96 protein-coding genes and 3 pseudogenes (1 of these 99 running past the window's edge) are annotated in these 114,284 nt (G+C 73.1%); 38 read left to right on the forward strand and 61 right to left on the reverse strand.

The window, feature by feature from the left end:
* Positions 1–122 precede the first annotated feature (122 nt).
* The 5 genes and pseudogenes from ACFVTF_RS06725 to ACFVTF_RS06745 form a co-directional block, all read right to left on the reverse strand.
* Positions 123–1,187 (reverse strand): annotated as a pseudogene (locus ACFVTF_RS06725) (type III polyketide synthase); the annotation flags it as partial.
* 295 nt (positions 1,188–1,482) lie between these two features.
* Positions 1,483–2,688, reverse strand: a complete 1,206-nt coding sequence (locus tag ACFVTF_RS06730; RefSeq protein ID WP_387809998.1) for a cytochrome P450 — start codon at positions 2,686–2,688, stop codon at positions 1,483–1,485.
* 191 nt (positions 2,689–2,879) lie between these two features.
* Positions 2,880–4,673, reverse strand: coding sequence for a glycoside hydrolase family 3 protein (locus ACFVTF_RS06735; protein ID WP_387810001.1), 1,794 nt, complete (start codon positions 4,671–4,673; stop codon positions 2,880–2,882).
* Complete coding sequence (locus tag ACFVTF_RS06740) at positions 4,667–5,494, reverse strand: tyrosine-protein phosphatase (RefSeq protein ID WP_387810004.1); 828 nt, start codon at positions 5,492–5,494, stop codon at positions 4,667–4,669. The genes ACFVTF_RS06735 and ACFVTF_RS06740 overlap by 7 nt, the downstream gene beginning before the upstream one ends.
* A gap of 177 nt (positions 5,495–5,671) precedes the next feature.
* On the reverse strand, positions 5,672–6,274 hold the full coding sequence (locus ACFVTF_RS06745) for a TetR family transcriptional regulator (protein ID WP_387810007.1): 603 nt from the start codon (positions 6,272–6,274) through the stop codon (positions 5,672–5,674).
* A gap of 247 nt (positions 6,275–6,521) precedes the next feature.
* Between ACFVTF_RS06745 and ACFVTF_RS06750 the strand changes: the two genes are divergently transcribed.
* The 6 genes from ACFVTF_RS06750 (at position 6,522) to ACFVTF_RS06775 (ending at position 19,383) form a co-directional block, all read left to right on the forward strand.
* Positions 6,522–8,072, forward strand: coding sequence for an ABC transporter substrate-binding protein (locus ACFVTF_RS06750; protein ID WP_387810010.1), 1,551 nt, complete (start codon positions 6,522–6,524; stop codon positions 8,070–8,072).
* Positions 8,069–9,037, forward strand: a complete 969-nt coding sequence (locus tag ACFVTF_RS06755; RefSeq protein WP_387810012.1) for an ABC transporter permease — start codon at positions 8,069–8,071, stop codon at positions 9,035–9,037. The genes ACFVTF_RS06750 and ACFVTF_RS06755 overlap by 4 nt, the downstream gene beginning before the upstream one ends.
* Positions 9,024–9,902, forward strand: a complete 879-nt coding sequence (locus ACFVTF_RS06760) for an ABC transporter permease (RefSeq protein WP_387810015.1) — start codon at positions 9,024–9,026, stop codon at positions 9,900–9,902. Before ACFVTF_RS06755 ends, ACFVTF_RS06760 begins: the two co-directional genes overlap by 14 nt.
* Entirely contained in the window at positions 9,899–11,014 is a 1,116-nt protein-coding gene (locus ACFVTF_RS06765; protein ID WP_387810018.1) for an ABC transporter ATP-binding protein, read from the forward strand. The genes ACFVTF_RS06760 and ACFVTF_RS06765 overlap by 4 nt, the downstream gene beginning before the upstream one ends.
* Complete coding sequence (locus ACFVTF_RS06770; protein ID WP_387810021.1) at positions 11,011–12,003, forward strand: ABC transporter ATP-binding protein; 993 nt, start codon at positions 11,011–11,013, stop codon at positions 12,001–12,003. The genes ACFVTF_RS06765 and ACFVTF_RS06770 overlap by 4 nt, the downstream gene beginning before the upstream one ends.
* A gap of 351 nt (positions 12,004–12,354) precedes the next feature.
* The gene (locus ACFVTF_RS06775; RefSeq protein WP_387810023.1) at positions 12,355–19,383 is read left to right on the forward strand and encodes a LamG-like jellyroll fold domain-containing protein; all 7,029 of its coding nucleotides are present in this window, start codon (positions 12,355–12,357) and stop codon (positions 19,381–19,383) included.
* A gap of 117 nt (positions 19,384–19,500) precedes the next feature.
* On the opposite strand, the gene ACFVTF_RS06780 is transcribed toward ACFVTF_RS06775, so the two are convergent.
* The 3 genes from ACFVTF_RS06780 to ACFVTF_RS06790 form a co-directional block, all read right to left on the reverse strand.
* Positions 19,501–20,094: a hypothetical protein gene (locus ACFVTF_RS06780; RefSeq protein ID WP_387810026.1), complete on the reverse strand. Its 594-nt coding sequence runs from the start codon at positions 20,092–20,094 to the stop codon at positions 19,501–19,503.
* Between the two features lie 344 nt (positions 20,095–20,438).
* A complete protein-coding gene (locus ACFVTF_RS06785; RefSeq protein WP_387810029.1) occupies positions 20,439–21,341 on the reverse strand; it encodes a LysR family transcriptional regulator in 903 nt (300 codons plus the stop codon).
* A gap of 270 nt (positions 21,342–21,611) precedes the next feature.
* Positions 21,612–23,447, reverse strand: coding sequence for an Ig-like domain-containing protein (locus ACFVTF_RS06790; protein WP_387810032.1), 1,836 nt, complete (start codon positions 23,445–23,447; stop codon positions 21,612–21,614).
* 194 nt (positions 23,448–23,641) lie between these two features.
* Here ACFVTF_RS06790 and ACFVTF_RS06795 point away from each other — a divergent pair, with 194 nt between their 5' ends.
* Positions 23,642–23,989, forward strand: a complete 348-nt coding sequence (locus tag ACFVTF_RS06795) for a hypothetical protein (protein ID WP_387810035.1) — start codon at positions 23,642–23,644, stop codon at positions 23,987–23,989.
* A gap of 30 nt (positions 23,990–24,019) precedes the next feature.
* On the opposite strand, the gene ACFVTF_RS06800 is transcribed toward ACFVTF_RS06795, so the two are convergent.
* Positions 24,020–24,676 carry a TetR/AcrR family transcriptional regulator gene (locus ACFVTF_RS06800; RefSeq protein ID WP_387810037.1) on the reverse strand — a complete coding sequence of 219 codons (657 nt, stop codon included), beginning with the start codon at positions 24,674–24,676 and terminating at the stop codon, positions 24,020–24,022.
* Positions 24,677–24,735: 59 nt separating this feature from the next.
* On the opposite strand from ACFVTF_RS06800, the gene ACFVTF_RS06805 reads away from it, so the two are divergent.
* Positions 24,736–26,397 (forward strand): FAD-dependent oxidoreductase, encoded by a 1,662-nt coding sequence (locus tag ACFVTF_RS06805; RefSeq protein ID WP_387810040.1) that lies wholly within the window; start codon positions 24,736–24,738, stop codon positions 26,395–26,397.
* 63 nt (positions 26,398–26,460) lie between these two features.
* Here the strand turns inward: ACFVTF_RS06805 and ACFVTF_RS06810 are convergent, their stop codons facing one another.
* From ACFVTF_RS06810 to ACFVTF_RS06820, 3 genes are all read right to left on the reverse strand, one after another.
* On the reverse strand, positions 26,461–27,717 hold the full coding sequence (locus ACFVTF_RS06810; protein WP_387810043.1) for a serine hydrolase: 1,257 nt from the start codon (positions 27,715–27,717) through the stop codon (positions 26,461–26,463).
* Between the two features lie 186 nt (positions 27,718–27,903).
* A complete protein-coding gene (locus ACFVTF_RS06815) occupies positions 27,904–28,554 on the reverse strand; it encodes a 2'-5' RNA ligase family protein (RefSeq protein ID WP_387810046.1) in 651 nt (216 codons plus the stop codon).
* Entirely contained in the window at positions 28,551–30,584 is a 2,034-nt protein-coding gene (locus tag ACFVTF_RS06820) for an ABC transporter ATP-binding protein (protein ID WP_387810049.1), read from the reverse strand. Before ACFVTF_RS06820 ends, ACFVTF_RS06815 begins: the two co-directional genes overlap by 4 nt.
* Before the next feature lie 313 nt (positions 30,585–30,897).
* Here ACFVTF_RS06820 and ACFVTF_RS06825 point away from each other — a divergent pair, with 313 nt between their 5' ends.
* A complete protein-coding gene (locus ACFVTF_RS06825; RefSeq protein ID WP_387810052.1) occupies positions 30,898–31,464 on the forward strand; it encodes a YdcF family protein in 567 nt (188 codons plus the stop codon).
* Entirely contained in the window at positions 31,412–32,230 is an 819-nt protein-coding gene (locus ACFVTF_RS06830; RefSeq protein WP_387810754.1) for a WbqC family protein, read from the forward strand. The genes ACFVTF_RS06825 and ACFVTF_RS06830 overlap by 53 nt, the downstream gene beginning before the upstream one ends.
* Here ACFVTF_RS06830 and ACFVTF_RS06835 read toward each other — a convergent pair.
* The 5 genes and pseudogenes from ACFVTF_RS06835 to ACFVTF_RS06855 form a co-directional block, all read right to left on the reverse strand.
* Positions 32,178–32,690 (reverse strand): FBP domain-containing protein, encoded by a 513-nt coding sequence (locus tag ACFVTF_RS06835; RefSeq protein ID WP_387810055.1) that lies wholly within the window; start codon positions 32,688–32,690, stop codon positions 32,178–32,180. The genes ACFVTF_RS06830 and ACFVTF_RS06835 overlap by 53 nt on opposite strands.
* A 100-nt stretch (positions 32,691–32,790) precedes the next feature.
* A complete protein-coding gene (locus ACFVTF_RS06840) occupies positions 32,791–33,228 on the reverse strand; it encodes an RNHCP domain-containing protein (protein ID WP_387810057.1) in 438 nt (145 codons plus the stop codon).
* 22 nt (positions 33,229–33,250) lie between these two features.
* On the reverse strand, positions 33,251–33,631 hold the full coding sequence (locus ACFVTF_RS06845) for an RNHCP domain-containing protein (protein ID WP_387810060.1): 381 nt from the start codon (positions 33,629–33,631) through the stop codon (positions 33,251–33,253).
* A gap of 425 nt (positions 33,632–34,056) precedes the next feature.
* Positions 34,057–34,149, reverse strand: a pseudogene (locus tag ACFVTF_RS06850) (site-specific integrase); the annotation flags it as partial.
* Positions 34,150–34,165: 16 nt separating this feature from the next.
* Complete coding sequence (locus tag ACFVTF_RS06855; protein WP_387810063.1) at positions 34,166–35,059, reverse strand: LysR family transcriptional regulator; 894 nt, start codon at positions 35,057–35,059, stop codon at positions 34,166–34,168.
* 101 nt (positions 35,060–35,160) lie between these two features.
* On the opposite strand from ACFVTF_RS06855, the gene ACFVTF_RS06860 reads away from it, so the two are divergent.
* Positions 35,161–36,249: an alcohol dehydrogenase catalytic domain-containing protein gene (locus ACFVTF_RS06860; RefSeq protein WP_387810066.1), complete on the forward strand. Its 1,089-nt coding sequence runs from the start codon at positions 35,161–35,163 to the stop codon at positions 36,247–36,249.
* A gap of 57 nt (positions 36,250–36,306) precedes the next feature.
* Here ACFVTF_RS06860 and ACFVTF_RS06865 read toward each other — a convergent pair whose 3' ends face one another.
* A complete protein-coding gene (locus ACFVTF_RS06865) occupies positions 36,307–37,107 on the reverse strand; it encodes a maleylpyruvate isomerase family mycothiol-dependent enzyme (RefSeq protein ID WP_387810069.1) in 801 nt (266 codons plus the stop codon).
* A 241-nt stretch (positions 37,108–37,348) separates the two neighbouring features.
* Here ACFVTF_RS06865 and ACFVTF_RS06870 point away from each other — a divergent pair, with 241 nt between their 5' ends.
* Positions 37,349–38,335, forward strand: coding sequence for a GlxA family transcriptional regulator (locus tag ACFVTF_RS06870; RefSeq protein ID WP_387810072.1), 987 nt, complete (start codon positions 37,349–37,351; stop codon positions 38,333–38,335).
* A gap of 54 nt (positions 38,336–38,389) precedes the next feature.
* Positions 38,390–39,013 (forward strand): DJ-1/PfpI family protein, encoded by a 624-nt coding sequence (locus tag ACFVTF_RS06875; RefSeq protein WP_387810075.1) that lies wholly within the window; start codon positions 38,390–38,392, stop codon positions 39,011–39,013.
* A 303-nt stretch (positions 39,014–39,316) separates the two neighbouring features.
* Here the strand turns inward: ACFVTF_RS06875 and ACFVTF_RS06880 are convergent.
* Positions 39,317–39,586 (reverse strand): annotated as a pseudogene (locus tag ACFVTF_RS06880) (transcriptional regulator); the annotation flags it as partial.
* Between the two features lie 124 nt (positions 39,587–39,710).
* Positions 39,711–40,295, reverse strand: coding sequence for a DinB family protein (locus tag ACFVTF_RS06885; protein WP_387810078.1), 585 nt, complete (start codon positions 40,293–40,295; stop codon positions 39,711–39,713).
* Positions 40,296–40,523: 228 nt separating this feature from the next.
* Between ACFVTF_RS06885 and ACFVTF_RS06890 the strand changes: the two genes are divergently transcribed.
* Positions 40,524–41,282: a hypothetical protein gene (locus ACFVTF_RS06890; RefSeq protein ID WP_387810081.1), complete on the forward strand. Its 759-nt coding sequence runs from the start codon at positions 40,524–40,526 to the stop codon at positions 41,280–41,282.
* A gap of 282 nt (positions 41,283–41,564) precedes the next feature.
* On the forward strand, positions 41,565–42,266 hold the full coding sequence (locus ACFVTF_RS06895) for a class I SAM-dependent methyltransferase (protein WP_387810084.1): 702 nt from the start codon (positions 41,565–41,567) through the stop codon (positions 42,264–42,266).
* A gap of 216 nt (positions 42,267–42,482) precedes the next feature.
* Here ACFVTF_RS06895 and ACFVTF_RS06900 read toward each other — a convergent pair whose 3' ends face one another.
* From ACFVTF_RS06900 to ACFVTF_RS06945, 10 genes are all read right to left on the reverse strand, one after another.
* Entirely contained in the window at positions 42,483–43,127 is a 645-nt protein-coding gene (locus ACFVTF_RS06900; RefSeq protein WP_387810087.1) for a DNA-3-methyladenine glycosylase I, read from the reverse strand.
* An 82-nt stretch (positions 43,128–43,209) separates the two neighbouring features.
* Positions 43,210–43,722 (reverse strand): methylated-DNA--[protein]-cysteine S-methyltransferase, encoded by a 513-nt coding sequence (locus ACFVTF_RS06905; protein ID WP_387810090.1) that lies wholly within the window; start codon positions 43,720–43,722, stop codon positions 43,210–43,212.
* Between the two features lie 115 nt (positions 43,723–43,837).
* Positions 43,838–44,362 (reverse strand): hypothetical protein, encoded by a 525-nt coding sequence (locus tag ACFVTF_RS06910; protein WP_387810093.1) that lies wholly within the window; start codon positions 44,360–44,362, stop codon positions 43,838–43,840.
* Positions 44,363–44,440: 78 nt separating this feature from the next.
* The gene (locus ACFVTF_RS06915; protein ID WP_387810096.1) at positions 44,441–45,232 is read right to left on the reverse strand and encodes a 2OG-Fe(II) oxygenase; all 792 of its coding nucleotides are present in this window, start codon (positions 45,230–45,232) and stop codon (positions 44,441–44,443) included.
* Positions 45,229–45,846, reverse strand: a complete 618-nt coding sequence (locus ACFVTF_RS06920; protein ID WP_387810098.1) for a methylated-DNA--[protein]-cysteine S-methyltransferase — start codon at positions 45,844–45,846, stop codon at positions 45,229–45,231. Before ACFVTF_RS06920 ends, ACFVTF_RS06915 begins: the two co-directional genes overlap by 4 nt.
* Positions 45,843–46,334, reverse strand: a complete 492-nt coding sequence (locus ACFVTF_RS06925) for an RNA polymerase sigma factor (protein WP_387810101.1) — start codon at positions 46,332–46,334, stop codon at positions 45,843–45,845. The genes ACFVTF_RS06920 and ACFVTF_RS06925 overlap by 4 nt, the downstream gene beginning before the upstream one ends.
* Positions 46,335–46,590: 256 nt before the next feature.
* Complete coding sequence (locus tag ACFVTF_RS06930; RefSeq protein WP_387810103.1) at positions 46,591–48,069, reverse strand: GMC family oxidoreductase N-terminal domain-containing protein; 1,479 nt, start codon at positions 48,067–48,069, stop codon at positions 46,591–46,593.
* Positions 48,066–48,503, reverse strand: coding sequence for a hypothetical protein (locus ACFVTF_RS06935; protein ID WP_387810106.1), 438 nt, complete (start codon positions 48,501–48,503; stop codon positions 48,066–48,068). The genes ACFVTF_RS06930 and ACFVTF_RS06935 overlap by 4 nt, the downstream gene beginning before the upstream one ends.
* Positions 48,500–49,918 carry an aspartate aminotransferase family protein gene (locus tag ACFVTF_RS06940; protein ID WP_387810109.1) on the reverse strand — a complete coding sequence of 473 codons (1,419 nt, stop codon included), beginning with the start codon at positions 49,916–49,918 and terminating at the stop codon, positions 48,500–48,502. The genes ACFVTF_RS06935 and ACFVTF_RS06940 overlap by 4 nt, the downstream gene beginning before the upstream one ends.
* Positions 49,915–51,330 (reverse strand): NAD(P)/FAD-dependent oxidoreductase, encoded by a 1,416-nt coding sequence (locus ACFVTF_RS06945; protein ID WP_387810112.1) that lies wholly within the window; start codon positions 51,328–51,330, stop codon positions 49,915–49,917. Before ACFVTF_RS06945 ends, ACFVTF_RS06940 begins: the two co-directional genes overlap by 4 nt.
* A 485-nt stretch (positions 51,331–51,815) precedes the next feature.
* On the opposite strand from ACFVTF_RS06945, the gene ACFVTF_RS06950 reads away from it, so the two are divergent.
* Complete coding sequence (locus ACFVTF_RS06950) at positions 51,816–52,748, forward strand: LLM class flavin-dependent oxidoreductase (RefSeq protein WP_387810115.1); 933 nt, start codon at positions 51,816–51,818, stop codon at positions 52,746–52,748.
* A gap of 47 nt (positions 52,749–52,795) precedes the next feature.
* On the opposite strand, the gene ACFVTF_RS06955 is transcribed toward ACFVTF_RS06950, so the two are convergent.
* The gene (locus ACFVTF_RS06955; protein ID WP_387810117.1) at positions 52,796–53,041 is read right to left on the reverse strand and encodes a hypothetical protein; all 246 of its coding nucleotides are present in this window, start codon (positions 53,039–53,041) and stop codon (positions 52,796–52,798) included.
* Positions 53,038–54,198, reverse strand: coding sequence for an anion permease (locus ACFVTF_RS06960; protein WP_387810120.1), 1,161 nt, complete (start codon positions 54,196–54,198; stop codon positions 53,038–53,040). The genes ACFVTF_RS06955 and ACFVTF_RS06960 overlap by 4 nt, the downstream gene beginning before the upstream one ends.
* Positions 54,199–54,502: 304 nt before the next feature.
* Between ACFVTF_RS06960 and mdlC the strand changes: the two genes are divergently transcribed.
* From mdlC to ACFVTF_RS06990, 6 genes are all read left to right on the forward strand, one after another.
* On the forward strand, positions 54,503–56,113 hold the full coding sequence (mdlC, locus tag ACFVTF_RS06965; RefSeq protein ID WP_387810123.1) for a benzoylformate decarboxylase: 1,611 nt from the start codon (positions 54,503–54,505) through the stop codon (positions 56,111–56,113).
* A 328-nt stretch (positions 56,114–56,441) separates the two neighbouring features.
* Positions 56,442–58,325, forward strand: coding sequence for an amidohydrolase (locus ACFVTF_RS06970; RefSeq protein ID WP_387810126.1), 1,884 nt, complete (start codon positions 56,442–56,444; stop codon positions 58,323–58,325).
* Between the two features lie 89 nt (positions 58,326–58,414).
* Positions 58,415–59,077, forward strand: a complete 663-nt coding sequence (locus tag ACFVTF_RS06975; protein ID WP_387810129.1) for a hydrolase — start codon at positions 58,415–58,417, stop codon at positions 59,075–59,077.
* A gap of 48 nt (positions 59,078–59,125) precedes the next feature.
* A complete protein-coding gene (locus tag ACFVTF_RS06980; RefSeq protein ID WP_387810132.1) occupies positions 59,126–59,650 on the forward strand; it encodes a DoxX family protein in 525 nt (174 codons plus the stop codon).
* Positions 59,631–60,359: a YoaK family protein gene (locus tag ACFVTF_RS06985; protein WP_387810135.1), complete on the forward strand. Its 729-nt coding sequence runs from the start codon at positions 59,631–59,633 to the stop codon at positions 60,357–60,359. Before ACFVTF_RS06980 ends, ACFVTF_RS06985 begins: the two co-directional genes overlap by 20 nt.
* A gap of 80 nt (positions 60,360–60,439) precedes the next feature.
* Positions 60,440–61,396: a VOC family protein gene (locus ACFVTF_RS06990; RefSeq protein ID WP_387810138.1), complete on the forward strand. Its 957-nt coding sequence runs from the start codon at positions 60,440–60,442 to the stop codon at positions 61,394–61,396.
* Between the two features lie 13 nt (positions 61,397–61,409).
* On the opposite strand, the gene ACFVTF_RS06995 is transcribed toward ACFVTF_RS06990, so the two are convergent.
* From ACFVTF_RS06995 to ACFVTF_RS07005, 3 genes are all read right to left on the reverse strand, one after another.
* Complete coding sequence (locus ACFVTF_RS06995; protein WP_387810140.1) at positions 61,410–62,444, reverse strand: helix-turn-helix domain-containing protein; 1,035 nt, start codon at positions 62,442–62,444, stop codon at positions 61,410–61,412.
* A gap of 156 nt (positions 62,445–62,600) precedes the next feature.
* Positions 62,601–63,572: a helix-turn-helix domain-containing protein gene (locus ACFVTF_RS07000; RefSeq protein ID WP_387810143.1), complete on the reverse strand. Its 972-nt coding sequence runs from the start codon at positions 63,570–63,572 to the stop codon at positions 62,601–62,603.
* Positions 63,573–63,689: 117 nt separating this feature from the next.
* Positions 63,690–66,446, reverse strand: a complete 2,757-nt coding sequence (locus tag ACFVTF_RS07005; RefSeq protein WP_387810146.1) for a BREX system ATP-binding domain-containing protein — start codon at positions 66,444–66,446, stop codon at positions 63,690–63,692.
* A 234-nt stretch (positions 66,447–66,680) separates the two neighbouring features.
* Here ACFVTF_RS07005 and ACFVTF_RS07010 point away from each other — a divergent pair, with 234 nt between their 5' ends.
* Complete coding sequence (locus tag ACFVTF_RS07010; protein ID WP_387810149.1) at positions 66,681–67,229, forward strand: hypothetical protein; 549 nt, start codon at positions 66,681–66,683, stop codon at positions 67,227–67,229.
* 80 nt (positions 67,230–67,309) lie between these two features.
* Positions 67,310–67,942, forward strand: coding sequence for a hypothetical protein (locus ACFVTF_RS07015; protein ID WP_387810152.1), 633 nt, complete (start codon positions 67,310–67,312; stop codon positions 67,940–67,942).
* 100 nt (positions 67,943–68,042) lie between these two features.
* Here ACFVTF_RS07015 and ACFVTF_RS07020 read toward each other — a convergent pair whose 3' ends face one another.
* The gene (locus ACFVTF_RS07020) at positions 68,043–68,528 is read right to left on the reverse strand and encodes a TetR-like C-terminal domain-containing protein (protein ID WP_387810155.1); all 486 of its coding nucleotides are present in this window, start codon (positions 68,526–68,528) and stop codon (positions 68,043–68,045) included.
* On the opposite strand from ACFVTF_RS07020, the gene ACFVTF_RS07025 reads away from it, so the two are divergent.
* Together ACFVTF_RS07025 and ACFVTF_RS07030 are read left to right on the forward strand one after the other, a co-directional pair.
* Positions 68,415–69,833, forward strand: coding sequence for an APC family permease (locus tag ACFVTF_RS07025; RefSeq protein ID WP_387810158.1), 1,419 nt, complete (start codon positions 68,415–68,417; stop codon positions 69,831–69,833). The two genes, ACFVTF_RS07020 and ACFVTF_RS07025, sit on opposite strands and share 114 nt — an antisense overlap.
* Before the next feature lie 37 nt (positions 69,834–69,870).
* Positions 69,871–71,508 carry an amidohydrolase gene (locus tag ACFVTF_RS07030; protein WP_387810161.1) on the forward strand — a complete coding sequence of 546 codons (1,638 nt, stop codon included), beginning with the start codon at positions 69,871–69,873 and terminating at the stop codon, positions 71,506–71,508.
* Between the two features lie 200 nt (positions 71,509–71,708).
* Here the strand turns inward: ACFVTF_RS07030 and ACFVTF_RS07035 are convergent, their stop codons facing one another.
* From ACFVTF_RS07035 to ACFVTF_RS07045, 3 genes are all read right to left on the reverse strand, one after another.
* Positions 71,709–72,413 (reverse strand): TetR/AcrR family transcriptional regulator, encoded by a 705-nt coding sequence (locus ACFVTF_RS07035; RefSeq protein WP_387810163.1) that lies wholly within the window; start codon positions 72,411–72,413, stop codon positions 71,709–71,711.
* A 130-nt stretch (positions 72,414–72,543) separates the two neighbouring features.
* Positions 72,544–73,269 (reverse strand): pyridoxamine 5'-phosphate oxidase family protein, encoded by a 726-nt coding sequence (locus ACFVTF_RS07040; protein ID WP_387810166.1) that lies wholly within the window; start codon positions 73,267–73,269, stop codon positions 72,544–72,546.
* Between the two features lie 27 nt (positions 73,270–73,296).
* Positions 73,297–74,340 carry a zinc-dependent alcohol dehydrogenase family protein gene (locus tag ACFVTF_RS07045; protein ID WP_387810169.1) on the reverse strand — a complete coding sequence of 348 codons (1,044 nt, stop codon included), beginning with the start codon at positions 74,338–74,340 and terminating at the stop codon, positions 73,297–73,299.
* Positions 74,341–74,564: 224 nt separating this feature from the next.
* On the opposite strand from ACFVTF_RS07045, the gene ACFVTF_RS07050 reads away from it, so the two are divergent.
* Entirely contained in the window at positions 74,565–76,250 is a 1,686-nt protein-coding gene (locus tag ACFVTF_RS07050; protein ID WP_387810171.1) for a GAF domain-containing sensor histidine kinase, read from the forward strand.
* Here ACFVTF_RS07050 and ACFVTF_RS07055 read toward each other — a convergent pair.
* The 4 genes from ACFVTF_RS07055 to ACFVTF_RS07070 all read right to left on the reverse strand — a co-directional run bounded on the left by ACFVTF_RS07055 (position 76,247) and on the right by ACFVTF_RS07070 (position 79,472).
* The gene (locus ACFVTF_RS07055) at positions 76,247–77,221 is read right to left on the reverse strand and encodes an Acg family FMN-binding oxidoreductase (protein ID WP_387810174.1); all 975 of its coding nucleotides are present in this window, start codon (positions 77,219–77,221) and stop codon (positions 76,247–76,249) included. The two genes, ACFVTF_RS07050 and ACFVTF_RS07055, sit on opposite strands and share 4 nt — an antisense overlap.
* A 121-nt stretch (positions 77,222–77,342) precedes the next feature.
* On the reverse strand, positions 77,343–78,017 hold the full coding sequence (locus ACFVTF_RS07060) for a response regulator (RefSeq protein WP_387810176.1): 675 nt from the start codon (positions 78,015–78,017) through the stop codon (positions 77,343–77,345).
* Between the two features lie 147 nt (positions 78,018–78,164).
* Positions 78,165–78,767, reverse strand: a complete 603-nt coding sequence (locus ACFVTF_RS07065) for a CBS domain-containing protein (protein WP_387810179.1) — start codon at positions 78,765–78,767, stop codon at positions 78,165–78,167.
* 9 nt (positions 78,768–78,776) lie between these two features.
* Positions 78,777–79,472: a CBS domain-containing protein gene (locus ACFVTF_RS07070; protein ID WP_387810757.1), complete on the reverse strand. Its 696-nt coding sequence runs from the start codon at positions 79,470–79,472 to the stop codon at positions 78,777–78,779.
* 158 nt (positions 79,473–79,630) lie between these two features.
* Between ACFVTF_RS07070 and ACFVTF_RS07075 the strand changes: the two genes are divergently transcribed.
* Both ACFVTF_RS07075 and ACFVTF_RS07080 read left to right on the forward strand, forming a co-directional pair.
* The gene (locus ACFVTF_RS07075) at positions 79,631–79,858 is read left to right on the forward strand and encodes a hypothetical protein (protein ID WP_387810182.1); all 228 of its coding nucleotides are present in this window, start codon (positions 79,631–79,633) and stop codon (positions 79,856–79,858) included.
* A 60-nt stretch (positions 79,859–79,918) separates the two neighbouring features.
* The gene (locus ACFVTF_RS07080; RefSeq protein ID WP_387810185.1) at positions 79,919–80,731 is read left to right on the forward strand and encodes a universal stress protein; all 813 of its coding nucleotides are present in this window, start codon (positions 79,919–79,921) and stop codon (positions 80,729–80,731) included.
* A gap of 27 nt (positions 80,732–80,758) precedes the next feature.
* Here the strand turns inward: ACFVTF_RS07080 and ACFVTF_RS07085 are convergent, their stop codons facing one another.
* Together ACFVTF_RS07085 and ACFVTF_RS07090 are read right to left on the reverse strand one after the other, a co-directional pair.
* Positions 80,759–81,442, reverse strand: a complete 684-nt coding sequence (locus ACFVTF_RS07085) for an HPP family protein (RefSeq protein ID WP_387810188.1) — start codon at positions 81,440–81,442, stop codon at positions 80,759–80,761.
* Positions 81,439–84,171 (reverse strand): GNAT family N-acetyltransferase, encoded by a 2,733-nt coding sequence (locus ACFVTF_RS07090; RefSeq protein WP_387810191.1) that lies wholly within the window; start codon positions 84,169–84,171, stop codon positions 81,439–81,441. The genes ACFVTF_RS07085 and ACFVTF_RS07090 overlap by 4 nt, the downstream gene beginning before the upstream one ends.
* Positions 84,172–84,389: 218 nt before the next feature.
* Here ACFVTF_RS07090 and ACFVTF_RS07095 point away from each other — a divergent pair, with 218 nt between their 5' ends.
* On the forward strand, positions 84,390–86,750 hold the full coding sequence (locus tag ACFVTF_RS07095; RefSeq protein ID WP_387810194.1) for a glycoside hydrolase family 65 protein: 2,361 nt from the start codon (positions 84,390–84,392) through the stop codon (positions 86,748–86,750).
* 10 nt (positions 86,751–86,760) lie between these two features.
* Here the strand turns inward: ACFVTF_RS07095 and ACFVTF_RS07100 are convergent, their stop codons facing one another.
* Positions 86,761–86,946: a hypothetical protein gene (locus ACFVTF_RS07100; RefSeq protein ID WP_387810197.1), complete on the reverse strand. Its 186-nt coding sequence runs from the start codon at positions 86,944–86,946 to the stop codon at positions 86,761–86,763.
* Positions 86,947–87,127: 181 nt separating this feature from the next.
* Complete coding sequence (locus ACFVTF_RS07105; protein ID WP_387810200.1) at positions 87,128–88,108, reverse strand: Acg family FMN-binding oxidoreductase; 981 nt, start codon at positions 88,106–88,108, stop codon at positions 87,128–87,130.
* A gap of 339 nt (positions 88,109–88,447) precedes the next feature.
* Here ACFVTF_RS07105 and ACFVTF_RS07110 point away from each other — a divergent pair, with 339 nt between their 5' ends.
* Positions 88,448–88,993: an alpha/beta fold hydrolase gene (locus ACFVTF_RS07110; protein WP_387810203.1), complete on the forward strand. Its 546-nt coding sequence runs from the start codon at positions 88,448–88,450 to the stop codon at positions 88,991–88,993.
* A 55-nt stretch (positions 88,994–89,048) separates the two neighbouring features.
* Here the strand turns inward: ACFVTF_RS07110 and ACFVTF_RS07115 are convergent, their stop codons facing one another.
* Both ACFVTF_RS07115 and ACFVTF_RS07120 read right to left on the reverse strand, forming a co-directional pair.
* A complete protein-coding gene (locus ACFVTF_RS07115) occupies positions 89,049–89,414 on the reverse strand; it encodes a darcynin family protein (RefSeq protein WP_387810206.1) in 366 nt (121 codons plus the stop codon).
* 112 nt (positions 89,415–89,526) lie between these two features.
* Positions 89,527–90,420: an NAD(P)H-binding protein gene (locus ACFVTF_RS07120; RefSeq protein WP_387810209.1), complete on the reverse strand. Its 894-nt coding sequence runs from the start codon at positions 90,418–90,420 to the stop codon at positions 89,527–89,529.
* A 108-nt stretch (positions 90,421–90,528) separates the two neighbouring features.
* On the opposite strand from ACFVTF_RS07120, the gene ACFVTF_RS07125 reads away from it, so the two are divergent.
* A complete protein-coding gene (locus ACFVTF_RS07125) occupies positions 90,529–91,509 on the forward strand; it encodes a LysR family transcriptional regulator (RefSeq protein WP_387810211.1) in 981 nt (326 codons plus the stop codon).
* A 98-nt stretch (positions 91,510–91,607) separates the two neighbouring features.
* Here the strand turns inward: ACFVTF_RS07125 and ACFVTF_RS07130 are convergent, their stop codons facing one another.
* Positions 91,608–92,555 (reverse strand): SDR family NAD(P)-dependent oxidoreductase, encoded by a 948-nt coding sequence (locus ACFVTF_RS07130; protein ID WP_387810214.1) that lies wholly within the window; start codon positions 92,553–92,555, stop codon positions 91,608–91,610.
* Positions 92,556–92,662: 107 nt separating this feature from the next.
* Between ACFVTF_RS07130 and ACFVTF_RS07135 the strand changes: the two genes are divergently transcribed.
* Positions 92,663–93,328 (forward strand): TetR/AcrR family transcriptional regulator, encoded by a 666-nt coding sequence (locus ACFVTF_RS07135; protein WP_387810216.1) that lies wholly within the window; start codon positions 92,663–92,665, stop codon positions 93,326–93,328.
* 26 nt (positions 93,329–93,354) lie between these two features.
* On the opposite strand, the gene ACFVTF_RS07140 is transcribed toward ACFVTF_RS07135, so the two are convergent.
* From ACFVTF_RS07140 to ACFVTF_RS07155, 4 genes are all read right to left on the reverse strand, one after another.
* Positions 93,355–94,551 carry a cytochrome P450 gene (locus tag ACFVTF_RS07140; RefSeq protein WP_331744041.1) on the reverse strand — a complete coding sequence of 399 codons (1,197 nt, stop codon included), beginning with the start codon at positions 94,549–94,551 and terminating at the stop codon, positions 93,355–93,357.
* A gap of 32 nt (positions 94,552–94,583) precedes the next feature.
* On the reverse strand, positions 94,584–95,972 hold the full coding sequence (locus ACFVTF_RS07145; RefSeq protein WP_331744043.1) for an FAD-dependent oxidoreductase: 1,389 nt from the start codon (positions 95,970–95,972) through the stop codon (positions 94,584–94,586).
* Entirely contained in the window at positions 95,962–96,171 is a 210-nt protein-coding gene (locus ACFVTF_RS07150; protein WP_331744045.1) for a ferredoxin, read from the reverse strand. The genes ACFVTF_RS07145 and ACFVTF_RS07150 overlap by 11 nt, the downstream gene beginning before the upstream one ends.
* Before the next feature lie 129 nt (positions 96,172–96,300).
* Positions 96,301–97,068, reverse strand: a complete 768-nt coding sequence (locus ACFVTF_RS07155) for a GntR family transcriptional regulator (RefSeq protein WP_387810220.1) — start codon at positions 97,066–97,068, stop codon at positions 96,301–96,303.
* Positions 97,069–97,276: 208 nt separating this feature from the next.
* Between ACFVTF_RS07155 and ACFVTF_RS07160 the strand changes: the two genes are divergently transcribed.
* Positions 97,277–98,821 (forward strand): alkaline phosphatase family protein, encoded by a 1,545-nt coding sequence (locus tag ACFVTF_RS07160; RefSeq protein WP_387810760.1) that lies wholly within the window; start codon positions 97,277–97,279, stop codon positions 98,819–98,821.
* 74 nt (positions 98,822–98,895) lie between these two features.
* On the opposite strand, the gene ACFVTF_RS07165 is transcribed toward ACFVTF_RS07160, so the two are convergent.
* Complete coding sequence (locus ACFVTF_RS07165; RefSeq protein ID WP_387810223.1) at positions 98,896–99,297, reverse strand: Dabb family protein; 402 nt, start codon at positions 99,295–99,297, stop codon at positions 98,896–98,898.
* A gap of 78 nt (positions 99,298–99,375) precedes the next feature.
* On the opposite strand from ACFVTF_RS07165, the gene ACFVTF_RS07170 reads away from it, so the two are divergent.
* A complete protein-coding gene (locus ACFVTF_RS07170) occupies positions 99,376–100,104 on the forward strand; it encodes a TetR/AcrR family transcriptional regulator (RefSeq protein ID WP_387810226.1) in 729 nt (242 codons plus the stop codon).
* Here the strand turns inward: ACFVTF_RS07170 and ACFVTF_RS07175 are convergent.
* The 3 genes from ACFVTF_RS07175 to ACFVTF_RS07185 all read right to left on the reverse strand — a co-directional run bounded on the left by ACFVTF_RS07175 (position 100,056) and on the right by ACFVTF_RS07185 (position 102,672).
* Entirely contained in the window at positions 100,056–100,493 is a 438-nt protein-coding gene (locus tag ACFVTF_RS07175; protein ID WP_387810229.1) for a VOC family protein, read from the reverse strand. The two genes, ACFVTF_RS07170 and ACFVTF_RS07175, sit on opposite strands and share 49 nt — an antisense overlap.
* Positions 100,494–100,756: 263 nt before the next feature.
* Positions 100,757–101,416 (reverse strand): Sua5/YciO/YrdC/YwlC family protein, encoded by a 660-nt coding sequence (locus ACFVTF_RS07180; protein ID WP_387810231.1) that lies wholly within the window; start codon positions 101,414–101,416, stop codon positions 100,757–100,759.
* 14 nt (positions 101,417–101,430) lie between these two features.
* Entirely contained in the window at positions 101,431–102,672 is a 1,242-nt protein-coding gene (locus ACFVTF_RS07185; protein WP_387810234.1) for a 2-isopropylmalate synthase, read from the reverse strand.
* 387 nt (positions 102,673–103,059) lie between these two features.
* Between ACFVTF_RS07185 and ACFVTF_RS07190 the strand changes: the two genes are divergently transcribed.
* Together ACFVTF_RS07190 and ACFVTF_RS07195 are read left to right on the forward strand one after the other, a co-directional pair.
* Positions 103,060–109,254, forward strand: a complete 6,195-nt coding sequence (locus ACFVTF_RS07190; RefSeq protein WP_387810237.1) for a DNRLRE domain-containing protein — start codon at positions 103,060–103,062, stop codon at positions 109,252–109,254.
* The gene (locus ACFVTF_RS07195; RefSeq protein ID WP_387810240.1) at positions 109,251–109,517 is read left to right on the forward strand and encodes a hypothetical protein; all 267 of its coding nucleotides are present in this window, start codon (positions 109,251–109,253) and stop codon (positions 109,515–109,517) included. The genes ACFVTF_RS07190 and ACFVTF_RS07195 overlap by 4 nt, the downstream gene beginning before the upstream one ends.
* Positions 109,518–109,739: 222 nt before the next feature.
* Here the strand turns inward: ACFVTF_RS07195 and ACFVTF_RS07200 are convergent, their stop codons facing one another.
* The 3 genes from ACFVTF_RS07200 to ACFVTF_RS07210 form a co-directional block, all read right to left on the reverse strand.
* Positions 109,740–110,459: a phosphatase PAP2 family protein gene (locus ACFVTF_RS07200; RefSeq protein WP_387810243.1), complete on the reverse strand. Its 720-nt coding sequence runs from the start codon at positions 110,457–110,459 to the stop codon at positions 109,740–109,742.
* A 361-nt stretch (positions 110,460–110,820) separates the two neighbouring features.
* Positions 110,821–111,483, reverse strand: a complete 663-nt coding sequence (locus ACFVTF_RS07205) for a response regulator (RefSeq protein WP_387810246.1) — start codon at positions 111,481–111,483, stop codon at positions 110,821–110,823.
* Positions 111,480–112,823 (reverse strand): sensor histidine kinase, encoded by a 1,344-nt coding sequence (locus ACFVTF_RS07210; RefSeq protein ID WP_387810248.1) that lies wholly within the window; start codon positions 112,821–112,823, stop codon positions 111,480–111,482. Before ACFVTF_RS07210 ends, ACFVTF_RS07205 begins: the two co-directional genes overlap by 4 nt.
* Before the next feature lie 271 nt (positions 112,824–113,094).
* Here ACFVTF_RS07210 and ACFVTF_RS07215 point away from each other — a divergent pair, with 271 nt between their 5' ends.
* A protein-coding gene (locus ACFVTF_RS07215; protein ID WP_387810763.1) for an alpha/beta hydrolase family protein crosses the window boundary here: on the forward strand, positions 113,095–114,284 show its 5' portion. 310 nt of this gene lie beyond the right edge of the window; the window shows 1,190 of its 1,500 coding nt (coding positions 1–1,190); the start codon lies at positions 113,095–113,097; the stop codon falls past the right edge of the window.

Here is a 114,284-nt window from a genome sequence, read left to right on the forward strand (position 1 = left end):
TTAACGTCCCTGGGGTGGTGCTCCCAAACCTTATCTGGGGGGCGGGCTCGGGCCCCCGCCCCCCCCCCCCTCACCCCCGGCGGGGGGGCGGGGAACCGGGGGCCCGGCCCCGCGTCCGCCGTTCAGGACTCCGGCGACGCCCAGGTGCCCAGGGACATCTCGGCGGTGATCCCCGGGCCGAACCCGGCCAGCAGCCCCTGGTGGCCGTCGAGGGCCGACTTCTCGTCGAACATCCGGGCCAGGGCGTCGAGCACGACCGCACTGGCGATGTTGCCGTACTGGGTGAGGGTGGCCCGGCTGAAGCGGAACGCCTCGGGCGGCACCCCCAGGAAGCGGCTGAGGTCGTCCAGGATCCGTGGGCCGCCGGCGTGGACGATGTAGAAGTCCAGCGTGCCCACGTCCCAGTGGTGCTGCTCCGCCACGGCGCGCAGGGCCGGGCTGAGCGGCTCCATCGTCCCCGGCACCCTCTTGTCCAGCTGGAAGTGGAATCCGGTGGGGCGGACCGCGTAGGAGATCCACTCCTCGGTGTCCGGGATGAGGTACGAACCGTTGCGTTCCAACCGCATTCCGGTCCCGCCCTCGCCCCGGACCACGGCGGCGGCGATCCCGTCGCCGAACAGGCCGTTGGACAGCAGCGAGCCCACGCCCAGGTCCGTGGGCTGGTAGCACAGCGAGCAGAACTCGCAGGCCACGATCAGCACGTTGGCGCCCGGGTAGGCCGAACAGAAGTCATGGGCCCGGTTCACCGCCGCGCCGCCGGCCGCGCACCCCAGTTGGGCGATCGGCAGCTGCCGGGTCTGCGGCCGGAAGCCCAACTTGTTGATCAGCCACGCCGTGAGCGACGGCATCATGAAGCCGGTGCACGACACATAGACGATCAAGTCGATCTGGGACGCCTCCACTTGGGCCTGATCGAGGGCCCTGATCACCACCGCCGGCACGCGGGCCTTCGACTCCGCCGCGAAGACGGCACTGCGCTCGTCCCACCCCGGATGCTTCAGCACCGCCTCGATGGGCTGGATCAGGTGCCGCTTGCGCACTCCGGTGTTCTTGATGAGACGCAGCGCCAGTTCGAGCTGTGGATGGTCGGGGTGGAGCCTGCGCGCCAGCTCGATGGTCTCCTCGTTGGTGATGACGTTCTCGGGTACGTCTATCGCCGGTTTGCACAGAACTGCCACGGCACTTCCTCCAGACGAGCGGTGTTCCCGGTGCGACCCTGGCGGGGCGGGATTTCACCACTCGACGGCAGCCGCTGCGAGCCGGACGCGCGGAGGGCGCGGGCGGCGGGACGCACCGGGCGGGACCCAACTCAGCGGCCGACGAGCCGACCGAGCGAGGATCGGATGATCGAGGTACGGACGGTCGTGCTGGCCGAAAGTTGGTTCAGGCCACCTAGCCAAATTTACGGAAGGCGGGCCCGTCCCGCATGTCGGCCCGCACACCCCGGGGTGTGCGGGCCGACATGCGCGGCGTTTCCGGCAGTCACCAGGTGACCGGCAGCGCCAGCGGATAGCGCCAGATGGACGTGGTGTTCCACGCCAGCTCGGCGGCCGGCTTCGCCAGCGCGATCCTGGGGAAGCGCTCCAGCAGGGTCCCGAGGGCGACCTCGAGCTCGGTGACGGCCAGCGGCGCGCCGAGGCAGTGGTGCGCGCCCCAGCCGAAGGTCATGTGGGAGGGGCTGGTCCGCTCCAGGTCCAGCTCGTCGGGCCGGTCGAACCTGCGGCCGTCCCGGTTGGCCGTCAGGTAGGAGACGTGCACGATGTCCCCCGCCGGGATCGTCACCCCGCTCAGCTCCACGTCTTCGAGGGCCACCCGGGGGATGCCGACGCCCTTGCGGAAGGGGATGAAGCGCAGCAGCTCCTGGAGCGTCCGGGAGAGCGTCTCGGGCCGCTCGCGCAGTGCGGTGAGCACGTCGGGGCGGCTGAGGATGGTGTACGAGAGGTTGCCGAGCTCGTACGTCGTGGTGTCCTGGCCCGTGATCAGCAGGACCATGGCCATCACGGTGAGTTCCTTCTCGTCGAGGACCTCGTCGCCGTCGCGGGCCGTGGCCAGCACGCTGATCAGGTCGTCGCCGGGGTTCCTGCGCCGTTCGGCGGTCAGCTCGGCGAAGTACGCCCGCAGGTCGGCCTTGGCCCGTACCGCGTTGGGTTTGTTGGCCAGGCTCACGTCCATCATCGTCCGGGCGTTGGCGCGCAGCTGGGCGCTGTCGGCCTCGGGGATCTCCAGGACCTCACAGATCGTGATCAGCGGGAGCGGGTGGGCCAGGTGCTCCATGAGGTCGGCCGGGGGGCCCTGGTCCCGCATGCGGTCCAGCAGCTCGTTCACCACGTGCTGGGTGCGCTCCCTCATCCGCTCGATGTGGTCGGGGGTGAAGCCCTTGGAGACCAGGCTGCGCAGGCGGGCGCTGGCGGGCGGGTCCATGACGTTGATCGCCTCGGCCTGGACGATCGGCTCGGGGGTCATGCGCGGGAAGTCCCGCCCGACGATGGCGTGGCGGCTGAACCGCCGGTCGGTGGTGACCGTGCGCACGTCGTCGTACCCCGTGACGAGCCAGGCCTCCCCCTCGCCGTAGGGCAGGCGGATGCGGCTGACCGGTGCCTCGTTCATGAGCTGCCGGAGCGTCGGGTCGAACTCCAGGGTCTCGGCGAAGTCGAACGGGCAGTTCCGTGCGCTGGAGTCGGTGGACATGCGGACCTCCAGGTCTGGGCCGCGCGGGCCGGATGGGGGAGGGGACGAAATGCACCGGTACCCGATCTCGCGGCCGCACACACCGGTGGAGGGGCGAGAGCGCCGGTAATTCATCCGGTCCGATCAGCGGCTCGGCTCCACCCGCGCCGGGGCCTGCCGCCGGTCGGCGGCAGGCCCCGGCCCCGGGTGCCTCAGCCCTCCCCGGCGGCCGGGCTCTCCCCGGTGGCCCGGTGCCCGTGCCGGAAGAGCGGGGCGCGGGTGTCGAAGGGCACGTCCTCGCGGGAGGCGGCGACGGCGGCGTCCGAACGGGGCAGGTCGAACGGGAGCGTCGCGGTCATCGGGGCCCGGCCGAGCGCGGCGTCCAGCACGACCTCGTCCGCGGCGCCGAACTCGCCGATCAGCAGCGCCGCGTACGGGGCGAGCGGGGTGAGCACGGCGGGCCGCTCCAGCTGGGCGGCGAACACCGTGGGCACGGTGGCGGCCAGCGCGGTGAGCCGGTCGACCTCGGCCGGCTCGAACTCCAGCGAGCCGCTGTGGAAGTGCTGCTCCAGCATCCCTTCGCGCCGCTCGTACGGGGTGGCGAGGCGGATCACGGCCAGCTCGGCCCGCTCCGGGTCCTCGACCAGGGTGCCGTACCCGGCGGCGACGGCGGGGTCGATGCCCTCGACGTACAGCCGGGTGGCGGTGCGCGGCTCGCCGGCCAGGTGGACCACCGAGCGGCGCTGGACCTCGCGGCCCAGCGCCCGGCCCTCCGGGGCGCCGACCAGGTCGGCGGCGGCCTCCGGGTCGACGTACGGGTCGGCGAAGAGGCCGAGGCGGAACTTGTCGCGCAGGATGCGGCGGACCGACTCGTCGAGCCGGGCCTCGGTGACCGCGCCGGAGCGGACGGCGGACAGGATCAGCTCCGGGTCCGTCTCGCCGCCGAGCTGGTCGGCGCCCGCGTCCAGGGTGAGCACGACCTGCTCGGCGACGGACAGCTCCTCGACGCCCCAGTGCCGCGGGGGCAGCGTGACCACTCCGGGGACGTCCATGCCGGTGATGGCGTTGAAGTCGGTGCAGACCACGCCGTCGAAGCCGTAGCGCCCGCGCAGCAGGCCGGTGATGACGTCCCGGTTGAAGTTGGCGCCGACCTCGGCGAGGCCGCTGCCGGAGGGGATCGCGTAGGCGGGCATGATCTGCGCGGTGCCCGCGGCGAAGGCCGCCTCGAAGGGGCGCAGGTGGGTCTCCAACTCGCCGCCGGGGTAGACCAGTCGGCGTCCGGCGGCGAAGTGCGAGTCCTCGCCGCCGGCCTGCGGGCCGCCGCCGGGGAAGTGCTTGGTCATGCAGGCGACGCTGTCCGGGCCGATCGGCCCGCCCTGGAGGCCCTCGATGTAGGCGGTGATCATCCGCGAGGCACGCTCCGGGTCCTCCCCGAAGGTGCCGCTGATCCGGGCCCAGCGGGGCTCGGTGGCGAGGTCGGCCATCGGGTGGATGGCGACCCGGATGCCGACGGCGCACAGCTCGCGGCGGATCAGGTCGGCGTAGCGGCGCACCAGGTCGGGGTCGTCGGTGGCGGCGAGGCCGATCGGCTCGGGGCCGGTGCTGAAGCCGCCGCCGGTGTGGGCGGTGGCCGGGTTGGCGGTGAAGCCGTGCCGGGGGTCGGAGGAGAGGGTGACGGGGATGCCCAGCCGGCCGGCCGCGGCGAGGCCCTGGACGTGGTTGTTCCACTCGGCCATCGCGCGCGGGTCGGGGACGGCCATCATGGCGAAGTGGGTGAGGCCGCGTTCGGTGATCAGGCGGGCGCCGGAGGGGAACGGGCCCTGGTCGCCGGGGAGCATCCGGCCGTGCAGCATCAGCGCGGCCTTCTCCTGCAAGGTCATCCGGGCGAGGAGGTCCTCGACCCGCTCCTCGACGGGCAGCCGCGGGTCCTCGTAGGGCTCCATGGTGCCGTTGTGGTTGAGATCGCGGAAGGGCGTGCCGTCGGTGTGCCGCAGCAGGGTCAGCATGCCGTCACCCCGGCGGTGTTCGACGCGGCCGTACCGGACTCGGTACGGGCGGCGGTGCCAGCTTCGGTACGGGCGGCGGTGCGGGCCTCGGTGCGGGCGGCGGCCTTGGCGCGGAAGGCGTCCAGGGTCTCGGCGGGGACCCCGCAGGCGGTCAGGAAGCCCTCGGCGCCGCCGTGCTGGGCGCGGACCAGGTCGAGGAAGGTGCTCATCGCCCCGGCGGGGGCCTCCAGCAGCGGGGCGGGGACGACCATCCGGCCGGCCTCGACCTCGTTGAGGGCGGCGCGGTTGCGGTCGGCGAGGCCGGCCCAGATCTGCTCGATCGCCTCGTTGGTGCGGGCGTAGTCGGCGACGATCTCCTCGGCGGGCACCCCGAGCAGTTCCAGCAGCAGCGCGGTGAGCAGCCCGGTGCGGTCCTTGCCGGCCGCGCAGTGGACCAGCACGGCGCCCGGGCGGACGGTGGCCTCGACGGCGGCGGCCAGCCCCTGCGGCGCGGACTGGGCCATCAGCAGGTAGAAGGCTCCGAGGTCCTCGGCGGTGGTCATGGCCCGCATGGCCTGCGCCAGTTCGTCGTTGGTCGGCTCGACCCGGGCGGGGACGACGGCGATGCCGGCGGCCTCGGCGGCGGCCCAGTCCTCGGGGCGGCTCTCGGACGCGCCCCGGAGGTCGACGACGGTGGTGATGCCGTGCTCGCGCAGCTGGGCGACGACGGCCTCGTCGGCGGCGGGGAAGGGCTGGGCGGAGCGGAACAGGGTGCCGGGACGGACCCACCGGCTCGCGGGGTCGGCGAGCACTGCGGGGTCGCGGAAGTTGACCAGGGACATGCGGGGGCCTTTCAGGAAGTGCGGAGCAGGTGGTGAAGGTGCGCGGCGGGCCGCGCGAGGGGGAGAGGGGGGCGGAGGAGGGCGCGCGGTGCCGTCCGGACGGCCGGCGGCATCGCCCGGTGGTGTCGGGGTGTCAGGGTCTGGGGGTCTACGAGGGAGTAGGGCTGTCGGCTCGGGTCAGCCGGCGGTGTCGAGCACGTCCCGGTAGGCCTTGTGCCACTCGGCCACCGTGCCGGTCTCGGACGCGATCAGGACGTGGTGGCGCACCATGCCGCCGAACTGCGCGCCGAGCGCGGTCGGACGCAGGTCGGTGGCCGGGTCGACGCCGAGCCGCTCGGCCGCGATGGTGACGGTGCGTTCGGTGAAGCCGTCGATCACGACCACGGCGTAGTTGTGCACGGAGCCCTTCACCTCGATCAGGCTCCGGCGCAGCCGGCGGCGGCGCTCGGTGTGCTCGACGGGCTCCTCCAGCCGGCCGCCGGTGGCGGTCAGCGCGTGGTCGAGCGCGGCCCAGAGCGGGAGTTCGGCGGGGGCGGCGGCGAAGGCGTCGAGGATGGCCTGGCCGAAGTCCCAGCCGAAGAGCAGGGCCTCCTTGGCCGGGTAGTAGCGGAAGAACGTGCGGTGGGCGATGTCGGCGCGGCGGCAGATCTGGTCCACGGTGGTGCGCTCGAAGCCCTGCTCCTCGAAGAGGTCGAGCGCCGCGGTGCGGATGCTGTCGCGGGTGCGCGCCTTCTTGCGGTCGCGCATGCCCTGCTCCGCCGCGGTGTCCGTCCCCTGCATGGTTCTTCCGTTTCCGCTCGGTGAGTTGAGTGTGGCCGGGGCCGCCGAGGGGGCGGCTGTCTGTACCGAATCACGTCCGACCGTGCTCGCTCAAGGCGAGTGCCGACTCTTCCGGGTTCCGTCATCTGAAATTTGCACAACTGCCTTTTGGCAGTACTGCCACTTCCGGAATGGTGTGGGGCGTCGGCGGCCGCACTCCCCCTGGCCGCCCCCACTCCCCCTCCTCCCTCCCCCGAACCGAGGAACCATGAAGCGGCACTACCTCCTGGCATCGGCGGCCCTCGCCACCTCGCTCACCCTCACCGCCTGCTCCGCCTCCGACGACGCGCTCTCCGGCGCCGGCGCCGGGAACACCGGCGCGGCGAACGACGGCCCGGCCGTGGACGGCGGCACGCTCAAGATCGGCCTGGACCGGCCGTTCGCCAAGCTCGACCCGGCCGACGGCACCCTGACCTCGATGCCGATGATGGTCCTCGCCAACGCCCTGTACGACCCGCTGATGGTCAACGGCGACAACGGCGCCGTCCAGCCCTACCTCGCCAAGTCCTTCACCCCCAACGCGGACGCCACGGTCTGGACCCTCGACCTGCACGAGGGCGTGAAGTTCAGCGACGGCAAGCCGCTGGACGCCCAGGCCGTCGCCGACCACGTCACCCGGCTCGCCAAGCCGGAGAGCAAGTGTGCCTGCGCCATCGACGCGGCCGCCATCGGCGCCACCACCGTCTCCGGCCCGACCACCCTCACCTTCACCCTCAAGGCACCCGACGCCGCCTTCCCCAACCTGTTCACCCGCTCCCTCGGCTACGTCTCCGAGGCCCCGGCCGGCGACTCCCCCGCCGTCGGCTCCGGCCCGTACACCGTGGAGAGCGTGCAGCCCGGAGTCTCCGTCACCCTCGCCCGCAACCCCGCGTACTGGGGCACCAAGGGCCACGCCGACAAGCTCGTCTACCGGGTGCTCACCGACACCGACAGCCGCTACCAGTCACTGCGCTCCGGCGACACCGACCTGATCTGGACCGAGACGCCCAGCCAGTTCAAGCAGGCCTCCGCCGACGGGCTGCGCCGCGCCACCGGGCCCGGCGCCACCACCACCATGGTCTTCAACACCACGTCGGCGCCCTTCGACGACGTGCGGGTCCGCCGGGCCGTGCAGTACGCGATCGACCGCGAGGCCGTGGAGAAGGTCGTCTCCCTCGACCAGGGCGCCGTCTCGGACGGCCCGATCGGCTCGCGCTCCCCGTACCGCACCGCCCCCGGGTACCCGGCCCACGACGCGGCCAAGGCCCGGGCGCTGCTCGCCGAAGCCGGCCACCCCGACCTCGCCTTCGACTACCTCGTCGACAGCCGCCCCGAGGGCCAGCAGCGCGCCACCGTGCTCCAGCAGATGCTCGGCGAGGCCGGGATCAAGGTGACCATCAAGCCGCTCGACGCCGCGGGCCTGGGCACCGCGATGCTCCAGCGCAAGTTCCAGGTGATCGACTTCCCCACCAGCATGTTCGGCGACACCGACACCGCGCTCACCAGCCTCTACCTGCCCAACTCGCCCTACAACTTCATGGGTTGGTCCGACCCGGAGACCTCGAAGGCGATCGCCGGGGGCCGCTCCTCCACCGACCCCGCCCAGCGTGCGGCCGCCTACCAGCAGGCCGCCCGGCGGGTCGTCGGCGAGGTGCCGATGGCCTTCCTCACCGAGAACACCGTCGGCTTCCTCGCCGGCGCCAAGGTCGGCGGACTGCCCGACCTGTCCAAGCGCACCGTCCTCAACGTCTCCCCCGCCCCCCTGTGGGTGAAGCGGTGACCCCCCGCACCCGCACCGCGCTGCGCCACGGCGGGCGGCTCGGCCGCGCCGCGGCCGTACTGCTGCTGGTCACCGTCGCCGCCCTGTACCTGCCCCACCTGATGCCGGGCTCCCCCGCCGTCGCCGCCCTCGGCCCCACCGCCACCCCCGAGCAGATCTCCGCCTACGAGGCCGGGCTCGGCCTGGACCGCAACGTGTTCGCCGCCACCTGGCAGTGGATCGCCGACGCCCTGCACGGCGACCTCGGCCACTCGCTGTCCACCGGAGCCGCCGTCACCACCGAACTCGCCGACCGCATCCCCGTCACCCTCGAACTCTTCCTCGCCGCCCAGGTGGTGGCACTCGCCCTGGCCGTGCCCGTCGCCCTGCTCTCCGCCTGGCGCCCCGGCGGCACCTTCGACCGGATCGCCACCGCCGGCACCTTCGGCTGGCTCGCCGTCCCCGGCTTCGCCCTCGGCCTGCTGCTCATCTGGCTCGCCGCCGTCCAGCTGCGCATCCTGCCCGCCACCGGCTGGACCCCGTTCACCGAGAACCCGGCCGAGAACCTGCGCCACCTGGTGCTGCCCGCCCTCACCCTCGGCCTCACCGAGGCCGCCGTGTTCACCCGCACCCTGCGCGGACAACTGCTCGACACCCTCGACCAGCCGTACATCGCCGCCGCCCGCAGCCGCGGCATGGGCACCACCCGGCTGCTGCTGCGCCGCGCCCTAGGGCCCTCCAGCCTGCCGCTGGTCACCCTGGTCGGCATCGGCATCGGCACCTCGCTGGGCGGCTCGGTGCTGGTCGAGTCGCTGTTCGCGGTGCCCGGCGTCGGCAGCCTGGCCGCCGGGGCCATCTCCGGCCGGGACTTCCCCGTCGTCCAGGCCGTGGTGGTGGTCAGCGCCCTCGGCGTGGTCGCGGCCACCTTCGCGGTCGACCTGCTGTACCGCACGATCGACCCGAGGATCGCCCATGAGCACCGCTGAGACCACCGTCGTGACCGTCGAAACGGTCCCGGCGCGCACCACCCGCCGCCGGCCCCCCGCCGGCGTGCTCGCCGCCGGGGCCTGGCTGGCCGTCGTCGCCCTCGCCGCACTGCTGCTGCCCCTGCTGCCCGGCTTCGACCCGCTGCACGGCGACTTCGCCCACCCCGCCGCCGCCCCCGGCCCCGGCCACTGGCTGGGCACCGACAGCGCCGGACGGGACGTCCTGCAGCGCACCGTCGCCGGCGCCCGCGCCTCCTTCACCGTCGCCGCCCTCACCATCCTGGTCGGCCTGCTCGGCGGCGGAACGCTCGGCCTCGCCGCCGGCTGGTTCCGCGGCCCGCTCGACAAGGCGATCGGCTTCGCGACCGACCTGCTGATGTCCGTGCCCAGCCTGATCCTGGTGATGATCGTGGTCTCGCTGCGCGGCCCCGGCCTCACCGTGATCGGCACCCTGATCGGGCTGTTCACCGTCCCCCACTTCACCCGGGTGGTGCGCGCCGTCGTGCTCTCGCTCAGCGAACGCGGCTTCGTCCAGGCAGCCCGTATGCTCGGCACCGCCCCGCTGCGCATCCTGCGCCGCGAGATCGTCCCGCACGTCGTGCCGGTCGCCCTCACCTTCGCCTTCACCGCCACCACCGTCGCGATCGTCGCCGAGGGCTCGCTCAGCTTCCTCGGCTTCGGGCTGCGCCCGCCGGAGCCCTCCTGGGGCGGCATCATCGCCGAGGGGCGCACGGCCCTCGGCAGCGCGCCGTGGATCTCGCTGGCGCCCGCGGCCGTACTCTGCCTGACCGTCCTCGCCCTCAACTACCTCGGGGAGCACCTGCGTTCGGGTGGTCCCGCCGGCCCGAAGGGAGCGCGCGGATGACCTCCGCCCCCGACCTCGACTCCCCTGCCCTCCACTCCCCTGTCCTCGACTCCCCCGTTCTCGACTCCCCTGCCCTCGACGAACCCGACCTCGGCGTCCCGGTGCTCGACGTCCGCTCGCTGGACACCGTCCTGCACACCCCCGACGGCCGCACCCTGCACGTCCTGCACGGCGTCAGCCTCACCATCGCGGCCGGCGAGTGCCTCGGCGTGGTCGGCGAGTCCGGCTCCGGCAAGTCCGTGCTCGCCCGCGCCGTCCTCGGCGTCGAGTCCCGCACCACCAGGGCCGTCGCCACCGGCGAGATCCGGCTGAACGGCGAGGACCTGCTCGCCGCCTCCCGCACCCGCCGCGCCGAACTGCTCGGCACCGGCATCGCCATGGTCCACCAGGACCCGATGACCTCGCTCAACCCGGTCGTCCGGATCGCCGACCAGGTCACCGAGTCCCTCACCAACCGGCGCCGGCTCTCCCGGCGCGAACGTCTGCGCACCGCCACCGAGTTGCTCGCCGCCGTCGACGTCCCCGACCCCGCCCGGCGGGCCCGCGCCCACCCGCACGAGCTCTCCGGCGGCCTGCGCCAGCGCGTCGGCATCGCCGCCGCCCTGGCCGGCGAACCCGCCCTGCTGCTCGCCGACGAACCCACCACCGCCCTCGACGTCACCGTCCAGCGCACCGTCCTCGACCTGCTCGACCACCACCGGCGCAGCCGCGGCCTCGCCACCCTGCTGATCACCCACGACATCGGCCTGCTGTACGGGCGGGCCCGCCGGATCGCCGTCATGTACGGCGGCCGGATCGTGGAGACCGGCCCCACCGAGGCCGTCACCCGCCACCCCCGGCACCCCTACACCGCGGCCCTGCTGCGCTCCGTACCCCGGGTCACCGGCCCGCTGCGCCGCACCCTGCCCGCGATCCCCGGCTCGCCGCCCGACCTCACCCGGCCCACCCCCGGCTGCCCCTTCGCCCCGCGCTGCGAACTGGCGACGGACCTCTGCACCACGACCGCGCCGCCCGCCCACACCGCGGCGGACGGCCACACCGCCGCCTGCCACTTCCCGCTCACCGCGCCGCCTGACGCACTCTCGCCCGACGAACAGGAGGCCGCGGCGTGACCACCGCCCCCGAAGCCGCCACTCCCGGAACGCCCGTCCTGGAGGCCACCGGCCTCAGCGTCGTCCACCGCACCCGCTCCGGCCCGCTGCACGCCGTCAGCGGCGTCGACCTGGCCCTCCACCCGCGCCGCACCCTCGCCCTGGTCGGCGAGTCCGGCTCCGGCAAGAGCAGCATCGCCAAGGCCCTGCTGCGGCTGCCCCCGCCCACCACCGGCACCGTCACCCTCGACGGCACCGACCTCGCCACCCTCTCCCCGCGCGCCCTGCGGGCCGTCCGGCCCCGCCTCCAGATGGTGTTCCAGGACCCGCTCTCCTCCCTCAACCCGCACCGCCGGGTCCGCGACCTGGTCGCCGAACCTCTCGACGCCCACCCCGACCCGGCCCGCGACCGCGAGCAGGTCGTCACCGAGCAACTGGCGGCCGTCGGCCTGCCGCCCGCCCTGTTCGGCGACCGCCGCCCCCACCAGCTCTCCGGCGGGCAGGCCCAACGGGTCGCCATCGCCCGGGCCCTGGCCGCCGGACCGCGCGTCCTGATCGCCGACGAGGCGGTCTCCGCCCTCGACGTCTCGGCCCAGGCCACCGTGCTCAACCTGCTGCGCGGGCTCACCGAGGAACGCGGACTGGCCGGCCTCTTCATCTCCCACGACCTCGGCGTGGTCCGCGCGGTGAGCGACGACGTGGCCGTGCTCCAACTCGGCCGCATCTGCGAACGCGGCCCCACCGAGGCCGTCCTCGCCGCCCCGGCCCACCCCTACACCGCCGCCCTGCTCGCCGCCGTCCCCGAACCCGGCCGCCCGCTGCGCGACACCGGCCTCCTCCCCACCGACCCGCCCTCCCCCCTCGCCCCGCCCAGCGGCTGCCGCTTCCGCACCCGCTGCCCCCTGGCCGACGCCCGCTGCGCCACCGAGGAACCGCGGCTGCGGGAGGTGGCACCAGGCCGTACGGTGGCCTGCCACCGGCCGCTGGTCGGAGCCGCCTCGGGGGTCTGACCAGCCGGGCGCAGCACGGCCCCCGGGCCGGGAGCCCCGCTCCCGCCCCAGGGGCCCTTTCGTTCGGGCTGCGGGCCGGCCGGGCGTTCGCAGGCCGTGCAGCCGGGGCCGATCGCGGTGGCGGCCGCTAATACCCCGAAGTTGGGGTTGGTATGCGAATGTTCACTCGATCGGGTGTACGCGCACGCATGGCGTCCCGGTGGGTGAACTTCCTGGTGAGTATGGGGCGGTAGCGAGTCGATCTTGCTCCTTTGCCACACCGTCAGGCGGACGGGCTGCTCCCCCGGGGATCGATGGGCCCGGGTGCGTCGTCGTGCCCGGACGGGCCCTCGAACCGGAAGTGAGGAAGCGTTGTCCCCCGACACGTCCCGTACCAAGGTCTACAGCGATCGCCAGTACCTGCACACCACGTTGGTGCGCCACGCGGGTACCACGGTGGCACTGGCGCTGGCCGCCGACCGCCGGATCCACTACAGCGTGCTGGATCTGGGCAGCGTGCCCGCCGGTGCCGCGAAGGCGCTGAAGGACCCGCAGGCGGAGCCGAGCCAACTCGACGTGCTGCACTGGGCGGACGACCCGAGCGAGCTGCGCTTCCCGAGCGAGATCGCCAAGGTCGGCTTCGCCGTCCTGGGCGCCTCCCGACTTCCCACCGTACGACGGGGCACCCGGACGGAGGCGTCGGCGGACGAGCTGCTGAGCCCGGAGGAGACGGACGCCTTCCTCTCCAGCACCGCCCGCCTCACCGCCGAGGTGCCGTTCCAGGCGCTCTCGGACGGCAAGTACCTCTACGTCTTCCGCCAGTCGGTGGCGGTCGGCCACGAGGACGCGCTGCTGCGCACCGGTGAGGGGACGTACACCTCGGACCCGACCAGTGCTCAGCTCCAGCTGGTGGACGGGCAGAAGGCCGGCCTGGCGGTCGACGCGCTGCTCTGCGACCGGTTCATCGTGGCCGGCGCGAAGCTGCTGCCGGTACCCGAGGTGCGCTACCGGCGCAGCCGCCACCGGACGATGCCGGACTCGGCCAAGGACAGCCTGGGCACCAGCGACATGGACGGGCGGGTCTTCCACGAGCCCACGTTGGAGCTCGGGTTCCTGGGCAAGGTCACCGGCGGCCGCTTCGCGACGGTGCTGCTGCCGACCGAGGTCGGCGGCCTGCGCCGCTGGCAGTTCTTCGTCGACAAGCCCGAGGCCGGGCTGATCGACGCGGTCAACGTCGAGCAGGGCAAGGACGGGCTGTTCCACACCCAGGGCTCGCGGCTCTACGTCAGCCCCGACGCCAGGTACCGCAACACCGTGCTGGAGCGGAAGCCCGGCAAGTGCCCCTTCACGGGCAAGGACCTGGTGCCCGCCGAGCGCGGGGAGGGCTTCGCCGAGACGGCGCTCTCCTTCGACGGCGTCGACGGCCTGCTCGCGGTGGACACCGCGAAGCCGCTGCCGCTCGGCGCGGGCCCGTACACCGTGGAGCTGTGGCTCAGCCCGCAGGCCTGGGGCAGCACGCTGCTGTCCGCCACCGGGGCGGCCCCCGACGCCAAGGCCGCCGGCACGCCCGAGCGCTGGCGGCTGGAGCTGCGGGACGACGGCAAGGTGGCCGTGCGGCACGACGCGGACGGGGCCGGGACTGCGGTCGCCTCCACGGTCGAGGTGCCGACGGGCGAAGGGGTCTACACCCACGTGGCCGTGGTGCACGACGGCACCAGCGCCACCCTGTACGTGAACGGGGTCGCGGGCGAGGCGGGCGAGCTCCCGCCGGGCAAGGGCGAGCGGACGCGGCTGACGGTCGGCGCCGAAGAGGTCGGCGGCAAGGCCGGGGGTTGCTACCGCGGGGTGATCGACGAGATCCGGATCTGGGACCGCGCCCACAAGCCGGCCGAGCTGGCCGAAGGCCGCTCCTACCGGCTGGTCGGCGACGAGCCCGGCCTGACGGGCTACTACCGCTTCGACGCCGGCTCGGGCACCCGGGTGCTCGACGCCACGGACCGGGCGGCGCACGGCACGCTGACCGGCGGGGCGAGCTGGGTGACCTCCGAGGCGCCGATCGGCGACCACCCGGGGATGCGGCGGGAGAGCTTCGCGCTGTCCGGCCGAACCGTCTCCTCCGGGCTCTCCGCGCTGCTCTACCACCAGCAGGAGGACGCGCCCGCCGGGCACGCCCAGCAGCCCGCACCGGCCAAGAAGCAGGCCCGCGTCCTGGTGGCCTGGTCGTCCGCCAAGGACGGCGAGCCGGCGCCCAAGGTCGCCACCCTGGACCTCGCCGTGGCCCGGGACGGCCGGCTCGCGCAGCTCCCCGACGCCCTGGACCTGGACGAAGTGGGCGCCACCGCCAAGCCGGTGGACGCCGCGCAGGTCAACACCCTGACGACCGAGGTCGCCGAGCTCAGGAAGGAGGCCGCGCAGGCCAAGGTCGCACTGGACCGGGCCAAGAGGGACCTGGCCGACAAGAGCTGGCTGGACCGGGAGGCCCAACGGGCGGAGAAGGCCTGGGCGGATGCGAAGGCGGAGCGCGAGCGGGCGGAGAAGGCCGACCCCGTGTTCGACGGCGGCACTGTCCTGATCCGCTTCTCCTCGCCCGGTGACGAGGACGGTGCCAAGCGGGGCAACCTGGTGGCGGCCGCGCCGACCACCGGGACGAAGCGGGTGCTGACCTTCGCCCCCGGGGTGACCGACGCGACGGCCCAGTGGCAGTTCGTGGCCTCTCGCGTAACGCTACGCGAGGGCTGGACCCACGGGGAGTTGAGGCACGTGGGCAGCCAGCAGCGGGTCTCCGGCCATCTCGGGACTGACCTGGAGGAGACGACCCCCCTGAGCCTGTCGTCCTCAAGGTGGGAATCGAGCACCCTGTTCCTCAAGCGGGACGGGGACAGTTACGTCATGAACACCCACAGTCCCACCAAGAACGTCGGGGCCGATCCGAAGGCGAAGGAGGGCAACCCGGCACTCCTGTGCGGCCCTGGCGGATTGCTCACCGTCATGAAGGCCGTTCGCGTCGGGGACCCGGACGCGGCGGTGAACAAGGCTCACGGCAAGTACCTGGCCTTGCAGGAGCGCCTGCGGATCGCCCGGGACGTGGACGGCGAGGGCGGGCTCCAAGCCGCCTACGACGCCGTCAGGCGCAGGCTGGATGACAAGGAGGCCGAACTCGGCCAAGCCACCGGCGGCACCTCCGGCCGCAGCACCCTCAGCCTGGCGATGCCGAGCCTGGGCCGTGACAGGTCCGGCCTCGGCCGGGCGGGCGCCCTGTTGGGCTTCGCCACCACCCGGGACACCCCGTACCTGCTCGACAGCGGCTCCGGCCAGCTGGGGCTCTACTTCCGGGACGGCGACGACAGGTTCACCGCCGCCTACTACGACACCTCGGTGGGCCGCTCGGTCAAGCAGCTGGCGGCGGGCGGCAGCGTGCAGCTGCTGCTGACGGCCGGTGACCCGAGCACCGACCTGGCCCGGGTGACGGCCACCGTCGAGGCCACCACCAGCCCGGACCGGTGCAGGCTCACCCTGACCGAGACCGCCGCCGACGGCAGCACCGTGACCGACCAGGAGGTCTGGGACCTGCTGCCCCGCGACGTGGGCCTGGCCGCCGACGCGCTCAACGGGGTACGCGAGACGCCGCAGGCCGTCGGCACGGTCAAGACGCTGGCGGGCGGCACGCTGACCCTGGAAGCCGGGACCGTCCGGGCACTGACCGCGGGCACCCTGCTGCTGGTCGGCGAGCAGCCCTACCTGACGACCGCGGACGCGGAGGCCGGCGCGACCGCACTCACCGTCGGCTACGGCCCGAAGGACGTCCCGGAGGCGGCCGGGCGCGCCGTCACGACCGCCGAGCACACGCCCAGGCTGGTGACGCTCAGCCGGGCGGGCGCGACCAAGGCCTTCGGCTCCCGCCTGGTGGAGGCCACCTACACCCACCGCACCGGCACCCTGGCGAACGGCGCCGCGACCGACCTGGCGGGCGTCAAGCCCAACCGCTGGTGGGGCGACACCCCGGGCCGGTCCTGGGAGTTCAAGGACGGCGCCGAGCCGCTGGACTGCCCGGTCACGGCGGTACCGGGGGCCGCGGCCCCGGACGACCTGACCCTGGAGGCCTGGGTCAGGCCCGCCGCGAGCACCGACCTCGCCCGGATCGTCAACTACCTTCACCCCGAGCTCGGTTCGTACGCGCTGGCGCTCGGCACGGCGACCAGCGGCAGCCGCCCGGTCCTGGTCGGGGTCGGCGACCAGCAGGTGACCACCGAGGAGACGGTGCCGGACGGGCAGTGGACGCACCTCGCCGCCAGCTTCGAGCAGTCCTGGGCGCTGCGTTTCGCCGGGCGCTCCTCGGCCGTCGCCGAGCACGGTGACGCGCTCGACCTCACCGGGGACTGCACCGTCGAGGTGCACGTCCGGGTCGACGGCTTCACGGGCGGCCACCAGGGCCTGATCTCCAAGGGCCGCCTGCGGGGCGGCCGGGAGCACGGCGTGCCCTTCCAACTCGGCGTGGACGAGACCGGTCACCTGGTGCACAGCGTCGAACTCGCCGACGGCACCGTGCGCACCCACGTCTCCGCCGCCGCCCTCACCGCGGGCAAGGCGCACCGGGTCGCGGTGGTCCGCAAGGCCGGGCGGCAGCTCGTGGAGACCAAGGGCAAGAAGACCATCACGTACACCGAGGACGGCAAGCCCGTCAGCCGCGAGGTGGACGTGATCGACTCGATGCTGCTGGACAAGTGGTACGACATCGCGTTCTACATCGACGGCGAGGCGGCCGGCGAACTACGCGACCCCGACCTGGTGCCGGCCAGGTCCAGCGGCCCGCTGGAACTCGGCTGCGGCTGGTCGGGCGCCGATCCGCGGCACCTGACCGGCACGGTGGGCGAAGTGCGGCTGTGGAACCTCGCCCGGGACAAGGCCCAACTCGGCAGCGGCGCGCGCGGGGACGAGGGCCTGGTCGCGCACTGGCGCTTCGAGGAGAACGAGGGCAACACCGCGGCCGACGAGACCGGCTCCCACCCCCTGCGGCTGCACGGCGCGACCTGGACCAAGAACCCCGACCCGCTCGGCTCGACCTTCCGGGTCTACCTGAACGGCCGCCCGGTGGTGGTGAAGCCGCGTACGGCGGACCAGGAGGGCTTCGCGGACTACGGCGGCGGCCGGCAGTTCAGCCTCGGCGGCCGGTACCCGTCGGTCGACGGCAAGCGGGGCGCCCCGCAGCAGCTGTACCGGGGCGAGCTGGAGGAGGTGCGGGTCTGGCGCACCGTCCGGACGGAGGAGAACGTCCTCGACAACCTCTTCGGACGCCTGCGCGGCGAGCGCGAGGACCTGATCGCCGCGTACTCCTTCGACGACGCCTCCACCGAGGCGGACTCCACGCTGGTCACCGACAGCGGCCCGCGCGGCCTGCACCTGGAGCTGGCCAAGGACGCCGCCAAGCGCCCCACGCCCGTACTCTCCACCGCACCGGTCTCCGGGGACGTGGCCGAGGTCCAGCCCGTCTTCGTCAAGACGCCCAGCGCCTACCTGGCCACCATCCAGAGCGCCCCCGCCGTGCAGGAGTACGCAGACCTCCAGCGGGACCACTACGGGCGCAGCAGCGGCGCGCTCAAGCGGGTGTACGCCTACGTGCGGGACGGCGTCTGGCACCTGGTCACCGGGTACAAGGTCGGCGACCTGGTCTCGGACTGGGTCGCCCAGGTGCAGTTCGACCCGCAGATCACCGGGTACATCGAGGGCGCCCCGCCGGTGCCCTCGGAGAACCTGATCGCCAGCAAGAGCCCCAAGCTGTTCAGCTACATCGACGCCACCAAGGTGGAGTTCGAGCGGGCCGACAGCGTCGTCAACACGCTCTCCTCCAGCCGCGAGCGCAGCGTCACGGCCGCCATGGAGCTCGCGGTGAACAACGAGGCCTCGGCCGACTCACTGCTGATCACCGCTCCGCTCGGCTTCGGCATCGCCAAGCCCGTCATCGAGGGCGGCTTCGACTGGGGTGTGCGGGCGAAGACGGAGTTCGCCAACGCCTGGGGCGACGAGACCGAGGTCTCCCAGGGCTGGCAGACCGGCCGGCTGACGGCGGTCGGCCTGTCCGGCGGCTGGGAGACGCCGGACACCACCAAGCAGCTCAACAAGGACAACGGGCGCCGCTTCGTGCCCTCCAACACCGGTTACGCCCTGGTGCAGTCCGAGACGGCCGACGTCTTCGCGCTGCGACTCGCCCACAACCGGGCGCTGGTCTGCTACCGGATGATGCCCAACCCCGACATCCCGCGCGACTGGAACCTCATCCCCTTCCCGATCAACCCCCGCTACACCAAGCAGGGCAGCCTCGACGGCTCGGTCGGCCAGGACGAGAACGGCAGCCAGGTGATGGAGGAGGAGTACCAGGGACTGCCCCCGGGCGGTGAGCTGAGCTACTTCAAGCCGCGCGAGGCCTACGCCCTCAAGCGGCGGATCATCGAGGACCAGCAGCGCCTCCAGACCTTCTACGACGCCGTCTCCACCGAGACCCACCACCCCGACCCCACCGCCGAGCGGGCCCGGCAGGTGCTCTCCGGCTTCGTCGGCCCGATCAAGGACCCGGCGCAGCGCGGCGGGAAGGCCAGGCCGACCGACGCGCACGCCAAGCGCAGCCTGGTCAACACCTACGTCTGGTCGGCCGACGGCGGCTTCTTCGCCGAGACCACCGAGACCATGGACTCCGTCACCGAGGTCACCTCCGGCAGCTACCAGCTCTCCGGCTCGCTGGGCGGCTCGGTGGGCGGCGGGGTGAAGGTCTTCGGCATCGGGGCCAACGTGCAGTTCGACGCCTCGGTCGGCGGCGGCATCGCCGTGACCCGCTCGCGCGGCAAGGAGTCGACCCGCTCGTTCAGCCTCAACATCACCTGCGACGTGCCGGGCGACCTCCAGAAGTACAACGCCACCGGGGACCCGGAGTACGACAAGGAGACGGGCGCGGCGATCGAGGTCCCGGGCCGGGTGGACGCCTACCGGTTCATGACCTTCTACCTGGACACCGACACCCAGAACTTCGAGGACTTCTACGGCAAGGTGGTGGACCCGCTCTGGCTCGGCGGAGACAGCGCGCACGCCGCCGCGCTGCGCCAGGCCCAGCAGTCCGACAAGCGGCCGCCGTGCTGGCGGGTGCTGCACCGCGTCACCTACGTCAGCCGCAAGCTGGCCGCCGAACCCGGCGCGGGCGCGTCCGCCCTGGACAGGTCGATGGCCAAGGAGGACATCTCCAGCAACTACGAGCTGATCCGCCGGATCGACCCGTACGTCCGCGACCACACCGCCGACCGGGTCGAGCTGGCCGCCGCCGTCCAGGAGGCGCTGACCACCCAACTGCCCGGCCTGCTGCCGTACACCGAGCAGGTGACGGAGTACTTCGCCCTCTACTACGGGCTGGACCAGTGACCGCGCCTGCACCGCGGTGCCTGCGTTCAGCCCCATGACGGGCTGAACGCCTGGACGACGACCTCCGCTCGCCGGTGCCCGGTGTGGGCGCCGGCGAGCGGAGGCTCGGCAACCTGACTATCCATCAGATTTCGTATCTGGCCCACCATCTGGCCTCGCCTCAGCAGCTCGGCCGGCGACGCCGACGATGCCAGGGGTGCCGGGGGTGCCGGGGGTGCCATCGCGGACGATCTTCGATCGGGCGATGCGGGAGGCGGCCCCCACGGGCACGGTGGGATCGATGTTCACGCCCTTGACCTCAAGCCGGACGGCCTCGGCCGGAGCGCCCGCACCGAACCTGGCTCGGACCCGGACGTCGGTCCTGCCCACCGGGACGTACAGGACGGGCGACAACAGGAAGGTCGGGTCGTGGCCGTCCGGTGTCACACCCACCACCGGGGCGTCGTGCCACGCACCTTGGAGGAAGACCTGAACGTGGGTGTCCTCGGAGGCCGCCCGGCCGGAGAAGACGGTCAGAACGAGGATGTAGGACTCCGCCCGACTGCCCTTCGAGTTGTCGACGGTGACGAACCACTCCTTCCAGTCGCCGCCCGCCCTGAAGGCCTTCGGAACCCGTTTCAGGCGGAACGGCCGGCTCGTGGTCCCGGAGCGGTTCTCGTCCCGCGGTCCGAATCCGGGGGCCGAGAGGTCGCCCTCCGGGCCCAGGTCCACGATCGTGACGGCCCGGTTCCGTACGCCACCCGCCCTCGCACGCCTGAACCTGAGGGTCACCGGGGGCTCCGCCACGACAACCGCAGCGGCAACCGCGACGACGCCGATGAAATGCGAATTCACTGAGTTCCCTTCACCTCGACGGGATCGAGGCCCGCCGCATCCTCAGGGCAAGGCGCCTCGTGCGGTGATGACTATCGCCGGGCTCGCCGACCACCGTCCAGGCGTGACGGGCGCGCCTTATGACCCCATCAGAAGTCCGCATGCACCACGAAACCGGCGGGCCGTTCGGGGATCTCCGGCGCCTCCGTGCCGGGCACTTCGCCGCCACGGGGACCACTACGTCAGCAGGAGCGGCCGACGAAGGACAGCAGGTCACGAGCCGGGCCGTACGGGCGCCGTCCGCTGGGCCAGACCGCGCGCAGCGCTCGCCTCAGATCGACGTCCTGGACCTCGACCACGACGAGCCGCCGCAGGCGCACGTCGTCCTCCACGGCCAGGCTGCTCAGCACGGCCGGGCCGGCTCCGGCGGCAGCGGCCGCCTTGACCGCCGTGGTGGAGGGCAGCTCCAGCACAGGAGCCGCAGGACCACCGAGGGAGGCCAGCGCCTGGTACAGCACCTGTCGCGCGCCGGACCCCGGCTCCTGCAACACCAGTGGCGTGTCGGCCAGTTCCCTGCCGGTGACGAAGCCACGCCGAGCCCAGGGATGGTCCGGTACCGCCGCCACGACGAGGCGGTCCCTGCCGATCACCAGAGCGTCCACCCCCGGCGGAACGGTCGCGCCCTCGATGAACCCGAGTTCCGCGTCACCCTGGAGGATCTTCTCCGTCACCACCCGCGAGTAGTCCGCACTCACCACCACCGAGGTGCCCGGACGGCGGCGGCGCAGACTGCCGAGCCAACGCGGCAGCACGTACTCCGCGACAGTGGGGCTGGCAGCGATCTGAAGCCGACCGTCGCGCCCGCTGCGCAGGGTCCCGATGGCGGCGCCCAGTGAATCGGCAACCTCCAGGATCTGTCCGGCCCAGTCACCGACAGCGCGCCCCGCGGGCGTCAGACGCGAGCCGTTGGCGGATCGCTCCACCAGGCTCACGCCGATCTGCTTCTCCATGGCCCGCATGCGCATCGAAGCGGCCGGCTGCGTAATGCCCAGATCCTCGGCCGCCCTTCCGAGGCTTCCCAATCTGGCCACTGCCATGAGTAGTTCGAGTGAGAAAAGGTCCGGAATTCGACGTGCGACACTCATGTCATGACCATAGCAAGTAAAGTGAGCGTAAATCAGAATTCCAGCAGACAGGACCGGACCAAAAGAATTCGACGCCGCGCCGACGGAAAGGGAAACCCTCCCGGCCTGCGCGGTTCAGCCGCTTCCACTCTCCATAGGACGACTTCGGACCGGAAGTGCATCCGCCCTATGGGCTCATAGGTCAGATCTATGAGCTGCGAGCCGAGCGTCGAGGCCGGGGCACCCGATGCGGACCCCCGCCAGGGCTCCGGCCTCACGAACCGTGGCGTGTCAGCGGCGACGACGGGCCGCCACGGCCAACCCGAGGCCGGCCGCGAGAAACGCGGCACCGCCGACGGCGAAGCCGCCGACGGCGGAAGCACCGGTGCGGGCCAGACCGCCGCCGCCTCCGGCGGCAGCCGGTTCGTCCCGAAGTCCGACGGGCTGCGGCGACCGGTTCTCCGGCTCGCCGCCGTGGAGGCCGGACTCCGGGGTGGCGCCGGGGGGCGTCGGGCGGTCCTCGGTCTCGCTCGGGCCCGACGGGCCTTCCCCGTGGCCGGGGGTCCTGGGCGGCTCCACGGTGACGCGCAGTACGGCCCGTACGGTGCGGCCGGCGCCGTCGGTGGCCGTGTAGGTCACGCTGTCGATGCCGTGGAAGTCCCGATCGGGCGTGTAGCGAACCTTGCCGCCGACGACTTCGGCCGTGCCGTGCTCACCCTTCGTGACACCCGTGAGCCGGAGCTGTTCACCGGTGTCGTTCGCCAGGACATCGACGGTGACCGCCGTGCCCGCGTCCGTACGAGCGGCGTCATCCCGTGCCTCGGGGCGGCGGGTGACCCGGGTGTCGACGCGGTTGGAGGCGAGGGCCCGGGGCACTGCGGTCGGCCACCGCCAGGCCGCCTGTGCGGTGTTGGTGATGTGTTCGGTAACCGCCGCCGAGTCCGTCACCCTGACGCGGAAGGCCACGCTCGCGGCGGATCCGGCCGCGAGCTTCCCGCCGGCCCGCTGGTCGGCCCCGCCGCCCAGCCGCACGGTGACCTTTCCCTCCGCCACCTCCCCCGCGTCGTCCCCCGTCCCGTCCGTGACGGGTTCGCCGTCCACCGTGAGCGAGCCCGGCACGTAGGCCGTGCCTTCGGGGATCTCATCGTTCACGGTCACGTCCTCGGCGGTGTCGCCGGCGGTGTTCGCGGCCTTCACCGTGTAGGTCAGCTCGTCACCGACGGCCACGCCGCGCCGGCCCTGTGGTCCCGCCACCGTCTTCGTGACGCTCACGACCGGTCCGGTGACGAACGACACGGAGTCCACCAGGTTGCCCCGCCTCGGGTCGTTGCCGGACGTGGAGACCGAGGCGGCGGCGAAGCGTGTCACCGTCTGCCCCTCGGGGACGGTGTAGTACCCCTCGTAGTGCCCCCAGGCCGTCTTTCCGTCGGCGAGGTCCGGGCTCTTCGCCTTCTCCGGGACCTGAGCGACCAACTCACCGGTCGGGGTGCCGATCCTCACCTGCATCACGTCTACGCCACGGCGTCCGCGGTGCGCGATCTTCCAGCGCATCACCGACCCGGGGATCGTGCGCACGTCCTGGTAGAGGGACGAGGGCTCGTTGGCGTTGAGCTCGGCGTACTGCTTGCCGCTGTCGGGCGGCACCTTGCCGTCCAGGAGTTGCCCGTTCTGGATTTCGATGACGTGGTCCTTGGCGGACGTGCGCCAGCCCGGCACCGCGGCCTCCGGGAGCTGCTGCCAGCCGTTTCCAAAGGTCCCATCCGGTTCCTCGAAGCTTCCGTTCGTCAGCAGGTCAGGCGGGCCGTCGTCCGCCGCGAATGCGGACGTCCCTACGAGGAGCGGGGCGACGATCCCGAACAGGCAGGCCGCCGAACGCACCGGGCGCCTCCACGAAACGACTTCACCGGACTTTCTTTCAGATGCCATCGAGTTCCATTCCTCTTCATTCTTCCGGTCGGCCCGGCGCTCCTGGTCTGCGCAGCCGTCGCTGGAACGCGTCGAATCGGAAGCGATGCGCCGCCGAGTCGAAGAGCGTCGACCAGCGGGCCGAAATGCGTTCGCGCGGTCATCACTATCGCCGGATCCGCTGCCCCTGATCCATTTGCGGCAGCCGCCACTTATGGGCACATCAGGAATTCGAATGGGCAGGCGCCACGGCGGCGACAACGGACGGCGCCCCTGCCCGGCTGTCACCTGGCAGGGGCGTGGCCTTCGCGCGCCGTTCGCACCCCTTCACGCCGGTGACGATTCGCGTACGCAGCCTTACCGTTGGTGGCGATCACGGGCCGCACCTGGCGACCCGATGTACCGGAGGTCCCATCATGCGACGCCTCGTCACGACGATCGGTACCCTCATCGCCGCAGGGACGCTGGCCGTGGCCGTCCCCACGTCCGCCCAGGCCGCCACGGGCACCCTGACGTTCTACAACGTGATCTTCCCCGGCGGATCGGGCAGCGGCCCGGGTGTGCCGTACGTCGACCCGGCCCCGGGCTGCTACGAGGTGCCGAGGACGGCGCATGGGCCGCTGTCAGGCGTGAACAACGAGACGGACAGCACGGTCCGCTTCTACTGGGTCGACGACTGCACCGGCGGGCCGCTGTTCAGCGTGTCGGCCGGCCGTTCGGTCAGGTTCAACTCGCGCCCGCACTCCTTCCTGGTCGAGAGCTGACCGCGGACCCGAACGGCGGCCACGACGGCGCTACGACAGCGGCAGCGCCCGCCTGAGCGCACCGAAGGCCTCGTCCAGCAGGGCCCGATGATCGGGGTCGACCGCCGCCGCGCTCTCCCCCGTCAGCATCCGGCCCGCGGAGGTGAGGCAGCCGGTGCGACAGGCGGCGACCGCGAGCGCGGCGGTCAGCCGGGGCTGGGGGTCCGGCGAGGTCTGCGCGATCACCTCGGTCAGCGCGCCCTCCAACTCCTCGACGCCCTCGCGGGCCCGCGCCCGCAGCGACGGGGAGTCCACCACGACCTGCCAGAAGGCCGTGAAGCGATCCCGCAGAGCCACCAACGGGTAGCCCTCGTCGATGAGTTCGAGAATCCGGCGGTGCAGCGCGGCGAGTGGGGTCTCGGCGGCCGGGCGGTCGCGCACCGCGCTCGTGAACAGTTCGACGGCCTCCGGGATCCGGTCCAGGAGGAGGTCCTCCTTACGCGGGAAGTAGTTGAAGACCGTCATGGTCGAGACCTCCGCCGCCTCGGCCACCTCCGCGACGGTGACCTGGTCGAACCCGCGCGCCAGGAACAGGGTGGTGGCCGCGCCGGAGATCCGCTGCCGGGTCTGCGCCTTCTTGCGCTGACGCATCGTGAGGTTCCGGGACTGCGGTTCGTCGCCGGCGTCTGGGGTCCTGGCTGCATCCATGGCCGAAATTATATCCACCACAGATTTTTAGTGACTACAGTGAAGTCATGAACACGGACATGCGCACAGACGCAGGCACCGACGTAGGCCCGGACGCAGGCACGGACTACGACGTGGTGGTGGCGGGCGGCGGGCCGGTCGGGCTGATGCTGGCCTGCGAGCTCCGGCTCGCCGGAACCTCGGTGCTGGTCATCGAACGGCTCACCGAGGTGGACCAGACGATCAAGGCGGGCGCCATCAACACGCCCAGCGTGGAGGCCTTCTACCGGCGCGGACTGCTGCCGGCGCTCGAAGGGATCCACGCGCAGGCGATGGAGAAGTTCGCCCAGTTCACCCGGCAGCGCCGCCCGGGCGGGCCGCCCGCCGACAGCGAAGGGCCCTCCACCGGCGAAACGCCCGCCGACGGCGCAGTACCCGCCGACAACCCGGCGCCCGCGCGGGCGCCGCTGCGGATCGCCGGGCACTTCGCCGGAATCATGCTGAGCCTCGACCGCTTCGACCCCGCCGACGACCCCGACTTCGCCGACCGCAGCCCCGTCGACAAGGCCGCCCTCGTCCCGCAGGCCGCCCTGGAGCACGTGCTCGGCGAGCGCGCGGCCGAGCTGGGCGTCGAGCTGCGCCGGGGCGTGGAGTTGACCGGCTTCGACACCGACGAGCACGGGGTGACCGTGCACACCGCCGGCGGTGCGCCGATCCGAACCGGCTGGCTGGTCGGGTGCGACGGCGGCCGCAGCACGGTGCGCCGGCTCGCCGGGTTCGACTTCCCCGGCACCGCCCCGGAGATCACCGGCCACCAGGCGATGGTGGAGATGACCGGCTCCGAGGCCCTGAACACCGGCTGGAACCGCACCCCGGTCGGGACGTACGTGCACGGGCCGGTGCCGGGCCGGATCCTCACCGTGGAGTTCGACGGCCCACCCGCGGACCGCCAGTCGCCGGTCACCACCGAGGAGTTGCAGGCCAGCCTGCGCAACGTCAGCGGCGTGGACGTGACGATCACCAAGGTGCACAGCGCGACCCGCTTCACCGACAACGCCCGCCAGGCGAGCACCTACCGCGCGGGCCGGGTCCTGCTGGCCGGCGACGCGGCGCACGTGCACTCCCCGTTCGGCGGCCAGGGGCTCAACCTCGGCATCGGCGACGCGATCAACCTCGGCTGGAAGCTCGCCGCCACCGTGCAGGGCTGGGCGCCGGAAGGCCTGCTGGACAGCTACACCGCCGAGCGGCACCCGATCGGCGCCTGGGTCCTGGACTGGACGAGGGCGCAGGTCGCGCTGATGCGGCCCGAGCCGCGCAGCGGCGCGCTGCGCAACGTCGTCGCCCAGCTCGCCGACACCACGGCCGGGACCACCTACTTCGTCAAGCAGCTCTCCGGCGTGTGGCAGCGCTACGACCTGCCCGGCGAGCACCCCTTGGTGGGCCGCAGCGCGCCGGACCTCGTCCTCGCCGACGGCAGCACACTGGCCGACCACCTGCACGACGGCCGCGCACTGCTGCTGGACCTCACGGACGACCCCGAACTGCGCGCCCGCGCCGACGGCCACCGCGACCGGTTGCGGATCGTGACCTCCCACTGCCCCGAACAGCCCGAGCTGGCCGCCCTGCTGGTCCGCCCGGACGGCTTCGTCGCCTGGGCGGGCGGCAGCGGCGAGGCGCCGGACGGGCTCGGCGAGGCGCTCGACGAAGCGCTCGGCAGGTGGCTCGGCGCGGCTCAGGGCTGATCTCAGGGCTGAGCTCACGACCGGCGAGGGACCTACCGGAACACAAGGAACAGTTCTCCTGCTTCACACGCCCTCTGCGGTCAGCAAGTCGAACGCGCCTCGGATGACGGCCTGGCCTTTCAGCGCCGTGCCGACCTTGTCAGGGGCCGTACCGGCGTCCGAGACCATCAGGCTGGTGGCCAGAGTGCGGTCGTCGCTCGTACGTGCCAGGTAGTTCAGCGTGATGACCCCGGGTTCACTGCCGCCCTTGTACCAGACGGTCGGGAACCGGGACGGGGCCAGATTCAGTCCGTCGTCGTTGAGGGCGAGTGCGTGCCCGATCTCGGGCTGGTCGAACCGCCACAGCGCCGCGTAGGCGTTGCAGATGTCGATCGGTGAGGCGAACCATTCGATCTGGTCGATCCTCCTCGGCTGGGGCCAGGTCTCGCGGACATCGGGCAGGGGGAGTCGTTCGAGCTCCCGCAGCGCGGCGGAGCGGTGGTGTTCGGGCAGTGCCAGGTACTCGTCCGCGCGGGCCGGGTACTGGTTGGCCTTGAGCTGGAAGAACGCCTTGGTGGTCAGACACGGAATGTTCGCCCGGGGCTGTTGGTGGCCGAACACGTCCATCTGGTGCACCACCGCGTCCTGGCCGAGCCGGTGGATGAGGTGGTCGGTTGCGGTGTTGTCGCTGAGGGAGATCATGCAGTCGGCGAACTCGGCCATCGTGACGGTGGTGCCGGCCGGGCAGTCCTGCAGTCGGCCCGAGGGCAGGCTCTTGTAGTCGTCGCGGATGGCCAACGACTCGTCCCAGGAGGCTCGTTGTTCGTCGACGGCCTGTGCGAGCGCGCCCAGCACGTACAGCTTGAACGCCGAGCCGATCGGCCGCTGGGTGTCTGCGCGTACGCCGTGCACCAGCTCGCAGCGCCCGTCCGGGCCGATCCGCGTTGCGGCGAACGACACGCGGGCGCCCAAGTCGGCCAACATGTCGTCGACTTGGGTCCACGACGAGAGCGGCGCCTCGTCGGGAGTGAGGCTCACATCGTTCACCAGACCCGAGGGATCCACGCGCACCCGCAGAAGGTAGTCGCCGTCACGGCCGCTGACCGCCGCCTGCACGTGATCCTCACCCGACTCGACGATCCTGCGCAGGGTGATGGGGCCCAGTTGGTGCAGCACCGCGTTGAAGGCGTTCGGACCGCCGCTGGCGGCCAGGAGCGGCGCGGCTATGTGGTCGTGGATCTCGGTGTCCGTCATCGGCGCCCGTGCCGAGGCGTCCACAAGCCAGTTCACCTGGGCCTGGGCGGCCGACAGCGGCGCGTCCGTACCGGGTGTTTCGGTCATTCGTCCCCTCCGCAGGGTGGGGGCCGAGGGAGGTCGGCCCCCTCTCGGCGATTGAGTCAACTCTGCTGCCGCAAAGCGCACTTGTTCACGTGGGATGTTACCTTTCCAGTTGGAGATCCCTGGCGGCTGCGGCGCCGAATGCTCTCCTCGCCCGCCGCGCCCAAGCTGGCACCACCCACCCGGTGGCTACCCGTCGAGCCGGATGGTGGCGAGGGTGTTCCAGCAGATCTGCTGGCCGAGCAGTTCGTTGCGGCCGGGCAGTTGGGCAGGACGCCAGTAGACCTCGTTGACGATGATCCGGCTCACGCGGAAGGAAGCGTGGCCGGGCCTGACTCGGTGGATGACCTGGGCGAGTTCGTCGGTGTCGGTGTCGGCGGCGGCGTATCCGACGGTCGCATGGAGGACGCCAAGCGGGTAGTCGGTGGAGTCGGGGCCGAGAACCTGGTGGACGGCGGCGCGGACGCGGTGCTGAAGAGCGGCGAGTTCGCCGTCGGGGTGGAGGTCGAGGCGGACACCCGTGCGGTAGGCGATCGGCGAGCCCGCCTGCAAGGAGACCGGTCCCGTCCCGGTGACTGCGGTACGCAACTGGCTGGCGAGGTCCCGTCGTTCGGCTTCGGTGATGGCGTCGGCCGGGGCGGAGGTGAGCATGTCGAGGGTGATGTGCGCGCGCTCGTCCGGCACCGGGAGGACGGGGAAGCCGGCGAGGGCCGTGCGCAGGTCGGCGAGCAGGGTGTGCAGCGCCGACCCGGGAGGCAGGTCGGGCAGGGCGTACACCTGGAGGACGCGCAGGCCGTCCGGCCAGGGCTGTCGGCCGAAGGTGGGGTGGAACGCTTTCACTTCGTCTCCTGGCGGTCGGATGCGTCGGGTTCGGCGGATGCGTCGGGTGCGGTGGCGGCCTGGCGGGGCAAGCGGTCGCCGATGCCGTACTGGGCGGCCTGGAGCCGGTAGGCCTCGGAGTAGGCGGAGGGCTTGGCCATCAGCTCGTCGTGGGTGCCCTCCTCGATCAGGCGGCCGTGGTCGAGGACGTAGATGCGGTCCGCCTGCGCGGTGGCCGCGAGGCGGTGGGTGATCAGGACGATGCTGACGCCGAGTTCGGTCAGGGCGCGGATCTTCTCGAAGGCCTCGATCTCGGCTTTGGCGTCCATGGCGCTGGTCGGCTCGTCGACGACGATCAGGTGCGGGAGGCGGCCGTCCGGTGCGGGGGTGGTCATGCGGTGGCGCAGCCTGGCGATGGCGACTCGCTGCCACTGCCCGCCGGAGATGCCGACGCCGCCTTCGAAGCCCTTGGCGAGGAGGGTGTCCCAGCCTCGGTCGAGTTCGGCGAGGACGGGGTGGAGGTCGGCGTAGTCGGCGGCGGCTTCCAGTTGCTGCTGGGTGGCGGGGGCGTCGGGTCGTCCGAGGAGGAGGTTGGCGCGCAGGGTGAAGGACCAGCGTTGGAAGTTCTGGGCCAACAAGGCGATGCCGGCGAACAGTTGGGCGCGGTCGGCGGTGGCGGTGTCGGTGCTGTCCCACCGGATGCGGCCCTGGTGGGGCCGGTAGACGCCGCACAGCAGGTGGGCGAGCGTGGACTTGCCGGAGCCGTTCTCCCCGACCAGCGCGATGACCTGGCCGCGGCCGATGGTGAGGCTGACCTTGTCGAGGGCGGGGCTGTCGCGGCCCGGGTAGGTGAAGGAGACGTCCTCGACGCGGATCTGCTCGGGGCGCTCGGGCAGCGGTGTGCCGCCGACGGGGATCGCGCGGCGGTGACCGTGACGGCGCAGCCGGTCGAGGTCGGCGACGAACAGGGACTCCTCGTAGAGGGAGTTGATCTGGGAGACGAGGCCGGAGATCGAGGCGGAGCCGGTGCGGATGGCGACGACGGCGGTGCCGGCGACGGCAAGGGGCATGGAGCCGGTGCTGACCAGCCAGCCGAGCATGGCGAACGCACCGGTGGTGGCGAGTCCGGCGAGGGAGGCGGTCAGCAGGTCGGTGCGGGCCTTCGCTCCCGCGAGACGGGCCTGTTCGCGTTCGGCGGCGCGGGCCATCTGCTCGTAGTGCCCGAGCAGGAACGGCCCGCACGCATGGACGCGGACCTCGGCGGCCGACCAGGGGCGGATCAGCATGTCCGAGAGCAGGCCGCTGGCCCGGCTGTGCTGGAGCATCGCCTGCGTGGACAGGTAGCGGCGGCGGGCGGTGCGCACCGCGCCCCAGCCGCGCGGGGCGGTGATGAGCAGCAGCATCGGCAGCAGTGCGGGGTGGAGGACGGTCAGCACTCCGGCGGCGGAGACCAGGGCGAAACCCGCCGTCAGGACGGACACGCCCTGGCCGACGATGTGCTGGATCGACCCGGCGCCCCAGCGGGCCGAGTCGACCTCGGCCAGGAACTCCGGGTCCTCGATCGCCTCCAGCTCGGAGCGGGAGACGACGGCCAGGAAGTCGACGGTGGCCGCCCGGAACACGGCCGGTTCCAGGCGGCCGGAGGCGAGCCCGGATACGGCCGCGAGCACGGCCGACAGGGCGGAGACGGCCCCGACAGCAACGACCGCCGGAACGGCCGAGCGGAGGACGGTCGCCATGTCGCCCGGGGTGAGGAGCCGGCCGAGGGCCTGGTTGGTGGCGATCAGCGCGGCCGCGGCGGCGACGCCGCGCAGCACCTCGGCCGTCACCAGGGCCACCAGCGCCGGGCGGTCGGCCGCCCAGGCCATCCGTCCGGCCAGCCGCAGGAACGTGGGCATCTGGCGGGCGACCGTCCAGAACGTCACCCTGGCGCCGGCGAACTCGTGCTTGGCCCAGCCGTAGTCGTAACGCATCGGGCCGCCGAACAGCAGGCGTTCGCTCTCGGAGACGTGAAGGTTGTCCGTCGTGGTGCTCGTGCTGGGTGAGGTCATGGCACTCCTGTCGCAGGGGGCACGGGGTAGTGGAACTCACGGGATCGAGGGCGCTGTTCGGGGCTGGAATGCCCAGTGTCGACGCCACGCCCGTGCGTTGGGGCACGCTCCTGCCGGATCACCCGAGTGGGTGACGGCGGGTGGCGACCGGTCGCTGCCCCCGCCAATCCGGTGTGCCCGGTCCGGCCGGTCGTTTCGGTACGCCGGTAGTCAGGCGGCGGTGGGGCCGGTGTGTCGGAGGTGATCCAGTGGAAAAGCGTGCCAGTTCATCCTGGCGCAGGCGGATGCGCCAGCGGTCGGAGAGAGGATTGTCGTGGCGATCGGGCTGGGCTGCCACGACCTCGGTGTCGCGGCCGAGACGGCCGCGCTGTACCTGGACGGGCTGGTGCAGCGGATCGTGTTCACCGGCGGGCCGAATCCGTCCCGGCCCGAGCACTTCCCCCGCGGCGAAGCCGTGCACTTCACCGAGCACGCTATCTCCCTCGGCGTGCCCGAGCACGCGATCCATCAGGAACCGCGGGCGCGCAACACCGGGCAGAACATCCAGTTCTCCCAGGAAGTCCTGGAGACGGCCGACGTCGACGTGCACTCGGTGCTGCTGGTGAGCATGCCCTCCATGGAGCGCCGGGCGTACGCCACGTGCCGCAAGGTGTGGCCGGAGGTCGAGGCGGTGTGCACCTCGACCTCGATGAACCTGAACGACTACGTGAAGACGATCGGCGACGACGGGCTCGTGATCGACAGCCTCGTAGGCGACCTCCAGCGGGTCATCGAGTACCCGAGGCTCGGGTTCGCCGTCGCCCAGGATGTTCCGGAGACGGTCCGTGATGCGTACCAGCGGCTCTTGGCCGACGGATTCGACAGCAAGCTGCTCGACTGACACAGCACCGCCCGCCGGGCTGGTGTGCGCCATCCACCAGCCGAACCTGTTCCCACGACTGTCAACCGTTGCCAAGCTGTTCGCCGCGGACGTGTGGATCGTCCTGGACGATGTGCAGTTCGCCCGCCGTGACTACCAGCACCGCGCCCGTCTCGCGCCGGCGGCCGGTGCGCCGGGTCCGATCCGTTGGCTGAGCGTCCCCACCCATCTCCCGGCCGGGCGGGCGACCCTGATACGGGACGCCCGCATGGTCGATCCGGCACGCGGCCGCCGCCGAAGCGCGGACCTGCTCCGCGAGCACTACCGGGGCGCTCCCCACTGGGCTGCGTTCAGGAACCAACTGGACGCGTTCCTCGACGTCTTCGAGCGCACCGACCGAACCGGGGCGGTGGCGCAGGAGTCCACGCTGTTGCTCCTGTCGATGGTCGGCTGGAGCGGCCAGGTGCCGGCCAGCACCGATCTGCATTCCAGTAGCGACCGCTCGCAGCGCCTGGCCGACCTGGGACAACTGGAACAAGCAGGGGAAGAAGTAGCCGCCCGCGACGCCGGGCTCGCGCACAGCTGCGGGCCCGGCGCCGCGCCGCACCGAGAGAGCAGCACCATGACCGACCGGCGGTCTGCGACCGCTGCGCGACCGGGCGGCCTCCGGGGAGGTGTGAGGGGCCGGGGGCGACTCGCGCCGAGAAGGCGCGGAGACCGCCCCCGACCCGGCATCACGTCCGGTGGCGCGTGGTGCTCCGTTGCGCCTCGGCCACCGACTGGATGAACGCGGCCGTGCGCGTCCGGATGCCGTCGCGGTGTGCCGTGATGCCGTCCTGGTCGGGTGCGGCATAGCGGCGAAGCGACTTCGGATTGATCTCGACGGCGCAGTCGAGATCGGTGCACAGGTGCAGGCCCAGGGCGTTCAGTCGTTCGCGTTTGTCGCGGGAGGGGCGGCGGGCGGTGAACAGGGAGACCTCGTTGAACCGGCGGACGGAGCGGCACAGGTCGCACATCACCGCGCGGTTTCCGAGCCTGGCGTCGCTCGGGGTCTGCCGCAGCAGCACGCCGAGCGCCTGGTCGTCGGCCTCGGTGACGAGGTAGGCGCGCTTGGGGGCGCGCAGGTCCCGCCAGCCGAGGTAGTCGATCCGGTCCCAGCGGACGTCGTCGAACCAGGCGGGCAGCCGGACTCTGTTTTCGTTCGGGTCCAGGTTCACGATCGCTGCGCGAACCTCTTCTCTGGTCATGGGGCGCATGGCTTCTCCAAACGGCGCACGGCTGCAACCGTGCAGAGGGGAAAGGCTGAGGGAATCGGCGGGGCGTCGCCGTTCACCAGGAGGGTGACGGTCACAAGGTGGTGAGCAGCACGCGCTGCGCGGCGCCGGTGTCCAGCAGTGGTCTGAGCACCAGGCGGACCAGGGCCAGCGGGTTGTCGTCGCCGGCGACGCGGTTGGCGCTGAGCTCGCCGCAGGAGCGGCACTGATGGATGATCATCCATTCGCCGTCGGTGCGGGCCGACATGCTCAGGGCTTCCATCCGGCCGCGGCAGTCGGCGGCCCGGTCGCCGGGAATGCGCAGGTCGACGTGCAGGCTGGCCAGGCAGTTCGGGCAGTGGTTGCGGTGGTTGGTGCCGGGCGCGTCCACGGGCACCTGCAGATGGCAGCCGGCGCACCGGAAGTCGTGTGCCCGGTGGCCGCCCCGTGCGTGCAGGACGTCCTTGTGCCGCTGCGGCCGGCGCCCGGCCCTGGCCCGCCCGGTTGGGTTCTTGTCGCTGCGTCTGGGCATGGCAGGTCGTCTCCTTCCGGGGTCAGAGGGTGCCGAACGCTTCGAGTGGGAACGGTGGCTGGGCCAGCGGGCGCACGGCCATGCGCATCAAGACGAGCTGGTTGTCGTCGGCGCAGACGGGGTTGGAGGTCAGTTCGTCACAGCGCACGCAGCGGTGGATGACCATCCAGTCGCCGGTGCGCAGCACGGCGATGGCGATGGGCGACATCCGGCCCCGGCACTCGCTGGAGCCACCGTTGATGTGGTCCAGGACGTGGCTGGAGTGCAGGCAGGAGGGGCAGTGGTTGCGGCGCGTGCCGTCGCCGGCGAGGGTCGACACGGTCAGCCCGCACCACGCGCACGGGAAGGTACCGGTGAGGGCCCGTGGACTACTGCCGGGGAGAGGTTTGTTGGTGCTGGACACCCGGGGTGCTCCTTGCTGGGAGGTCAATGATGACAAGCAAGAGCAGGCCGAGCGGCCTCGACGAGAACACACGCCTCGGGCGGACGCGACAGAGCGCGCCGGGATGGCGTGGGCTGATTCAGATCACCGGAGGGGTCACGTCCGGAACCGTCCGAGATGGGACGGTGTCAAGAACACGGACAGTGAGCTACGCGGTGCGGCGAGGCGCGCGCGGCGCGGGCCGGGACATCAAATCTCTTTTCCAGGGCGCAACGGGCCCAGTGCAGAACGAAACGATGCCACCACGGTAACAAAGGGCACACCCAGTAGGCCAGTGGTTTATCCAGTCACCGCTCTACGCCTGTCGCCAGGCAAGACGCACCGCCCAGTGCTGGACACCCCGCACGATGGCCGTCACCCGACCGGCCCGCGACGGGAGGCCGACAGCGGCGGGCGGCCCCGGGGGCAAGCAGGCTGGTCACCTCGGCGATCGCCGGCGGCGACGGCTTGAAGTACCGGCTGACGTTCTCAGGCCGAGGGGCCCGGCGGCGCGTGTCAGGCGGTCGAGGTGATGGCCCGGGTGACGGCCGTGACCGCCGGGGTCGGGCGGCCGGGGAGGCGCGCCACGAGGACGCGGCGGAGCTCGGGAGGTGTGCCTTCGACGCGCAGCAGGCTCACCCCGGGCGGCAGGACCGGGGAGAGCCGGGAGGGCACCGTCGTCACCCCGAAGCCACCGGCTACCAGTTGGAGCTTCGTCAGCCAGTCGCGCGCGCTGTGGACGATGCGTGGGCGTGCGGGCAGGCCGGGCCAGACGCCGAGCAGTGGCTCGGAGTTCGACGCCGGGGCGGCGATCCACGGGGCGTCGACCAGTTCGTCGACGTGCACCGCGGTGCGGCCGGCGAACGCTCCGGTCGAAGGCGCCGCAACGACCAACTCGGTGTCCATGACGGTCTCGACGTGCAGGCGCGGCGACTCGCCGTCCAAGGGCCGGTGGGGCGGGCGGGACGTCAGGACGGCGAGGTCGATCGAGCCCGAACGCAGTGCCCGGAGCAGGGTGGGGGTGGCGCCCTCGGTCGTCGTGACCGTGATCTGCGGATCGGTTGCCGCGAGGCGGGCGAGTGCGGGAGGCAGGATGACCGCGCCCGCGCTCAGGAACAGTCCCAGCCGCACCAGTTCGGTCCGCGGGGCGGTGCCGGTGAGGTCGTGCTCGGCCGCCGTCAGGCAGTCCAGGATCGTGCGGGCGTGGCGCAGCAGGGTCAGGCCCGCGGGGGTGAGCCGCACCCCGTCGGGGCGGCGTTCGAACAGGGTGGTGCCCGCGCTCCGTTCGAGGGAGGCGGCCTGGCGTGAGACCGCCGACTGGGTGTAGCCGAGCCGGGCGGCTGCCGCGGTGAAGCTGCCGGACTCGGCGATCTGCTGCAGGACCCGCAGGCCCGTACTGGAGATGTCCATGCGTCATACGCATATCACGGATGCCTGATCGTCGCTTCCCGCATGCTCTCGGGGCTCCTAGTGTCGAACACGACGATGGCGATGAACACGGAGGTCATCACGTGCGAGCAGCAGTCCTGACGCGGTTCGGCGCCCCGCTCACGGTGCGGGAGGTGCCCGACCCCGAGGCCGGCGGCGGCGAGGTGGTGGTCGAGGTACTCGCCACCTGCGTGGCCCCGTACGCGGCCGAGGTCTTCGGCGGCGAGCGGAACTACCCCCTGGTCCCTCCCGTGGTGCCCGGGATCGGCGGGGTGGGACGGATCGTCCACGTGGGCCCGGACGCCACCCGGCTGCGCCCCGGCGATCTGGTGTGGTGCGACTGCACGGTGCGCTCGCGGGACGACGCCCTGACGCCCGACATCACGCTCCAGGGCTGGAGCTCCCGCGGCGAGGGCGGCGCGCGGCTCGCCCGGCACCTGCACGACGGATCGTTCGCCGAGCTCATGCGGGTCCCGACGGAGAACGTCTTCCCGCTGCCCGCGGCGGCGGGGGACGACCCGGACCGCTGGGCCGCGCTCGGCGTGCACGTCATCCCTTACGGCGGGCTGCTGGCCGGCGGGCTCGCGGCCGGTGAGACGCTGCTCGTCAGCGGGGCCACCGGCAACCTCGGCAGCAGTGCGGTCGCGGTCGCGCTCGCCATGGGGGCGGGCCGCGTGGTCGCCCCCGGCCGCAACCGGGCCGCGCTCGACCTCCTCGCCGACCGGTTCGGCCCGCGGGTGCGCCCGGTCCCGCTGACCGGGGACGAGGCCGGCGACCGCGCGGCGATGTCCGCGGCGGGCGACGGCCCGATCGACATGGTGATCGACCTGCTGCCGCCGAGCGCCCCCAGCTCGGTGGCGCGCACGGCAGCCATGACCGTACGCGAGTACGGCCGCGTCGTTCTCATGGGCGGCGTCGGCATGCTCGGCGGCGACGACCTCGCGCTCCCGTACCCATGGATCATGCGCAACTCGGTCACCGTGCGCGGCCAGTGGATGTACCCGCGGACGGCGAACGTCGGCATCATCCGGCTCCTCGCCTCGGGCACCCTGGACCTCGCCCCCGAACGGGTCCGGTCCTTCGGCCTCAGCGCCGTCAACGACGCCGTCACGTACGCCGCCTCACACGGTGGCCCGTTCGACCGCACCGTCCTCACCCCACCGGCTCGCTGACAGCGCCTACAGGACGGTCGAGCCGGTGGAGGCGCGGCCGACCGCCCCCGCTACGTCCTACTTCTCCTCCGGCTCCCAGGCGCGGAGCAGGTCGAGCAGCCCCGCGTCCCCGTCCACGCGCAAGGACTCGGCCTTGATGCGGTCGTACAGGTAGAGGACCAACTCGCTGGCCGTGCCGTGGACGGAGGCGCCGGCTGCCTCCGACTCCTCGCCGGTCGCGGCGGTGGGCGCCGGGATGCGGGCGGAGCGTGCGCCGTCGCCGTCGACCGTGAGGCGCCAGGAGCGGCCCTCGGCGGAGTGGAAGTCGAAGGCCGTGGGCTTGTGCGGCCAGGCACTCGGCGTTCCGCAGACGGTGAACAGGAACTCCTCCACACCGTCGAGCGCCACCTCGACCGGCAGCGGCTGCGCAACGCCCCCGGCGAGCTGGGCGTCGTACGTGTGCACCGCGGTCTCCTGGACCCGGTGCCGGGCGACACCGCCGGAGGTCTGCGGTGACTGCGACGCGGGCCACCACGTCCAGCAACCGCTCTCCGGGCCCGCCTCGTGCAGGGCGTCCAGCAGGAGCTGCGTCGACGCGGCCAGCCAGGCCAGCAGAGTCTCACGCTCCCGCGGCACTTCCAGAGCGGCACGCGCAGCGGCGGCCTCGGCCGGGGGAGCGTCGGCAGGCCCCGCGCCGACGATGGCGGCCCAGAAACGGTCTCCCCCACCCAGGTGCTTCACCAGATCGAACAGCGTCCACCCGGGGCAGGTCGGCACCTGTGCATCGAGACCGGGCGCGCCGGCGACCGCGGCGCGGAAGGCGGTCGACCGTTCATCGATCAGTCGCAGCAGCTCAGGAAGCTCAAGATTCTTTTCCACGCCGGATGTCTATCACCGTGCTCCGGTGATCGACCAGCGATTTTCACGGTCTCCGCCGGTTGGCCATTGCGGACGTCCTCGCCCCTCCATTCACATGACGACCGGTCAGAACATGTGCGGGTGGCCATGGTTCGAGCGGGCTTCCTTCACCACGAGCCGCGCAGCCCCCATCGACCCCTATGGCGGAAATCGTCATATCCGTGTCCTTGCTGCCATGACCGAGTACGGCCACGCTGGAGGGGTGAGCAGCCGACGCATCGTCTTCGCCGTCTTCCCGGACTTCCAGATCCTCGACCTGACCGGACCCCACGAGGTCTTCGTCCAGGCTGGGCTCCGGACCGGCAGCGTCACCATCGAGACGGTCGCGGCCGCCCCCGGCCCGGTGCCCTCCAGCGGCGGGCTCGCGATCTCACCGACCCGGACGATCGACGAGAGCTCCGCCGACTCGCCCGACCCCGTCGACACGCTCATCGCCGTCGGCGGCGCGGGCGTCGACCGGGCCTGCGAGGACGCGGACTTCGTCGGCTGGTTCGCCCGGACGGCCCGCCGCGCCCGCCGCACCGCGTCCGTCTGCAACGGCGCCTTCCTGCTGGGCGCCGCCGGCCTCCTCGACGGGCGCCGGGCGGTCACCCACTGGTCGCGCTGCGCCGAGCTCGCCGAACGGTACCCGGGCGTCACGGTCGACCCCGACCCGATCTTCGTCCGCGACGGCGAGCTGTGGACCTCGGCCGGCGTCACCGCCGGCATGGACCTCGCACTCGCCATGGCCGAGGCCGACCACGGCCCCGAGGTCTCCCACGCCATCGCCCGCCACCTCGTGATGTTCGTCCAACGACCCGGCGGGCAGGCCCAGTTCAGCGCCCAGCTCGCCGCCCAACGCCCCGGACGGGAGCCCCTGCGCGACGTCCTCGACTGGATCGCCGACCACCCCGACGCCGACCTCGGCGTCCCCGCCCTCGCCGGGCGCGCCGCGATGAGCGAACGCAACTTCGCCCGCGTCTTCCGCACCGAGACCGGCCGCACCCCCGGCGCCTACGTCGAGAGCACCCGCATCGAGGCCGCCAGACGACTCCTGGAGACGACCGCCGCCACCCTCGACTCGGTCGCCCGCACCTGCGGCTTCGGCACCGTCGAAACCCTGCACCGCAGCTTCCGGCGCACCCTCCACGTCACCCCCGGCGAGTACCGCAGGCACTTCTCCCCGCACGCCCCCTCGCCCCCCTCGTAACACCGCCCCTCCGCAACACCGCCCCTTCGCAACCCACCCCCGAAAGGAACCCCCGTGCGCATCGTCATCCCGCTCTTCGACGGCTTCACCGCACTCGACGCCGTCGGCCCGTACGAGATCCTCCACATGCTCCCGGATGCCGACGTCACCTTCGCCGCCGCCGAACCGGGCACCATCACGGATGGCGCGGGCTCCCTCCGTCTCGTCGCGACGGCATCCTTCGCCGACGTCACGGAAGCCGACATCCTGCTGGTCCCCGGAGGCCCGGGATCCATCCGCGGCACCACCGACGGAGCACTGCTCGACTGGATCCGCCGCATCCACCCCACGACCACCTGGACCACCTCCGTCTGCACCGGCTCCCTCCTCCTCGCCGCCGCCGGCCTCCTCACCGGTATCGAGGCCACCACCCACTGGAGCGCCGTCGACACCCTGGAGTCCTACGGCGCCCGGTACACCGCCCGCCGCGTCGTGGAACAGCCCGGCCGCATCATCACCGCCGCCGGCGTCTCCGCCGGCATCGACATGGCCCTGCGCCTCGCCGAACTCATCGCGGGCCGCACCGCCGCCGAAGCCTTCCAGCTCGCCATCGAATACGACCCCCAACCCCCCTTCGACGCCGGCTCCTACGCCAAGGCCCCGCAAGCGGCCAAGGACTACCTGGCCGCCCGCCACTGAGCCGGGAAAAGCCTCGGCCGCCACGGGTGATCGGTGTGCACACGGGATGCCGCCGGCGTTGACAAGACGCCTACCCGGGACTGTTCCACTGCGATCAACGGCGTGGGCCCCAACACACCGCTGCGACCGCAGCGGGGCCGGCTCGACGAGCCCCGCGAGCACGACACGCAAGTCAGGCAAGTCCGCCCCGCCGGCCCCCTGTTGCCGGCGGGGCGTTCCCGTTGCTTCAACTCGCCGCTGCGCCGCCACCGGTCGGCGAATTCCGGTCCAACGACGGTTCCGCGCAGGCTCCGTACGCGAGCGTCATCCGCGCGGAGCAGGTGCCCACTGGAGGAGGAACCGCAGCCCCTCGTGGGCCGGGGAGCCGGGAGGGGCGGTGTAGGCGATGAGTTGCTGGTCGGGCCGGGTGTCGACGGTGAACTGCTGGACGTCGAGGGTCAGGGGGCCGGCCAGCGGGTGGACGCAGGTCTTGGTGAGCTGCCGGGGGCCGCGCACCCGGTGATCGGCCCACCAGGCCCGGAAGTTCGCATCACGGGCGGTCAACTCGGCGATCAGGGAGGCGAGTTCACGGTCCTCCGGATTGTGACTTCAACGGATAGTTTGCGAGCCGTTCCGAGGGTTACTTTGCGAGGCGCCGTCCGTCTGTGGTGACCCTCGGTGACGGGGCGCACGAACATCAAGTCACGTGAGACGACCTCTAAGCCTTGATTGGTGCGGCCGATCTGGCAGCCTGTTCGATCTTCGCGAAGTAGGCTGCACGGGCTTCCTCGTCGATCTGCTGCTCGTGTTCGGGGCGCATCCCGGTCCGGCCGTCGAGGCTCTCGCGCAGGATGTCGGCGTGCCCGGCGTGCCGGTTGGACTCGCCGAGGACATGGACCATGACGGCGAACAGGTTGGTGTTCGAAAAAGGCTCCGGCCACCACGGCACGTGGCCGGGGGCGTCGAGGGGAAGCTCATTGATCGTCGCGTCCGAGTGTTCCCACGTGCGCCGGTAGAACCCGATGACCTGATCGCGGGTCTCGTCCTCGGCCACCCACAGATCGCCGCCGTTGGAGTCCTGCCACCGGGGCAGGGGTTCCAGGGAAGGGCGGTCGAAGACCTCGCCGAAGTACCTGGCCTCGACGGTGGCCACGTGTTTGACCAGGCCGAGGAGATTGGTCCCGGTCGCTGTCAGAGGTCGGCGGGCGTCGTACTCGGACAAGCCGTCGAGCTTCCAGAGCAGCGCCTCGCGGTCCCGCCGCAGTCTCCCGTGCAGGTTGTCCTTCGCGAATTCATCAATCATGCGCCACGAGCCTGCCATGGGCCGCTCGCGGTCTCAAGATCCTGTATGTGGCCCGCAACGACTGGCAGAACCGAGGCCTGGCCCTGGCCGCCGCCTTGGCCTGCTGCACCTCAGCGCTGCCAGAGGCAGCACGTGACCGCTACTCAGCGTGACTCATGTGCCGGGACGCGATAGTTGGAAGCGCAATCAGCAGTGACCTGGGGCTTCGGGCCTTGCGGGACAAGCTGGTTGGAACCAAGTGGTCACGCCCGCACCCAGCGCCTGGTCATGTTCCGCGTCGGCGACGACGGCCACGCCTACTACAGCTTCCTCCTGGACCGGAACTCCAACCGGTGGTCCGGCTGGAGCAGGGTCCCCGGCTCCCTGTACCTCACCGGCGAGGTCTCGGCGACCTACTCCACCAACGGCATCCAGCTGGCGACCACGGCCCACAACACGCCCTACACCCAGCAGATGGACCTCCGGCCCGGCCGGCCCCTCTTCCGGCCCGACTGGGCGGCCCAGGGAATCGACGCCCGGGAGTTCCGGGTCAGCAACAACTTCACCTTCACCGCCGGGGAGCAGGTGTTCTTCGCCTCACTGGGCCTGACGAACACGGTCCGCATCGCCCGCACCCGCCCGGGCGACGACCGGAACACCCGGTACACCGAACTGCCCGGCGGCGGCCGGTGCGAGTCGGTCGCGATCGGCCGCGGCGGCGACCCCGGACACCTCGCCACCAGTCCCTTCGACCCGGGCTACGCCGCCCAGCAGAACATGGCCATCGGCTGCATCAGCCCCAACGACCACCAGCTCTACCTCAACCGCTCCACCGACGGCGGCAACACCTGGTCCGGCTGGGCCCACAGCACCGGCGGCCCCTCCCCCTCCGACGCCGCACCCGAGATCCACGGCTTCCCCGGCGGCGAGGTCTTCGCCGTCCTCTCCTGGGGCAGCGACACCGCACCCTTCACACGCCACATGATCGTCATGAAGCGTGTCATGTGACGCCCTGTTCGTCCCCGGCCTGCTCGACCACGACGCGCTGGCCACGGTCGCCCGCGACGCCGGTCTGAAGGTCAACGCCCTGTCGTTCACCTTCCGGACCGGGTCCCGGTCTCACGTCCGGCAGACGTGCCCCGGCTGCCGGATGTGCGATACCGGGGTGGGAAGTCTCGAATGGGACGCCCGCCACCACTCAGCGCGCTGTCGGCAAACCGCCTACCACCAACGCATGATGGCCGAAGCTGACTGACCGCCAACAGCAGGCAGGCACTACTGTCCTCAGCTATGACAGAGCCGACCTACCTGCACGCCACCCGGGCGGCCTACGACACTGTTGCCGTCGACTACGCCGAACTCGTGCCACCTGCGTTCGAGGGCGACCTGTACGGCCGCGCGATGATCAGCACGTTCGCCGAACTCACGCGGGCCGTCGAAGCCGGGCCCGTCGCCGACCTCGGCTGCGGGCCCGGCCACGTGACGGCACACCTGCGCTCCCTCGGGGTGACCGCGTTCGGCATCGACCTGTCGCCGGAGACGGTTGCGGTTGCCCGCCGCACGCATCCGGACCTGCAATTCGACGAAGGGTCGATGACCGACCTGGATCTGGCGGACGGAGCTCTCGGCGGCATCATCGCCTGGTACTCGACCGTCCACACCCCTCCGGAGGTTTTGCCGGTGGTGTTCGCGGAGTTCCACCGAGTGCTGGCCCCGGGCGGCCATCTGCTGATCGCCTTCAAGGCAGGCGACAAGCAGCGGCACCTGGAGAATGCCTACGGGCACGACCTCTCCCTCGACGTCTACTGGGTGCCTCCCGACCGCGTCTCCGAGCTCCTGAGCCAGACCGGTCTGGTGGTGGATGCCCGGCTGATCCGCGAGCCCGACGAGAGCGAGAAGCCCCGGCAAGGCCGGCAGGCATACCTCCTGGCCCGAAAGCCGGGGCAGCCGGCCGGGGATCCGGACACGCGGGCGACCGACAACGTCGCGTGAGACGAACCCGCCGACCAGGAAGGTCCGGGTCGGTGCACGCGCTCGTCCTGCGGCAGATTGATGATCTTTGTCAGCTGCCCGGCCGACTGCCCGGCGCAGGAAGGCGCGTTCGGGGTCGATCGCGCCGTCCTGCGATGTGGTGGGCGGTGAGGCCGGCCGGGGCGGTGTGGTGGCCGAACGGCCCTACCGGGCGGGGGTGCTGGGTGGTGGCGGGGGTCATTCCGGCCAGACTCCGGAGGAGCCGCGGCGGTGGGAGTCCAGCAGGTGGGTGTCGATGATGCCGATGGCTTCCATCAGGGCGTGCATGGTGATCGGGCCGACGAACGCGAACCCTTGCGCGCGCAGGGCTTTGGACAGGGCCTGCGATGCGGGAGAGGAGGTCGGGATCTCGGCGAACGTGCGCGGCCTGGGGGTGTCGAGCGGTTTGAACCCCCACACGAAGTCGGGCAGGCCGCCGTGTTCGCGCAGCCGGACGGTCGCCCGGGCGTTGGCCACGGCCGCGAGGATCTTCGCGCGGTTGCGGACGATCCCGGCGTCGGCCATGAGGCGTTCGACGTCGGTGTCGCCGTAGCCGGCGACCCGGTCGGGGTCGAAGTCGTCGAACGCGGCGCGGAACGCCGGGCGCTTGCGCAGGATCGTCGCCCACGACAGCCCGGCCTGGAAGGCTTCCAGGCTGATGCGTTCGTACAGGCCGCGCTCGTCGCGCACGGGCATCCCCCACTCGGTGTCGTAGTACTCGCGGAGCAGCGGATCGGTGCCGGCCCACGCCGGGCGGGCGAGCCCGTCCTCACCGATCACCACCCCGGAGTCGCCGGGGTGTGCGAGGGCGGGGGCGGGGGCGAGGGCGCTGTCGCTGGCCATCGGGGAAGGTTTCTCGCTGTTCTTCGAAGGGGCGGGGGGAGGTTACGGGCGTTCGCGGTCGGGCCGCCCGGCCGGGGCGCGGCTAGAACAGTCGTCCGGCCCGGGCCTCGACCGGCTCCTCCAGGTCCAGCAGGAGCTGCTTGCGCTCCAGTCCGCCGCCGAATCCGGTGAGTCTGCCGCCCGCGCCCACCACCCGGTGGCAGGGGATGACGATGCTCACCGGGTTGCGCCCCACGGCCTGGCCCACGGACTGCGCGAGCCCCTTGCTGCCCAGCTCGACCGCGATGTCGCCGTAGGTGATCCGCGCGCCGTACGGGATCCTGCGCAGCTGCGCCCAGACCTGTTCCTGGAACTCGTCGCCGTTCGTCGCCGTCACGACGTCGAAGGTGTGCCGCTTTCCGGCGAAGTACTCGTCGAGTTCGCTGCGGGCCTGGGCGAGGACCGGGTCGGCCGAGACGTCGGCTCGCCGGCCCCACGCCGAGGGCCGGGGCGTGTACCGGTAGCCCGGGAAGTAGAGCCCGGTCAGGGCGTTGTCGTCGGCGACGACCAGGAGCCGTCCCACCGGGCTGTCCACGTAGGCGTGTCGGACGTCCATGTCGCTCTCCTGTCTGCGCCTTTGCCCGTCTGTGGTGAAGACGCGCGGGTGCCCTGAAACGTGAGACGCGTTCCGGCCGCATCGCGCGGCACCTGCGGCAGGTCGGACAGCGCCGTCATCGTGATGTGCCGGGGCCGGTGACCGTGAGGCCGCCGTCGTCGGTGACGGTCCAGGTGGCGCCGTCCGCGCCGGCTCCGGTCAGGCCGCGCAGTTGCCGGGCGCCGACCAGGGCCAGCGTGGCGGGGCGGCCGATGGCGGCGGTGGCCAGGGTGCGGTCGGGCCGCCAGGATGTGGACCACAGCAGCCGCCGGGCGACCTGGGCCCAGCCGACCTCCGGGCCGGTCATCACCCACACGTCGGCCGGAGCGTCGGCGAAGTGGCGGGCCTGGCACAGCCAGGAGGCCGCGGTCTCCGGCCAGGTGGTCGTGGCGGCCACGACGCCGCCGGCGGCCTGCCAGGCCCGGGTGATCGCGCCGGCGCCCGCCAGCGCGGCCGGGGTCCGGCCGGAGCCGACGGCGATGCTCCGGGCGCCGCGTGCCTCGGCCAGCGCGACCAGCACGGTGACTTCGGTGTCGGTGACCGCCAGGTCGGGGCCCGGCGGTGGCGGGTCGGTCAGCAGGGGGCTGGTCAGGGGATTCATGAGGTGCCTTCTTCGTCAGCGCTCTTCGATGACCCGCAGAGGTCCGGGCGGGCAGACCGGCGGCGGCCGCCGGGGCCGCTAGGCGGCGTCGTGGAAGACCAGGGCCAGGGTGTGCCGGTGTCCGGAGCGGAGCGCCGAGACGCCGTGCCGGACGGGGGCGGCGGACCAGCCGCGCGCGGAGCGCACGGGCCGGTCGCGGGTGGTGAACACGTAGCCGTGGCCCTGTGGGAGCAGGGTGGCGGTGCCGCGGGACTGGGCGCGGGGGCGCTGCTCGACCAGCAGGAACTCCCCACCGGTGTGGTCGGTGCCGGGCCGGTCCAGGTTGATCACGACCTGCAACGGGAACACCAGGTCGCCGTACAGGTCACGGTGCAGCGCGTTCCAGTCCCCGGCGTCGTAGCGCAGCAGGATCGCGGTGGACTTGGACTGCCCGGCCGCGTGGCACATCCGCAGCCACTCGTCCAGGGTGTCCGGCCACGGCGCGGTGCGGCCGAGCCGTTCCCACCAGGTGCGGGCGATGGGCAGCAGCCGCGGGTACAGGGCCTGCTTGAGCTGCTCGACCGGCTCGGGGTAGGGGGCGTGGAAGTACTTGTACTCGCCGGACCCGAACCGGTGGCGGGCCATGTCGACGGTGGAGCGGAACAGCTCGGGCCGCCCGTACAGGTCCCGGATGCGGCCGGCCTCGTCCGGGGTGAGCAGCTGCGGCAGCAACGCGCCTCCGAACGCGTCGAGTTCGGCGGCCACCGCGTCCCAGTCGGCGGTCTCGGCCCGGCCGGCCCACGGCCCGACAGCGGTGTGCGCACCGGGAGCCGTCGTCCCCGTTCTCGGGGTGGTGACGGTGGTGATGGTGGGGGCGGTGGTGGCGGTCATGCCGCGGCCTCCAGTTCCAGTAGTGCGGTCTTGGCCTCCAGGCCGCCGATGTAGCCGCCGAGGGTGCCGTCCGAGCGCAGCACCCGGTGGCAGGGGACGACCACCGGCAGCGGGTTGGTCGCGCAGGCCGTGCCGACCGCCCGCACCGCCTTGGGGCTGCCGACCAGTTCGGCGACCTCGCGGTAGCTGCGGGTCTGGCCGTAGCCGATCTCCGGCAGGTGCTGCTGGACGAGCTGCCGGAAGCCCTTGGACAGGGACAGGTCCAGCGGCAGGTCGAAGGCGCGACGGCGGTGGTCGAAGTACTCGTCGATCTCCCGGGCGGCGGTGTCCAGCCGGCCGGGGGCACGCAGGATGCGCGGGCTGACCTTGTCGGCCAGGGCCTGAAGGACCTGGTCGTGGTCCTCGACCGCGTAGGCGACACGGACCAGGCCCCGGTCGGTGGCGGCCAGCAGCAGGGGGCCGACCGGGGAGTCGACGACGGTGTAGGCGATGTCGACCAGGGCGGCGGCCTGGGCCTCGGCCTCCAGCCGGCGGTGCAGCCGGGCCAGGGTCCCGGCGTCGACGGGAGCCGCCAGCATGCTCAGGACGTCATCGTGGGATCGGGTGCCGCTCATGTAGATGCTCCTCTCGAGGTCGCGCCCGGATAGTGTTTTCGTAGGTTCTTCAGGCCGTCCGCCGCCGCACGGCGCGCCGCCGCGGTGTTCCCGCCCACCACCGCCGCGATCTCGTCGTACGACATCCCGGCCAGATAGCGGAACGTGACCGCCTGCCGCTGCTTGCCCGGAAGACGCCCCACCATCTCCCACAGCTCCCCGTCCTCAGCGCCCGGAACGCCCAAGGAGCTGGGCGCCTCCGGCAACTCCTCGGCCGGCAGCGGCCGGCGTCCGGCGGCGCGCAGCGCGTCGATCGCCTTGCGCCGGGCGATCGTCACCAGCCACGCCTCCACGTTCGCCGTCTCCGCCAGCCCTGGCCAGGCCCGCATCGCCGCCAGGAACGTCTCCGACCAGGCGTCGTCTGCGTCGTGTGTCCCCAGCAGCGCCCGGCACACCCGCAGCACGGTCGCGCCGTGCTGCTCGACCGCCTTCTCGAACGGTTCCCTCATCCTCGCCCTGCCGTAGACCTTGAATCCGAACCGATGTGTTCGAGCTCCCGAAACAGCCGGCCGGTCGCGGCCGGCACCACCCTCCTCGGAGTCCGGCGGCCTCCGCCCGGTTTCTTCGGGTCGTCGCCGTGCCCGGCCGCCTTCTGCACCTGCTGTCTCACCTGGAAGACGGTGCGGGTGCCGAGAACGTGAGATCCGAATTTTCCATCCGCCGGGTCCGTGGACCCCGGCCTGCCGGCGGTCCGGCGACGGCTGCTCAGCTACCGCCGGGCCGGCGGCCGGCGGACTGCTCCAGGTACCGGGCCGTCATCAGGTGGGAGAAGCCCATGATGGTCTCCTGCGGGCTGACACCGGTGGCGCCCGGCAGGACGCTCGCGTCACACAGCCGCAGGTTCGTGAAGCCGTGCGGGCGTCCCTGGGCATCGCACACTCCGCCCAGGGCGGGTGGGCCCATCCGGCAGGACGCCATGGCGTGGACGGAGATCAGGTCCCAGCTCTCGGGCCGGCCGTGCAGCGCGAAGTCGGCCACCTGCCCGGCGGTGGTCAGGCCGGCGGGTGCGGGCGGCAGCAGTTCGACCGCGCCGGCCTCCAGAAGGAGCTCGGCGGTGTGCCGGAAGGCGGAGCGGAGGAGGTCCCGGTCGCCCCCGGTCAGGCGGTGGCGCAGGACCGCGCCGAGGCCGGGTACCGCCAGCAGCCGTGCGGTGCCCTGGACGCTCACCTGGGTCGTGTAGACCGCGATCCGGTCCAGCTGGGCCAGCATCCGGTCGACGGTCCCGGCGGGGTGGGCCGCCAGCGCCGCGGCGAGCGACCCCGGAGTGAGGTTCCCGGGCATCACCCGCACACCCCGGTCGGCGAACTCCTGCAGTTGCGCGGTGAAGATGGTGCCCTCGGTGGCGCGGACGGATTCGCCGAATCGCGCCACCGTGCGGAAGTTGACGTGGAACGCGATGGCCCGGCCCGGGCCGCCTCCCCCGATGGCGCTGCGCCGCAGCAGCAGCGCGCTGCCGATCGGACCCGCGGCCAGGAACACCGTCCGCGGGAGGTAGCGCAGTCGTCGGCCGTCGCGCAGGGCGTGCACGGCCGTGACCCGGGTGCCGTCGTGTTCGAGCCGGACGACCCGGGTGTCGGGCTCGATGACCGCCGAGAGCCGTTCGGCGGCGGGCAGGTAGCTCACCAGCATGCTCTGCTTGGCCCCGGTGGGGCAGCCGGTGACGCACCGGTTGGCGTGCCGGCAGCCTCGTACCGCCCGGCGGGCCGGTGCCCAGCTCCAGCCGAGCCGGTCGGCCGCCTCGGCGAGCAGCACCGAGTCGCGGTTCCCCTGCCCGGGCGGCTGGTCGATGACACCGAGGCGCCGCTCCGCCTCGGCCAGGTGGGGGGCGAGGTGGTGGGCCCGGAAGCCGTCGACGCCGGCGGACGCCCAGCACTCCAGCAGCTGTTCGGGGGGACGCCAGAGCAGCCCTCCGTTGACCACGGTGGTTCCCCCGACGCAACGCCCCTCCCCGAAGGGGATGGTGGGTGCGCCGTGGATGGGCACCAGGCCGCCTTGGCGGTAGAGCAGGCGCAGGTTCTCCGCCGGGGACGCGCGGGTGATCCGGGCCTGCGGGACGAGCGGGCCCTCCTCCAGGACGCGGACCTCCCGGCCCGCGCCGGCGAGCTCCAGGGCCGCGGTGCTGCCTCCGGCGCCCGAGCCGATCACCAGGGCGTCGCAGCGGACGGTGCGGACGGCCCTGGTCATCCGAGCTCCTGCCGGGGCGTGGCGGAGGGTCCGTCGAGGGCGCCGTGCAGGGCCAGCGCAAGGCTCACCCTGAGCAGTTCGGCGCAGCCGGGCACCGTGGACAACCGGTCGGCGACCCGTTGCGGACGGGCCCGGTCCGAGGTGCCCCGCAGCGGGCCCCTCGGGTCCGCGAGGACGACGGCGAGCGGGAACACCCGCATCAGCAGGGCGAACACCAGGCGGTACGGCCTCGGGAGGGCGGCGAAGGTGGCGGCCGTGTGCCGGACCGCGGCGGCCTGGCGGGACGGTTCGGACAGCGCCGTGCAGCGGCCCGCCCAGAGCGGCGGGAGCCCGGCGGAGCGTACGCGCCGTTCCCAGGCCCGCAGGCGACGGTGCTCCCGCGCGGTGCGGAACCCGTCGTCGGGCGGTGCGGGACGGGCCGCCGGTGAGCTCATGCGGTGACCTTCTCCCTGACCAGGCCCGCCAGGAGACGGGGCATTCCCTTGGCCAGTACCGCGTCCAGGGCCTCCAGGAAGAGGTCGACGTCGGAGTCCTCGGCCACCAACGGAGGCGCGGCGATCAGGGGCAGGTCGTGGTTGGAGCCGTAGTAGGTGAGCACACCGTGGTCGCGGTAGAGGGCGGCGACCACGGCAGCGGTGGCCAGCTTGGCCCCGGCCTGCGGGTCGCGCGCGAAGGAGGACGGCAGCAGTCGCAGCGCGTGGTCGAGGGCGGCCGGACCGTGGCGCAGGACGACGCCCTGGAGGGCGCCGGCGCCGCGCACCTCCGCGATCAGGTGCGGGTGGCGGGCGGCGAGGGCGGTGAGGCCTCTGCGCAGCCGCTCGCCGAGGCGGCGGGCCCTGGCCGGGTAGTCGTCCTCGACCGCGATCGCGACGGCCTCCAGCGCGGTGACCGTCTCCTCTCCGAACCCGTAGTAGGTGGTGCTGTGCAGGGTGGCGTCGGGGAGCGAGTCGTACGCTCTGCGGAAGACGGGCTCCCTGGCCACGTAGCCGGAGATGGAGGCCTTGCCGCCGCCGAAGGACTTGGAGGTGGTCACCACGTCCGGGACCAGGCCGGGGTGGCGCATGAAGTGGAAGAGCGAACCCGTCCTGCCCCAGGAGGTGTAGACCTCGTCGAAGATCAGGACGATGTCGTGCTCGGTGCACAGTCGGCGCGCCTCGCGCAGGAACTCCTCCGAGCACTCGCGGAGACTGGAGGCGCTGAAGGGCTCCAGGACCAACGCGTAGACGTCGCTCCCGCCCTCGGGCGTGGTGTGCCGCTCCAGGGCCAGTTCGAGGGAGGGAAGGTCGTCGAAGGCGAAGCTGTCCGTGCCGGGGATCCGCGGGAAGGTGAAGTGCACCTCCGGCGAGGTGGTCAGGCTTCCGGCGCCGAGCAGCTTGCCGTGGAAGGCGATGTCGGTGTGCAGAACGGTGCCGCGATGGCCGCGGTGGTACTTGTAGGCCATCTTGAGGGCGCCCTCGACGGCCTCCGCGCCCGAGTTGGGGAAGTAGCTGACGTCGAGGTCCGCGGGCAGCAGCTGGGCCAGGTTGTGCCCGAGCGCGGCGACGTACGGCGAGAAGTAGTTCTTGTGCACCTCCATGCGCTGCAGTTCCTGGAAGCGTCGGCGGGCGGACAGGATGCGGGGGTGGTTGTGGCCGTGGTTCAGAACGCCGATCCCGCCGGTGAAGTCCAGGACTCGCCGCCCGTCGCGCAGGGTGATCCAGCAGCCCGAGGCGCTCTCCACGACGTCGCGGCCGAATCCGAAGGCGGAGAGCAGCGTCACCTGGCCCCGGCTGACATGACGACGGTAGAGCTCGTGCACCCTCGCGATGGGCATCCGCTCGCAATCCTCGGTGCTGATCAGGGAGTTCATGACGTCCTCTCCTCGGGGGCGGTGCGGCGGGCGGTGCGCATCCGGTCGGCGATCAGGCGGCCGACGTGCCGCCCCTGCCGCATGGCGTAGTTGGTGCCCCGGTCCTGGGGGTAGACCTGGGCCATGCTGGCCAGGTAGAGCCCCGGCACGTCGGTCTCCATCGCCGGGATGCGGTCGGAGTAGTGCGGGGTGATGACCGGCTGGGCGTGGTCGGCCCGCCAGACGTGGTGGCGCCGGACCCAGTCGCGGTGGAACTGCGGGAACATCCGGCTCAGGTGCGGAAGGCTGGCGTGGAACACCTCGTCGTCGTCCATCCGGTACAACTCGGCGCTGGTCGGGAGGTAGGCGGACAGGTAGACCAGGTGACGCCCGGCGTAGGCGTCGGAAGCCTCCAGGTTGGTGTGCTCGATGACACCGACGTAGGGGAACGACGGGTCGGTGACGTTGAGCCAGTAGGTGTCCGACAGGGACCGGTCGTTCTGCAACACCAGGCACAGATTGGCGAGGTAGGGGATGTCGGACAGGCGCCGACGGACGGCGGGCACGTCCGGATGGGGCGGTGGGCCGTCGGCGGCGGGGGCGAGGAAGCCGGCGAGCAGGTCCGGTGCCGTGGTGGCCAGGACCCGCCGTGCGGGCAGTACGCCGCTCCCGGTGCGGATCCCGCACACTCCGTGGGCGTCGGTCAGCACCTGCCGCACCGGGGTGCTCGTGCAGATCCGGACGCCCAGTTCGGATAGGCGCGAGACCCACGCGTCCAGCAGGGCGGCGCAGCCGCCCTTCAGGTAGTAGAGGACCTCGCGGCCGCTGTGGGACCGGCTGCCACCGCGCAGGTGGAGCTTGGTCCACATCCAGGTGGCGCCGACCTCGGTCGCGTACTGGCCGAACTTGCCTTCCAGCAGCGGACGCCAGACCGTCTCGTAGACCTGCGGCCCGCTCAGCTCCAACAGCCACTCGCGGGCCGTGCGGTCCTCCAAGTCCCGCCAGTGCTTCACCTGGTGGGCACGCACCGCGGACCAGCCCAGCCGGACCCGGTCGGGCAACGGGAGGGGGGCGAACCGCAGCACGTCCCACGGGCTCGACAACCGGTACACCGAGTTCGCGTAGTACACGCCGGTCCGGGTCCGGTGCGGCTGCAGCAGGTGGGAGCAACCGAGTTCCGCGCACAGCCCCTGGATCTCCAGATCGGAGGAGAACCAGTGGTGGTAGAAGCGTTCGAGCCGGGCTCCCCCAACCTCGAACGACCCCGCCAGGCCGCCGACGTACGGCTCGCGCTCCAGCACCCGGCACGGCACCCCGGCCAGGGCGAGCTCGTGGGCGGCGGCCAGGCCGGTGAACCCGCCGCCGATCACCAGGACCTCGTCGCCGGCCTCTGCCGGCACCGCAAGCCCCGAGGCCGCGCTGCTCTCGGACATCGCTGCTCCCTTCGAATCCTCCGGTGCTGTTCCGTCCGAAGGCGATGGGTGTGGGAGGTGGGAGGTGTGGGAGGTGTGGGAGGTCTGGGCGGCGCAGGCCGGGCCTCGCCGGCCTCGGAGGCGCCCTCCACCCCGCCGCAATCCGCAGCGGCCGAGGGACTCCGGTCGATCACCGATGTCAGGGGAGGGCGGTGTACCGTCCCACCGAAGGAGACGCCGCCACGCGGGGAGGCCATCGGAACCGCCGCCGGCGATTCAGGCTCCCAGTGGACCGTAGCACCGCGCCTGGCTCTCGGCCTGCGGAGGGACCGCTGACCTGCTGCGATCCATGGAAATCCGACGACTGGTTCCGGCATGTGGGACTGCCTGGCCGGGCGATCGCCCGACGCCGTTCCGGTTGCCCCGGTCGTCGCGCAGCCGACATCATCGAGGCTGGAACCGGTCCCGTCAGCGACCGTCGTGTCCGACCAGGAAGGCGACAGCCGATGGACGCCACGTCACAGCAGCCGCTGCGGTACGCCGTCGGACTGCCCAACAGGCGCGAGTACGCGGATCCCCGCCTGCTCCGCGAACTGGGAGTGCTGGCGGAGCGGTCCGGCTGGGACGGCTTCTTCCTCTGGGACGGCCAGGTCGCGGAGCACCCGGACGAGCACGTCACCGACTCGTGGACCGCCCTTGCCGCGATCGCCGCCGACACGGAGCGTCTGCGACTCGGCGTCATGGTGAGCGTGCTCGCCCTCAAGCACCCTGCCGAAGTCGCCCGCGCGACCGTCGCGTTGGACCTGCTCAGTGGCGGACGGCTGATCTTCGGCGCCGGCCTGGGTTCCTCCGCCGCCGAGTTCCAGGCGCTGGGCCATGATCCGGACCCACGGGTGCGTGCGGAGAAGCTGGACGAAGCCCTCCACGTCCTCGACGGGCTGTGGGCGGGCCGGCCGTTCACCTTCCACGGCCGCTGGTTCACGGTCACGGACCTCGCCTTCCAGCCGGTGAGCCCGCAACGTCCTCGCATCCCGGTGTGGATCGCCGGCACCTGGCCCTCGCGACGCCCCATGCGGCGGGCCGCGCACTGGGACGGCGTCTTCCCGACCCGGGCGGGGGTGGGCCACACCGAGATGATGCCTCCTGCCGACCTGGAAGCCGTGGTCTCCTACGTCCGCGCCCAACAGGCCGTCCAGGACGGGCGGTTCGATGTCGTCATGGAGGGCCAGACCTCCGGGTTCCGGCGGGACGCCGACGCCCTGGTCGTCGCCCCGTACCGGGCGGCCGGCCTCACCTGGTGGGTGGAGAAACTGGGCTGGTTCCGGGGCCCGGTCGAACTCGTCCGCGCCCGGATCGAATCCGGACCCCCTGTTCCCGTCACGGGAACCGATCCGGGAACCGATCCCGTCCGAACCGCTCCCTCCGACGGTCGTCCGTGACCTCACCCCGCCGCCCCTGGACGGCGGGCGGTCAGCGGTGGCTGCGGTCAGCGGTGGCTGACGATGACGGAGATGCCCCAGCCGATCGCCGCGAGCACCACCGCGAAGATCAGTCCCGCCAGGATGGTGCCGACCGGCCCGGCGGCGGGCCGGACGGCGTCCGGCTCGCCGGCCGCGCCGGTCGGGTTGAGCAGGCGCAGGCCGAGGGCGAACAGGGCGGGCAGGCCGGCACCGGTGAGCAGGCCCACCACGACGATCCGCCACACCGCGTCCAGGTTGATCCAGGAGTTCACGGGCTCACCTCGTCCTTGGCCTTGACGGGCTCCGGGGCCACCGAACCGGTCCACGCGGCGTTGACGTTCTCCGGCGTCACGGCCGGATGGCGGGAGGCGGCGAAGAAGGCGACCGACGCCGCCACCAGCAGGCCGACGATCGCCACCACGCCGGCCGTCCCGCCGATCCCGTTCGCGGCCCAGTAGGCCAGCGCACCGACCAGCGCGGAGGCCGGCAGGGTGAGCAGCCAGGCCGTCACCATCCGGCGGGCGAGCTGCCAGCGCACCACGGCGCCGCTCCTGCCGACCCCCGAGCCCAGGATGGACCCGGTGGCCACGTGCGTGGTGGAGAGCGAGTAGCCGAAGTCGGTGGAGCAGAGGATCACGGCGGCCGAGGCCGACTCGGCGGCCATCCCCTGCGGCGGTTCGATCTCCACCAGCCCCTTGCCCAGGGCCCGGATCACCCGCCAGCCGCCGATGTAGGTGCCCAGGGCGATCGCCAGCGCACAGGAGAGGATCACCCAGGCCGGTGCCTCCGCCCCGGTGGGCAGGGTGCCGTTGGCGATCAGGGCGAGGGTGATGGCGCCCATGGTCTTCTGCGCGTCGTTGGTGCCGTGGGCGAGCGAGACCATGGAGGCCGAGCCGATCTGGCCGAGCCGGAAGCCGCGCCCGCGCGGGCCTTCGGGCACGTCGCGGGTGAGGCGGTAGACCAGGAGGGTGCCGACCGCGGCCACCCCACCGGCGATGAACGGCGACAGCGCCGCGGGCACGACCACCTTGGAGACCAGCCCCTGCCACTTGACGGCCGAGGCCCCGGCGGCGGCCACCGTCGCCCCGACCATCCCGCCGATCAGCGCGTGCGAGGAGCTGGAGGGGATCCCGAGGTACCAGGTGGCCAGGTTCCACAGGATGCTGCCGACCAGGCCGGCGCAGACGACCGTCAGGGTCACCTCCCCCGTGGCGACCAGGCCGTTGGCGATGGTCGCCGCCACGGCGGTCGACAGGAACGCGCCCACCAGGTTCAGCACCGCCGACACCGCGACCGCGACGCGCGGCGGCAGGGCGCCGGTGACGATCGAGGTCGCTATCGCGTTGCCGGTGTCGTGGAAGCCGTTGGTGAAGTCGAAGCCCAGGGCCGTGGCGACCATCAGCGCCAGGACCGCGTCGTTGCCGGTCACGGACCCGAACCTAGCCCGCGCACCGGCCGAGGCGGCGGCCGACCCGCCCAGCCCCGGGGCCCCGCACCCGTTCGTCCGGCCGTTCATCCGCTCGTTCGTCCGGCCGTTCGTCCGGTTGCGGGGCCCTCGGTGCCAATGCTCTCCTGCAAGAGCCGGCCGGCGTGACGATCGGAACCGATGTGCCGTCCCCCGTCGCCGTCCCTCCCCTCCCCTCCCCGCCCCAGGAGGCTGCCGGCCGGCCGGACCGAGACCCGCCCCTGAAAGCCCTGAGGCTCTGACGCCCCGGATGAAAGCGCTGGCACCCATGGCTGAGCACTCCACCGTCCGCACCGTGACGTACGACCTGCTGCGCACGCTCGGACTCACCACGGTCTTCGGGAATCCGGGCTCCACCGAGGAGCCGTTCCTCCAGGACTTCCCCGCGGACTTCGCCTACGTCCTCGCGCTCCAGGAGGCGTCGGCCATCGCGATGGCCGACGCCTTCGCGCAGGTCACCGGCCGCCCCGCGCTGGTCAACCTGCACTCCTCGGCCGGCACCGGCAACGCGCTGGGCAACCTGGTGGCGGCCCACCACGGGAACACGCCCCTGATCGTCACCGCCGGCCAGCAGCACCGGGAGCTGGTGATCGGCGAGCCCTACCTCGGCAACCGCGAGGCCACCCAGCTGCCGAAACCCTGGGTGAAGTGGTCCTACGAGCCGGCCTGCGCGGAGGACGTCCCCGAGGCCTTCATGCGCGCCTACGCGCAGGCGCTCCAGCCGCCCGCCGGCCCGGTCTTCCTGTCGATCCCGATGGACGACTGGAAGCGGCCGCTGTCCGGCTTCACCCGGGTGCGGACGGTGAGCGAGCGGGTGGCCCCCGACCCCTGGCGGCTGCGCGCCTTCGCCGAGCGCATCACCGCCAGCCGCCGGCCCGCACTCGTCTTCGGGCCCGAGGTCGACCGCAGCGGCGGCTGGGACGCGGCCGTCGCCCTGGCGGAGCGGCTGCGCGCCGCCGTCTACGGCGCCCCGCTGGGGGACCGCGTCTCCTTCCCCGAGGACCACCCGCTCTTCGCCGGCCCGCTGGGCATGTCGGTGAAGACCATCAGCGACCGGCTGGCCGGGCACGACCTGGTGGTGGTGATCGGAGCCGAGGTGTTCCGCTACTACCCGTACGTGCCCGGCGACTACCTCCCCCCGGGCACCGCGCTGCTCCAGATCACCGGCGACCCGGAGGCGGCCGCCGCCGCACGGGTCGGCGACAGCCTGCTCGGCGATCCCCGGCGGGCGATCGACCTGCTGCTGGACCTGGTCGAGGAGGGTTCGACCCGGACCGCGCCGGAGCCGATGCCGCGGCCCCGCGTGCTGCCGTCCGCCCCGGAGCGGCCGCTCACCCCGCCGGAGGTCCACGCCGCCCTGAGCAGGGTCCGCCCGCCGGACGCCGTCATCGTCAACGAGTCGACCTCGACCATGGCGCAGCAGCTCGAATGGCTGCCCACCACCCGGTCGGGCTCGTTCTTCGCCACGGCCAGCGGGGGCATCGGCTGGGCCGTCCCGGCCGCGGTCGGCGTCGCGCTGGCCGACCGGGAGCGGGGAGTGCTGCGCCCGGTGGTCGGCCTGATCGGCGACGGCTCCTTCCAGTACTCCGTGCAGGCCCTCTACACGGCGGCCCGGCACCGCCTCCCGATCGTCTACGTGGTCATGCGCAACCACGAGTACTCGATCCTCAAGTCGTTCGCCCTGCTGGAGGAGACCCCCGGGGTGCCCGGGCTCGACCTGCCCGGAATCGACATCGCCTCGGTGGCCCGCGGCTTCGGCTGCCGCGCCGTCGACGTGGAGACCACCGAGGAGCTGGAGCGGGAGTTCACCGCGGCCCTGACCGCCGGCGCCCCCACCGTCATCGTCGTTCCCACCCGGCCCCAGCGGGCCGCGCTGTAGCCCGCGCGGCGGGGCCGGGCCGGGCGGCAGGAGCACCTCGGCGACCAGCAGGGGAAGGTGTCCGACAGCCGGACACCTTCCCCTCTCGGCACCACGGCCCCCTCCGTCCCCCGCCACCGACCACCCGCGCACGATCGCCGCCGCGGGCGGCCGGTGCGCTCGCGGACCGGGGCCGGTGCACTGTGGGCCAAGTCCGGCGCCACCCCCACGCCTAACGTCACGTCAGGAGCCCGAACGGGGCGGGGCCGCTACCCCGGCCCGCTCGGAAGCCTCCACCTGCCGACCGCACCCGGGCGGCAGGTCGATCCCGTGACAGGAGGCCGTCGAGGTGCCTGCAATACCCGTCGGTGGGCTGGTCCCCCGCGCCGTCGAGGACGCCGCCGACATCGTCGTCCGCAACGCGAAGATCCACACCGGCGACGCCCGCCGCCTCGAGGCCGGCGCCCTCGCCATCCGCGACGGCGTGATCACCGTCGTCGGGGACGACCCGGACGTCGCCCCGGTCATCGGCCCGTCCACCGTCGTGGTCGACGCCCTCGGCCGACGGGTGGTGCCCGGCCTCAACGACGCGCACCTGCACGTGATCCGGGGCGGCCTCAACTACGTCCTGGAGCTGCGCTGGGACGGCGTGACGTCGCTGCGCCGGGCGCTGGCGATGCTGCGGGAGCAGGCCGCCCGCACGCCCCGGGGCCAGTGGGTGCGGGTCGTCGGCGGCTGGTCGGCCGAGCAGTTCGCCGAGCGGCGGCTCCCGACGCCCGCCGAGCTGAACGAGGCGGCGCCGGACACCCCGGTGTTCGTCCTCCACCTCTACCAGTCGGCGATCCTCAACCGCGCCGCCCTGCGCGCCGTCGGCTACACCCGCGACACCCCGGACCCGAAGGGCGGCCAGATCGTCCGGGGCCGCGGCGGCGAGCCGAACGGCATGCTGTTGGCGGCGCCGAGCGCCCTGGTCCTCTACTCGACGCTGGCCAAGGCCCCGGTGCTGGAGGGCGAGGACCGTGCGACCTCCACCCGGCACTTCCTGCGCGAGCTGAACCGCTTCGGGCTGACCTCCGCGATCGACGCCGCCGGCGGCTTCCAGAGCTTCCCCGAGAACTACGCCACGGTCACCGAACTCGCCCGCGAGGGCCTGCTCACGCTCCGGATCGCCTACCACCTGTTCCCGCAGACCCCCGGCCAGGAGCTCGACGACCTCACCCGCTGGATCGAGACGGTCCGCCCCGGGGACGGCGACGCCTGGCTGCGGCTGAACGGCGCCGGCGAGAACCTCACCTGGGCCGCCGCCGACTTCGAGAACTTCGCCGAGCCACGCCCCGAACTCGGCTCCTACGAGGGTGAGTTCGAGAAGGCCGTCCGCCTGCTGACGGAGCACGGCTGGGGTTTTCGGCTGCACGCGACCTACGACGAGACGATCCGGCGCGACCTCGCGGTGTTCGAGAAGCTCGCCGCCGAGGGGCTCTTCCCGGCCGGGAACCGGTGGCTCTTCGACCACGCGGAGACCGTCTCCCGGGACAGCCTGGACCGGATCGCGGCCCTCGGCGGCTCGCTGTCGGTGCAGAACAGGCTGTCCTTCCAGGGCGAGGTGTTCACCCGCCGCTACGGGCTCGGCGCCGCCGCCGAGGCCCCGCCGATCCGCGCGATGCTGGAGCGCGGCCTGACGGTGGCCGCCGGTACGGACGCCACCCGGGTGTCCTCGTACAACCCCTGGGTCGCCCTGCACTGGCTGGTCTCCGGGCGCACGGTCGGCGGGTCGGCGATCCGGCCGCCGCAGAACCGGGTGGACCGGGCTACCGCCCTCGCGATGTACACCACGGCAGGCGCCGCCCTCACCGGCGAGCAGGACGTCAAGGGCGTGCTGCGGACCGGCTGCTACGGCGACCTGGCCGTCCTGTCCGAGGACTACTTCACCGTGCCGGAGCCGGAGATCCCGTCCATCGAGTCCCTGCTGACGGTCGTCGGCGGCCGGATCGTCCACGCGGCGGCCGAGTACGAGGGCATGGACGAGGAGCTCCCGCCGGTCAGCCCCGGCTGGAGCCCGGTCGCCCACTTCGGCGGCTACCAGGCCTCCGGTCGCACCTGCGGCGCGGGCGCCCGCCAGGCGGAGCTGCTCGGCGAGGTCGTCACCGAGTCGCAGCTGCACCACCGCTGGCGGGTCGAGCGCGGCCTGGCGGACGAGCACCACCAGCCGTTCGCCCCCTGCTTCCTCCTCTGATCCACCTCCCCCCTCTGATCCACCTCCCCCGGCCCCGCGCGGAGCACCACGCGGCGGTCCTGCCCGCATACACCGAAGGGAACCCCGTCATGGTCGACCTCACCCAGGTCAGCGCCACCCCCAGCCCCGACCTGCTGACCCCCGACAACGCCGTGGTGCTGTTCGTGGACCACCAGCCGCAGATGTTCTTCGGCACCGGCAGCGGCGACCGCACCGCGATCATCAACGCCACCGTCGGCCTCGCCAAGGCCGCCCGGGCCTTCGAGGTGCCGACCGTCCTGACCACCGTCGCCGCCGAGTCCTTCTCCGGCCCGCTGCTGCCGCCGCTGGCGGCGGTGTTCCCCAAGGCCGAGGTCCTCGACCGCACCTCGATGAACGCCTGGGAGGACGCGGCGGTCGTCGAGGCGGTCAAGGCCACCGGGCGCGGCAAGGTCGTCATCGCCGGCCTGTGGACCGAGGTCTGCCTGGTCCTGCCGGTGCTGTCCATGATCGACCAGGGCTACGAGGTCTACGTCGTCACCGACGCCTCCGGCGGCGTCTCCCCGCAGGCCCACGAGCACGCGATCCAGCGGATGACGCAGGCCGGCGCGGTGCCGGTCACCTGGGTCCAGGTGCTGCTGGAGCTCCAGCGCGACTGGGCCCGGACGGAGACGTACGGCGTGGTCACGGAGATCGTCAAGGAGCACGGCGGCGCGTACGGCCTCGGGGTCGTCTACGCCCAGGCCGTCATCGGCGAGCACGCCGCCGGCTGACCCCCACCACCGACGCTCCGTCAGAACAGGGACCAGGAACAGGAAACGATGGATACCGGACTGCTGATCCTCCGCGTGGTGGTGGGCCTGCTCATCGCCGGGCACGGGGTACAGAAGGTGAGCCACCGCCTCGGGGGCAACGGCCTGGCCGGCGGAACGGAGGAGTTCCGGCACGACGGCTTCCGCGGCGGGACGCTCACCGCGCTCGCCGCGGGCGCCGGGCAGGTCGGTTCGGGCCTGTTCCTGGCCCTGGGCGCGCTCACCCCGGCGGCGGCCATGGTCGCCATGGGCGTGATGACGGTGGCGATGACCGTCAAACTGCCGCACGGGCTCTGGGTGCAGGACGACGGCTACGAGTACCCGCTGGTGCTGGTCGTCGTCGCGGGATCCCTCGCCCTCACCGGCCCGGGCCGGTGGTCCGTGGACCACGCCGTCGGCCTGACCGCCTGGCCGCTCTGGCTGTCGGTCGCGGCCGCCGTGCTCGGCCCGGCGAGCGGGCTGCTCACCCGGGTGGTCCTGCACCACCCGCCCGTGCCCGAGGAGGCGTCCGCCGTTGCGCGCCCTGCTGACTGACGCCCTGCGCACCCTCGCCCCGCCGCGCACCGACCGGCACGGGCCCCTCCCCCCGCTGATGCTGCTGCTGACGGTGGCGACCGGGGTGGTCGACGCCGTCAGCTACCTCGGCCTCGGGCACGTCTTCGTCGCCAACATGACCGGCAACGTGGTCTTCCTCGGCTTCGCCCTGGCCGGGGCCCCGGGCCTGTCGGCCACCGCCTCACTCGTCTCGCTGGCCTCCTTCCTGGCCGGCGCACTCGTCGGCGGACGGCTCGGCAGCCGGTCGGCCGCCCACCGCGGACGCCTGCTGGCCCTGGCCGTCGGCGTCCAGACGGCCCTGACGGCCGCGGCGGCCGCCACCGCCGCGGCCGGCGGCGCCGACTACGCCCTGATCGTCCTGCTGGGCCTGGGCATGGGCCTGCAGAACGCGGTGGCCCGGCGGCTCGCCGTACCCGACCTGACCACCACCGTCCTCACCCTCACCCTGACCGGCCTGGCCGCCGACTCGACGGCGGCCGGCGGCGCGGCGCCGCGCCCGGGCCGCCGGATCCTCTCCGCCCTGGCGATGCTGCTCGGCGGCCTCGCCGGCGCGGCGCTGGTCCTGCACGGGCGGCCCGCCGTGGCCCTCGCCCTGGCCGCCCTGCTGCTCCTCGGCACGGCGCTGGCCGCCCACCGGCTCTCGGCCGCCGACGGCCCCGACGCCCCCTGGGCCGCGCCGACGGCCTGAACGCCGCACCGACCACGACCACGCGCCCGGCGCGTCCCTCCCCGGACGCCGGGCCCGCACCACGACCGGGAGGTCACCCCATGGAACGACGCCTCGCCCGACGGCTGGTCCCTCTGGTGGCGGCGATCGCCGCGCTGGCGGCGGTCCCCACCGCCTCGCTGGCCCAGGGCACCCAGGACGCCCAGAGCCAGAACACCCAGGGCGCCCAGGCCGCAGCGTCCGCCGCGCACCGGCAGTTCGCCGTCGGCCCGCAGTACGACTCCACCCACGTGTACGTCGAGCCGGGCACCGAGCAGGCGTTCGCGGCCAGTTGGGTGGCCACCTTCGGCGGCAGGACGATCGGGCCGAACGCCACCCAGGTGACGCCCACGCCCAGCCGGACGCTCTCCGAGCTGGTGCTCTCCCCGGTCGGCACGCTGTCGGTGTTCGACTACACCACGCCCGTCCCGTACCCGTTCGGCACCGAGCGCACCGGCTGGCTGGTCACCGACCTCGACCAGGCGGTCCGCGCCGCCCGCGCCGACGGAGCCGCCGTCACCGTGGCGCCGTTCGCCGACCCGATCGGCCGGGACGCCGTCGTCCAGTTCCCCGGCGGCGTCAGTGCCCAGCTCTACGTGCACACCACCCCGCCGTCCTACCCCGCGTTGGCCAGCGTGCCGGAGAACCGGCTCTACCTGTCACCGGACGCGGTGGGCGCCTTCCTGCACAGCTTCCTCGCCTTCACCCGGGGCCGGATCGTCTCCGACGACCGCCGGGCCGACGGCGCCGCGATCGGACTGCCCGGCACCGCCTACCGGCTGGTCCGCCTCGACTCCGGCTTCGGCACCACGACGGTCGCCGTGACGGACGGCCACCTGCCGTACCCGTTCGGCCAGGAGCTCACCGGCTACGGCGTGGCGGACCTCGGCGCCACCCTGGAGCGGGCGAAGGCCGCCGGCGCCTCGGTGCTGTCGGGCCCGGTCCGGGCGGGCGGCCGGGACACCGCGATGGTGCGGTTCCCCGGCGGCTACGTCGCGGAGCTGCACAACAACCGGTGAGCGGCCGGGGCGGTCACACCGCGATGCCGTACCCCGCCGGCCGGGCGGCCGGGACCGGCTGCCCGGCCGGCCGCACCACGCTTCCCCGGGCCGGGCCCGCCGGTGCGCACGCCTGCCACTCGCGCGGCGAGACCCCGTAGGCGGCCCGGAAGGCCCGGCTGAAGTGACTGGCGCTCACGAAGCCCCACCGGCCGGCGACCGCCGCCACGGTCGCCCGGTCCGCGTTCGGACGCCCCAGGTCCCGGCGGGCCATGTCCAGCCGCTGGCGCTGGATCCAGCGGGCCACCGTCACCCCCTCGAAGCGGAAGAGCTTGTGCAGGTACCGCACCGACACGTGATGGGCCCCGGCGATCCGCTCCGGTGAGAGGTCCCGGTCCCCCAGGTGGCGCAGGATGTGCTCCTTCACCCGGGCCAGGGTGGCCAGAGCCGCCTCGGGCGCCTCCGGGGCGGACCGGCCGCGCCGTTCGTGGGCGAGCACCGCGAGCAGGTCGAGCGCCGTGGCGGCGAGCCAGCGGGCCACCTGCGGCTCCATCGAACCGGCCGACCGGGAGAGGCACTCCAGGTAGGCGGCCACCAGGCGGGCGGTGTCGTCGCGGGTGTCGAAGGCCGTCGCGGTCAGCACCCGCAGGTCCTCCTCGGTGACGCCCACCGCCGAGCGCGGCCAGTGGAACGCCGTGAAGACGAACGGCTTCGGCAGCTCCTTGACGAACGGCCTCCCGGCGTCCGAGATCGCGAAGGCGCCCGGGCGCAGCTCCACCTGGCGGCCGTCCTGGACCAGCCGGGCGGTGCCGCGGTGGTGGAGCGCCAGGGTGAGGTGGTCCTCCCCGCCGCGGGCGATCAGGCCCGCGCTGCGCTCGACCCGCTGCGGTCCGGCCTGGACCAGGGAGACCTGCACGGCGCCCAGGCGGTGGCTGGTGATCGCCGCGGGCGCGGGCGCGTCCTCGCGCAGGGCGACGTCGAGCGGGATGAAGGTGCGGGAGACGGCCTCGTGCCAGTACTCGGCGCGGTCGCCGGGCGGTATGCCTGCGGTGTCGAGGACGACGGACATCTGTACTCCTCTTCGGGGGCCGCCGATCGGGGCCCGCCAGGAACGGCTGTGCAGGGCGAGGTGCACGGTGTCGGCCGCCTGGACGGTGGCCCGATCGTGCCCTTCGGCGGATAGCTCGGCGGACGGTTCGGTTCGGTGGACGGCTCTGCGGCCCGGTCAGCCGGCCTCGTCGTTCCGGAGCGAGCGCCACTCGCGCGGCGAGGCCCCGTACGCGGCGCGGAAGGCCCGGCTGAAGTGCGCCGGGTTGACGAAGCCCCAGCGCTGGGCGACGGCCGACACGGCCGGGGCCGTCCGACCGCGGCGGCCCAGCTCGCGGGCACAGGCTTCCAGGCGGCGCTGCTGGATGAGGCGGCTCACCGTCACTCCCTCGTTCTCGAAGAGCCGGTGCAGGTAGCGCACGGAGATGTGGTGGGCCCGCGCGATCCGCTCGGGTGTCAGTTCCGGATCGCCCAGCCGGTGGTCGATGTGCTCCCGCACCCGCCGGACCAGGTGCCCGTCGGGGCCGTCCGGCTCGTCCGTGGCCCGGCCGGCCACCAGGTGGGCGACGAGCGCGCTCACCAGGTCGGCGACGCGTCCGGCCAGCAGGTCGCCGACCGGCGCGGGGAGCGAGCGGGCGGACGCGGCCAGGACGCCGAGGAAGGGCGCCAGCACCGGCCCGCAGCCGTCCGCCGGGCCGACGGCGGTGCCCGCCGCGAGCCGCAGGTCGCGCTCCGCCGCACCGAGCAGCCGGCTCGGCAGGTGGACCAGATGGGTGCGGAAGCGCTCCGGGAAGTCGACGGCGTAGGGCCGCTCAGTGTCGTACAGCATGAGACCGCCCGGCAGCGCCTCCGCCCGGCGCCCGTCCTGCTCCAGCACGGCCCGGCCCGACACCTGCACCCCGACCCCGACCTGCGGCTCGGTGCGCGGGGCCCGGGCGATCAGGTCGGCCGTACGGGAGAGCCGGGCGGCGTCCGCCTCCAGGGTGGCGATCCGTACGTAGCCGAGCCGGTGCGACTCCAGGAGTCCGTCGAACGGCCGCCCGGTGAGCGGGTGCACCTCCACCGGCACCAGCGTCCGCGACACCATTGCGCTCCAGAACGCCGCCTTCTCCTCGTCCGCGACCGACGCCGTCGTCACCCGCACGCCCATCTGACCGCCCTTCCGTCGAAGCCCTGCGCGGTACAGCGTGGACCGCGCGCACGACGTGCCGTTAGGTCATCTGACTGCCGTGCCGGGAAGGGCGGTTCGAGGAGCCGTTCCGGCAGGTCAGCCGCCGTCCAGGGCGTGGGCGAGCGCGGCCCGGGTGGTGATGCCGAGCTTCGGGAAGATCCGGTAGAGGTGGGCCCCGACGGTGCGGGGCGACAGCTGGAGCTGCCGGCCGATCTCCTTGTTGGTCAGCCCGGTCGCGGCCAGCCGGGCGATGCGCAGCTCGTGACCGCTGAGGCCGGCCGGCTCCGCGGCCGGTCCGCCCGGCGGCAGCGCCACGGAGTCGCCGGCCGCCCGGAGTTCCGCCTCGCACTGCCGGGCCCAGGGGGTGGCCTCCAGGCGGCGGAACACGTGGTGGGCCGCGCGCAGCGCCTCCCGGGCCCCGGGCCGGTGGCGCCGGCGCAGCCACGCGCCGTGGGCGAGCCGCAGCCGGGCGAGGTCGAACGCCCACCGCTCGGCGCCCGGTACGGCGTACGCGGCGCGGAAGGCGGCGTCGGCCTCGTCGTCGTCGGCGGCCAGGGCGGTGGCTGCCAAGGCGGTGGCTGCCAGCGCGGCGGCGGCCGTGAAGAGGAACGCGTGGCGGCCGGAGATCTCCGCCGAGCGCGCCGCGGCCCCGGCCGCGAGGTGGTCCCGGGCCTCCTCGTGCCGGCCGGTGTGCACGGCGGCCGTCACCAGGTCGAGGACCAGCGCGTGGCGCCACGGCGACCCGCTGGGCAGTTGCCCGGGCGGGGTGAGCTCGCAGAAGTGCGCGTACGCCTCCTCGTCGCGTCCGTGGGCGAGCGCCGCCAGGCCGCGCAGGTGGGTCAGTCGGTCCAGCACGTAGCGCATCCGGGCCCGGGTGGCGACCGGGCGGACGGCCTGCTCGATCTCCCGCAGGCCGTCCTCGTCCCCCCGGCCGGCCAGGAAGTGGGCGTAGTGCTGGCGGAACATCAGGGCGTTGGTGTGATAGCCGAGTTCGTCCGCGATCTCGGCCTCGCGCAGGCAGGCGGCCGCCCGGTCCCAGTGCCCGAGCAGGAAGTCCTGGTGGCACTTGGCCTTCGCCACCGAGCCCTGGGTGGCGTAGCCGTGGAGGCCGGTGAAGCGCCGCCACAGGTCGCCCTCGGGGCAGTCGAGCGCGGAGGCGGTCCACAGCAGGAGCCAGGCCGCACCGGCCTCCTGCTCCTCGGTCATGGCCCCGGCCACCGTCCGCAACGCCTCGGCGACCTCCGGGCCGGGGGCGGTCCAGGCCCGCAGGCACAGCCGCCCCACCTCGGAGACGTTCTCCCGGTGCCGCTCCAGGGCGTGCCACACCCACGGGTCGTCGGTGTAGCTGGCGGCCAGCAGCAGCTTGAAGTACACCTGGTCGACCAGCCCGCCGAAGGTGTCGGCGCCCGGGGCGGTCAGCGCGTCGAGGGCCCCGGGCAGCAGGGCGGCGGAGGACTCGAAGTCGACGTGGTGGCTCTGGTCCGCGTAGACCACCGCGTACGCGAACAGCGGGGCGACGTCCTGCGGCACCGTGCTGGACTTCAACTCCTCCACCAGCTCCACGGCGTGGCGCAGCTGCCCGCCGCGCGCCGCCATCACCGCGGCCCAGGTGAGCCGGCGGGTCTGGTCGCAGGAGCCGGGGCTGAGGGCGGCGGCGCGTTCGAGCAGCAGCGCGCCCTCCGCGTCGCCCCCTCGACGCGCGAGGTCGCGCCCCGCCTCCTGCAGCCGCTGCGCGAGTGCCTCGTCGGGCAGCAGCGCGGCCGACGCCTCGTGGGCCAGCCGCCTGGGGTCATCCGGCGCGAGGGCGGCGGACAGGGCCCGGTGCGCTTCGCGGCGGGCGCTGTCGGAGGCGGTGGAGACGACGGCGGTACGGACCAGGGGGTGCCGGAACACGAGCTGTCCGGCCCGGTCGAGCCGGACCAGCCCGTCCGCCTCGATCCGTTCCAGGATCTCCCGCGCGTTCTCGTCCGCGACGGCGCGCAGCCACGCCCCGGTGGCGGACTCCGTACCGGTGGCCAGGGCGCCCAGCAGCAGCAGGCGGCCGACCTCGGGCGTCACGGCGCCCAGCCGGTCCGCGAACATCCGCTCCAACTTCCGCCCCAGTGGCAGCTGTTCGGGTAGGGGGGCGGCCCCCAGCTGCTGGGCGGCCGCCAGTTGGCGCGGCAGTTCCACCAGCGCCAGCGGGTTCCCGGCCGCCTCCGTGAGGACCCGGTCCCGGGCGGGCGCGGCGAGGTCGGGGTAGCGGGCGCCCAGCAGCAGCGCCGCGTCCGCCCGGGGCAGGGCCCGCACGTCGACGGTCTCGGCCGACCACGTCCGGGCGGCCGGTCCGCCCGGGCGGGTGGCGGCGACGATCACCACCGGCAGCTCGCCGCAGCGGCGGTTCAGGAAGGCGAAGACGCTCGCGCTGGAGGAGTCGATCCAGTGCAGGTCGTCCAGGAGCAGCAGCACCGGGGCGGTCCGCACCGCCTCCTCCAGCAACGCCAGCACGGCGGCGCCGACGGCGAACCCGCTCGGGGTGCCGGCCCGGACGCCGAGCGCGCTCTCCAGGGCCTCCCGCTGGTGCGCGGACAGGGCGTCGGTGTGCTGGAGCAGCGAGCGGAAGGCCTGGTGGAGGGCGCCGAACGCGAGGTCCGTCTCCGCCTCCGTACCGAGCGCCCGCAGGACGGTGAACCCCCGCTCCCGCGCCGCCCGTTCCACCCAGGCCAGCAGTGTGCTCCTGCCGACCCCGGCCTCACCGCGCAGCAGGACCGTGGAACCGCTCGCACCGTCCACGGCCTGGACCAGCGCGGCGGTCAGCAACTCCGTCTCCCGTTGCCGCCCGACCAGCCCCGGAACCCGCCCGTCCTCCGTCACCCTTGCCCCCCTCGGGTCCGCCCGGGTCACTCCACGGGCAGCCAAGGCTACCGTCCGTCAACGTCTCCGGGCACGCCGTCGGAGGTGCCCGGGGTCGCCGGTGGGCTGCTCAACGTGATCGGGCAGGTCCGCCGCGGCACGTCGTTCGACTTCTTCGGTTCGTCCGCGTTTTGGCTCCGGGCCGCAGGGCACGCGCCGTTCAGGGAGGTCTGGAGCTACCAGCGGAGGACCCAAATGTCAACATGGACCCTCGTCGCAGTCATCGCCGTCGTTCTGGTCGTGTGTGCGCTGGTGGCGACGTTCGCCATCCGCCGCCGCCATCTGCAGGAACGGTTCGGCCCGGAGTACGACCGGACCGCCGAGGCGAAGGACAGCCGTTTCGCCGCCGACCGGGAGCTGCGCAAGCGCGAGTCGCGCCACGACTCGCTGAACATCAAACCGCTGTCACCGGGTGCCCGCGACCGCTACGCCAAGGACTGGGCACGGGTGCAGGAACAGTTCGTCGACCGGCCCGACGACACGGTGCACGAGGCGGACCGGCTCGTCACCACGCTCATGAGCGAGCGCGGATACCCGACCGAGGGGTACGAGCAGCAGCTCAAGGACCTCTCCGTCGAACACGGGAACGTGCTGACGCACTTCCGGTCCGCTCACGAGGTCAACGACCGCAGCAGCCGCCACCAGGCGACCACGGAAGAACTGCGGGGCGCCATGGTGCACTACCGCACCCTGTTCGAGGAACTGCTCCACAACGGCGACCGCCCGCAGGGCAGCCGCGCGTGAGCCCCGGACCGGCGGGTTGAGCCGGCGGGGCACGACCGGCGACGGCCGCCGACCGGAACTGCCGAAAGGGAAGTGAAGAGATGCACAGCCGAGCAACATCCGAACCGGTCGAGGGCGGCCTGTCCACGGAGGACCTGGCCGGCGCCCGACAGGACACCGACGAACGGAGCGACACCTCCGGGGCGGATTCGCCACCGGCGTTCCCCGGGGAAGCCACCACCGAACAGCGGAGCGGCGAGCAGGAGTTCACGCTCGAAGGCCGCGACCGCGAGCAGAGCTACGGGCAGGAACACGGGCAGGACCGCGAGCAGAACTACGGTCAGGACCGCGAGCAGGACCGCGAGCAGGACCGCGAGCAGGAAGAGGACCAGGAAAGGGGCTCCACCCAGGCATCCGAGCCGTCCGAGCGCGCCGAGGACCGCACCGAGGGCTCGGAATCCGCCGAGAACGAACCCCTGCTGGGCGGGCAGCAGGAGGAGTTCCGCTCCCGGTGGCAGAAGATCCAGGGCGAATTCGTCGACGACCCGCGCAATGCCGTGTCCGCGGCCGACAATCTGGTCGCCGAGGCGATGCAGGCACTCGCCACCACCTTCTCCGCGCACAAGCAGGACCTCGAAGGCCAGTGGCACCGCGGCGACGAGGTGCCGACCGAAGAACTGCGCGTCGCGCTCCAGCGCTACCGCTCGTTCTTCAACCGCCTGCTCACCACCTGAAGCGACGGGGCCGAAGCCGCGCCCCCGACCTGCGACGATCGGGTTCCATCCGGTCCTCGCCCAGAAAACCGAACAGGATTCTCCGGGCCTCCTGCGAACCTCAGGAGGCCTGCTGCTGGACCGGACCGGACGACAGCAGCCGCGACACGAGGGTGCGGGTCCGTTCGGCGGTCAGCGGCAGGTCGGTGAAGACGGCGCGGTAGTAGAGGGGCGCGGGGACGGCGTCCGCGGTGTGTTCGAGGGTCGGGGGCTGTTCGCCCCGGACCCGTCCCCGCCCGAGGACGGCTTCGATCCCTTGCTCGCGCTCTCCTGCGCGCCGGCTCTTATGACAACAGCATTGACGTGTAGGGACGCCACCGGTTTCATGTCTCGCACCCCTCCCCCACACGAGCAAGGCGGTGATCCGTTGACACCGACGGTGAAGGCCACGGGCGACGTTCCGAGACCGGACACGAGCAGCCCCCACGTCACCATGCACAAGTCCATCGGCCTGCTGGACGGGGCGACGATCGCCGCCTCCAGTACGGCGGCCACCAGCAGCATCGGCATCGGCCTGGGCCTGATGGCCGGAGTCGTCGGCCTGCACCTGCCCGCGATCATGCTGTTGGCCTTCCTGCCCGTGCTCGCCATCGCGGGCGGGTACGGGCGGCTGAACGCCGTCGAGCCGGACGCCGGCAGCAGCTACCGCTGGGTGGGCCGAATACTCAACCCCTGGCTGGGCTTCCTCACCGGCTGGGTGAACACCGTCGGCACCGTGGTCTTCATGGCCTACACCACCACGGTCACCGGGTCCTCCATCATCCAGCTCCTCGACCTGGCCCACGTGCGCAGCGTCGCGGGCCTCCGCCTCGACGCCGACTCGACCGTCCAGTGCACCCTGCTCGGCCTGGTGGTCCTGGCCGGCGCGGCGCTGGTGGCGGTGCGCGGCCTGGACCTGGCCGCCCGGCTGCAGAAGGCGCTGCTGGTGTTCGAGTACGCGGTGCTGCTCGGCTTCTGCGGGTACGGACTGTTCGCCGGAGACCAGCCGTTCTCACTGCAGTGGTTCAACCCGTTCGACATCCCGTCCTTCGACGCGCTCGCCCAGGGCATGGTGCTGGCAGTGTTCTGCTACTGGGGCTTCGAGTCGGTGTTCAGCGTCGGCGAGGAGGTGCGCAGCCCCCGGGACGCCTCGCGGGGCGGCATGCTCGCCCTGGTGGTGATGCTGCTGCTCTTCCTGCTCGCCGGTACGGCCTTCCAACGGGTGCTGCCGCTCGACGAGTTGGCCGACAACGGCGCACACGGACTCGCCTACTTCGGCACGACGCTCGCCCACCAGCCGTTGGCCGCCCTGCCGTTGATCGCGCTCATGTTCTCCGCGGTGGCCTCGCTGCAATCGTCCGTGATCCCGACGGCGCGCGGAATGTACGCGATGGGGCGCGACGGCGTGCTCGGCCCGGTCTGGACCCGGCTGCACCCGAAGCACGCGACGCCCGCCGTCGGCACGCTCCTGATCACCGGCATCGCGATGGCCCTCGCGCTGGCCTCGATCGTCATCCCCACCGTCAACGACCTGATCTCCGCCTCCGTCAACGCGATCGGCATCATCGTCGCGCTGTACTACGCGCTGACGGCCGTCGCGGCGGCCGTCCGGTTCCGGCACCTGCTGCGCGGCAACCCGCTGGAGGGGCTGCGCGCGGTGGTCGGCCCGCTGCTGGGCGCGGCGACCCTGCTCGCCGTCGGCGGCTATCTCGCCTGGTCGTTCTACGACTCCGCCGACCACTTCGAACTGGCCGCCGACAACGGGTGGTTCGAGCTGACCGTGGTGGTGATGATGATCGTCACCGGACTACCGGCGGCCGCCGGGGCCCGCTGGCGGCGGCGCTCGCCCTACTTCCTGCCCGACACCGACTGACGATCCACGGAAGCCACGAGAGAACGGAGCAACCCCCATGCCCAAGGCCGATCTGGTCTTCACCCGCGGCCCGGTCCACACCGGTGACGCCGCCCGCACCCGGGCGACCAGCCTGGCCGTGACCGGCGAGCGGATCACCGCCGTCGGCCACGACGAGGTCCGGGAGCTGATCGGGCCGGGGACGGAGGTCGTGGACCTCACCGGCAAGCTGCTGCTGCCCGGATTCCAGGACGCGCACATCCACGCGGTCTTCGGCGGCACCGAGTTGGCGGTGTGCGACCTCACCGGCACGGTCGGCGTCGCCGACTACCTGGAGCGGATCCGCGCGTACGCCGACGCCAATCCCGGCCAGGCGTGGATCACCGGCAGCGGCTGGTCGATGGAGAGCTTCGAGGGCGGGCTGCCGACCCGGCAACTGCTGGACTCCGTCGTCCCGGACCGCCCGGTGTACCTGACCAACCGCGACCACCACGGCGCCTGGGCCAACACCCGGGCGCTGGAGCTCGCCGGCCTCACCCGGGACACCCCCGATCCGGCGGACGGCCGGATCGAGCGCGAGCCGGACGGCACTCCGGGCGGCACGCTCCAGGAGGGCGCCACCGGCCTGGTCGCCCGGCTGATCCCGCCCTCCACCGCCGCCGACCGGCTGGACGGGCTGCTGCGCGCCCAGCGGCTGCTGCACTCGCTCGGCATCACCGGCTGGCAGGACGCGCTGCTCGGCGAGTTCAACGGCCAGCCGGATCCGTCCGACGCCTACCTGGCCGCCGCGCGCTCCGGCGCGCTGACCGCCCGGGTGACCGGCGCGCTCTGGTGGGACCGCGACCGAGGAGCCGAGCAGATCCCCGAACTGGTCGAGCGGCGTACGGGGTCGAGCCAGGGGCGGTTCCGGGCCGGCTCGGTGAAGATCATGCAGGACGGCATCGCCGAGAACTTCACCGCTGCCATGACCAGCCCCTACCTGGACGGCTGCGGCTGCGCCACCGCCAACTCCGGCCTCAGCTTCGTCGACCCGGCCGCCCTGCGCGGGTACGTCACCGAGTTGGACGCGCTCGACTTCCAGGTGCACTTCCACGCCCTCGGCGACCGGGCCGTCCGCGAGGCGCTGGACGCGGTCGAGGCCGCCCGCACCGCCAACGGGCGACGCGGCACCCGCCACCACCTCGCCCACCTCCAGGTGGTTCACCCGGATGACCTCGACCGTTTCGCCCGGCTCGGCGCGATCGCCAACATCCAGCCGCTCTGGGCCGCGCACGAGCCCCAGATGGACGAGTTGACGATCCCGTTCCTCGGCCCGGAGCGCGCCGCCTGGCAGTACCCCTTCGGCGCCCTCCAGCGCGCGGGCGCCACCCTGGCGGCGGGCAGCGACTGGCCGGTGAGCAGCCCGGACCCGCTCGCCGGCGTTCACGTGGCCGTCAACCGGAGGGAGCCGGGAGCCGCCGACGGCCGGGTCTTCCTCCCCGAGCAGCGCCTCGACCTGGCCTCCGCCCTCGCGGCGTACACGGCCGGAACCGCGCACGTCAACGGCCATGACGACGCCGGCACCCTCACGGCGGGCCACCTCGCCGACCTCGTCGTCCTGGACCGCGACCTCTTCACCGCCCCCGCCGAGGAGATCGCCGACGCCCGCGTCCTGCGCACCTACGTCGGCGGCCGGCTCGTCCACGCGGCGGACTGACCCACCCGGGGGGTGAGCCGGTGCCCCGGCGTCCCAGGGCACTACCGGGATCCCCCGCACGACGTGAGGAAACGTCCCCGGGAACGCGTAGTCGCCAGGGCTGCGTCGGCACCGTGACGGTCGCCGACGCGGCCGGGTGCGATCGGCCCCGTTTCCGAGGGCCGTTTCGGATCCGGCAGCGCTCGGCCCGTCGCCCGCCGTCAGCCCGTGGTCGGGAGACGGGCCTCGGCCGCGTCGAGGAGGAGGTCGAGGGCGTAGGGATAACCGCTGCGGCGCATGTCGCTGGTGAGGAGGCTGGCGGTGGCGGCGATGTGCGGGTGCGTGGTGGCGTCGAGCCGGGCGTAGGAGGCCTGCCAGACCTCCAGGTCGGCGGCCTGGGCCGCGGCGGGCAGGGCGAGGGCGGCGGCGTCGAGCGCGGCGAAGCCGAGGCTCTGGTCGACGAAGGCGTGGTAGATCCGGACGGCCTCGCGGTCGGGGAAGCCCGCCCCGCGCAGGACGCCGAGGATGGCCTCGACGGCGGCGATCTCGTAGGTTCGGCCGGTGGTGCGGTGGGCGGCGAGCAACGCGGCCTGGGGGTGGGCCTGGTAGGCGGCGTGGATTCGCAGGCCGATGGCGCGCAGGTCGGCGCGCCAGTCACCGGTGGCCTGCCAACCGTACTGGGCGCGGCCGATGAGCTCGTCGGCGACGGCGAGCAGCAGGTCGTCGGTGCTGCGGAAGTAGCGGTAGACGGCGCTGGGATCGGCGCCGAGCGCGGTACCGAGCCGCCGTACGGTGAGCGCGTCGGCGCCGTGCTGCTCGATGAGCCGCAACGCGGTGTCGACGATCAGTTCCCTGGACAGGATGACGCCTTGCTTGGTGGGCCGCCGACGCTGCCGCCGGGGCTCGGGGACTACCCGTTCGCTCATAACGGCAGCGTAGGTCAACAAGCTTGACGTAAGCCAGGGAAGGCTCGCATTTCCGCAACGAGGGCGGCCGAGCGCCCCGGCCGCTGACGGCGGACGCAAGAAGCTCCTCCGGGCCGCCTGGCGTCAATGCTCACCAGCTGCCGATCCGGCGGCCGGTGATCTTGTCCGGGCGAACGCACACCCACAGTGGCCGGGAGCCGCCGGCCCACGGGGTCGCGCCGGGCAGGGCCGAGAGCCGTCGCTCCTCATCCGGTTCGTGGACGTGCCGGGCCTCGCCGAGGACGAGGACGCTCCAGCCCCGGCTACGGCGGTCATCGATGTGATCCACCTGGAAGGAGACCGGCGAACCGTCGGGTGGGGCGGCGGCGCCCTCCGGGGCCGTGCGGTAGACGATCGTTGCGGCGTCCACCGCGAAGTTGACCGGGAAAACCGCCGGTGCGGACGGGCCGGGCAGTCCGATCCGGCCGATGCCGTGGGTGCCGACGAGCTCCCAGCACTGCGGTTCGGTGAGGCGCAGCGGCAGCGGGCGCGCGGCGGGCCTCGACCACCCCGGCGGGGCGTCCACGCGATGGCCCTCCAGCAGCTCCGGCCAGGTCAGCCCGAGCGCGGCGGCGATCCGAACGAACCCGGGCGGGTCGAACTCCGGGCCGGCCTTCATCAAGTGCCGCAGATAGGTCGGCGCCATGGCCGCTTCGTGGGCCAGCATCTGCTCGCTCAACCCGAGTTGGTCGCGGCGCTCGACGATCCGGCGGGCGATGTCGGTGGTGTCAGTGGTCTCGGTGGTCTCGGTGGTCTCGGTGGTCTCGGTGGCGTCAGTGGTCTCGGTGGTCTCGGTGGTGTCAGGACGGTCGGTCATGGCGGCGGCGCCTCCGTAGGACAGGGGTCACGTCCGGAAGAGCGCGACCTTGAGGGCCCCGGTGTCGGCCGCGTCGGCGAAGACGTCGTAGGCGTCCTGCATCTCGTCGAGGCCGAAACGGTGGGTGACCAGCCCCGCGACATCCAGGCGCCCGACGGCCAGCATGCCGAGCAGCATCGGGGTGCTGTACGTATCGACCAGGCCGGTGGTGATGGTGACGTCGCGGATCCAGAGGTCCTCCAGGTGGAGCACCGCCGGTCGGCCGTGCACGCCCACGTTGGCGACCCGGCCGCCGGGACGCACCAGGCGGGTGCACAGTTCGAAGGTCTCGGGGACGCCGACCGCCTCGATCGCGACGTCGACGCCGAGGCCGTCCCGGCTCAGCTCCCGGACAGCGTCCGGGGTGGCCTGCGCGGTGGTGAGGACGGTGTCCGCGCCGAAGCGCTCGGCCGCGTCGAGGCGACTCCGGGCGAGGTCGACGGCGATGATGCGGGCCGGGCTGTAGAGCCGGGCGGTGAGGATCGCGGCAAGTCCGATGGGCCCGGCTCCGACGATCGCGACGGTGTCGCCCGGGCCGACCCGGCCGTTGCGGACGCCGACCTCGTAGGAGGTGGGCAGGATGTCGGCGAGCAGCAGGGCGCCCTCGTCGGTGACGCCGCCGGGCAGCGGGTGCAGGGAGGTGTCCGCGAAGGGGGTGCGGACGTACTCGGCCTGGCAGCCGTCGATCAGGTGGCCGAGGATCCAACCGCCACCGCCCGTGCACTGGCCGTAGGTGGCGGTCCGACAGTAGGCGCAGCGGCCGCAGGCGGAAATGCAGGAGACCAGGACACGGTCACCGACCGTGACCGTGCGGACGCCCGGCCCGGTCCCGGTGACGGTGCCGACGGCCTCGTGGCCCAGGACACGGCCCTGAGCGACCTCGGGAACGTCGCCCTTGAGGATGTGCAGGTCGGTGCCGCAGATGGTGACCGCGTCCACCCGGACGACGGCGTCCTCGGGGTCGCGGACGACGGGGTCGGGGACGTCGCCCCAGGTGCGACGGCCGGTTCCGTGGTAGGTGAGTGCCTTCATGCCCTGATCACTCCTCTCGGGCGGCGGAGCCGGGCCGGGTCCGCCCGTACCTCCCAGGTTTCCGCGCGGCCGCGGTCGCCGCCAGGGGCCCGGTCGGTCCTGTGCCTGGGCCGATCGGCCCCTGCGTGCCCGGCACGGCCGGCCGGGCACGCCTAGGCTGGTCAGTGGCGTCGGGCGAGCCGTGGAGGATTTCGTTGGGCAGCGCACCGGAAGGTTCCGCCCCCGTGCCGAAGCTTCGCCTGGACGAGCTGCTGGAGGAGCTCCAGGCCCGGCTGGACGCGGCTCGGGGCACCCGTGACCGGGTGCACAGCTTGCTGGAGGCCGTGCTGGCGGTCGGTCGCGACCTGGAACTGGCCCAGGCCCTGCGGCACATCGTGGAAGCGGCGGTCACCCTGGTGGACGCGGAGTACGGCGCACTCGGCGTGGTCGGCGAGGACCAGCGGCTGTCGCAGTTCATCCCGGTCGGGGTCACCGACGAGCAGGTCCGGCTGATCGGCGACCTGCCGTCCGGGCACGGAGTGCTGGGCGAACTGATCCGCCACCCCGAGGCGCTGCGCCTGACCTCCATCTCCGACCATCCGGCCTCCTACGGCTTCCCGGCCAACCACCCGCCGATGGGTACGTTCCTGGGGGTACCGATCCGGATCCGCGGCAAGGTGTTCGGCAACCTCTACCTGACCGAGAAGCGCGGCGGCGACAGCTTCGACGCCGAGGACGAGTCGGTGCTCGCCACCCTCGCCGTCGCAGCCGGGGTGGCGATCGACAACGCCCGGCTCTACGCGCGGGCCCGGCAGCGGGAACGGTGGATGGAGGCGAGTGCCGAGGTCACCAGCAGCCTGCTGTCGGGAAGCGCGGAGCACGAGGTGCTGGACCTGCTGCTCGCGCGGGCCAACGAGATCGCCGGCGCGGACCTGGCCGTCGTCGCGCTGCCGCTGCCGGACACCGGCGACCTGGAGGTCCGGATCGCCTCCGGTCTCGGCGAGCAGTACCACCGCGGTCTCGTGCTTCCGGTCGAGGGCTCGTTCATGGGCGCGGCCGTCCGCACCGGCGGCCTCGTGGTGAGCCCCGACGTCCGGACGGACCCGAGGATCACCGCCGGTCCACCGCGCTGGGAGGGGCTCGGCCCGGCCGTCGCGGTGCCGATCGGTACCGCCGAGCGCGGAGTTCGCGGGGTGCTGATACTGGCCCGGGCGGCGGGCGCCCCGCTGTTCGACGAGGGCGAGTCCGGGCCGCTGCTGGGCTTCGCGGCCCAGGCGGCGGTGGCGATGGAACTCGCCGAGCGGCGTCGTGACTTCGAGCAGGTCGCGCTGCTGCGAGATCGCGACCGGATCGCCCGCGACCTGCACGACCTGGCGATCCAACGGCTCTTCGCCACTGGGATGACGCTCCAGGGCGCCACCCGTTTCATCGATCACCCCGAAGCCACCGAACGCGTCCTGCGGGCGATCGACGATCTGGACGAGACGGCGAGGACGATCCGCGCCACCATCTTCGGCCTGCGCCTGCGCGAGAGCGGTCCGGCGGCGGCCGGCCTGCGTTCCCGGGTGGCAGCGGTGGTCGAGCACGCCGGCCGGGCGCTCGGATTCTCCCCCGCCCTGCGGACGACCGGTCTGCTCGACGTCGCCGTGCCGGTCGAGGTCGCGGACGCGGCCGTCGCCGTCCTGGAGGAGGCCCTGTCCAATGCCGCCCGCCACGCGAGGGCGGGCGCGGTCGACGTGTCGATCGCCGCCGGGGCCGAGCTGACGCTCGTCGTCCGGGACGACGGGGTGGGCCTGCCCGACGGCGGCCGGCGCAGCGGGCTGGCCAACCTGGCCGACCGGGCCAACGGCCTGGGCGGCACCTTCACGGCCCGCAACCGGCCCGAGGGCGGTACCGAACTGATCTGGCAGGTCCCGCTACCGAAGGCCTAGTCCAGCACGTCACCGGCCGCCAGGCGGGGCGTGGGAGCGCCCTCGGGACCGTAACCGAGCCGGATCAGCATCTGGACGAACCCGGGGCGCTGATGCGGGTCGCGGGTCTCCCAGCGCAGGTAGGGCCATTCCATCGCCTGGTGCAACAGGGAGGCGCGGACGCCGTGGACGGTGGCGGTGAGCAGCACGTGTTCCAGGGCGATCCCGGCGCGCAGCCAGTCCGTCGGTGAGTCGTGCTCGGTGGTGAGCACGGCTATCCGCGGTTCGCGCTCGAAGGCGGCGGGGGCCTGGTGCTCGGCAGCCCGGATGGCGGTGAAGTCCCTCATGGGCAGGCGGCCGGCCAGGTCCTGCGGGCCGAGCGCGGAGACCGGGATGCCGTAGGGCGAGGCGTCTCCGGTGCGGATCCAGTCGCGGCTCTCGGCCCGTTGGGCCCGGTCGGTGGTGTTGCGGCGTTCGGCCTCGGCGGTGAGGTGCAGCAGCCGGGCGGTCTCCTCGTGATCGGGCAGGTGGAGCGTCGTGTCCTCGGCCCGGGCGGCCGTGGCCAGTTCGTCCAGGACGGCCGGCGGGACCGGTTCTTCGGTGAACGGGCTGCGGATGGAGTGCCGGCGCCAGATCGCGTCGTACAGCTGCTCCGTGCCCGGGACCGGCGCCGTGGCCGGGGTGTCGAGCCGGACGGCGGCGAACAGGTCCGGCTCGGCCGGGTCCGGCAGCAGTCGGACATCGGGCGCCCAGCCGAGATGGCGACCTGCGACGCGCAGGTTGAGCACGGCTGCGCCGACGGAGATGTGCAGCGCCCGGCCCTGCGGGTCGGCGGCCGGGACGGCCCGCTCACGGGCTGCCCGGACTTCCAGCGTCGATGTCGCCGGTTCGAGCCGGAAGCGCCAGGGCTGGCTGTTGTGGATCGAGGGTGCCGCGACCGCCGCGGAGACGAGCTTCTCCAGTGTCGCGGCATCGAGGGCGAGAGTGGGCATGGCCGCCTCCAGGTGTGCGTCGTCGGGCGCGGCTGCCGGGTCACCTCCACCGTGCGGCAGGGCCCCGGGGCGGCGCTTGGGCCGTTCGGCTCAATCCGCGGGCCCACCCGGGCACCGGGGCTCAGTGCGGGCGCTGGTGGTGTTGCTCGGGCTCGGCGCGGGCGGCGAGGACGGCGGCCTGGAGGCGGCGTTCGACGCCCAGTTTGGCGAGCAGGCGCGAGACGTGGTTCTTCACGGTCTTCTCGGCCAGATAGAGCTCCTGGCCGATCTGGCGGTTGGTCTTGCCCTCGCCGACGAGGGTGAGGATCTCCCGTTCGCGGGGCGTGAGCCCGGCGAGGGAGGCGTCGGTCCCGCTCTCCTCGTGGTGGCGCAGGCTCTCCATCAGCTTGTGGGTGGTGGCGGGGTCGAGCATGGACTGGCCCGAGGCGACCGTGCGCACCGCGCTCACCAGGTCGGCGCCCTTGACCTGCTTCAGGACGTAGCCGGCCGCTCCGGCCATGATCGCGTCGAGCAGGGCGTCGTCGTCGTCGAAGGAGGTCAGCATCAGGCAGACCAGGTCGGGCATCCGGTCGCGGAGTTCTCGGCAGACGGTGACGCCGTCGCCGTCCGGCAGGCGTACGTCGAGGACGGCGACGTCCGGGCGAAGCGCCGGCACCCGGGCGAGGGCCTGCGCGCAGCTGCCCGCCTCGCCGACGACCTCGATGTCGGGCTCGGCTTCCAGGAGGTCGCGGACACCGCGCCGGACGACCTCGTGGTCGTCCAGCAGGAACACCCGTACGGGCTGCGGCGTGTCCATGGCGTGCTCCCTGGGTGCGCGGAGGGTGGCACCACCGATTCTGCGCCGCCGGTCCACTCCGCGCACCGGGTCCGGTCACCACCCCGCGTGACGGCGGCCGGGCGGCCCGTGGCGGCGGAGGGAGCCGGGCCACCGCCGCGCCCCGGTTCAGGCGGGCGTGGTGAGCCGGAGTTCGACACCGACCACGCCGGGGACGGAGCGCACCAGCCGTTCCAGGACGGGGGTGGTGACCGCGTCGGGCAGGCCGCCGGTCAGGGTGATCCGGCCGGCCTCGGAGCGGACCTCGGTACCCAGCCCGGCTTCCGGGCCGAGGGTGGCGACCAGCTCGAAGCGGACCCGGTCGACGAGTTCGCGGTCGTCCTCCAGGTAGACCTTCAACAGGTCGCCCCGGCTGACGATGCCGACCAGGTAGTCCTCCCGGTCGACCACCGGGAGCCGCTTGAGGTGGCCACGGGCCATCGCGCGGGCGGCCTCGTTGAGCGGGCTGTCGGGGTGCACGGTGACCGCCGGGACGGACATCATCCGCCCCGCCGTCAGCGCTTCGGCACGCTCGCCGCCACGGTCCCGAGCGGTGAGCAGGTCGGCCTCGGAGACCACCCCGACCACCCGGCCATCACCGGTGAGCACGGGGAGCGCGCTCACCCGCCAACGCTGCAGGGTCTCGGCGACCTCACGGAAATCGGCGTCGCGGCCAACAGCGACCACCCCATGGGTCATCACGTCCGCGACGGTGCTCGGTGTGCGGGTCACAGCAGCCTCCTACGGTGCTGCGCGGTAGGCGCGGGGGTGTTCGAGCTGCTGACCGGTGTCGTCCTCGGTCCAGTCGAGGGTGGCGTGGACGGCGACCACACCGTCCACGGCGCGGCAGAGCTGCTCCGTGATCGGGACCAGACTGCGGCGCGGGAGCCTGCCCTCCAGCGTGACCACACCATCGTGCACCGCCACCCGGACGTCACCGGGAGCCAGCCACAGGGTCCGTCCGAGCACGTCGTGGTGGATCTCCTCCAGGATGGCCGCGTCGTGGCGCAGGAACACTTCCAGCAGGTCCCGGCGGCTGACGATGCCGACCAGGCGGCCGATCTCGTCGACGACCGCCAGGCGCTTGACCTTGTGCCTGTCCATGGCGCGGGCGGCCTCGGGCACCGACCAGCCGGGGCGGGCCGTGATCGCGGGGCTGGTCATCAGCCCACCGGCGGTCTCCGCCTCGGCACGGGCCCGGTCCTTGGCGTCCAGCCATCGGCCCGGGAAGCGGCCCTCCGGATCCGGCAGCACGGCCTCCTTGCGGATCAGGTCCGCCTCGGACACCATGCCGAGCGGCCGCCTCTGGTCGTCGATCACCGGTATCGCGGTGATGTCATTGCGGTGGAACAGCGCCGCGACCTCCTTGAACGGTGTGTCGGGCCGGGCTGTGACGACCTCATGGGTCATCACCTCGTTGACGCTGCGGTGCTGCATCATCCTCACTCCTCCTCCGGTGGTCCCGCCTTCACTGTCCGCCCGCCCCACGCCGCCGGACAGGGCCGGACGGTCCCTGTCACCTGGGCCGATCCGGCCCAGGACAGCACGGCCGGGCGGCGCGACGATGGAAGCCCCGAGTCCCGCTGGAGGCGGCCATGACCACGGCGAGCGGCGGACCCCGCCCGCAGCCCCGACCGGGCCTGCTGACCTTCCTCGGCGGCGTGGGCACCGTCACCGGCAGCAAGTTCCTGGTCGAGACCGACCACGCCCGCCTCATGATCGACTGCGGTCTGTTCCAGGGCCTGGCCGAACTGCGCCGCCGCAACCGGCGCCCGCTTCCTCTGGACGCGGCCGACGTGCGGGCCGTGCTGCTCATGTGCTGATCCGGTGAGCGGCATAGCCTGAGGGGCGGGGCCGATCGACACGGTGCGGAGGTGCCGTCGATGAACCGATTCGTCGTGGTGGGCGTGGACCCGTCGACCCGGAGCCGGGCCGCGGTCGACTGGGCGGTCGACGAGGCCTTCCGCCGACGGGCGGACCTGCGGCTGGTCCACGCCAGGTACGGCGGCACCGAGCCGGCCGAGGCCCAGCGCCTCGACGCGGAGTGGGCCCGGGTCGCCGCCCGCCACCCGGGGCTCACCGTCGCGGCCGAGCTCGTCGACGGTCCGCCGCGCGAGACCCTGGTCGGGGCGGCGGCGGGCGCGGAGCTGCTCGTGGTCGGTGACCGGGGCTCGGGAGGCTTCCCCGAACTGCTCGTGGGCTCGACCAGCCTGTACGCGGCCGCCCACGCGCCGTGCCCGGTCGTGGTGGTGCACCACGAGCCGGTGACCGAAGGGGGTGTGGCGGTCGGGGTCGAGGGCAAGGCCGAGGAAGGCCCGGTGCTCGCCTTCGCCTTCGAGGCCGCCCTACGGCAGTCCCTCCCCCTGTCCGTGCTCCACGCCTGGGGCTGCCCCCCGCTGCTCGGCCCGGGCCACGAGGTCCCACCGGTCTACGAGGAGGGGCACATCGCGGCGGAGCACGAGCGGCTGCTCGCCGAGGTGCTGGCGGGCTGGCGCGAGCGGTTCCCGGACGTCGCCGTCACCACGTCGGTCGTGCGGTCGGGGGCCGCGAAGGAGCTGGTCGCGGCGTCGGCCGACCAGCGGCTGGTCGTGGTGGGCCGCCACGGCCAGCCGAACGGGCCGCTCGGCCGGCTCGGCTCCACCAGCCAGACGGTGATCCAGCACGCCCAGTGCCCGGTGGCGGTCGTTCCGTTGTGAGCCGGGGCGCGATCAGTCGGGGCGCGGTCAGTCCGCGGGCGGAACGCCGTCGTCGAGGTCCCAGACGAGGTGGTCGGCGAGGCCGGTGAACCCCTCGATGCGGGCGATCTGGAGGCAGAGCGCCGCCGCGTCGCTGCGGGTGCGGGTGCGTCCGGTCACCGCGACCCGGCCGCGTTCGCAGCGGACGTGCAGCGAGCTCGGGGCGACGCCGCTGCCGGGGGTGAGGGCGAGTTCGAGGGCCTCGGCCCTGACCTCCTCGTCGACGCGACGCAGGGCGTCCAGCAGGTCGTGCGAGGACAGCAGCCCGACCAGCCGGCCATCGCCGTCCACAACGGGCAGGTGGTGCAGCGAGCGCCCGGCCAGCAGGGCCACCGCCTCGACGATGCCCGTGTCGTCCGTGACGGTGACGCCGGGGGAGGCCATCAGGTCGAGGGCGAGCAGTTCGCCCTCGCGCTCCTTCTCGGCGTAGGCGGCGAGGAGGTCGGACACGGCGACCACGCCGGTGACGGTGCCGTCCGCCGTCACCACCGGCACGATGCCGCGCCGCGAGGCGCTCAGCACGGCGGCGACGGTGGCGAAGTCGGTGCCCGGGGTGACGGCGACGCCGGGGCGGCTCATGCAGTCACCGACCCGGATCCTGCCGGGCGGTCGTGCGGCGCCTGAGGCCGGGAAGGTGTCGGCCGACGTGCCGTCGAGGATGCTGTGCTTCATGGTGTCCACTCCCCCTCGGCGGCCGCCGGCCAGCGCAGCCGCCGCAGGTAGGGGTCGAAGGACGGCCTGCGTTCGAGACGGACCCGCGCGTCCACACAGACCGCGCCGTCGGGGCGGAGGATGACGGGGTTGAGGTCGGCCTCGACGAGCTCCGGGAAGTCGTCGGCGAGCCGGGACAGCCGGGCCAGGACGGACCGTACCGCCGCGAGGTCGACGGGAGGCGCCGCGCCGTTGCCCAACAGGAGGGGTGCGCTGCGCAGTTCGGCGACCATGGCGGTCAGGTCGCGCTCGCTCAGCGGGGTGAGCCGGGCCGCCCGGTCCGCCAGGACGTCGGCGGCGGTGCCACCCGTCCCGAGGACGACGAGCGGGCCGAAGACCTGGTCCTGGACCACGCCGGCGAGCAGTTCCACCCCGGGCGCCGCCATCGGCTGGATCACCGCCCCGGCCAGCCGAGGACCGAAATCACGGGCGAACTCGCGGTAGGCGCAGCGCACTTCGGCATCGGTGGCCAGGCCCGTACGGACGGCACCCAGCGCGCTCTTGTGCACCTGGCCGGGCCAGTACGCCTTCATGGCCACCTTCCCCTCGTGCCCGAGCCGGCGCAGACCGGCGGCGGCGACGGAGGCCGCGCGTTCGTCCCGGGCCCACACCGAGACGGTCAGCGGCAGCCCGTACGCCTCCAGCAGGTCGGCGGTGGACAGCGGGTCGAGCCAGCCGCCCTCGGGGTGCGCGGTGAGGTAGCCGTCGATCAGACTGCGGGCGGCGCGCCGGTCGCAGTCCGGGGCTTCGGCGGGTGTGGAGGGGGCTTCGGCGAGCCATCGGGCGCGGTCCCGGGCGTGGGCGAGGGCCCGGGCTGCGGCAAGGCTGTCGGAGTAGGCCGGCAGCATGCCGCCGTCGGCGCAACCGCGGTAGCGGACGGGCACCTGCTGGTCGAGGAGCACCGCGGCGACCGGGACGCGGCGCCGGGCCGGGCCCTCCAGCAGGGCGCGGACCGGTTCGTGCGCGGGGGTGCCGCACAGCGCCGTCGGCGCCAGGCACACCAGGATCGCGTCGACGGCCTCCTCGCGCTCCAACGCATTGAGGAAAAGGGCGAGTTCGGTCGGACGCACCGCCGCCGTGGTGTCCACCGGGTTGCGGACGGAGGCGCCGGACGGAAGCAGTTCCCCCAGTTCCGCGGGGAGTTCGGGCAGCGCCAGGCCGGCCTCGGCACAGGCGTCCGCGGCCAGGATGCCGATACCGCCCGCATTGGACACCACGACGACCGCTCCGCGCGGAGCGGGCAGCGGCTGGGCGTGCAACAGGGCTGCGGCCTCGACGAGTTCCTCGATGCTCCGGGTGGCCGTGATACCCGCCTGCCGGAACAGCGCCTCCCTGGTCACGGTGGGAGTGGCGGCCGCCGCGGTGTGCGAGGCCGCACCCCGGCGGCCGGCCGTCGAGCGTCCGGCGTCGACGGTGAGCACCGGGACGGTCCGGGTCACGCGGCGGGCGGTACGGGCGAAGGCGCGCGGGCTGCCGAAGGACTCCAGGTGGAGCAGCGCGAGGTCGGTGCGACCGTCCGCCTCCCACCACTGGAGCAGGTCGTTGCCGCTGACGTCGTACTTGTCGCCGAGCGACACGAAGCTCGACACTCCGATGCCCAGCCAGGCCAGCCGGGACAGCAGCGCGATCCCCACGCCGCCGCTCTGCACGGCCACTCCAGCGGTACCGGGCCGGGGAAAGGCGCCGCCGAACTCGGCGTCCAGCCGGACGGCGGGGTCTGTCTGGGCCATGCCCAGGCTGTTGGGCCCGACCAGGCGGATGCTGTGTCGGCGGCAGGCGCCCATCAGCCGCCGGGCCTCCTCCGCCGAGAGCCCGGAGGTGAGCACCACCAGTGCCCGGACCCCGGCGGCGCCGCACTCCTCAGCCACTCCCGGGACCACGGCGGCGGGCACGGCCAGCACGGCGAGGTCCGGCACGGCGGGCAGCGCGCCGACGGACGGGTACGCGCGTTCGCCGCCGACCTCGTCCGTGTGCGGGTTGACCGCCCAGACCGGTCCGGCGAAGCCGCCCTGCCGGATCTTTCCGAGGACGGTCCGCCCGACCGAGCCCTCCCGGCGGGACGCCCCGACCACCGCGACCGAGGCCGGGCGCAGCAGCGCCGTCAGGCTCGCCAGGTCGGCCCGGCGCCCACGGTCGTCGACCGCCAGGCGGTACCGCTCGTCCGTCTCCTCCAGCGGGACCCGGAGCCTGACCTCGCCCTGGGCGAAGCGACGCCGGACGGGGAGGCCGAGGTCGGCGAAGACCTTGTGCACCGCGCGGTTGCCGAACAGGGTGTCGGCTTCGAAGGCGCGGATGCCTGCCGCCCGGGCGGCGTGCACGAGGTGTTCCAGGAGCAGGGTGGCGACACCTCGGCCGTGCCAGGGGTCGGCCACCGCGAGCGCCAGCTCCGCCGTCTCCGGCGGGTCGTCCAGCAGTTCGCAGTCCGCCTCGCCCACCAGTTCCTCCCCCGCCCAGGCGCCGAGCGCCAGCAGGCCCGGGCGCGGCGGCCCGCACAGCCGGTCGGCGGTCTGTCCCGGCGCGTTGCGACTGACCCCGAAGAACCGCATCCGGCGGCTCTCCTCGGACATCCCGGTGGTGTGCAGGTCGAGCACCGCCTGGTGGTCCTGCGGGTCGAGTGGGCGGATCCCGACGGTGGTGCCGTCGGCCAACAACGCCTCGGCGGTACTGCGCGGCGGATGAACGGTGGACATGGCGCGTCTCCTCGACCCTCGCGGATCGGTCTCCTCCAGCCTCCACGCCCGGCCACGGCCACGGGAGGGCCGACCGGCCCCGCCCTCCCGGCCGACCGGCGGCCCGGCCGCGCACCGTCCGAGGGGCGGGCCGGTCGGGCGGTGCGCAGACTGGGGTCAGGCCGGTCGGCAGCGGAGGTCTTGTCGTGGCAACGGACACACCGGCGGGGTACCCCGTCATGCCCGATCCCTGGACCCTTCGCTACCGGGGCTTCGACCCGGCCGAGGAGGGGCTGCGGGAGGTGCTGTGCGCGGTCGGCAACGGCTACGTGGTCAGCCGGGGTGCCGCGCCGGAGGCGGCCGCCGACGGGGTGCACTACCCGGGGACGTACCTGGCGGGCTGCTACGACCGGGCGGAGTCGACGGTCGCGGGGCGGGTGGTGACCAACGAGGACCTGGTCAACTGCCCGAACTGGCTGCCGCTGACCTTCCGCCCGGTCGGCGGCGCCTGGTTCGCCGGCCCGCCCGCCGAGCAGACCGTGGAGCTGGACCTGCGCCGGGGCCTGCTGACCCGCGCCGCCCTCGTGGTCGACGGCCAGGGGCGGCGGACCCGGCTGGTCCAGCGCCGCCTCGCCAGCCAGGCCCGACCGCACCTGCTCGCTCTGGAGAGCACGTTCACCCCCGAGAACTGGTCGGGTGTACTGGAAGTCCGCTCGGCACTGGACGGCGACGTCGCCAACACCGGCGTCGCCCGCTACGGCGGACTGGCCGAACGCCACTTCGCCTCGTTCGGCCAGGGCATGGAGGGGGACGGGCTGCTCTGGCTCGAGGCCGCCGCGGCAGGCTCTCCCCTTCGGATCGCCCTCTGTGCCCGGACCAGGGCGCACCGGGCCGAGGTGACGGCCGAGTGCCGCGACGGCTGGGCGGCCCACGTCCTCACCGTGCAGGTCCAACGCGGCCTACCGGTCACGGTGGAGAAGACCGTGGCGCTGCACACCTCCCGCGACCGGGCGATCGGGACCCCGCTGCACGCCTCCCGGCTGCTCGCCGCCGAGGCCGGGAGCTTCGATGACTTGCTGGCCGAACACACCATACGTTGGGCCGAGTTGTGGCGCCGCTGCCGGATCGAGGCCGACTTCGACGGCACCGGTCCGCTGCACCTGAACCTGTTCCACCTGCTCCAGACCTACTCCGAGCACTCGATCGACCTGGACGTCGGCGTCCCGGCCCGCGGACTGCACGGCGAGGCGTACCGAGGGCACGTCTTCTGGGACGAGCTGTTCGTCCTGCGGCTGCTCAACCTGCGCTTCCCCGAACTCGCCCGCGCCGTGCTCCGCTACCGGCACCGCCGCCTGGACGCCGCCCGCCAGGAGGCCCACCGGGTCGGCCTGCGCGGGGCGATGTACCCGTGGCAGAGCGCGAGCGACGGCCGCGAGGAATCCCAGCAGCTCCATCTGAACCCGCTGTCCGGCCGCTGGCTCCCCGACCACAGCCACCTCCAGCGGCACGTCGGTTCCGCGGTCGCCTACAACGTGTGGCAGTACTACCAGGCCACCGGGGACCGGGACTTCCTCGCCTCGGCGGGCGCCGAGACGCTGCTGGAGATCGCCCGGTTCTGGTCCTCCGCCGCCAGCTACGACCGGGGACGCGGGCGCTGGTCGATCCGCGGTGTGCTCGGCCCCGACGAGTACCACGACGCCTACCCCGGGGCCGACCGGCCAGGTCTGGACGACAACGCCTACACCAACCTACTGGCCTCGTGGGTGCTGGCCCGGGCCCAGGACACGCTGGACGTCCTGCCCGGCTACCGGCGCGAGGAGCTGCTGGAGCGCCTCTCCCTCGACGCCTTGGAGCTGGACCGCTGGCAGGAGGTCGGCCGTCACCTCCACATCCCGTTCCACGAAGGCGTCCTCAGTCAGTTCGACGGCTACCAGCAGCTGGCAGAGCTCGACTGGGCCGCCTACCGGCGCCGCTACCCCGACCTGCGCCGGCTCGACCGCATCCTGGAGGCCGAGGGCGACTCGGTCAACCGCTACAAGGCGTCCAAACAGGCCGACACCCTGATGCTCTGGTACCTGTTCTCCGCCCGCGAGGTCCGCGACCTGCTGCGGCGCCTGGGCTACCCCGCCGGCCACGAGCTGCTCCGCCGCACCACGGACTACTACCTGCGACGCACCGTCCACGGCTCGACGCTCAGCTCCGTGGTGCACGCCTGGGTGCTCACCCGCTCCGACCGCCGCGCGTCCTGGCGGTACTTCCGCGACACCCTGGCGGCCGACCTGCGGGACAGCCAGCGCGGCACCACGGCGGAGGGCGTCCACCTGGGCGCGATGGCGGGCGCGGTCGACCTGCTGCAGCGCTGCTACACCGGCCTGGAGGTCCGCGAGGACGCCCTCTGGCTCGACCCGCGCCTGCCCTCCGCCCTCGGCCGGCTGGACCTCGACCTGCGTTACCGCGGCCACTGGGGCCTCGCCATCACCGTCGACCGCCGCACGGTCACGGTGAGCCTGCGCGAGGACCGCCAAGAGCCGGTCCTGATCCGGCTGCGCGGCACACAAGCCGTGATCCGACCGGGCGAGGCCCGCCGCTTCCACCTCTGACAGCGGTCCTTCACCGCCGCCCGGACCAACCCGGTTCCACCTGCTCCCAGGCTGACTCCCAGCCTTTCTCCGCCCGCTGTTCCAGCCGGTGGCGGCACAGCGCGAAGCCGCCCTCCGCAGCCAGCCCGAGCACGAAGACCGTACCCAGGCCCACCAGGGCGGCGTCCGACAGGATCTCCGCGGCCACCCCTTCCACGCCGGTCTCCCCTGGCAGGCCGTGCACCTGGCACTCGACGGCATGTCGCGCACGCTCGCGAGCCCGCCGGGCTGACCCCGCACCCCTGCGCGGCTCCCCCTGCGAAGCCGTTACGCTCCCGCCCGTCTCCCGCCCGTCTCCCCGTGCAGGAAACGGGCGGAGGAACATCTTCATCGGTCTTCTAGGCCGGGTCGAGGACGTCCTCGACCCGACGACGCGGGCTGGCCGCACCGGACGGGCCGTAGCCGAGGCGCAGCACGAGCTGGACGTGCCCGGGTCCCTCGTGCGGGTCGCGCAGGCGCCAGCGGGTGTCGGAGATCTCGACGGCCTGGTGCAGGACGGAGGCACGCAGGCCGCGGACGGTGGCCAGCAGCCACACCCGTTCCATGGCCTGTCCGGTGCGCAGCCAGTCCGCCCGGCTGTCGAGGTGGGTGGTGAGGGTGGCCAGTTGCGGCAGCGCCTCGAAACGTTCGGCCGGGGTGCTGTGGCGCGGCGGGTGACCGGCGAAGCCGCGCATCGGGACGCGGGCGTCGCGGTCGTGCGAGCCGAGGGCGGCGAGCGGGATGCCGTCGTAGGAGGGCTCCAGCCGGAGCCAGCTGCGGGTCTCGGCCTCGCGGGTGACGTCGGCGGCCATCGCGGCCTCGGCTTCGGAGGTGAGGGCGAGCACGCGGCGCACCCCGTCCTCCTCCAGCACGGTGAGCGTGACGCCTTCGTCCCGGCCCGCCGAGATGAGCTCGGCGACCAGTGCCTCGGGGACGTCCCGGTTGGTGAACGGCTGCCGGCTGGAGTGGCGCCCGGCGATGGCCGGGTAGAGGTCGGCGCCGAAGGGCAGCGGTGTGCGGGCCGGCCCGGACAGGTCGAGCACGGCACACGGCTGCGCGCCTTCGCCGGCCGGCAGCAGCCGGACGGCGGCCTCACGGCCGAGGTGGGCGGCGGCCACCCGCAGGTTGAACAGGGCGGCGCCGATCGAGATGTGCAGCGCCCTGCCGGCCGGGTCGGCGGCCGGAACGGCCCGGCTCAGCTCGGCGCGGACCTCCAGGCCGAGCAGGTCGGGCGTGGGACGGAAGCGCCAGGGCTGGCTGTTGTGCAGCGAGGGCGCCAGGCCTCCGGCTTCGGCCAACAGGTGCAGATCCGCAGTGGTGAGGGCGGTTTCGGTGGTCATGGTTGATCACTCCCTGTTCTCGGCGGGGAGCGCCGGTGATTCAAGCATCCGCCGAGCCGGTGGTGCCGAGCGAGGGCCCTAAGGCCCTCGCCCCACGGCCGAGCGGACACCGGTGCCCGCCGACGCGTCCCGGCCGACTCCCCGACCCCGGAAGTACCGCGACTCGCATCCACTGAGCGAACAGGTTCTTCGGGTCTCCTGCGAACCTCAGGAGGCCTGCTGCCGGACCGGACCGGGCGGCAGCAGGCGCGACACGAGGGTGCGGGTCCATTCGGCGGTCAGCGGCAGGTCGGTGAAGACGGCGCGGTAGTAGAGCGGCGCGAGGACGGCGTCCGCGGTGTGTTCGAGGGCCGGGGGCCGTTCACCCCGGGCCCGTTCCCGCCCGACCTCACCCCCGACGACCGGGTCCGCCTCGCCGGATACGAGCGGTTCGCGAGCGGGAACGACGCCGGGTACCGGGCCATCCAGTCCACCCGCCCGCAGACCCTGGCCTACGGCCTGGCCGACTCCCCCGCCGGGCAACTGGCCTGGATCGCGGAGAAGTTCCAGGAATGGACCGACGCGACCGACCGGCCCGGCGGAGCGATCGACCGGGACCGGCTGCTGACCGACGTCATGCTGTACTGGCTGACCAACACCGCCGCCTCCTCGGCGCGCCTGTACTACGAGAACGCCCGCGCCCAGGGGTGGCCCCGGCGTTCCGAAGTCCCGCTGGGCGTCGCGGTCTTCCCGCACGACATCGTCCTGCCCGTCCGTCCCCTCGCCGAACGCACGGCCAACATCACGCACTGGACCGAGTTCGAACGCGGCGGCCACTTCGCCGCCATGGAGGAACCCGTCGCCCTGACCGGCGACATCAGGACGTTCTTCCGCGCCCTGCGATAGGGCCGAGGCGCTCGCTGGGACATCCCGTTGTCCTGGTAGGCAGGAGGGCGTTGCGTCAGGTGGCGATGGTCGCGACGGGTTCGAGGCCGTAGGTCCGGGCGTAGCCGTTCTCGGTGCCGACGAGGAGGTCGACGACCTCGAAGTAGCGGTCCCAGAACGGGGTTTCGCGCAGTGCGTCGACGAGGAGCTGGTAGGCGTGGTGGTCGTCGGCCTCCCACACCCAGACGTCGGTGACGCGAGCGGAGTAGAACTCCGTGTCGTAGAAGCGCGACCGAACGCCGGTGGTCCTGGCCTTGATGGCCGGCAGGACCTGGGTGGTGAAGGCGTCCACACGTTCCTGGACGGTCAGGGCGAGCCATTCGGGCGTGGTCTTGACCAGCATGAACGCCGTGACCGGCGGTTCGGACTTTTCAGCGGACATTTCAGCGGACATTTCAGCGGACATCGGGGTGCCTCCAAAGCGGCGGGTGGGTGGTGGTCCTGGTTCGCCGTACGCCGGGCTCCACGGTGTGCCCGGCGCTGGGTGCTCGACTTCAGGAGAGGACGGCGGGCTTGAGGGTCCGGGCGCACCACTGCTCGAAGCCGGTGGGGGAGGCGGTGTCCGGGGTTCGGGCGACGCCGGCGTCGAGGCCGTCGTCCTTGGCCCGCTTCATGTCGACCATGCCCCGGGCGAACGCCTCGTTGAGGCCGTAGCCGACGAGGTCGGTGTACAGCTCGTCGAACGACTGGCGTTCGTAGCGGACGGGGCGGCCGAACTGCTCGGTCATGATGCGGGCCAGGTCGTTCGGGGACAGGTCCTGCGGCCCGAGGACCGGGACGCTGCCGGTGCCGGTCCACGAGCGGTCCAGCAGCAGACCGGCGGCCGCGGCCGCGATGTCGGCGACGGCGACGAAGGGGGCCTTGCGGTCGGCGTCGACGGAGTCGGTGAAGACGCCCTTCTCGCGGATCGAGTCGGCCTCCTCCAGGAGGTTCTCGAAGAAGGACGGGTTGGCCAGGGCCCGGTAGGCGACGCCGGTGCCGGCGATGAGGTCGTCCATGGCGAGGGAGGCGGTGACGAGGCCGGCCCGGTCGGCGAGCGGGGTGCCGCGGCCGAGCGCGGAGACGCCGACGACGTGGCCGACGCCGTGGGCGACGAGCGCCTCGGTGGCGGCGCGGGTGAAACCGCTGTACGCGTCGTACGGGGTCAGGGAGGCGTCCGGGGGGACGAGCCAGAAGACCGCGTCCGCGCCCTCGAAGGCCCGGTCGAGGACCTCGGCGTCCGCGTGGGAGCCGGTGACCACCTCGACGCGTCCGCGCGCCGCGTCCGGGAGCCGGGCGGGATCGCGCACGATGACGCGCAGTTCCTCGCCCGCGGCGGGCGCGGACTCCAGGAGCTGGGAGAGGAGGTGGCGGCCGATGTTCCCGGTGGGGCCGGTGATGACGATCATGAAAAACCTCGCAGGTCGTGCTGGTTTCGGTATGCCCTCATCCTGCTGAGATCCGCCGTGCTGCCACAATGGGAACTTCAGCACGGAATCATTGCCTGAAATGGAACAATGCTGGTGAGCAGCCCTGATCCGGTCATCGACGCCAATCTCGCCATCGCCCTGGACGCTCTGCTGACCGAGCACAGCGTGACCCGCGCCGCCGCACGGCTGCACACCTCGCCCGCCGCCATGAGCCGCACCCTGGCCCGGCTGCGCCGCATCCTCCAGGACCCCCTGCTGGTCCGGGCCGGGCAGACCATGGTTCCCACCCCGCGCGCCGAGGCCCTGCGCGAGGAGGCCGCCACCGTGGTGCGCAGCCTCGGAGCGCTGCTCAGCCCCGGCACGAGCGTGGACCCGGCCGGCCTCCGCAACACCTTCACCCTCCAGGCCGCCGACCTGGTGGGTGCGGCGCTGGTTCCGGGTCTGCTGGAACTGGCCCGGCGGGAGGCGCCGGGGGTCTCGTTCCGGGTCCGGGCCGAAGAGCTGGAGGCCGGGCCCGCCCTGCGCGACGGCCGGATCGACCTGGAGGTCGGATCCATCGACCACGTGGACCCCGAAACCCGGGTCGAGGAACTGGTCAGCCTCCGCATGGTCGCGGCCGTCCGGCCCGGCCATCCGCTCACCGAAGGGCCGCTGACCCCGGCCCGGCTCGCCGCCGCCCACCACATCGCGGTCAGCCGCCGCGGCCGGTTCACCGGCCCCCTCGACACCGCCCTGGCCGCGCACGACCTCCACCGGCGGGTCAACATCGTCCTGCCCAGCCACCTGGCCGCGATGATCCTCGCCACCCGCAGCGACCTCGTCTGCCTGGTACCCGCCGCACTCCCGGGCGCCGCCCCCTCGCCCCTCACCCACGACGCGGGCGCCCTCGGACTGCACCTCCTCGACATCCCCCTGGCCCTGCCGCCACTGACCATCGGCATGGCCTGGCACCCCCGGCACACGGCCGACGGGGCCCACCGCTGGCTCCGCGACGCCGTCCGCCGGATTCTCCGCACACCGGCGGCAACCGCCGGGCCCACCACGGTGGACGCGATCGGCCCCGCATAGGACGACGCCACCCTGGCCCGCGCGGAGTGCGAGCGCCTCGTGGATCTCGGCGCCGCCCACCAGCTCCGCGACGAGCCGGCGCCTCCTGCCGGCGCGGGCTACATCGTGCCGGCCGATCCGGAGGGAGACGGGTTCTGCCCGGACCGGACGACGGGGAACTCCACCCCGGTGAGGTCTTCGGAGACGGCCCACAGCCGCTGCTGGACGGCCGCCTCGTACGACTCCGGGCTGGAGGTGACCAGCCGGGGGTGGCCCATGACCTCGTAGCGTCCGCCGGGGCCGTAGTACTGGCCGCCGAGCGCGGCGGGGTCGGTGGCCGCCCGCAGCGTCGGCAGCGCGCCCATCGCCGCCGTCTGGGTGATCAGCGGCGCGAGCCAGGTGAGCGGAAGCCGGACGGCCGCGGGGGTGTTGCGGGCGAGCTCGGTGCTGGACATTCCGGGGTGCGCGGCCAGCGCGACGGTGGTGCCGTGCGCGGCGAGCCGACGCTGCAGCTCGTACGTGAACATCAGGTTGGCCAGCTTGGACTGACCGTAGGCGGCGGCCCGGCTGTACGACCGCTCCCACTGCAGGTCGTCGAAGTGGATCGCGGCCCGGATGCGGTGGCCGGTGCTGCTGACCGTCACCACGCGCGAGCCGGGCACCGGCAGCATCAGGTCCAGCAGCAGCCCGGTGAGCGCGAAGTGGCCGAGGTGGTTGGTGCCGAACTGCATCTCGAAGCCGTCCCGGGTGGTCTGCTTCGGGGTGTACATCACGCCGGCGTTGTTGATCAGCAGGTCGATCCGGTCGAGCCGGGACCGCAGCGCGGCCGCCGCGGTCCGGACGGAGTCGAGCGAGGTCAGGTCCAGCGCCTGCACGGTCACGTCGCCGGTCATGCGGGCCGCGGCCTGCTCGCCCTTCTCCACGTTGCGCACGGCGAGCACCACGGACGCCCCGCGCTCGGCGAGCGCCTTGGCGGTCTCGTACCCCAGTCCGGTGTTGGCCCCGGTCACCACGGCCACCCGCCCACGCTGGTCCGGAATGTTCGCCGTCGTCCACTTCTCGCTCATGCCAGGCTCCCGACCAATTAACGTACCGAAGGTATCTTGTGTACGACGCTAAAGTACTTTCGGTACGTTGTCAACGTACCGCAGGTACCTAAGCTAGTCTGGTGATCATGACTTTCCAGCGGGCGCGAACCGAAGAGCAGCGGGAGATGCGTCGACGGGCGATCCTCGACACGGCGTCGGCGATGCTCGACGAGATGCCCGTGGCCGCGGTCACCCTGAACGAGCTCAGCCGCCGGGTGGGCCTGGCGAAGCCGAACGTGCTGCGCTACTTCGAGTCCCGCGAGGCGGTGCTGCTGGAACTGCTGGACCGCTTCCTGCGGGAGTGGCTGACGGAACTGGCAGGCGAGTTGGCGGCCGGCATCGACGAGGACCTACCCATGGCCGAGCGAGCGGCGGGGGTCGCCGAGATCCTCAGCCGCTCGCTCTCCAGCCGGGCCGTGCTGTGCGACCTCTTCGGCGCACAGGGCAGCGTCCTGGAACACAACGTCTCCGTCGAGGTCGTGGCCCGCTACAAGCGCGCCTCCCTGGACCGCCTGACAACCATGACCGCCCTGGTCCTGAAGTACCTGCCGGAGCTGGGCGAGAACGCGACACTGTTCAGCCTGCAGACCATGGTCATGGCCGGCGCGCTCTCGGCGTACAGCACACCCCCGCCCAGCCTCCAGGCGGCCTACCAGGCCGAGCCCGACCTGGCCCGCTTCCACCTGGAGCTGAAGGACTACTTGAAGCAGGCCCTGACCGCGACCCTCCTGGGCGTGCTGCCCCGCGGCTGACCTGCGTCGCACTGAACCGAGCGGCCTCAGAGGTGGACGGGCAGGTGGCGAGGGCCGCGGAGCATGGCGTTCTGCCGGTAGGGGGGTGGATCCTGGACCAGGCGTGCCGCGCCGAGGCGGGGGATCAGCGCACCGAGCGCGGCCTCGGCCTCGATGCGGGCGAGCGGTGCGCCGTAGCACAGGTGGATGCCGCTGCCGAAGCCGAGGTGCTGGTTGTCCGGGCGGGTGGGGTCGAACCGGTCCGGCGCGTGGAACCGCTTGGGGTCGCGGTTGCCCGAGGCCAGCGCGAGCACGACGGTGGCGCCTCGGGGGAGGGTGGTGCCGCCGACGTCGATGTCGGCGAGGGGGATGCGCTCGCGCATGTGGACCGGGGGTTCGTAGCGCAGCAGTTCCTCCACCGCTCGCGGCAGCAGCTCCGGTTCGCGACGCAGCCGGTCCAGCTGCTCGGGCTGACGCAGCAGGGTGAGCACCCCGTTGGTGATCAGGTTCACCGTGGTCTCGTGTCCGGCGATGAGCAGCAGCACGGCGGTTTCCGCGAGTTCCTCCTGGGTGAGCCGCAGGGCCGGGTCCGGTTCGTTGGCGAAGGCGGAGAGCATGTCGTCGCTCGGATTGCCACGGCGCTTCTCGGCGAGGCCCGCCAGGTACAGGCCCATCTCGACCCGCGCCTGTTCGCCCGCCTGGGCGCCCGCCTCGTCCCGCTCGGAGGGGTCCTCCTCGGGCCGGACGTCGGCGGACGCGACGATCGCGTCGGACCACGCCCTGAAGAGCGGCTCGTCCTCACGCGGCACGCCGAGCAGGCGGCAGATCACCGTGACGGGCAGCGGGTAGGCGAGGTCGTCGACGATGTCGATCCGGCCGCCCGCCTGGAACGGCTGCACCAGTTCCCCGGTGAGCCGGACGATCTCGTCGCGCATGGCATCGACCCGGTGCGGGCTGTGCGGGGGGCCGAACGGCCGCATGGCCAGGGTGCGCAGTCTGTGGTGCTCCGGGTCGTCGAGCCGCAGGAACGGCGGCTTGCGCGTCGTCTCGCCACAGGTGCGGGGATCGGCGCTCATCCGTGGGTCGTGGAGCAGGGCGGCGACCTCGTGGTAGGTGCCGATCAGGTAGCTGCCGTCCGCCTGCCGCACGACGGGACCGGCCTCGCGCAGTTCCGCGTACAGCGGGTAGGGGTCGGGGCGGTTCGCGTAGTCGGTGATCCGTGCCAGCAGGGTGTCGGAGTCCATGGTGGCTCCTCGTCGTTTGGGCGGGACGTGGGTCAGCGTCCGGGCTGCACCACGGTCAGTCGACGGTCGGGCAGGTATCCGGTGAGCGCCACGGTGGGGCCGTGGGACAGCCCCTTCGGATCCGGCACGTCGGACGGGATCGGGATGTCCGCCGCGAGCGCGCGGTCCGCCGCGCCGGGCGGGGGCGGGAAGGGCGCAGCCGTCTCGATCAGGTGCCGGTAGTAGTCGAGCGACTTGGCCATGTCGACGGTGACCGCCGCGGTGACCCGCCCCTGGTAGCCGTAGACCATCGCCAGACGGCGTGCCTCCAGGGAGCCCTGGGCGATGACCACGTGGTCGGAGAAGGTGGGCACGCCCACCGACTTGATGTTGAGCCCGAACTGGGTCGACCAGAACGTCGGGAGGGCGAGGTGCGGGCGCCGCAGCGGACCTGGGCTGACCATGTTGTGGGCCGCCACCCCGGCCTGTTCGACCGCGTTCCCCCAGTGTTCGAGGGAGAGCATCTGGTAGCCGAACAGCGGGTGGGGGAAGCGGGAGACATCGCCGGCGACGAAGACGTCGTCCGTGACGATTCCGTACATGTTGAAGGCGCGGCACCCGGCGTCGCAGGCGATTCCGCGTGGGCCCGCCGCCAGGCCGGTATCCGCCAACCACTCGACGTTGCGGACCGCTCCCAGCGCCACGACGCACACGTCCGCCTCGACGCGGCTGCCGTCGGACAGCTCCGCGCCGGTGAAGCGGCCGCCGTCGTCCCCGCGCAGGGCGGTGACCGTCACGCCGGTGCGCAGGTCCACACCGTGGTTGCGCTGCATGGCGGCCGCGAGCTTCGCCAGGGTGCCGCCGAGCGCGCCCACCAGGGGTGCGGGGCCGCGTTCGGCGACGGTGACGTCCAGTCCGCGTTCCCGGCAGGCCGAGGCGATCTCCGAGCCGGTGAAACCGCCGCCGATCACCAGCACCCGCCGTGGCCCGGCGGCCAACCGCTCGGCCAAACCGCCGGCGTCCTCGCGGGTACGCAGGGTGAACACCCCGTCCAGGGCGCCCTCCTGCGGATTGGGCCAGGGGCGCGCCCGGGTCCCAGTGGCGATCAGCAGCCGGTCGTACGGCAGCGACTCGCCGTCGGCCAGCATCACCCGCTTCCCCAGCGGGTCCAGGCCGGTGGCGCGTACGCCCAGCCGCCATTCGGCGTCCGGATCGCGGCGCATCGGCAGCCCGGTGGAGTCCGCCGCGGCGTGGCCCAGCAGCACCTGCTTGGACAGCGGCGGCCGGTCGTAGGGCGGATGGGGCTCTTCGCCGACCACGGTCAGTGAGCCGGTGAAGCCCTCCTCCCGCAGCGCCTCCGCGGCGCGCAGCCCGGCCAGCGACGCGCCGACGACGACGATCCGGCCCTCGGTCTGGTAACCGGCCCTCTGGTCACCGGCCATCAGCGCTCACCTCCTCACCGAGCAGGATGGCCTGGACCGGGCACGCCGCCGCGGCCTGGCGCACGCGCTCGACCTGGTCGTCGGGGACGGCCGGGGCGTACAGCAGCCCCTCCTCGCCGTGCAGCTGGAACACCTTCGGCGCGAGGAACACGCACTGTGCGTAGCCCTGGCAACGCGTGAGGTCCACAACGGTCCGCATCCCCACCACTTCCTCTGCCGCCGTACCCCCCTTCTCTCTTCCAGCATGGGACGAGAACCGGACGGGCGCAGCACGGGCCGGGAACCGATACTGGTACGCGCACCTGCCGCGAGGACCGCAGTGCCGGCTTCAGTCCGCGTCCGGGGCGTGCAGGGCGAGGGTGAAGCTGAAGCGGTCGCCGCGGTAGAGGGTGCGGACCTGTTCGAGGGGGTGGCCGGCGGCGTCGCGGCTGCGGCGGTGGAGCAGCAGCATGGGCAGGGCGGGCGGGGTGCCGATGAGCAGGGCTTCGCGGGGTGTGGCGAGGACGGTCTCGATGCGTTCGTCGGCGCCGCCGAGCCGCAGGCCGCACTCGCGCAGGTAGCCGTAGAACGAGCCTTCGGGGTCGAACTCCCGCTCCAGGTGCGGGACTCGGGCGACGGGGACGTAGGTGGACTCCAGGCCGACGCGCTCCTCGTCGGCGCGCAGGACGCGTTCCAGGTGCCAGAGGGGTTCGCCTTCGGGGACGGCGAGGCGCTGGGCCATGGGCGGGTCGGCGGGGAGGCGGTCGAGGGTGATGAGGGTGCGGCCGGGGCGCAGGCCCTGGCGGGTGACGCCTTCGGTGTAGCTGGCGAGGGAGAGCGGCTGTTCGATCTTGGGACCGGCGACGACGGTGCCGCGGCCCTGGCGCCGCAGGCGGCCTTCGAGGAGGAGGTCGCGCAGCGCCTGCCGGACGGTGGCGCGGGCGACGTGGTGGCGTTCGGCGAGGTCGGCTTCGGTGGGCAGGCGCCCGCCGGGGCCCAATTCGGCGATGAGGTCTTCGAGTTGGGCCTTGACCAGGTAGTACTTGGGCACCCGGCCGTGGTCGGGGACGCCGGAGCGGACGGGGGCGACGGGGGGCCGGGGGGTGCCGTGGTTCACCGCGCCACCCTATCGAGCGGCGGTCCGGCGCCATCGGGTGGCGGTTCCGCGCCGCTGAGATCACGAAATGGTAACCGGTCTGGACTGAATTTCGGCGGTTGTTCATACAACCGTGGATCCGGCGAGGGCTCCTCCTCGTACGGGCGCCCCATCCTCGATGCCGGTGCAACCGCACCGCGTCGCCCCCTAGTTGGGAGCCCCCGTGCGTATCCCCCGCTCCATCCGGACCGTCGCCGTGGCCACCGCCGTAGCCGCCGCGGCCACCGTGCTGCTGCCGTCGGCGCCCGCCGGCGCCTCCCCCGCCGCCCTGGCCGCCCTGGCCGCCCCGGCCGCCCCGGCCTACAAGGGCCTGCCGGACGGCACCAAGCAGGCCAAGACCCTGGTCATCGGCGTCGACGGCACCCGCTACGACAAGCTGGTGACCGCCGACGCGCCCAACCTCAAGGCGCTGATGGCCGGCGGCATGACCGCCACCAGCAACCTGTACGCCAACCCGCTGGCACCGACCCTCTCCGGGCCCGGCTGGTCGACCATCGCCACCGGCGTGTGGCCCGACAAGCACCAGGTCAAGGACAACGCCTTCACCGGCGCCCGGTTCGACCAGTACCCGGACTTCGCCAGCCGCCTGGAGACCGCCGACCCGGCCGCCTCCACGCTGGTGATCGGCTCGTGGAACCCGATCACCGGCAGCGTCTTCAACGGCAAGGCCGACCTGCGGATCGCCGAGAGCGAGAACGACGCCAAGACCGCCTCCGACGCCGCCGACTACCTCGCCCACGGCAACCCGGACGCCGCCTTCCTGCACTTCGACGGGATCGACGAGGCCGGGCACGCCTCCGGCGGCGCCAGCGCCCAGTACGCGGCCGCCATCCACACCGTCGACGCACTCGTCGGCCAGGTCGTGCAGGCCGTCAAGTCCCGCCCCACGTACGGCTCGGAGGACTGGCTGATCGTCGTCACCACCGACCACGGACACACCGACGCCGGCGGGCACGGCGGCAACAGCGCCAACGAGCGGCAGACCTTCGTGATCGCCGACGGCGCCGGCTACCCGGCCGGCTCCCGGCGCTACGACGTCAAGCCCGTGGACATCGCGCCGACCGTCCTCAAGCACGAGGGCGCCGCGATCGACCCCGCCTGGCGCCTGGACGGGCAGCCGATCGACGAGATCACCCCGGACGCCTTCGACGCGCTGCGCCCCGCCCTCCAGGGCCGGGTGGACGAGACGGGCATCCCGGCCGCGGTCCGCGGCTGGACGCACACGCCGCCCGCCGGCTGGAGCATCGACAACTCCCGGATGCCCAGCGGCGGGGTGACGGAGTGGCGCGGCTGGGCCTTCGCCACCGACGAGTTCTGGAGCGCCACCCAGCTCGGGCAGAGCCGGGAGACCAACGTGCGGGCCCGCAACGTCTTCGCGGTCGCCGACTCCGACGAGTGGGACGACAAGGCGCACGGCGCCGGCCAGTTCGACTCCACCCTGGTCAGCCCGGCCTACCCGGTCGCCGGCCTCGGCCGGGCCACGCTGTCCTTCGCGACGAACTACAAGGTCGACGGCCCGCAGACCGGCGACGTGTACGTGGTCTTCGACGACGGCGCCCCGCAGCTGGTGAAGTCCTACCGCGCCGACCTGAACACCGTCGAGCACCTGCCCGTCACCGTGCCGACCGGCGCCACCACCGCGCGCCTGCAGTTCCGCTACACGGGCACCAACAGCGCCTTCTGGACGGTCGACCAGGTCTCCTTCGGAGCCTGACGCCCCCGCCGCCCCTCCGCCCCTCCCGCCGCCCCGGCCTCCCGGGGCGGCGGGAGGGCATTGCCTCGCCCGGCCTATCCCGCGAGCAGCGGCCCGAGTTGCTCGGCCCATTGCGGGTACAGGGCGGTCTTCTCCTCGTGCAGGCCCAGGACCTTCGCGGCCAGCCCCGGGTCAGGGTCGTCGGACAGGTCGGGTCCGATGGCGATCCTGGCCAGATGCGGCATGATCTGCGGATCGCCGGCCAGGTGGACCGGGTCGTGCATGTAGCGCCGCAGCGCCGCCAGGTCCGCGATGCCCACGCAGTAGGCGTGGGTGAAGCCGTCCTGCGCCCCCAGGGCGGGGCCGACGGTCGAGAACGACACCGACTCCACGGCGGCCGTACGCCGCATCAGTGCGAGCACCCGCTCGCGGTCCTCCTCGGTCGCGGAGTCCTTGAAGGCGAAGCGCAGCATGTGGACGATCACGGGCGGTCCCATCCCTGGTGTCATCGACGTCATGACTGAACCAGCTGGTTCAGAAAATCTTCCCATCTGGTTCGCCGTTAGACTGAACCCATGAGTTCAGAAGTGTCAACCGGGGCCGGGCGCAAGCCCCGTGGGCGGGTCGAGCGGCGCCAGGCCATCCTGGACGGCGCGTTCACAGTCTTCGCCCGGCGCGGATACGCGCAGGCGTGCGTCCAGGAGATCGCCCAGGAGGCGGGCGTCGCCAAGCCGACCGTCTACAACCACCTCGACGACAAGGAGGCGCTCTTTCGCGAGGCCGTCCTCGCGGCCGCCGACCGGCTCTCGGAGGCCGGCCTGGCCGCCGTCGAGGGGCTGCGCGGGCTGCCCGAGGACGGCGACCCGCGGCCGGCCCTGGTCGGCGCCGGCCACGCGCTGCTGGAGGTGCACGGCAGCGAAGAGGCCAGTGCCGTAAGGCGGTTGACCAGCGCCCAGGCCGCGCAGTTCCCCGACGTGGCGGCGGGCGTTCGGGACCGCACCGCGCTACGGGTGCGCGCCGCCCTCGCCGACCGCCTGGCCCGACTGGCCCTCACCGGCCGCCTGCGCCCGTGCGATCCCGAACAGGCCGCCGAACACCTCCTCGCCCTCCTCACCGGCCCCCTGGACTACCGCTCCGACACCCCCGCGCCCGACCTGCGCGCCCTCGCCGAAGCGGCCGTGGACGTCTTCCTGCGCGCCTACGGCGGCGACCCGGCCCGGCGACCCGAGCCGGTGCCCGGAGTGGAGTTCGGCGGTCAGACCACGCAGAACTCGTTTCCCTCCGGGTCGGCCATCACCACGTGATCGGGCCTGCCGTCCAACTCCTCCTCGCTGACCACGGTCGCGCCCGCGGCGGTCAACCGCGCCACCGCCTCGACGACGCGCGGCCATCGCACCTCCCACGGTGTCTCACGGCCGCCACCGACCTGGACGTCCACGTGCACCCGGTTCTTCACCGCCTTCGGCTCCGGCACCTTCAGGAAGGACATCGTGGGGCCCACCCCGTCGGGATCGCAGAGGTACGCGCCGTCGTCCCACTCGTCCTCCGGGACCCCGTAGTGGGAGAGCCATTCCTCCCAACTCCCGAATCCCGCAGGTGCGGGCTTCTCCGCATAGCCCAACGCCAGTGCCCAGAACGCGGCCAACTTCGCCGGGTGGGCGCAGTCGATCGTCAAGCTCCACCTGGTCGCCATGTGGTCCTCCTCCGGTCGGATGCCGCGACGGTACCGCGCACCTCTGACACTCACGGCCGGCGAGCCGTCCGGTGCGGCCGGCGCCGTCGTGGCCCTCGGCCCGAGCGGGGCATCCCCCTCCCCCGACAGGCGGGACGGCTCGGCCGGTTCGCCGCACTTCGCCGCACTCGGATCCCACTGACGCACCCTGCATCCGACGATGCGGTCGACTCCCCTGCCACCACGATCCCGTGGCACCCAGCCATCGGCCGAAGGCAGGGGGCTCAGTGGGTCGTCGCCGCACGGAGGTGTTCCAGGTAGCAGGCCGGGTCGGCGCCGTGGGCCCGGTCCTGGGCGCCGTGCCGGATGTGGGCCAGGCCGCCGTCGGGGGCGATGCGCAGCATGGTGGTGGCGGCGTGGGGGGTTGCGGTGTCGCGCAGGGCGTCGGCGTCGACGACGGGGGTGTCGGGTCCGAACATGGCCGCTGCCTGGTCGGCGGTGGCGGCCGGCGGGTGTCCGGTGCGGTTGGCGCTGCTGACGTACAGGCGCGGGAAGAGCGTGAGCAGCGGGGTCAGGGGCTGCCAGCGTGCGCCGAAGAGGAGCAGGTGGCCGTCGCGCAGGGCGGGGGCGGCCCAGGCCGGCGGGGTGTCGGCGCGGACGGGGACCAGCAGGGTGACCAGGTGGTCGCGCAGCAGGGTGAGTGCGGTGTGCAGGGCGGTCGGTGTCAGGTCCAGTCGGGTGGCGAGGTCGGCCCAGGTGGTGTCGTCGTGGACCCACAGGGCGACTTCCTGGTCGACGGGGCGGCCCTTGGCGTTGTTGACGGCCTGGGGGTTCGTGGCGGTGGCGACGTAGGTCAGGGGGCTGGGGTTGGGCAGGATGACGGCCCGCCCGGCGGTCAGGGTGCGGGCGGCGGTGCCGGTGTCGAGCCGGGCGGTGGCGGGCATGGGGGCGGGTCCGTTCACGGTGTGGGGGTGGTGGCGGTCAGGCCTTCGAGGTAGGCGGCGAAGTCGGCGTCGGGGACGACGGCCTGGTTCAGGCGGTAGGCGCGGTCCTTGGCCCAGGCCAGGGCGGTGCCGGTCTGGGCCTGGTCCAGTCGGTGGCCGAGCCGCTCGGCGACGGCTTGCAGCACGCGCCGGCTGGCGAGGTGGGTGAGGACCACGGTCGGAGCCAGGCCCAGGTGCTGGTGCGGGTCGTAGGGCTGGAAGGTCCGCGGGTGGGTGAACGGGGTCCCGGTGGAGATGGTGGCGACGCCGGTGCCCACGATCGGGGTGGTGACGGTGAGCGGGATCCCGGTCTCGGCGGAGACCATCCGCGCGATCCCGGGCAGCCGGGTCAGGTCCGGCTGCGTCCACCACGGTTCGCAGCCGGGCCCCAGCACCTGTTCGGCCTTCGCGCGGTCGTGGGCGAGCAGGAAGAGCAGTTGTTCGGTGGCGGCCATGCCGCTGCGCTCGGCCATGCCCAGCCAGGAGCAGGCGGCCACCCGCGCCCCGCTCTCCAGTGCGGCCAGGGTGTTGGCCAGCCCGAGGCCGAGGTCGTTGTGCAGGTGCGAGACCAGGACGGTATCCGGCCCCGCGTCGGCGGCGACCCGGCGGAAGAGGGCCCGGGTCTGACCGGGCAACAGGTCGCCGACGGTGTCGGCGAGCACGATCGTCCCCGCGCCGTGGGCGGTCATCGCCCCCGCGTACTCGGCCACCAGGGCGTGGTCCGCGCGGGGCGCGTCCACCAGGCACACGTCCACCGCCGTGCCGTCCGCCAGGTCCGCCGCCGCCTTCAGCACGTCCAGGCCGTCTGCCAGGGCCTCGCGGGCGCCGCTGTGGACGAGGGCGCGGGCGGTCGCCTCGGAAGCGGCCACGATCACCATCACCCGCGCGTGCGCCGCGCCCCGCACCGCGCTCAGCGCCAGCCGCACGTCGGCCACCGTGCCCCGGCAGATCGCCGAGGGGCTCACCGAATCCTGTGCCTCCAGCGCCACCTGCCGGGTCGCCTCGAACTCCTGCCCGCACACCGAGGGGAAGCCGGCCGCGAACACCACGTGCCGGGGCCCGTCCGCGCCGAACACCGCCCCCTGTTCCCGGGCCAGCCGCACCCGGAATCCGGCGCTCATCAGGGTCTTGGCCTGCGCGCCGTCGCGCGCGGACTCCTCGAACAGCACGATCCGCCCGGCTCTCGCCGACTCCCGCACCACGTCCGCCGGCGACAATGCCCCGCCCCCATCCCAGCGCGGCACTCGCGTACCGCGATACGTCGAGAATCCCCTCGGCGGATCGTAGACCACGCCCGGACCCGTGCCCAGACCCGTGCCCGGGCCCCTGCCCGGACCGACGTCCACGCCCCCGCCGCGGCTCCCGCAGTGCGGATGACGACAACGCGGGCACGGCGCCCGCGGTTGCCTACGCCATGATCACGATCACGTGAATCTTGTCGAAACAAGATCATTATTTGATGATCCTTTGGCGCTATTTGACCCCATCTTTGATCTTGCCGCCCACTCCTATGCTCCGAGAGCGCCGTCGAGCGACGGTGTTTTCAAGGAGTCGAGATGAACAGACGGATAACCACAGGACGCAGACCCAGCAGGCCTGTTGGCATGCGGGCGCTGAGCGGGTCGCTGGCCCTGGCCGTGGCGGTGTCGCTGCTGGCCGGGTCCGAGACGGCCCTCGCCGCGACGCCGAACGCATCACCGGACGCGGCGGCGAAGGCGGGCAAGGGAGCCGGGCAGTGGGCCACCTCCGCCGCCGACGTGCCGTCGGCGAGGGTCGCGGCCCGGCTGTCCGGGCAGCGGGTGGAGGCGCTCTCCGAGCGTACGGAGACGTCGACGACGTGGGTGAACAAGGACGGTTCGCTCACCACCGAGCTGTTCGCGGGCCCGGTCCGCTTCCAGCGTGACGGCCAGTGGGTGGACGTCGACCTCGGCCTCCAGGCCGGCGCGGACGGGTCGGTGGCGCCGAAGGCCCACCCGAACGCGCTGCGGCTCGCCGGTGCCGGCGGCACCCGGGCGAAGTCGCTGCTGCACGCGCAGGCGGCGGCCCCGGACGACGCCCGCACCCTGGTGACCCTCGGACAGGGCGACCAGCAGGTCGAGCTCCAGTGGCGGGGCGGCCTGCCCAAGCCCGCCCTGGACGGCACCAAGGCCACCTACCGGGACGCGATCGCGGACGGCGCGGCCGACCTGGTCGTGGAGGCCACCCGGACCGGCTTCGAGCAGTACACGGTGCTCAAGCAGCGCCCGAGCGCCGCCGGGTTCTCGTACACGATGCCGCTGAAGGCCGACGGCCTGAAGGCCGAGGTCCAGCCGGACGGCGGCGTGCTGTTCACCGACAAGCGCACCGGCGAGCGGCGGGCCGTGCTCCCGGCGCCGGTGATGTGGGACGCGACGGCCGCCGCCGAGGGCTCCGGCGAGCACGCCCGGCAGGCGAAGGTCGGTCTGAAGGTCGTTCAGCGCGGCGACGGCATCGACCTGGTGTTCACGCCGGACGCCGCGTTCCTCGCGGACCCGAAGACGCAGTACCCGGTGACGGTCGACCCCTCCACCACGGCCCTCGGCAACGTCTTCGACACCCGGGTGCAGCAGGGCGAGACGGTCGACTGGTCGGCCGACACCGAGATCTACTGGGGCAACTCCGGCACCAAGAACGCCGACGGCTCCTCCCGCCAGGCCCGGTCGTTCATCAACTGGAACACCGCGCCGATCGCGGACGCGCTGATCACCAACGCCAGCCTGTCGCTGTACAACTTCCACTCCGGCAACAGCGACTGCCAGCCCTACGCGTGGGACATCTGGGACACCGGCCTCGCCTCGACCGCCTCGCGCTGGACGTCGCAGCCCTCCTGGAACTCCAAGAAGGCCACCGGCACCGAGACCAAGGGCCGGGACGCCTGCGGCGGCGACGGCTGGATCACCGCGGACGTCACCAACCTGGTGCAGACCTGGACGTCGGCGAAGAACACCACCTCGGGCATGGGGCTGCGCGCCCCGGACGAGACCAACACCAAGTACTGGAAGGAGGTGAACTCCGCCAACGCCGCGACCAACGTCCCCAAGCTGACGGTGACCTACAACTACCGCCCCCGGACCGGGACGGACCAGCAGGCCGGCTCCCCGTTCTACAAGGACGCCGCCGGCACCTGGTGGGTCAACTCCACCACCCCCACGCTGCGCGACACCTTCGTCGACCCGAACAACGACAAGGTCGACGGCACCTTCCAGATCTTCGACACCGCCACCGACACCCAGGTGGGCAACGTCCTGGTCTCCCCGTACGTGCCGAGCGGGGCCCCGGCCTCCGTCAAGGTCCCGGCCGGTGTGCTGGCCAACGGCAAGACGTACAAGTTCCGCACCTCCCCGTACGACGGGCTGCACTACAACAACAACTGGTCGGCGTGGGCCACCTTCACGGTCGACACCTCCGCCCCCTCGGCGCCCGCCGCGCTCTCCTCCACCGACTACCCGTCGGGCCAGTGGGTCAAGGGCCCCGGCCAGGCCGGTTCCTTCACCGCGACCCCGCCGGCCGGTGACCAGAACGCCCTGGAGTGGACGCTCGACGGCGCGACCTGGACGAAGGTCGCGACGAACGGCTCCGCCGCGCCGGTGACCTTCAGCGTGACCCCGGCCAAGGCCGGCACCAACACCCTCCAGGTGCGGGCGGTGGACCGGGCGGAGAACAAGTCCGAGGCCCGTACCCACACCTTCCAGGTCGGCGCGGGCGGTGTCACCTCCCCGAACGACGGCACCCGCACCGCGGCGCGCCTGCCGCTCACCGCCGAGGCCGACGCCGCCCGGTACGACCAGGTGGCCTTCTCCTGGCGGCGCTCCGACGCCGACGCCTGGACGCGGATCCCCGCCGGCGACATCACCAACGGCGGTGCCGCACTGGCGGCCTGGCCCGTGCCCCTCGCCGCGGGCAAGAGCCCGGCGCTCACCTGGAACGCCACCTCCACGGTGACCCCGGACGGCACCGTCCAGCTCCGCGCGGACTTCACCGGGCCCGGCTCCGCCGCCGTCTCCTCCGAGCCGGTGCGGGTCGTCGTCGACCGCAAGGCCGACGGCGCGGCGACGGAGAACGTCGGCCCGGGCGCGCTGAACCTGCTCACCGGCGACCTCAGGGTCCCGGCCACCGACGTGTCGGTGTTCGGCATGACGGTCGGCCGCACGCACTCCTCGCGTGACCCGCGGGCCGCCGCCGGCCAGGACGGCCAGGCAGCGGTCTTCGGCCCCAACTGGGTGTCCAGCGTGTCGTCGAGCCTGTCCGCCTCGGAGTACACGGAGATCCGCAGGACCTCCGGCACCTCGCTCAGCGTGATGTCCGCCGACGGCTCCGCCGTCTCCTTCACCTCAAACGCGGCCGGCAACGGCTGGACGCCCGAACCGGGCAGCGAGGATCTCACCCTGAGCGGCTCCTTCGGCGCCGACTTCACGCTCTCCGGCACCGAGGGCACCGTCACCACCTTCGCCAAGGCCGATCCGGCCGCCGCCACCTGGACGGTGACCTCCACGCTCCAGGGCGGGCTGGCCAACACCACCACCAGCGTGGTGTCGGAGACGACCGTGGTCGGCGGCAAGACGCTGGCCCGGCCGAAGCTCGTCATCGCGCCGACCTCCGCGGCCACCCCGGCCGTGTGCGCGGCCAACGTCGCCGCCAAGGGCTGCCGCGTCCTGCAGTTCGTCTACGCCACCGCGACCACCGCCACCGGCGTCACCACCGACACCGAGTTCGGTGACGTCGCCGGGCAGGTCAGCGCGATCAGGCTCTGGAGCACCGCGCCCGGGGCCGCCGCGGCCACCGCCACCGACGTCGCCGTCTACCGCTACGACTCGGCCGGGCGGCTGCGCCAGACCTGGGACCCGCGGCTCGGCCAGAGCAGCCAGAACCAGTACACCTACTACACCCAGGGCGCCGACGACGGCCTGCTCTCCTCCGTCCAGCTCAGCGGCACCCGCGCCACCTCGCTGGCGTACGGCACCGTCACCGCCAACCCGGCCGCGGGCCCGGGCATGCTGACGAAGGCCTGGCACGACACCCTCGCCCCCGGCACCACGGGCACCGTGAACGGCACCGCCACCACCACCGTCGTCTACGGCGTCCCGCTCTCCGGCGCGAAGGCACCGGAGGACCTCTCCGCGTCCGCCGCCTCCGCGTGGGGCCAGAGCGACCTGCCGACCGACGCCACCGCGGTGTTCCCGCCGGACCAGGCCCCCGCCTCCAACAACGGCACCGACCTCGGCGCCGGCGACTACACCAGGGCGAACGTCACCTACCTGAACGCCTCCGGCCGCCAGGTCAACCAGGCCACCCCGGGCCACCACGTCACCACCACCGAGTACGACAACCAGGGCCACCAGGTCCGCAGCCTGACCGCGGGCAACCGCGAGCTCGCCCTCGGGGCCACCCCCGCGGCCAAGGCCCAGCTGGCCGACCTCGGCATCGACACCCTGCCCTCCGCCGAACGCGCCCGGCTCCTGTCGAGCAGCAGCGCCTACAGCGCGGACGGCCAGCAGGAGACCGACGTCTACGACCCGCTCCACCGCATCACCCTCGCCGCCGACGCCACCTCCGGTGCGACGGTCCTGGCGAAGGCCGGCACCCAACTGCCCGCCCGCCAGCACACCGTGAAGACCTACGACGAGGGCCGGCCGACCGACGGCACCGCCAAGATCAAGAACCAGATCACCCTCACCACCACCGGCGCCCGGCTCCGCGCCTGGCCCGACCTGCTGGTCGACGCCCGCCAGGACCGGACCACGTACAACTGGGCGCTCGGCGTGCCCACCGCGCAGATCAAGGACAGCGGCGGCCTCGCCCTGACCACCACCACCGGCTACGACGGCCAGGGCCGGATCGTCTCGACCCAGCAGCCGGCCTCCACCGGCACCGACGCGGCGGCCGGCTGGACCACCTACTACACCGCCGGCGGCACCGGCACCTGCGGCAACCGCCCCGAGTGGGCCGACCTCGTCTGCCAGACCGGGCCCGCCGCGGCCATCACCGGCGGCGGCGCCAACCCCGCACAACTGCCCACCAGGACGACCCAGTACGGGCAGTTCGGCCAGGTCACCCGCACCACCGAGACGGCCAACGGCGTCACCCGCACCACCGTGACCGACACCGACGCCGCAGGGCGCCCCACCACCGTCACCGTCACCGACGGCCTCGGCACCCCGGCCCCCGCCGCCACCACCACCTACCACCCGGGCACCGGCGCCGTCACCCGCCAGACGTCCGCCACCGGCGGCACCATCACCAAGGGCTACGACGAACTCGGCCGCCTGATCTCCTACACCGACGCCGACGGCGCCGTCACCACCACGGAGTACGACGCCCTCAACCGCCCCACCAAGGTCACCGACACCTCCCCCTCCACCACCACCTACACCTACGACACCGCCGTCGACCCGCGCGGCCTGGCGACCTCGGTGACGGACTCCGTCGCCGGCACCCTCACCGCCCGCTACGACGCCGACGGCGCGCCGCTCACCCAGGGCCTGCCCGGCGGCTACACCCGGACCGACGACAAGGACCCGGCCGGCACCACCACCAACCGCACCTACACCCGTGACAGCGACGGCCTCGTGCTGGTCTCCGACGGCATCACCGAGACCATCCACGGCCAGCGCGCCACCCACACCGGCACCCCCGGCGTCACCGCGGCCCAGACCTACGCCTACGACCGGGCCGGCCGGCTCCTCCAGGTCCAGGACACCTCGACCGACGCCGTCTGCACCACCCGCACCTACACCTTCGACCGCAACACCAACCGCACCGCGCTGGCCACCGCCGACGCCGCCCGCGGCCAGACCTGCACCACCACCGGCGGCACCGGCCAGACCAGCACCTACGACACCGCCGACCGCCTGGTGAACCCCGGCTACGCCTACGACGCGTTCGGCCGCACCACCGCACTGCCCGGCAGCACCCTCGCGTACTACAACACCGACCTGGTGCAGCAGCAGACCAGCGGCACCAACCGGCAGAGCTGGACCCTCGACTCGGCCCAGCGCTTCCGCGCCTGGACCACCGAGACCAACACCGCCGGCACCTGGGCCCAGACCGGTCTGCGGACCAACCACTACGGCTCCGACACCGACAGCCCCCGCTGGATCACCGAGGACACCGCGGGCACCCTGACCCGCAACGTCACCGGCCCCGCCGGCACCCTCGCCGCCACCACGGCGAAGACCGGCGGCACCGTCCTGCAACTCGCCAACCTGCACGGCGACATCACCCTGCGGCTGCCGCTCGACACCGCCGTCGCGCCCACCGTCCTCGACTACGACGAGTACGGCCAGCCGCGCGCCGGCCAGGCCGGCACCCGCTACGCCTGGCTCGGCGACAAGCAGCGCTCCGACGAGACCCCGAGCGCCCTCACCCTCATGGGAGCGCGCCTCTACAACCCGGCCACCGGCCGCTTCCTCTCCCCCGACCCGGTCCAGGGAGCGAGCGCCAACGCCTACGACTACTGCAACGCCGACCCGGTCAACTGCACCGACCTCAACGGCCGGATGCCCGGCTGGCTGAAGGCCGCGCTCAAGGCCGCCGTCTCCCGCGCCGTCCAACTGTCCGTCACCGCGGCCGTGGCCGCCTGGGTCCCCTTCCTGGCACCCTGGGCGCTCCACATCGGCAACTGCGCCGGCGGCGCCTGCGCCGGTGTACTGTTCGGGAGCGGCGGCTGGAAGCAGCGCATCGTCTGGGCCGTCGCCGGCTGCCTCGCGGGTTTCGTCTTCGACCGCGGTGTCTCCCAGCGGATCGTCGACAAGGTGATCGGCGTGGTCAGGAGGTTCGTGTGACATCCACGGAGTCGGCGGAGCCGGCGAATTCGGCGGAGGAACCGGCAGCGCGCCGGGCGAGCCCGCTGCGCCTCGCCGCGACCAACGGGGCCTGGCTCGCCCCGTCCTTCCTCGCCGCCTACCTGCTCGCCGACCGCCTCACCGCCGACGCCACCACCCGCACCTGGTGCACCCTGCTCCTCGCACCGGTGATCGGCCTGGCCCTGCGCGCCACGGCCACCCTCGTGGCCCGCCGCCTGCGGGCGCGGACCGGTCGGAAGTAGCCCGACGCACACCCCTACGACAGGCCGACCCGCCGGAGCCACCGGCGGGTCGGCCTGTTGCGTGCTCGTGCCGTGCTCGTTCCGCGCTCGTTCCGCGCTTGCTTCCGTTCCGGCGGAGCACACCGACGGTCACGAGCCAGCCGGGGCGGCCGATGGCGAAGGCCGAGGCCAACGGCCTCGGCCTTCGGCCGGACGACGTGCCGGGCGGTCAGCCCACCGCGGTCAGCCCACCGCGGGCCGCGTACGACGCGCGGCGCGGGCAGGGCCCTCCACCACGGTGACCCAGACCAGGACCGCGCACAGGAAGGCCGCCGCCGCGAAGTACAGCGGTCCCGGGACGGAGTCGTCCCGCGCGCCGGCGGCGAGCGCGGCGGCCGCCGACAGGACGAGGACGACGGCCGGCAGGGCGCGAGGGCTGCGCGCGACGCCCGGTGCGGCGGAGGACGGCAGCAGCCAGAGCGCGAGACCGTAGCAGGCGCAGCCCAGCAGCGCGGCTCCCAGCACGTCGCTGGGCCGGTGGTGGTAGAGCGCCTGCACGGCAGCCGCGGTGACGGTGAGCCACAGCAGGCCGACCGCGGTCACGTAGGGGCGCAGGCGCGGGGAGGCGACGAGGGCGATACCGAGGACCAGCCCGATGGGGACGGCCGCGTGCCCGCTGGGGAAGCTCACCTCGGTGAGCATGGCGGGCGCGTTCACCAGGTCGGGGCGGGGCAGGACCATCTTGCTGCACACCTCGGTGCCGCCGAACGTGCCCAGGACGACCCCGATCGCCGCGACGCCCTGCCACCAGCACCGCCGCACCAGGGCGACGAGCACGATCACGGCCATCCCCACGACCAGGGTGGGCAGGGCGGTGAACTCCAGTGGGGGCATGGCCGCCGAGTCGAAGGTCGACCCCGACCAGTCCCAGATCCACGCCGGTTCGCCGCCGTTCCCGTTCATCAGGGAGTTCTCCCCCCGCTGCCCGAACGGGGTCCAGACGGCGAGCAGGTAGACCGCCAGGAATCCCAGGGCGCACAGCAGAGCCGGCAGCCACGGCCGTATCGACCGCGCGGGGCGTCCTCCGGCCGGGGTTCCCGGGGCCCGACCGGGAACGCCCGGCCCGGGAGCATCCGGTCCGGGTGCGGACAGGGACTGGTGATCTTGCTGAGTCATCACTGTCTTTCTGCTCGCACCTCGGGGAGCCGCGAGCCCTGGTCGTAGACGACTTGGTTTGAACGGGGACGCCGACGACGACGTCGCGGTTCCCGTCCCACCCGGCACCGTCCCCGGGCCGAGGGCGTCGCCGCCGGCACCGGCGGCGTCACGCCGGGTGGATGAGACGGCTCTCGTAGGCGAAGACCACCGCCTGTATCCGGTCGCGGAGTTCGAGCTTGTTCAGGATTCGCCCCAGGTGGGACTTCACCGTCGCCTCCGCGAGGTGCAGGGCGGCCGCGATCTCGCTGTTGGACAGGCCGCAGCCCACCTGGATGAGCACCTCGCGTTCACGGGCGCTGAGTCGGCTCAGCCGATGGTCGGGGCCGGCGTTGCCGCCGTCGGGGATGTGCGGGCGCAGGTGCTCCAGCAGGAGGCGGGTGATCCGCGGGGAGACCACCGCGTCACCCGCGGCGACGTTGCGTATCGCGGTGAGCAGTTCCTCGGGCCTGGTGTTCTTCAGCAGGAAGCCCGAGGCTCCGGCGCCGAGTCCGGCGAAGGCGTACTCGTCCAGGTCGAAGGTGGTGAGGATCAGCACCCTGCTCTGCGGGGAGGTCCGGATGACCTGCCGGGTCGCCTCGATCCCGTCGATCCCGGGCATCCGGACGTCCATGAGGACGACGTCGGGGCGCAACTCCCGGGCGAGGCGTACGGCCTGGGCGCCGTCCGCGGCCTCGCCGACCGGCGCCATGTCGGGCTGGGCCTCCAGGACCGTGCTGAAGGCCATCCGGAGCAGTGCCTCGTCGTCGGCGATCAGGATGCGGATCGTCATGCGGACGCCGCTCCGCCACTGTCGAGGAGGAGGCGGGTGTGGACTCCCCAGCCGCCGCCCGGAAGCGGTCCGGCCCGCAGCGTCCCCCCGTAGGCGGCCGAGCGCTCGCGCATGCCGGGGATGCCGTGGCCGGACGGCGTGGCGCCGGGAGGTGCCGGGCGGGGGCCGCTGTCGGTGACGTCCACGGTGACGGTCCCGGTCGAGCACCGTATCCGGACCTTCGCGGGTGTGCCGGCGGGCGTGTGCTTGAGGGTGTTGGTCAAGGCTTCCTGCACCAGGCGGTAGACGGTCAGTTGTGCGGTGGCGGGGATGTGGGTGTGGCCGCCCTGGACCTCGATCCGGGTCGGCAGCCCGGCGGCGCACATCTGGTCGGCGAGGGCCTCCAGTTGGGCGATGCCGGGCAACGGGTGGCGTTCCGCGTCCGGTTCGTCGGTCCGCAGGATGCCCAAGGAGCGCCGCATGTCGGTCAGGGCCTGCCGGCCCGTCTCGGAGATCTGGAGCATCGCGGTGGTGGCCCTGTCGGGCGAGCGGTGCTGCGCGTAGACGGCGGCGTCGGTGAGCGCGACCATGACGGACAGGTTGTGGGTGACGATGTCGTGCATCTCCCGGGTGATACGTGTCCGCTCCTCGGCGACGGCCAGTCGCGCCTGCTGTTCCTGCTGCTGCTCCAGGCGTGCGGCCCGTTCCTCCAGGGCCGCGAGGTAGGCGCGCGTGGTCCGCACGTTCACACCCAGGACGGCGGCGGCGACGACCGTCGCGGTGACCGCGACGAAGGGGGTCAGGAACGCGCCTTCCGACGCCCAGCGCAGGCAGGCCAGCAGGGCCCCCGCCTCCACGACGGCACCGGCGACGAGCGCGCCGCGCCGGCCCGAGTTCGCGGCCACCGTGTAGAGGGCAAGCAACAGGCAGACGTCCGCCGGAAGTTGGACGCCCGCCAGCCACTGGACGAAGGCCGCGGCTGCCACGGCGCCGAACACCGCGCGCGGGGCCCGGCGCCGCCACACCAGGGGCAGCGCGAGGGCGGCGGTGAGGGCGACGGCCACCGGCAGCTCGTGCGGCGCGCGGGTGGTGATGATGTTGAGCAGGAGGAGCGTCGGCAGCAGCGAGTCCCACACCACGGGCGGCAGCCGGGAGGACCGGCGCCCGGCGGCCGTCACCAGTCGCGCCGCTCGTGCGGAGGCCAGGTCGGCGTACCCCGTCAGCCGTGAGGTCGTCGCCGCCCAGCGTGCCCGGACCCGCACCAGCGCCCGCACCCACACCCGGTCACGCGCCCACACTCGGTCCCGCGCCCGGTCCCGGCCCCGGTGGGCATCGCCGGGCTCCGTGACCGCCTCCGTCATCACACGTCCCTGTCGATTCAGCGTCATGGCAGCCCCGGCCGGGACTGCCACCGCGTGCAGGCGGCCCTGTCACGGTAGGCCACGGGCCCCACGGAGCACATGCGTCCACCGTCTGATGGCACCGTGCCGCCCTACGCCCGCAGGAGGAGTCCCGCTACCTCCCGTGGTCGTAGGGCGGCCCCCGATCCGGCGTGCCCGATTGCCACTCCGGTCGCAAAGGGAGCTGCCACGGATTGCGACTGCGGTGGCACACGATGGCGACCCGGGATCGATGTGGCGGCGCGTGCCCGGCGCCGAACATGGCCTGGTGACCGAGATCATCACGGGGCTGTACATGTCCCCCCTGGAAATCCTTGCCCTGCTGGGCGCCGTCGCACTGGTGACGGCGCGCTGGCTTCCCCCCTCCGCCCGTCCACGCGTCACGATCGCGGCGGGAGCCGTTCTCGTACTGTCCGCGATCCTGCTGAGCGTGACGGGGATCCGCTGGCAGATGCTGCCGGTCCTGGCAGGCGCCGCCTTCGCGTTGCCGTTCGCCCTCTCCCCCCTGCTGCGGCCGCTCCGGCGCCGTCCCGGCCGACCCGCGTGGCGGGCCCGCTGGTGGCTGGCGCTGCCGGGATCGATGGCCTGCATCGGCCTGATCGCCGCGGGCCCGGCGGCCGCCTGGGCCCTTCCCGTACCCGAATTCCCCACCCCGACAGGCGAGTTCGCGGTCGGCACCCGCGTGGTCCAGTGGACCGACCCGCACCGCCCCGAGACCTTCACCGCCGATCCGGACGACCGGCGCACGGTCGTGGTCCAGCTCTGGTACCCCGCGCAGAAGAGCCCCGCCGGCGCGCAGCGGGCCCAGTACCTCGGACGCACGGAGCACGAGGCGCGCACCGTCTCCGACGCCCTCGCCCACCAGGTCGGTCTGCCGGGTTTCCTCGTCGACGGTGTTCCGCGTGCCCACACCCATGCGGTCTTCGACGCCCCGGTGGACGGCGGGCGGGGGCGGTTCCCCGTCGTCCTGTTCTCTCCCGGGTCGGGCGGAGTGCGCACCCAGAACACCGCCTGGGCGGAGGAACTGGCCAGCCACGGCTACGTGGTCGCCGCCCTCGACCACCCGTACGACTCCGCCGCCGTCGTCCTCTCCGACGGCCGGACGATCACCACCGAGACCACCTCCACCGGCGACCCGGACCAGGACGAGAAACTGGCGGCCGACTGGACGGCGATCCGAGCCGCCGACCTCGGCTTCGTCCTCACCCAACTGGACGGTCTGGACCGCAGCGAGACCGCCGACCCGCTGAGCGGACACCTGGACACCGGCCGGGTCGCGGTGGCCGGCCACTCCATGGGAGGTGCCGCCGCCCTCCAGGCAGCCCGGCAGGACCGCCGCTTCCACGCCGTCATCGACCTGGACGGCTTCCCCCACGGCCCCGCCTCCCCCGCCCTCGACCAACCGACGCTCGCGCTCACCCA

The sequence above is a fragment of the Kitasatospora sp. NPDC057940 genome (genome assembly GCF_042887425.1).
Taxonomy (GTDB): domain Bacteria; phylum Actinomycetota; class Actinomycetes; order Streptomycetales; family Streptomycetaceae; genus Kitasatospora.

Coding starts and splice junctions, on each gene's coding strand:
- ACFVTF_RS07180 (WP_387810231.1), bottom strand. CDS start 101,416: ATGCCCGCCACCGCCCGGCTCGACACCGGCACCGCCGCCCGCACCCTG.
- ACFVTF_RS07035 (WP_387810163.1), bottom strand. CDS start 72,413: ATGAGCGAACGGGTAGTCCCCGAGCCCCGGCGGCAGCGTCGGCGGCCC.
- ACFVTF_RS07190 (WP_387810237.1), top strand. CDS start 103,060: ATGCGGGCGCTGAGCGGGTCGCTGGCCCTGGCCGTGGCGGTGTCGCTG.
- ACFVTF_RS06785 (WP_387810029.1), bottom strand. CDS start 21,341: ATGAGTGTCGCACGTCGAATTCCGGACCTTTTCTCACTCGAACTACTC.
- ACFVTF_RS06945 (WP_387810112.1), bottom strand. CDS start 51,330: ATGTCCGAGAGCAGCGCGGCCTCGGGGCTTGCGGTGCCGGCAGAGGCC.
- ACFVTF_RS06930 (WP_387810103.1), bottom strand. CDS start 48,069: ATGACCAGGGCCGTCCGCACCGTCCGCTGCGACGCCCTGGTGATCGGC.
- ACFVTF_RS06795 (WP_387810035.1), top strand. CDS start 23,642: ATGCGACGCCTCGTCACGACGATCGGTACCCTCATCGCCGCAGGGACG.
- ACFVTF_RS06885 (WP_387810078.1), bottom strand. CDS start 40,295: ATGATTGATGAATTCGCGAAGGACAACCTGCACGGGAGACTGCGGCGG.
- ACFVTF_RS07165 (WP_387810223.1), bottom strand. CDS start 99,297: ATGGGACCGCCCGTGATCGTCCACATGCTGCGCTTCGCCTTCAAGGAC.
- ACFVTF_RS06990 (WP_387810138.1), top strand. CDS start 60,440: ATGGAACGACGCCTCGCCCGACGGCTGGTCCCTCTGGTGGCGGCGATC.
- ACFVTF_RS06740 (WP_387810004.1), bottom strand. CDS start 5,494: ATGTCCCTGGTCAACTTCCGCGACCCCGCAGTGCTCGCCGACCCCGCG.
- ACFVTF_RS07120 (WP_387810209.1), bottom strand. CDS start 90,420: ATGATCGTCATCACCGGCCCCACCGGGAACATCGGCCGCCACCTCCTC.
- ACFVTF_RS07135 (WP_387810216.1), top strand. CDS start 92,663: ATGACTTTCCAGCGGGCGCGAACCGAAGAGCAGCGGGAGATGCGTCGA.
- ACFVTF_RS06920 (WP_387810098.1), bottom strand. CDS start 45,846: ATGAGCGGCACCCGATCCCACGATGACGTCCTGAGCATGCTGGCGGCT.
- ACFVTF_RS07085 (WP_387810188.1), bottom strand. CDS start 81,442: ATGAAGCACAGCATCCTCGACGGCACGTCGGCCGACACCTTCCCGGCC.
- ACFVTF_RS06750 (WP_387810010.1), top strand. CDS start 6,522: ATGAAGCGGCACTACCTCCTGGCATCGGCGGCCCTCGCCACCTCGCTC.
- ACFVTF_RS06905 (WP_387810090.1), bottom strand. CDS start 43,722: ATGGACGTCCGACACGCCTACGTGGACAGCCCGGTGGGACGGCTCCTG.
- ACFVTF_RS06980 (WP_387810132.1), top strand. CDS start 59,126: ATGGATACCGGACTGCTGATCCTCCGCGTGGTGGTGGGCCTGCTCATC.
- ACFVTF_RS07075 (WP_387810182.1), top strand. CDS start 79,631: ATGACCACGGCGAGCGGCGGACCCCGCCCGCAGCCCCGACCGGGCCTG.
- ACFVTF_RS06800 (WP_387810037.1), bottom strand. CDS start 24,676: ATGGATGCAGCCAGGACCCCAGACGCCGGCGACGAACCGCAGTCCCGG.
- ACFVTF_RS07060 (WP_387810176.1), bottom strand. CDS start 78,017: ATGGACACGCCGCAGCCCGTACGGGTGTTCCTGCTGGACGACCACGAG.
- ACFVTF_RS06730 (WP_387809998.1), bottom strand. CDS start 2,688: ATGTCCACCGACTCCAGCGCACGGAACTGCCCGTTCGACTTCGCCGAG.
- ACFVTF_RS06940 (WP_387810109.1), bottom strand. CDS start 49,918: ATGAACTCCCTGATCAGCACCGAGGATTGCGAGCGGATGCCCATCGCG.
- ACFVTF_RS07080 (WP_387810185.1), top strand. CDS start 79,919: ATGAACCGATTCGTCGTGGTGGGCGTGGACCCGTCGACCCGGAGCCGG.
- ACFVTF_RS07140 (WP_331744041.1), bottom strand. CDS start 94,551: ATGGACTCCGACACCCTGCTGGCACGGATCACCGACTACGCGAACCGC.
- ACFVTF_RS06950 (WP_387810115.1), top strand. CDS start 51,816: ATGGACGCCACGTCACAGCAGCCGCTGCGGTACGCCGTCGGACTGCCC.
- ACFVTF_RS07125 (WP_387810211.1), top strand. CDS start 90,529: ATGCTGGTGAGCAGCCCTGATCCGGTCATCGACGCCAATCTCGCCATC.
- mdlC (WP_387810123.1), top strand. CDS start 54,503: ATGGCTGAGCACTCCACCGTCCGCACCGTGACGTACGACCTGCTGCGC.
- ACFVTF_RS07170 (WP_387810226.1), top strand. CDS start 99,376: ATGAGTTCAGAAGTGTCAACCGGGGCCGGGCGCAAGCCCCGTGGGCGG.
- ACFVTF_RS07205 (WP_387810246.1), bottom strand. CDS start 111,483: ATGACGATCCGCATCCTGATCGCCGACGACGAGGCACTGCTCCGGATG.
- ACFVTF_RS07040 (WP_387810166.1), bottom strand. CDS start 73,269: ATGACCGACCGTCCTGACACCACCGAGACCACCGAGACCACTGACGCC.
- ACFVTF_RS07045 (WP_387810169.1), bottom strand. CDS start 74,340: ATGAAGGCACTCACCTACCACGGAACCGGCCGTCGCACCTGGGGCGAC.
- ACFVTF_RS06820 (WP_387810049.1), bottom strand. CDS start 30,584: ATGACCTCACCCAGCACGAGCACCACGACGGACAACCTTCACGTCTCC.
- ACFVTF_RS06975 (WP_387810129.1), top strand. CDS start 58,415: ATGGTCGACCTCACCCAGGTCAGCGCCACCCCCAGCCCCGACCTGCTG.
- ACFVTF_RS06760 (WP_387810015.1), top strand. CDS start 9,024: ATGAGCACCGCTGAGACCACCGTCGTGACCGTCGAAACGGTCCCGGCG.
- ACFVTF_RS07010 (WP_387810149.1), top strand. CDS start 66,681: ATGTCAACATGGACCCTCGTCGCAGTCATCGCCGTCGTTCTGGTCGTG.
- ACFVTF_RS06745 (WP_387810007.1), bottom strand. CDS start 6,274: ATGCAGGGGACGGACACCGCGGCGGAGCAGGGCATGCGCGACCGCAAG.
- ACFVTF_RS06925 (WP_387810101.1), bottom strand. CDS start 46,334: ATGAGGGAACCGTTCGAGAAGGCGGTCGAGCAGCACGGCGCGACCGTG.
- ACFVTF_RS06830 (WP_387810754.1), top strand. CDS start 31,412: ATGCGTACCAGCGGCTCTTGGCCGACGGATTCGACAGCAAGCTGCTCG.
- ACFVTF_RS07015 (WP_387810152.1), top strand. CDS start 67,310: ATGCACAGCCGAGCAACATCCGAACCGGTCGAGGGCGGCCTGTCCACG.
- ACFVTF_RS06935 (WP_387810106.1), bottom strand. CDS start 48,503: ATGAGCTCACCGGCGGCCCGTCCCGCACCGCCCGACGACGGGTTCCGC.
- ACFVTF_RS07030 (WP_387810161.1), top strand. CDS start 69,871: ATGCCCAAGGCCGATCTGGTCTTCACCCGCGGCCCGGTCCACACCGGT.
- ACFVTF_RS07175 (WP_387810229.1), bottom strand. CDS start 100,493: ATGGCGACCAGGTGGAGCTTGACGATCGACTGCGCCCACCCGGCGAAG.
- ACFVTF_RS07055 (WP_387810174.1), bottom strand. CDS start 77,221: ATGCCCACTCTCGCCCTCGATGCCGCGACACTGGAGAAGCTCGTCTCC.
- ACFVTF_RS07210 (WP_387810248.1), bottom strand. CDS start 112,823: ATGACGGAGGCGGTCACGGAGCCCGGCGATGCCCACCGGGGCCGGGAC.
- ACFVTF_RS06805 (WP_387810040.1), top strand. CDS start 24,736: ATGCGCACAGACGCAGGCACCGACGTAGGCCCGGACGCAGGCACGGAC.
- ACFVTF_RS07200 (WP_387810243.1), bottom strand. CDS start 110,459: ATGAACGGGAACGGCGGCGAACCGGCGTGGATCTGGGACTGGTCGGGG.
- ACFVTF_RS06855 (WP_387810063.1), bottom strand. CDS start 35,059: ATGGACATCTCCAGTACGGGCCTGCGGGTCCTGCAGCAGATCGCCGAG.
- ACFVTF_RS06895 (WP_387810084.1), top strand. CDS start 41,565: ATGACAGAGCCGACCTACCTGCACGCCACCCGGGCGGCCTACGACACT.
- ACFVTF_RS07025 (WP_387810158.1), top strand. CDS start 68,415: ATGCACAAGTCCATCGGCCTGCTGGACGGGGCGACGATCGCCGCCTCC.
- ACFVTF_RS06810 (WP_387810043.1), bottom strand. CDS start 27,717: ATGACCGAAACACCCGGTACGGACGCGCCGCTGTCGGCCGCCCAGGCC.
- ACFVTF_RS07070 (WP_387810757.1), bottom strand. CDS start 79,472: ATGCAGCACCGCAGCGTCAACGAGGTGATGACCCATGAGGTCGTCACA.
- ACFVTF_RS06995 (WP_387810140.1), bottom strand. CDS start 62,444: ATGTCCGTCGTCCTCGACACCGCAGGCATACCGCCCGGCGACCGCGCC.
- ACFVTF_RS06765 (WP_387810018.1), top strand. CDS start 9,899: ATGACCTCCGCCCCCGACCTCGACTCCCCTGCCCTCCACTCCCCTGTC.
- ACFVTF_RS06840 (WP_387810057.1), bottom strand. CDS start 33,228: ATGCCCAGACGCAGCGACAAGAACCCAACCGGGCGGGCCAGGGCCGGG.
- ACFVTF_RS06735 (WP_387810001.1), bottom strand. CDS start 4,673: ATGCTGACCCTGCTGCGGCACACCGACGGCACGCCCTTCCGCGATCTC.
- ACFVTF_RS07115 (WP_387810206.1), bottom strand. CDS start 89,414: ATGTCCGCTGAAAAGTCCGAACCGCCGGTCACGGCGTTCATGCTGGTC.
- ACFVTF_RS07105 (WP_387810200.1), bottom strand. CDS start 88,108: ATGACCACCGAAACCGCCCTCACCACTGCGGATCTGCACCTGTTGGCC.
- ACFVTF_RS06915 (WP_387810096.1), bottom strand. CDS start 45,232: ATGACCGCCACCACCGCCCCCACCATCACCACCGTCACCACCCCGAGA.
- ACFVTF_RS07000 (WP_387810143.1), bottom strand. CDS start 63,572: ATGGGCGTGCGGGTGACGACGGCGTCGGTCGCGGACGAGGAGAAGGCG.
- ACFVTF_RS06910 (WP_387810093.1), bottom strand. CDS start 44,362: ATGAATCCCCTGACCAGCCCCCTGCTGACCGACCCGCCACCGCCGGGC.
- ACFVTF_RS07150 (WP_331744045.1), bottom strand. CDS start 96,171: ATGCGGACCGTTGTGGACCTCACGCGTTGCCAGGGCTACGCACAGTGC.
- ACFVTF_RS07130 (WP_387810214.1), bottom strand. CDS start 92,555: ATGAGCGAGAAGTGGACGACGGCGAACATTCCGGACCAGCGTGGGCGG.
- ACFVTF_RS07090 (WP_387810191.1), bottom strand. CDS start 84,171: ATGTCCACCGTTCATCCGCCGCGCAGTACCGCCGAGGCGTTGTTGGCC.
- ACFVTF_RS06835 (WP_387810055.1), bottom strand. CDS start 32,690: ATGACCAGAGAAGAGGTTCGCGCAGCGATCGTGAACCTGGACCCGAAC.
- ACFVTF_RS07145 (WP_331744043.1), bottom strand. CDS start 95,972: ATGGCCGGTGACCAGAGGGCCGGTTACCAGACCGAGGGCCGGATCGTC.
- ACFVTF_RS07095 (WP_387810194.1), top strand. CDS start 84,390: ATGCCCGATCCCTGGACCCTTCGCTACCGGGGCTTCGACCCGGCCGAG.
- ACFVTF_RS06900 (WP_387810087.1), bottom strand. CDS start 43,127: ATGGCCAGCGACAGCGCCCTCGCCCCCGCCCCCGCCCTCGCACACCCC.